The organism is Ruegeria lacuscaerulensis, assembly GCF_013033355.1.
Lineage (GTDB): Bacteria > Pseudomonadota > Alphaproteobacteria > Rhodobacterales > Rhodobacteraceae > Ruegeria > Ruegeria lacuscaerulensis_A.
On sequence record NZ_WQDY01000004.1, the window covers coordinates 115014 to 227191 of the forward strand.

The window sequence follows — 112178 nt, forward strand, 5'->3', positions numbered from 1 at the left end:
CGGCCCTCTGCCTCGGCGAATTCGTCGATGGATTTCTGGATCGCGGCAAAGCCTTCGTCGCCCTCATAGGCGGCACCATAGACACCGGCCAGTGTTTTCACCTCGGCGCGGTGGCGGCCGAACTCTTTCTCCATTGCCATGCTGATCTCTCCTACGGATGCGCGGGCGCGGGCGGCTTCGACCGCAGCAGCCAGCAGGTTTCCGCCCTCCTGGGCGGCTTTGGTCAGGGCGTCCAGCGCCAATTCACATGCAGCTTCGTCACGGGTGGCGCGGATACGTTCCAGACGCGCGACCTGCGCCTCGCGCACAGCGACGTTGTCGACGTCCAGAATGTCGATCGGGTCTTCCTGCTCCTTGCGGTATTTGTTGACCCCAACGATCACCTCTTCGCCCCGGTCGATCATGGCCTGACGGCGCGCGGCGCTTTCCTCAATCCGCAGCTTGGGCATCCCCGAGGCGACAGCCTTCGTCATACCACCCATCTCCTCGACCTCTTCCATCAGGGCCCAGGCCTTTTCAACCAGCTCGTTGGTCAGGCTTTCGACATAGTAAGACCCCGCCAGCGGATCGACCACATCGGTCACACCGGTTTCTTCCTGCAGCACCAACTGTGTGTTGCGCGCGATGCGGGCTGAGAAATCAGTGGGCAACGCGATTGCCTCGTCCAGTGCGTTGGTGTGCAAGCTCTGCGTGCCACCCAGAACCGCGCTCATAGCCTCATAGGCTGTGCGGATCACATTGTTGTATGGGTCTTGTTCCTGCAGCGAAACGCCAGAGGTCTGACAATGAGTACGCAACATCTTTGACCGCTCTGATTTCGCCCCGAAATCGGTCATCACGCGGTGCCACAGGGTGCGGGCGGCGCGCAGTTTGGCGATCTCCATGAAGAAGTTCATACCAATCGCAAAGAAGAACGACAGACGGCCCGCGAACTTGTCCACGTCCATCCCGGCCTGCGTCGCAGCGCGCACGTATTCGCGCCCGTCCGCCAGCGTATAGGCCAGCTCCTGCACCAGATTCGCGCCGGCCTCTTGCATATGGTAGCCCGAGATCGAGATCGAGTTGAACTTGGGCATCTCATTCGACGTGTAATCGATGATATCCGAAATGATCTTCATCGACGGCTCGGGCGGGTAAATATAGGTATTCCGCACCATGAACTCTTTCAGAATGTCATTCTGAATGGTGCCGGACAGCACAGATTTGTCGTGCCCCTGTTCCTCGCCCGCCACGATGAAATTCGCCAGAATCGGGATCACCGCGCCGTTCATGGTCATCGAGACCGAAACCTTGTCCAGCGGGATGCCGTCGAACAGGATTTTCATGTCCTCGACAGAGTCGATGGCCACACCGGCCTTGCCCACATCGCCCACCACGCGCGGGTGGTCGCTGTCATAACCGCGATGCGTGGCCAGATCGAAAGCTACCGACACGCCCTGTTGACCCGCGGCCAGATTGCGGCGGTAGAAGGCATTCGATTCCTCGGCGGTCGAAAAACCCGCATATTGACGGATCGTCCATGGGCGGCCTGCATACATCGTAGCCTTAACCCCGCGCGTGAACGGGCCGAACCCCGGCAGCGTACCTATGTGCGGCAGATCCGCCGTATCCTCGGCTGTATAGAGCGGCTTGACGTCGATGCCTTCCAGCGTCTCTTTGGTCAGATCTTCCAGCGGACGCCCGCGCAGCTCTTTTTCGGCCAGCGCCTGCCAGTCTTTGGTATCGTTCATGGCGATTTCCTTTTCCTATTTCGGGTTGCGCGCGAAGAGGAACCCGCACGCAGTTATGTTTCGAAGTGCCCGGCCAATCCGGGCTGCGCGCGACAAATTGAGCGCGCATTGCATTTCACTGGTCGCATTCATCTGAACAGGGGCTATATTCGATGGAACAGGAGGCCCCATGACACGAACGCTTGCCCTTGTTTTCTCGGCACTAATCCCGCTGGCCGCGATGGCTGCCGACGGGTCTGCGCCGGATGAGGATGAATTTGTCCGACCCGCAGGTGACAGCGAGTTGAGCGAGTTTTTATGGGTCAACAGACCCATTGTCGTCTTTGCCGACACGCCCGCAGACCCCCGCTTCCAACAACAAATCGACATGCTGATCGAAGGCGAAGCCGCGATGCGTGACCGCGATGTGATTGTCATCACCGACACGGACCCGGCAGCAAAATCCCCGATACGGTCGCAATTGCGCCCGCGTGGTTTCCAGATGGTGTTCGTCGACAAGGACGGCGTGGTCAAACTGCGCAAACCGTCCCCGTGGAGCGTGCGTGAGATCGGTCGATCCATCGACAAAACCCCCCTGCGCGAACGCGAGATTCGCGAACGGCGCGAGGGCGGTTGATAGCCTTCGCCACGCCCCAAGCCCCCGGCGCGGAACGCCGGGAGAGCTATGGGGTATGACAAAAGTGCCGTCATGATCACTCGAACTCGATGATCACATCGTCCACGGCAAGACTGTCGCCGGGGCCTGCGTTGATCTTGGCTACAACACCTTTCTTCTCGGCGCGCAGGATGTTTTCCATCTTCATCGCCTCGACAGTGCATAGCGCCTGACCTTCCTGCACCTCTTGACCCAGTTCAACGTCGATCTTCACGATCAGGCCGGGCATCGGGCAGAGCAGCATTTTCGAGGTATCGGGCGGCAGTTTCTCGGGCATCAGTTTGGCCAATTCCGCCTGGCGCGGACGGCGCACATGCACTTTCAGGTCTGCACCCCGGTTGCGGATACGGAACCCACCCGAGATTTTGCCGACCTTCATGACCAGCGCCTCTCCGTCGACATCCAAAACAGCAAGTTGATCGCCCGGCGTCCAATCCGAGGCAACCCGCAGACTTGTGCCATCCGAGAAGGCCACTGTCGCGCCCTCTTTATCCGCTTCGATCTTGACGTCGAACTCCTGACCCTGCAGCGCAACATTCCAATGCGCGCCGACCTTGCGCTCGTGGTTGTCCATACGGCCCGAGACGCGGGTGCGACGAATTTCAGCGACACGGTACATCGCCGCGCAAGACGCAGCGATACGGCGCAGGTCTTCTTTTGGCAGGGTGACGCCTTCAAAACCGTCGGGATACTCTTCGGCGATGAAAGCGGTGGTCATGTCGCCACTGATGAATTTGGGATGATCCATCACTGCCGACAGGAACGGCAAGTTGTGGCCGATGCCTTCGACCTCAAAGCTGTCCAGCGCCACACGCATCGCCTCGATCGCGGCTTCCCGGGTCGGCGCCCAAGTGCAGAGCTTGGCGATCATCGGGTCATAGTACATGCTGATCTCGCCGCCTTCAAAGACGCCGGTATCGTTACGCACTGCGGCCTCGCCTTCGGGCGCGTCACCCTGCCATTTGCCATTCACCAACATCGGACCAGCCGCCGTTTCCATCGGCGGGCGATAGCGGGTCAAACGGCCAATCGAGGGCAGGAAGTTGCGATACGGGTCTTCGGCATACAGACGGTTTTCAATCGCCCAGCCAGTCAGGGTGACGTCATCTTGGGTGATGGTCAGTTTCTCACCTGCGGCTACGCGGATCATCTGTTCCACCAGATCGACACCGGTGATCAGCTCGGTCACAGGGTGTTCCACCTGCAGGCGGGTGTTCATTTCCAGGAAGTAGAAGTTCTTGTCCCCATCCACGATGAACTCGACCGTCCCGGCGCTGGCATAGTTTACAGCCTTGGCCAGCGCGACGGCCTGTTCACCCATCGCCTTGCGTGTCTCGGGGTCGAGGAAAGGCGACGGGGCCTCTTCCACAACCTTCTGGTTCCGACGCTGGATCGAGCATTCACGCTCGCCCAGATAAATGCCATTGCCGTGGCTATCGCAGAGAACCTGAATTTCGATATGGCGCGGCTGGGTTACGAATTTCTCGATGAAGATCCGGTCATCGCCAAAGGAATTCGCGGCCTCGTTCTTGGACGACTGGAAACCCTCGCGCGCCTCGTCGTCATTCCACGCGATCCGCATGCCTTTGCCGCCGCCACCGGCGCTGGCCTTGATCATGACCGGGTAGCCGATCTCGTTCGAGATCTTCACTGCCTCTTCCGCGTCTTCGATCAGCCCCATGTAACCGGGCACGGTCGACACGCCTGCGTCCTGCGCAATTTTCTTCGAGGTGATCTTGTCGCCCATGCTTTCGATCGCGCCGACCGGGGGACCGACAAAAGCCACGCTTTCGGCATCAAGCGCTTCGGCGAACTTGGAGTTTTCCGACAGGAAGCCATAACCGGGATGTACCGCCTGCGCGCCGCTTTGACGGATCGCGTCCATGACCTTGTCAATCACGATATAGGACTGGTTCGCAGGAGGCGGGCCGATATGAACGGCCTCATCCGCCATCGATACGTGCAGCGCGTTGCGGTCCGCGTCCGAATAAATGGCAACGGTGCCGATACCCATCTTGCGCGCAGTCTTGATGACCCGGCAGGCGATTTCGCCCCGGTTGGCGATCAGTATCTTGTTGAACATGGAACGTCCTTTGTCTTGGTGTTCGAAAAACGTAACACGCCGCCGCAGGGACTTAACCCCACGACGGCGTGATCAGCGATGACGGTCGAGGCCGAGTAAGCCCCGATGACTTCGTTAGCTACAGTTGTTTTGCGTCTTGCAATACAGCACGTTGCCGGCCGCGCCGACCACGGCCCCGAAGAGCGGGTCCGATTGCAGCACCGCCGCGCCGACTGCGCCGGCGCCACCGCCCAGGATCGCCTGTTCGCCCGTGGTGTCGCCACAGGCTGCAAGCCCGGCGCAGGTCGCCAATGCAAGCGCAAGTTTCGAGAGTCGCATGATTTCTGCCTCATCTGTTGGTTTGAATCAGTCGAAGCCAGATGCGCGGTTCGTGTACTGCTATTCAATAACAGACAGGTATTAGGCCAAATATGCGCAGCTTTATGCCGTCGATCCCCCTCCGTGTGCGCAAAGAAAAACGCGGGCAGGGATTTGTGAAACTCACAAGCCTGCCCGCGGAAGGAAGGGGTACGGAATAGTAGGTGCATGTGCGGCGCAGGCAAAGCAGAGCCGCACGGCTTGGACACCATGCACGGTGTGGTTGCACCTGCAAACTGTGATTCACGAGTTGCAATTTTTCCGGCTGGAATCTGCCCATTCAAGGAAAAGCCGCGCAATTTTGCGCCGACGCTGTTTCGCGCATATTCACGGGGACTCACGTGAATGTTCGTCACGATCCCGTTACAAACGTTGACCCGAAAAACAAGCTTTGCACTTGCGGCATCACGTTTTGCGCACGCGATAGCGACGAAAAAAAACACTGCACTCATAAGGTTAACCGATCTGTTCACCTTGCTGTGATCCAGGTCCGCTTTTCCCACAAATTTTCTTGAGATTTTTGCGTTTGATTGTCCCAATCTCGTGATTTCCCTGAAAATCGTCGGCGTGGAACGTTGCGCGTGCACACTCGCACACAAGGAAACATCCAAATGATTACAAAGAGAAAAACGGCATCTCTGCTCGCTGCCACTGCGCTTAGTGTGACTGGCACGCTTGCTTATGCCCAGGATGCGAATACGCAGGCCGAACTGGAGAAACTTCGCCTCCGGATCGAAGCCTTGGAATCTCAGGGACCGAACGCGACACCCGGTGAATTTAGGATCGGGAATACGACATTGGACGTCTATGGCTATGTCAAAGCCGACTTCTTCTACGATTTCGACTTCGACCAAGGCGATACAGCGTTCGTCAACGTAATTGGTGAACCTTCCGCTGAGACCAGCGGCACCTTTGGCGCAACCGTCCGTCAGTCGCGGATCGGCTTGCTCACCAGTACGCCCAGCGCCATTGGCGATATCGGCGGTCAGTTGGAGCTTGACCTGTTTGCAGGCGGCGGCGCTGCTGAACTGCGTTTGCGTCACGCCAATATCCGTATCGGCGACCAGTGGTTGATTGGCCAGTTCTGGACCAACTTCCAGCCCTTGGACACCTATCCGACCTCGGTTGAATTCAACGGTCCCGTTGGTATCGCCTTCGCCCGTGTTCCGCAGGTCCGTTACACTAACGCATTCTCTGAAAATGCCGAATTTGCACTCTCCATCGAGGAAAACGTCGGTAGCTCCAACTCGGATGATCCGGTTTTCACCGCGTCGGCCGAATACAATGATGGCACTTACGTCGCCCGAATTGCCGGTCTTTACGGTCGAGCCCAGGACGACGCCGGCATCAATGAAGTCGACCAATGGGGTGTGACTCTGTCCGGATCGGCGCGGCTTTGGCAGGGCGGCCTGTTCCAGGTCAACTACGTGACCGGTCAGGCGCTTGGACCGTGGCTGATCGGCTTGGGTGATGCGGTGGTCAACGGCGAAGCCAACGATGTTGACGGCTTCACCGTCGAACTGCGTCAGGACATCGGTCCGAAATGGAACGTCGGTATCGCCTACGGTTACGAGGACTATGACTTGGCAACCTCGACTGGTGATCTGGCCTTTACCGAGCTTGAGACGATCCACGTAAACGCCTTCTATCAGGCGACCGAGACTCTGACACTGAGCGCCGAATACATCTACGGTGAGCGGAACGACGTGAACTCGGGCGATGACTTTGACGGCAGCCGCGTTCAAGTTGCGGCGCAGTTGAACTTCTGATCGCATATCACGACCCTGCCCCCATCGGGGCAGGGTTTTCCACGGAGCATTGCCCGCGTGAGGATATACGGCCTGATAGGTCACAATCAGCGCAGTCCGTCGAAAATATCCGGAAACGACAGCTTTGCGGCGTCAGGGTCGATCACCAGCAATGCGTCATAGCTGGCCGGATCAAAAGGATCCTCGGCTGGAATGACTTCACGCTCGAACAACCAGCTAAGACGACCGGCATCCAGATTACCCCTCTCAAAAGGCTGGTCGCCGAAATGTTGCCAGAGCGCCTCCATAAATCCCGCATCCGCCCGGCGGTCGGCCGGTTTGCGATCACGGAACCGTTCTCGTCTGGTTAGCGGCGTCACGCCCTTGGGATTGGCCCGGCGGATTGTGAATTGGAAATCTGTTCCGGCCAAACGACCGGGAAATCCGCGGTGCTTCAGCATGTTGCTCCTCCGCTGACGTAAATGTCCCCAAAAACATCGAAATCGCATCCTGTGATGGATGAGTTCATCTTGCGCACCTCCAAAGCCGCATTGCTGGTCAGAAACGCTCTGACGATCTGAAAACCGGGTCTCATGATCAGAGCCCCTCCCAGATACACTGCGCCTGCTCCAATCGGTAGGCTTCGAAATACTGCGTGGCGTCAGGTGCGGCTTGTCCAAATTCCGTTGGCCTATCAGACAGCGAGATCACCACGCGTGCCGGTTCCAAATCGTATTCAGCAACATAGGCGACGGCCAGCGTATGGCACAGGTGCTCCATATCGACCGAGGCGACGTCATAGCCGATACGGCCTACGTCGGAACCGATCTTCGGAGCGACAAAGCGGAAACGGACCCATAGTTCGCCGGGGTTGTTGTCCAACAGAACATCGCTCAGATACACGGGCTGACCCGAAGGGACAGCCAAATTGGTTTCCGCAACTACAGGGGATGACAGGGTCAGAAAACCTAGACAAAAGGCGCGACCCCGGACCCACCAAAGGTGAGCTCCTCTCTCCGGGATCGCGCGCGCATGGCTTTTGGCCCGCGCTTTTCTATATCTGGTAAGAGCACTCATTTATCAGCTTTGCCCTCAATGTCAAACTCAAGTCCCCGTCAGGTCTTCGTTACCTTGGACTGCAAAAGACAATCGGGGTCGAGTTGACTAGAAACCGACCCCGCCCAAGCACTTACAACGGGATGTTGTCGTGCTTTTTCCAGGGGTTTTTCAGCTTTTTGTTGCGCAGGCTTGCGAAAGCGCGCGAAACGCGACGCCGCGTCGATTGTGGCATGATCACCTCGTCGATGAAGCCACGTTCCGCAGCAACGAATGGATTGGCGAAACGGTCTTCGTAATCCTGTGTGTGCTGCGCGATTTTCTCGGCATCGCCCAGATCGGCGCGGTGGATGATTTCGGTCGCGCCCTTGGCGCCCATCACCGCGATCTCGGCTGTCGGCCACGCATAGTTGAAATCGCCGCGCAGGTGCTTCGACGCCATAACGTCATAAGCCCCGCCATAGGCTTTGCGGGTAATCACGGTGACTTTAGGGACGGTCGCCTCACCATAGGCAAATAGCAGCTTTGCACCGTGCTTGATGACACCGCCATATTCCTGCGACGTACCCGGCAAAAAGCCCGGAACATCCACAAGGGTCAGGATCGGAATTTCAAAGCAGTCACAGAACCGCACGAAACGGGCCGCCTTGCGCGAGCTGTCGATGTCCAAGCACCCGGCCAGAACCATCGGCTGGTTGGCGACAACACCGACAGTCTGCCCTTCGAGGCGAATGAAACCGGTGATGATGTTTTTGGCGTAGTCTTCCTGAATCTCGTAGAAGTCGCCTTCATCCGCCACCTTAGTGATCAGTTCTTTCATGTCGTAAGGCGTGTTCGGATTGTCCGGGATCAAGGTATCCAACGAGGTTTCAATCCGGTCGGGTTCATCAAAGAACGGACGGACAGGGGGTTTCTCTTGGTTGTTGAGCGGCAGGAAATCGACCAGACGGCGTACTTCGGCCAGCGCTTCAACGTCGTTTTCAAAGGCGCCATCCGCGACCGAGGATTTCTTGGTGTGGGTCGATGCGCCGCCCAGTTCTTCGGCCGTGACAACCTCATTGGTGACAGTTTTCACCACATCGGGACCGGTCACAAACATGTAAGAGGTGTCTTTGACCATAAAGATAAAGTCGGTCATCGCCGGGCTGTACACTGCGCCACCTGCACAGGGTCCCATGATCACGCTGATCTGCGGCACCACGCCCGAAGCCATGATGTTGCGCTGGAACACCTCGGCATAGCCCGCCAACGAGGCGACGCCTTCTTGAATCCGCGCGCCGCCCGAGTCGTTGATGCCGATCACTGGCGCGCCATTCTGGATCGCCATATCCATGATCTTGCAAATCTTCTGGGCATGCGTTTCCGAAAGAGACCCGCCAAATACGGTAAAGTCCTGGCTGAACACATAAACCATCCGACCGTTGATCGTGCCCCAGCCGGTGACTACGCCATCGCCCGCAGGTTTCTGGTTTTCCATACCAAAATCGGTGCAGCGATGACTGACGAACATGTCAAACTCTTCAAAGCTGTCTTCATCCAACAGCAGTTCGATACGTTCCCGCGCAGTCAGCTTTCCCCGCGCATGCTGAGCGTCAATCCGTTTTTGACCACCACCCAAACGGGCATTGTTACGGCGGTCTTCAAGCTCGGTCAGGATGTCTTTCATGACAGTGATCCCCTAATGTAATCTGGCGGGACACTATACGTTATGCTTGCCAGCCCAAAGCAACTTTCGGCAAATTTGCAAACCTTTGAACATTTTTTGATTGCGTAATGCAAATCAGCAAATTTCAACGCTGAGATCACAATGCTAATGCCAATCCCAAAATCGCGGACTATACAATTGAACTATGCAGTTCAGATCATCTTCCGCTCGACGCTCACCCCCATCTATTGCCACGCTTGTGCTATTGTCAGGGCTGTCGGCACTTAGTCTGAATCTCTATCTTCCCAGCCTTCCAAACATGGCTGTTTATTTCCAGACAGACTATAAGGTCATGCAGCTTTCGATCGCCCTGTACCTTATGGTCAGCGCGGTGCTGCAGATTCTTATCGGACCGATCGCAGACAAGGCCGGCCGCAGGCCAGTCTTGCTGTACGGCCTTGCCCTGTTCCTGGTGGTGACATTGGGCTGCATCTACGCGCCGAACGCCCCGGTCTTTCTGGCGTTTCGGATGTCTCAGGCGATAATAGTCGTCGGCATGGTGCTTAGCCGGGCTGCCGTGCGGGATCTTTACGATCAGGATCAGGCTGCATCGATGATTGGCTACGTGACTATGGGGATGGCGGTCGTCCCGATGATTGCCCCCGCGATCGGAGGGCTGCTGGAAGAATCCCTCGGATGGAAGGCTAATTTCTGGCTGCCTTTCGTTCTGGGCGCATTGACGCTGATCCTTTGCTTCAAAGACTTCGGAGAAACCTCAGCCAAAAGCGGGAAGACCCTGCTGCAACAGTTTCGGGAGTATCCTGAACTGCTAACGTCTCCTCGCTTTTGGGGGTATTCGCTATCCTCTGCGTTGTCGTCAGGTGCCTTCTTCGCCTACCTCGGCGGAGCCCCATTTATCGGGACCGAGATATTCGGAATGTCAGCCGCAGAAGTTGGCGTATATTTCGGCGCGCCTGCGATTGGGTATTTTGCCGGTAATTTCCTAAGCGGTCGGTATTCCGTCCGATTTGGTGTCAACCGAATGGTCCTGCGGGGCTGCATCCTGAATGCCGCTGGCGTTTTTCTGTCGGCGCTTTTGTTCCTGTTTGGGCTAGGCACACCCCTTAGTTTCTTTGGGCTTATGACATTCGTCGGCCTTGGAAATGGCATGACGATCCCGAACGCCACTTCGGGCGCTCTTTCAGTGCGCCCACATCTGGCAGCAACGGCCGCGGGGCTGAGTGGCGCGATAATGCTGGCGGGTGGGGCTGGCCTCAGCGCACTGGCTGGGTCGCTGCTGACCCGCGAAACAGGGGCGATGCCCTTGCTATGGCTGATGCTTATAACCGCCTTGCTGGCTGTCTTTGCAATCACATCCGTAATCCGGCGGGAACGTCGTCTGGGACTCTAGCAATGCTTGCGCCCCGCGATTAGCAAAGTTAATTTCCCCCAACGGAATAGTTGCAAAGGCGCGCCATGGCGACCCAGAAACTCTATGCAGGCGCGAAACTACGCGAGATGCGCACGCGCCTGACCCTGACCCAAAAGGAATTCGCCGCCAAGCTGGGGGTTTCGCTCCCTTATCTTAATCAGATGGAGAACAACAACCGTCCCATCTCGACCACGGTTGTTCTGGCATTGGCGCAGGAATTCGGCATGGACGTGACCGAGTTAAGCACCGGCGACAGCGAACGCCTTGTGTCAGATATGCGCGAAGCACTCGCCGATCCGGTTTTTGACGATGCAATGCCCCCGTTGGCCGATCTGCGACTGGCGGCATCAAATGCGCCTGCGTTGGCCCGCGCGTTTATCGCTTTGCACCGCACCTATCGGCAGACCCACGAACGGCTCGCATCGCTGGACGAAGCATTGGGGCGTGAAGATGCGCAAATTCAGGCCAGCCCCTGGGAAGAGGTCCGGGATTTCTTCCACTATTGCGACAACTACATTGACGCCGTGGATCGCGCGGCCGAGCGTTTCGCGTCAATCGCACAGGAAACCGGCGGCATTCGCGATGCCGCGATCAGCAGCCTGCGAGAAAGGGATATTCGGGTACACATTGCTGATATCAAAGAAACCCGACGGTATGACGCTGACAGCAAAACCCTGTCTCTGTCCTCGCGAAGCGCGCCTCAAACGCAGGTGTTCCAGCTTTTGCTGCAAGTCGCCCTGATAAACCAGGACAAGCTGCTGGAAGCGACGTTGGACTTTGCCAAATTCCAAACGGATGAAGCCCGCGCCATCGCCAAGATCGGCCTCGCCAACTACTTCGCAGGCGCATCCCTAATGCCCTACAGCGCATTCCTTGGGGCCGCGCAAGACTACCGCCATGATCTGGAACTGCTCAGCAACCGCTTTGGGGCTTCAATCGAACAGGTCGCTCACCGCCTTTCGACACTGCAACGTCCCGGTGCCAAGGGTATTCCGTTTTTCTTTGTCCGTGTCGATCAGGCCGGTACAATCACCAAACGCCACTCGGCCACACGCCTGCAATTCGCCCGCTTTGGCGGCGCCTGCCCCCTTTGGAACGTGCACCGCGCCTTTGAAACACCGGGCCATTTCCTGCGGCAACTAGCGGAAACCCCCGATGGCGTTCAATACATCTCGTTGGCGCGGGACGTTTCGAAATCCGGGGGATCCTTCGGCGCGCCTGTGCGTCGCTACGCCATCGCGCTTGGATGTGAAGTCCGGCACGCCGAAGCCCTTGTCTATGCAGATAATCTGGATATCAATAACGCCAGCGCCTACGAACCTATCGGAATATCCTGCCGTATCTGTGAAAGGCAAAACTGCCATCAGCGTTCGGTTCCACCACTCGAACGTCGCCTGACCATCGACGCCCATACCCGCAATATCTTGCCTTACGAAGTCACCTGAACTTCAATTAGCCTGAAATATCCCAGGGGAGGCGCTGCGTGCCGCGACGGGGGCAGAGCCCCCGCCCTTTTGGCTTATGCTTTGGACAAAATCGCCCAGATCTCATCTTTTAGAACCGCGCGCTTCTTGCGCAATTCACCTTCGGCCAAATCCTCCATGGGCTCGACATTGGTTTCGGCTCGGTGCACCACGCGGTTGATCTCATGGTACTCCTCTGCCAGCCGCGCAAAGTGAGCGTCTGATTGCTTGAGCTGGCTCATCACCTCAACTTTGTCCGGAAACTCTTCGGCCAGTTCATGCGGGGTGTGGGACATTTCTGTTCGCTCCTTAGATTAGTCGTTGCGATTCAGGTTTATAGATGTCTGCGCTACCCCGCTTTGACGCGGATCAAATCACCGCTGTGATGTCGCCCATTGAGGATGAATCCATGGCCGGTCATTGGCCTTGGGCAACGGGTTGCGCCCCAACACATGATCCGAGACCTTCTCCCCGACCATGATGGAAGGCGCATTGAGGTTGCCATTGGTAATCTGAGGGAAAACCGAACTATCGGCCACCCGCAGCCCATCCACACCGATCACGCGGCCTTCAGGATCGACAACCGCGTTTGGATCATCCGCACGCCCCATCCGACAAGTTCCGCATGGGTGATAAGCGCTCTCGGCATGTTCCGCGATGAAAGCGTTCAATTCATCATCTGTTTGAACGTCAGCACCGGGCTGGATCTCCTTGCCGGCATAAGGTTTGAACGCCTCCTGCCCGAAAATCTCACGGGTCAGGCGGATACAGGTGCGGAAGTCTTCCCAATCCGCCTCATGACTCATGTAGTTGAACTTGATCACAGGGGCATCCTCGGCCCTTTTGGATCGCAATGTCACAGCACCCCGCGACGGCGACCGCATCGGACCAACATGCGCCTGGAACCCATGCCCCTCGGCCGCCGCCTGCCCGTCATAGCGTACGGCAATCGGCAGGAAGTGGTACTGAATGTCAGGATATTCGACACCCGGCTGCGAGCGAATGAACGCCGCGCTTTCAAACTGGTTCGATGCGCCAAGCCCGGTTTTGGTAAACAGCCACTGCGCGCCGATCAAGCCCTTGCTGATCAGGTTCCAGTGTTTATACAGCGTGATCGGCTGAAGCGACGCCTGCTGGATATAAAGCTCCAGATGATCCTGCAGGTTTGCGCCCACACCGGGGCGATCCGCAACAACCTCAATCCCATGCTCGGCCAGATGCGCGGACGGGCCAATCCCTGACAACATCAACAGTTTGGGCGAGTTGATGGACGACGCCGCCAGCACCACCTCGCGCCGGGCACGGATGACTTCAGTCTTGCCACCGCGCACAAGTTCAACTCCGGTCGCACGGCCATTCTCGATTACGACCTTCGACGCCAGACCCCGCACAATATCGCAATTGTCACGCTTGAGCGCAGGCTTCAGATACGCGTTCGCCGCCGACCAGCGCCGCCCCTTCCAGACGGTTTGCTCCATTGGGCCAAAGCCTTCCTGCTTTTCGCCGTTATAGTCGCCCGTGACCTCGTACCCTGCCTGCTGGCCCGCATCGACGAACGCTTTGAACAGCGGATTCTCGCGCGGCCCACGCGACACATGCAGCGGACCATCGGTGCCGCGCCACGCCGTGTCGCCCCCGTGCCCACCGTCGTGCCAGGTCTCCATGCGTTTATAATAGGGCAGCACATCCGAATAGGACCACCCATCCGCCCCCATCTCGGCCCAGGTATCAAAGTCCCGCGCGTGGCCGCGCACATAGACCATGCCGTTGATCGAGGAAGACCCTCCGATCACCTTGCCGCGCGGACAGGCCAAACGACGGTTGTTCAGATGCGGCTCGGGCTCGGACTGATAGCCCCAGTCGTAGCGCGACATATTCATCGGATAGCTCAGCGCAGCCGGCATCTGGATGAACGGTCCAGCATCCGTTCCGCCATGCTCGATCACCAGAACCGAGGCCCCTGCCTCGCTTAGCCGGTATGCCATCGCGCAGCCTGCGGAACCTGCGCCGACGATGACGAAATCTGCTTCCATTTTTGGGTCTCCGTTTCCCACCGGTGCACCAAGATTTTCCATCGAAAAACCTTGGCCGAACCGAAGGGGGTATTACTAAATCAGTCTGTTATTCTCCGCGGGGAAAGCGTTGGCTTTCCTCGACGACATTCAAGTCCATGTGGTTGCGCATGTAACGCTCGGATGCCTTTTGCAGGGGCTGATAATCCCAAGGGTAGTACCCCCCCTGCCGCAGCGCCTCATACACCACCCATCTGCGGGCTTGACTGGCACGTACATCTTCGTCGAACCGGTTTAGATCCCAACGCGCCTCGGACTTGGCACGCAGGGTTTGCAAGGTGCCTGCATGTTCAGGTTTTTCGGCGAGATTTTCCAACTCATGCGGATCGGCCTCAAGGTCGAACAACTGGTCGGGGTCCAACGCGCAAAGGTTGTATTTCCACTTGCCATACCGCAGCGAAACCAGCGGCGCGTATGACGCCTCGGCCGCGTATTCCATCGCCACAGGCGCAGCACGCTCGGCGCCGTTAGCCAGCGGCACGAGGTCTTCGCCATCGGTCCATGGTGCGATTTCGGCCATGTCGACACCCGCCAGCGCGCCAAGCGTCGGCGTGACGTCGATGGTCGAGACCGGCGCCTCAATCCGACCCGCTGGTAAATCGGGCGAAGAGATCATCAGCGGCACCCGCGACGAGCCCTCGAAGAAGGTCATCTTGAACCACAGGCCCCGCTCACCCAGCATGTCGCCGTGGTCCGAGACAAACAGGATCGTTGCCTCTTGCCGCGTGGTTTCCAACACTTCGAGGATTTCGCCGATCTTATCGTCCAGATACGAGATATTTGCGAAATAGGCCCGGCGGGACTTGCGGATATCGTCCTCAGAGATGTCAAAGCTACGCCAGTCATTCGCGTCGAAAATCCGTTTGGAATGCGCGTCCTGATTGTCATAGCCAAGGTCCGAAACTTCGGGCAGCAGATGCTCGCAATCCTCGTACAGATCCCAATATTTCCGACGAGCCACATAAGGATCATGCGGATGGGTAAAGCTGACGGTCACGCACCATGGGCGATCGTCCTTGCCGCGCGCCAGATCATAGAGCTTGGCCTTGGCGTTATATGCGACCTCGTCGTCATATTCCATCTGGTTGGAAATCTCGGCCACGCCGGCACCCGTCACCGAACCCATGTTGTGATACCACCAGTCGATCCGCTCGCCCGGTTTGCGATAATCGGGCGTCCAGCCGAAATCGGCGGGGTAGATGTCAGTGGTCAGGCGGTCCTCGAACCCGTGCAATTGATCGGGACCGACGAAATGCATCTTGCCTGACAAGCAGGTATAGTACCCAGCCCGGCGCAAGTGGTGCGCATAGGTGGGGATGTCGCTGCGGAACTCGGCCGCGTTGTCATAGACGCCGGTGCGCGAAGGCAACTGCCCGGACATGAAACTGGCCCGGCCCGGCGCGCACAAAGGTGAGGCTGTGTAGGCATTGGCAAACCGCGTGGACCGCGCTGCCAGTTTCTTGAGGTTCGGTGCATGCAGCCAGTCTGCGGGACCATCCGGAAAGAGGGTCCCGTTCAACTGATCCACCATCAGAATCAGAATGTTAGTTTGTGTCATGTTTCAGCCTCAAGAAAAGTATCGAGCACACGCATCGCGTGGTTGACCGCACGTTCCGGCTTTTCAGGCGCGTTAAGGGCGGCGTGGATATAAAGGCCGTCGATCAGCGCGACCATATCCTCTGCCGCCTCAATCGGATCGGACAGCAAAGGGCGCAACGCATAAATCAAGTTCGACCGAATACGCGCCTGATAGATTTGCCACAGACGCAGCGCCTCATCATTGGTTTGCGCCAGCACATAAAAGGTCATCCAAGCTGCGATTACGTCAGGCGTGAAGCAGGACGGGGCAAAACAGGACCGGATAATCGCCTGAGCACGCTCATTGGGTGCGGCGCCTTTCAACTCCTGCCGGGCCTCGGCCCCGAAATCCGAAAGGATGCGGCGCATGGCGGCCAGAAAAATCTGGTCCTTGCCCCCGAAATAGTGATGCGCCAGCGCGCTGGACATACCGGCCCGTTTGGCGATCTGGCTAACAGTGACATCAAGGGATTTCTTCGCCCCCAATTCGGCAATCGTGGCTTTGACGATCGCATCCCGACGGATCGGCTCCATTCCGAGTTTTGGCATCGTTACCCCTCCACTGCGCAAGATGAAAAAACGCTAAGAGGTTTTTATTGACCCGTCAATCAATAACGCCTTGTTCCACCGGAAACAGCTACAGTTTCGGAGCGATACTGGGTGTCGTCAGGCTGCTGCGGTTCAGAACGGCTTCGCGCCAGGCAATAAAGCTGACGGCGGACAGAATCAGAGTGCCTCCGGCAACGACCCAGATGTCGACGCTCTCGTGAAACACCAGCGCACCCATGAGGGTCGCCCAGATCAGCTGCAGAAACGTGACCGGCTGCGTCACCGCTACAGGTGCTGCCTGCAGTGCCAGCGTCATGAAGTAATGGCCCAGCGTGGCAAAACTGGCGACCAGAAACAACACGCCGAGGTCATACAGACTAGGCGGCGTCCAGACGGCAACCGCAAAGGGGATCAGCGCGAGTGTCACCCAGATCGACATATGCGCCACTACGACTGAAGGCGGCAGGTCCTGCACTAGCCGTTTGGCCAGCAAATATGACGCCCCTAACGTCAGCGAGGTCATCAGCATTGCGATATGTCCCGGCGAAACCTCTCGAAAGCCGGGCCTGAGGATGATGGCAACCCCAATCAGGGCTACTCCAATAGCAGCGATGCGGCGAAACGCCAGTGGCTCACCCAGAAACAGCGCCGCACCAAGTGTCACGTAGACCGGGGTCATGTAGTTCATCGCTGTGACTTCGGCTAAGGGTATCTGGGTCATGGAATAGAACCACAACATCACCGACACCGCGTGAACGATCCCGCGTATGCCGAACAGGGTTAAGTGCCTGCGCGACAACGGTGTCGAGACGATCAGGCGCAGCGCGGGCAAGAGAAAAACCAACCCAAAAACGAACCGCAGAAAAGCGGCCTCTATCGGATCCATGCTAGACCCCAACGACTTGACCAACGCTGTCATGACCACAAAAGACAACCCGGCCGAGAACATCCAGAACATGCCGGCAACAGGCCGAGCGGGGGCGGTGAGAGTTGTCATGTTAACGGTTCAACACTGAATACCGCTTGGGGACAAGCCCTCAGATCACGACAAGTTTGGCCGCGATCGCCAACATCACCACACCGATAATCATATCCAAGACCTGCCACGACCTGGCACGGGCGAATATCGGAGACAAAAACCCTGCCCCGTAGCCGAGCGAGAAAAAGAAGACAAAGCTTGCGGTCATCGCACCAACAGCAAAAGCCAAACGGTCCTCGTATTGGGCTGAAATCGACCCGATTAGCACAACCGTATCCAGATAAACGTGCGGGTTCAGCCAGGTGAAAGCCAGCACCGTCAGCAGCACAGACCGCAAGCTAGATCGTTGACCGCCCTCTACCTCCATCACTGCGCCCCCGCGCCACGCGGAATTCAGGCTTCGCAACCCGTACCAGGTCAGAAAAATCGCGCCCCCATACCGCATCGCGGTTTCGAACCAAGGAACCATCTGCGCCAGCGATCCGAAGCCGGCCACACCCGCTGCGATCAGGATCGCATCCGACACCGCGCAGGTTAGACACAGCGGAAATACATGCTCGCGCCGCAAGCCCTGCCGCAAAACAAAAGCATTCTGCGCCCCGATAGCAAGGATCAGGCTAAAGCCGAGCGCAAAACCGGCAATCAGAGACGTGGGCATGAGAACTCCTTAAGCTGTTGGCCAGTTGACTACGACGCTCAAGGCTGCCTATCAAATTAAAGATGTTTATCCCGATTAAGTTTTACTAATGCTGCTCGACCCCAATCACCTGTCCGCTTTGTCTGCCATTCTGCGTCATGGCAGCTTTGAGGCCGCCGCGTCCGAGCTATCGGTCACACCTTCCGCTATTTCCCAGCGAATTAAAGCGTTAGAGGACCGGGTCGGTGCCGCATTGATACTTCGCGGCACACCCTGCACCGCCACTCCGGCTGGCCTGCGCATCGCCCAACACGCCGAGGACATCGGATTGCTGGAGGCCCAACTGGCACGTGAATTGACGCTGGACCAAAACACAAACCCTACGCGCGTTCGGATTGCAGTGCCTGCCGACGTGCTGGCAACTTGGTTTATCGACGCCATGGCGCAGGTGGACGACATGCTGTTTGATCTTGTGATCGACGATCAGGATTATTCCGCTGACTGGTTAAAGCGCGGAGAGGTCAGCGCAGCCGTCACTATCGGAGGTCAGCCTGTCGCGGGCTGTGATGCAATCGCGCTCGGGTCGTTGAGGTACTTGGCGACAGCAAGTCCGGCATTCATGCAAAGGTGGTTTCCGAAAGGGGTAAACATCGACAGTCTTGGCAAAGCGCCAAACCTGACATTTAACCGTAAAGACGGCCTGCAAAGAGCGTGGATCACTCAACAAACCGGGCGGCGTCTTTCGCCACCCTCTCACTATCTGGCTTCTTCGCATGGCTTTGTCGAAGCCGCGATTGCCGGGCTGGGATGGGGGATGAACCCCGAAAGCCTTGTAAAGCCAGCGTTGCGCGATGGCAGCCTGTCCCTGTTGCTTCCGGATGCGCCTTACGATGTTCCCCTGACATGGCAAGTCGGGCGCATTCTGGCCCCGGCGCTGCACCCGTTGACCCAAGCGGTGAAACGCAGCGCAAGCAAGGCGTTGCAGCCGGCATAGGTCAAGCCGAAGCCGAGCTTTCCGCCACCGGCAAAACCAGGCGATAGCAGGCAAAGGCCGCGAATACGGCCACCACAACGATAAAGGCAATGGCCCAGGCGACCTCGTGCATATGCGCCACCGCGGCCAGCGCGGCGGAAAGGATGACGGCGACCAGGCGACTGACGCTCTTAATCGCTGCCGCACCTTTGACCCGCTGATCCTTTGGGGCCACGTCCAGATAATACAGTTTTCGCGCGCTGCTGATACCGGTCACGGCCACTGTCACGATGAACAACGCGATGGCGTGCAGATGAACATCATGATCCAAGTGCAAGAAATGAAAGACCAAAAGCACCGTCCCCGTGATGGCGACCATCAGGTTCCCTGTCACCATGACCGCCCGATGGGACTTCATGTTCACCGCCTGCCACAATGGCGCGGAAACCAGATAGCCAGACGCCGAGGAAACGATCATGGCCGTCAGACCCTTGGCCGAGGCATGGTGCGCCTCAGCCGCGATCAGGGCGAAAAAGGGCACTGAAAGCGTGGCCGCGACCAGAGGCAAGCGCATGATCATGTAACGCCGGAACCACGCCTCGTTGAACATCGCGATGATGTCGGTGAAATAGGTGATGAACTTGCGTTTCGCCTCGGGCGCGGCATCGCGGGTGCTTTCATCACCGCTCGCGCCTTCGAACATCGCCAGAATGGCCAGGCCCGACAGGATAAAAAAGCCCACGGACACGAAGATGATTGCTGAATGGCGCGAGAAAGGCGGGTTTTCTTTGACGATCTCATGCACCAAAAGCGCCAGACCGATGGCGCCAAGCCCTCCGACCCCTAGTTGCAGGTAGCGCATGATCATGCGGGATTTGGATTGAACGTGATCGCCCAATAAATCCGTATACATCAGCATCTGCGTCTCATCGACCAACCCGATGATGAAGAAAACAAGGACAAACGCCGCCGCGATCAGTGGCACATAACCCGTCGTCGCTACCCCCAGTGCAATCAGAAGGCAGAGGCCAACCGCGACCTCGGTCAGCGCAATGCCACGTTTCTTGCGGTCGTGGGCCGAAATCGAACGCGCCAGGAACACATCCGCAATCACGCTGCCCACCATGCGAACCGAGACCAGCGCGCCCGCTATGAACATGGGCAATTCCAGCGAGACAGCAAGAAACGGCAGCACGATAGAGGGGCTGCCAAGCGTCCAAGCGATTTGCGACAGGATGCTTTGCCCGGTCAACACGGGTAGGTTTCGTTTCGCAGGGATCGGGGGACTGTCCGTCATGCTCTCATTGCTGTTTTGCGAACAGCTTACCGAGTTTAACGTGTTCCGCCAAGCACACTGAAAAGGCGCATAAAAAAACCCGACCAGAGGCCGGGTTTTCCTGATCGATTAACGACAGGATCACAGCTGAGCCATGACCTCATCCGTCGCTTCGAAATTGGTCGTTACGCGCTGCACGTCGTCATCATCTTCCAGCGCATCGACCAGCTTCATCAGCTTTTGCATATCTTCCAGGCCCAGCTCGGTCGTGGTCGTGGGTTTCCAGACCAGCTTGGTGGATTCGGATTCGCCCAAGGCCTCTTCCAGCGCGTTGGATACGTCGTTCAGATCGGTATCGGCGCACCAGATGATGTGACCGTCTTCCGAGCTTTCGACATCTTCGGCGCCCGCCTCGATCGCGGCCTCAAAGATCGAGTCTGCATCGCCCGCTTCCGCTTGATAGACAACCTCTCCCTTGCGGTCGAACATGAACCCGACCGAGCCGGTCTCGCCCAGATTGCCGCCATTCTTCGAGAAGGTAGACCGCACGGTCGAGGCTGTACGGTTGCGATTGTCGGTCATCGTCTCGACGATCACCGCCACGCCGTTCGGGCCATAGCCCTCGTACCGGATTTCTTCGTATTCGTCGCCTTCACCGGCCACCGATTTCTTGATAGCGCGGTCGATCACGTCCTTGGGGACCGAGTTCGACTTGGCCTCTTTCACCGCCAGACGCAGGCGCGGGTTCTTGTCGGGATCGGGATCGCCCATTTTGGCGGCCACGGTGATCTCTTTCGACAGTTTGGAAAACAGTTTGGACCGCGCGGCGTCCTGACGTCCCTTGCGGTGCTGGATGTTGGCCCATTTGGAGTGGCCTGCCATAGTGCGTCCTCGTTATCGTGATTGCGTGTTCGGCGCTCATATAGACGGTTGCGGGGGGCAGGATCAAGAGAGCGGCTTGCCCGATATCCCGTCACGGGTATGGTGGCGACATGACAAGTGATCAAATTATTCTTTTTGCCCTTTTCGCCACGGTTTTTGGAATGCTGCTATGGGGGCGGTTCCGATATGACCTGGTTGCCTTTTCGGCGTTGATGATTGGTGTTGTGCTGGGCGTTGTGCCCGTGGACAACGCATTCGCCGGGTTCGGCCATCCCGCAACCATCATCGTGGCGTTGGTTCTGGTTGTGTCTGCCGGGCTGGTGCGCTCGGGCGCGGTATTCCTGATTACGCGCTCGCTGGTCGATGCCTCGCGCGGGCTGGGCGCGCATATTGCGCTTATGGGCGGGATCGGAGCGGTCCTGTCGGCCTTCATGAACAACGTGGCGGCGCTTGCGCTTTTGATGCCGGTCGACATCCAGACGGCGCGCAAGGCCGGACGATCTGTGGGCCTGTCACTCATGCCGCTGAGTTTCGCTACCATTCTGGGTGGCATGGTCACGCTGATCGGCACACCGCCCAACATCATCATCGCCTCGATCCGAGCCGAAACTCTGGGTGAGCCATTCCATATGTTCGATTTCGCCCCCGTGGGCGGGATCGCAGCCATTGCCGGTCTGGCTTTTGTCGCGCTGATCGGATGGCGGTTCATCCCCGATCGCGGGCCGCAAACCGAAAGCTCTGAGGCGCTGGCCGAATACATCGCCGAGCTGACCATCCCGCCGGAATCCCCTCAAATCGGCAAGCGCGTCAGCGAGTTGTACGAGGTGGCCGAGAAATCCGACGTCGCCATCATCGGCCTGATCCGCGACGGCAAGCGTCGCTATGGACGCTCGGCCCATGCCACCCTGCACGCGGGCGATGCGCTGGTGCTGGAGGCCCGCCCCGAGGCGCTGGACGAATTCCGCGCGGCGCTGAACCTGGATTTCTCGGACACGCGACGGCAGGAATTGCTGACCGCCGAGGGCGACGGGCTGGAAGTGATCGAGGTCGTCGCCACCGAAAACGCCCGTATCGCCGGGCGCACCGCCCAAGGGTTGGGGCTGGCATGGCGACAAAGCACAGTGCTGATGGGCATCTCGCGCCAGGGTCGTCAGATCACCGAACAAGTCCGCAAGACCGAGGTTGAGGCGGGCGATATCCTGCTGCTGCTCTGCCCTCGTGACCGCAGTGCGGATGTGACCGAGTGGCTGGGCTGTTTGCCTCTGGCGCAGCGCGGCCTGAACGTCACCGCGAATGACAAGGCGTGGCTGGCCATTGGCCTGTTCGGTGCGGCTGTTCTGGCCGCCAGTATCGGGCTGATTTACCTGCCCGTTGCGCTGGGTCTGGTTGTGGTCGCCTATGTGCTGACCAAGATCATGCCCATCACCGATATCTACAACCATATCGAATGGCCCGTCGTGGTACTGCTGGGCTCGATGATCCCGTTGGGCAGCGCGCTCGAGACCTCGGGCGGAACAGAACTGATTGCGAATGCTCTGATCCAGCTGACCAACGGCCTGCCTGCATGGGCCATTCTGACGGTGCTGATGGTGGTCACGATGACCTTGTCGGATGTGCTGAACAACACCGCCACCGCCATCGTCGCCGCTCCTGTGGGCATCCAGATGGCGCGCACGCTGGAGGTCTCGCCCGATCCGTTCCTGATGACGGTGGCCGTGGCGGCCTCGGCCGCGTTCCTGACGCCCATCGGGCACAAGAACAACACGCTGGTGCTTGGCCCCGGCGGCTATCGCTTTGGCGATTACTGGCGCATGGGACTGCCGTTGGAGGTTCTGATCATCGCCGTTTCAGTCCCCTCGATCCTTGTGTTCTGGCCGCTGTGACGGATAAAGGCTGCTTATGAAACGATTTCTGATCCTGCAATTGCGCCCTGAGACGGACGCCTCGGATGCTGAGTATGCCTCGATCCTGGACAAAACCGGGCTAACGCCCGAGCGAACGCATCGCATCCGTCTGGATTGCGAAACTCTGCCTGAGGGGCTCGACGTAACCGATTACGCAGGCGTGATCGTCGGCGGAGGCCCCGGCTGCGTCAGCGATGATCCCGCAACGAAATCTGACGTAGATGCCCGCGTCGAGGCGTCGATCATGGGATTGATGCCGCAGATTACTGCGCAGGACCATCCCTTCATGGGGTGTTGCTATGGCTTAGGCATTCTGGCCGCCCACCTTGGCGGGGCGGTCAGTAAAGAAAAATACGGTGAACCCGTCGGGCCTTCGGCCTGCCACGTGACCGAGGACGGTATGCAGGACCAGCTAACAGTAGGGCTGCCCGTAACTTTCGACGCGTTTGTCGGCCACAAAGAGGCGGTTCAGGCACTGCCCGAAGGATGCGTGCACTTGCTGGCTTCTGACCCCTGCCCGTTTCAGATGATCCGTTTCGGCCAGAACGTCTATGCGACGCAGTTCCATCCCGAGGCCGAGGCAAAGGACTTTGAGGAACGCATCAATATCTACAAGCATCACGGCTATTTTCCACCAGAGGATGCCCAGCGCCTGATCGACATCTGCCACGCGGCCGACGTCACCCAGCCGGCACTGATCCTGCGCCGTTTTGCGGAACGCTATGGCTGACCCAACGGCGCGGTTGCGCAATTGCCGACCGCTCGCATAGGCTGACCGGAACGGCTTTGGGAGGAGTTGTTCTTGGATCTACTCATTTCTGTCGGCCTGCCCCTGTCGCTGGCCATTATCATGCTATCGCTGGGCGTAGGACTTGAGATTGCAGATTTTCGCCGCGTCCTGACACGCGGCTACCCCTTTGCTATCGGCGCGCTGTGTCAGGTCGTGCTGCTGCCAATAGCGGCCTTTGCCACAGTCAAACTGTTCGCGCTGCCGCCCGAAATTGCGGTGGGGTTTATGATTCTCAGCTTCTGCCCCGGCGGTGTGACTAGCAATATCCTTTCCAAACTGGCCAAGGGGGACGTGGCCCTGTCGGTCAGCCTGACGGCAGTGATCAGCCTGTTGTCGATGCTGACAGTGCCGTTTCTGGCTGCGTGGTCGATCGCGCATTTCATGGGGGCCGACGCCCCCGAGGTCTCGATCACCGGACTGGCAATCGCCATGTTCCTGATCACCACCCTGCCCGTCGCAATCGGTATTGGCATCCGCCATTTCGCGACTGGATTTGCAAACCGGATCGAGAGCGGCTTGTCCAAGTTGGCAACGGTCTTGTTCGTGCTCGTGGTTCTGGCTGCATTGGCCGCCAATTGGCAGACATTCACCGAAAATCTCGGGATCATGGGCGGCAGCCTGATCACCCTGAACATTGCACTACTGCTGATCGGTCTGGGGATTGCCAAAGCCGCGAACTTGTCATGGGATGAGGCTAAGACCGTCTCAATCGAAACCGGCATTCAGAACTCGACCCTTGGCATCACGCTGGCCGCGCTGATCACTGGCACCGAAAGCGGATTTAGCCCGCTGGCCCTTCCGTCGGCCGTTTACGGGATCACGATGTATGTCGTGGCCGTGCCCTTCCTCCTATGGTTCCGCCGAAAGGACGTCGCATGACCAATAACACAGCAGATGCCATCGTCGTTGGGGCCGGTCTGGCGGGGCTGGCTGCCGCTGCCGAGCTGGGCGACCGGGGTAAAAAGGTCATCATCGTCGATCAGGAACCGGCGCATTTTCTGGGCGGGCAAGCATTCTGGAGCCTTGGCGGGCTGTTCATGATCGACACCCCGGAACAGCGCCGCATGGGTATCCGCGACAGCCACGACCTGGCCTTGCGCGATTGGATGGGCAGCGCGCAGTTCCACCGGGATGAGGACGCGTGGCCGCGCAAATGGGCCGAGGCTTATGTGGAATTCGCCGCAGGCGAGATGCGTCCGTGGCTGCACGATATGGGCCTGCGCTGGTTCCCCGTGGTCGGCTGGGCCGAGCGCGGCGGGTCTTATGCGGATGGGCATGGCAACTCGGTCCCGCGGTTCCACATCACATGGGGCACCGGGCCGGGCGTATTGGAACATTTTATCCGCCGCGTGCGCGAACATGTGGATAACGGGCTGATCCAGATGAAGTTCCGCCATCAGGTCAGCCATATCATTATGCAGAACGGCTGCGCCAAGGGTGTCTCGGGCGAGGTTCTGGCCGATGACACCGCCCAGCACGGGGCCAAGACCAACCGCGACGAAGTGGGTGAGTTCGAGGTCTACGCGCCCTCGATCATCGTAAGTTCCGGCGGGATTGGCGGCAATTTCGAGATGGTACGTAAGAACTGGCCCCGTGAACGGCTGGGAGAGCCGCCCAAGGATATGATCGCAGGTGTCCCCTTTCACGTGGATGGCCGTATGATTGCCATCAGTGAGAAGGCGGGCGGTCACGTGATCAATGGAGATAGGATGTGGCACTACACCGAAGGCGTGCGGAACTGGGATCCGATCTGGCCATCGCATGGCATCCGCATCCTTCCCGGACCAAGCTCTATGTGGTTTGACGCGACCGGCAACCGGATGAAGCTGCCCTGTTTACCGGGGTTTGACACGCTGGGTACGCTAAAGGAAATCCTGAAAACCGGCTATGAATACAGCTGGTTCGTGCTGACCCAGAAGGTGATAAAGAAGGAATTCGCCCTGTCAGGGTCCGAACAGAACCCCGACATGACCGAAGGCGGTTGGCGCGAAGTGCTGTTGCAGCGGATACTGACCGGATCAAAAGCCACTGCCCCGGTCGAGGCGTTCAAACAGCATGGCGAGGATTTCATTGTCGCCAATACGCTCAGCGAGTTGGTGCGTGGCATGAACCAGATGGGGGAGGCCCCAATCGACGAGGACCATCTGCGCGCCCAGATCGAAGCACGGGATTCACAGGTTGATAACCCCTTCACCAAAGATGCCCAGATGGCTGCCATTCTGGCCGCGCGCAACTATCGTGGCGACCGGCTGATCCGCACCGCCAAGCCGCATAAGTTCCTTGATCCGAACAACGGTCCGCTGATCGCGGTCAAACTGCACGTTCTGACGCGCAAGACGTTGGGCGGGCTGCAGACCAACCTCGACAGCCAAATGATCGGTACGGATGGTCAGGTCGTCCCCGGCCTGTTCGCGGCCGGAGAAGTCGCGGGCTTTGGCGGCGGTGGATACCACGGATACAACGCGCTGGAGGGCACGTTTCTGGGCGGTTGCATCTTCTCGGGCCGCAATGCGGGACGCTCGCGCGCTGTGGCCTGATTACTGCGCGCGGACGAATTTCAGAACGGGCTCTCCTGCCGCGTCCAACAGCACAAGGCTGTCTCCGGCCATTGCATAGCGGGTCACAGTCTGGAGCGCGGCAAGGAATTGATCTTCGACCTCTTCAAGCTCGGGCGGGCATGCCATCAGGGTCGCAGCCATGTTGTCAGGGAAATTCAGGCTGTCACCACTGATTTCGGCCTGGCCCGAGAACCTGTTGCACCCGCCGGTACCGCCGAACGCGCCGCCCTGTGCAAAGGTAATCTGAGGCGGGCGTTTCGCGTCCACCACTTCTCCGTTAATGCCGATTGCTGTCCAGTTGGTGTCATCCAGACTTGCGGCTGGTTGCGAAGGAACCTTCACCAACAAAAGATCTGCCGTATCCCCGGCTCCTCGCGTCAGCACAGGGTTCACCGTATCTGTTGTGAACAGCAGTTTGTTGCCATGGTAGATTGAGCCTCGGACGGCATATGTCCGGCCATCTTGAATCAGCGCGTCATCATAGGTCAGCTGGTAGTCGGCAGGGACACTGGTCAACGCATAGCGCTGAGACGCAAGCGTCACTGCAGGCGCATCAGCCAGAGAAATATCCTGCAGTTCGACGTAAAGAGTCGCGTCCGGAAGCACTGCAATCCGCTCGCGATATGTGGCGGTCCCGGTAACGGTGCCCGCATGGCTTTGACTTCCCAGAATGGTCAGCGCAACTGCGCCAACGACGATGGCCTGGCCGAGCTTCGGAAAAGGCATGTTCCAATCCTTTCACATTCGTATTTGATAAAAAGATCGTGGCTTGATCAGCGTTTACAAGCCCCCGGCATTTTATTCGGCAATTACGTGCCGTCGCTACAGCGGCCAGATCAGCGGAATCAGTAGCGACGCCAGAAGCCCCACGGTCAGGTTCAACGGCACACCAACCTTCAGAAAATCGGTGAACCGATACCCGCCGGGGCCGTAGACCATCATGTTGGTCTGATACCCGATTGGCGTCGCAAACGAGGCTGAGGCCGCGACCATAACCGCCACCACGAGCGGGCGCGCATCAATGCCCACCGCCTGCGCCAGACCGATAGCAATCGGCGTCACGACCACGGCCACCGCGTTATTTGACACAAGCTCGGTCAACACCGAGGTCAGCAGGTACACGGCCCAAATGATCAGGAAGGGCGGTAGAGAGCTTAAGCCGGGCGCAACCGCTTCGACAATCAGGGACACCGCACCAGATTTATCCAGCGCTGCGCCAATCGCCAGCATCGAGAAAATCAGCGCCAGCAGACGGCCTTCGACAAAGGAAAACGCCTCATCCGCGTCGATGCAGCGCGTCAGCAACACCACCGCAACCGCGATGATCGACAACAGCAGGATCGGAGCAACGCCAAGCGCCGCCAGCACGACGATGCCAACAAGTGACCCGATCGCAATAGGCGCGTGACTGCGACGGAAAGCCCGAGCCGAAGGCTGCGAGACGTCTACCATATCCATATCTGCGGCCAGTTTCTGAACATCCTCAGGCGAGCCTTCCAACAGCAGCGTATCCCCCACGCGCACAACCAGATCATCCAACTGTCGTCCGATATTCTGGTTCCGACGGTGCACAGCCAGCACATACACACCATAGCGCCGGCGCAGACGCATCGCGCCCAGAGTTCTGCCCACCATTCGGCAACCGGGGGTGATCAAAACTTCGACCGTCTTGGTTTCGACCGCCGAAACCTGATCGACGCGCTTCAATTCCTTGTTGCTCTGAAGGCTCAGCAACTCGGTCATCTCGGTGCGCAAAACCACGCGGTCACCCAGCTTAAGCTCAACGCCCTTGAGGTTGCGACGCAGCGATTCATCGCCCCTAACCACGTCGATCAGACGCACGCCGGGACGTTTGAACAGCTGCACGCCTGTCACTTCGCGCCCCATCAGGTTGCTTTCTGGGGGAATAACTGCCTCGGTAAAGAACTTCATCTTCGAGCGGTCGCTTAGAAGTGAAGCCATGCTGTCGCGATCCGGTAGCAGGCGCGGCGCAATGAACCGCAGATAGACCATGCCGTAGATCACTAGTGCGATGCCCAATGGCGTGACCTCGAAGATGGTAAACGGGGCCATGCCCTGCGACCGGGCCACACCATCCACCAACAGGTTGGTCGACGTGCCGATCAGGGTCAGTGTACCGCCCAGAATCGCCGCATAGCTGAGCGGGATCAGCAGCTTTGAGGCCGGCACGTTCAGCGTCCGCGCAATCTGCACAAAGACCGGGATCATCACCACGACCACGGGCGTATTCGACACCACGGCCGAAGCCAAAACGACAAAAGCCATCAGAAGACCGATAGCAAAGCGCGGGTTCACCTGCGCCTGCTTTTGCGCGGTGGAGGTAAACGCATCCAGCGCGCCGGTACGCACAAGCGCCCCCATGATGATGAACATTGCCGCAATGGTCCACGGCGCGGGGTTGGATAGCACGGCCAGCGCGCTTTGGTAAGGCAAGATACCGGTCAGCAGCATGACGGCCACGCCGCCAATAGCCACCACTTCAGTTGGGTAGATCTCGCGCAGGAACATGATGAACATGCCCGCGACAACCATCAGCGCCAGTATCGCGCTGCCCGTCTCTGTCAGTTGGATGAATTGCATTCCTGGTGTGTCCGACCTCTGGCCCGGCGGTCAGTTTCACGCATTGCGCGAGACAGAGCAAGCCTTACTGCGGCCCCGCCTGCTGCAATCGCCCGCCAACACGCACCATATGCACAGATTTTGCCTGCCCGTCGCGATCATCGGTCTCGACAAACACGCCGCTTAAGGTGGCCTCGCCATTGGCGGGGGTGAACCGCGCCTTGGGCATCCCGGTGATAAAGCGGCGCATCGGCTCGACCTTATCCATACCTATGACCGAGTCGTAATCGCCGCACATCCCCGCATCGGTCAGATAGGCCGTCCCGCCGGGCAGAATCTGCGCGTCACCTGTAGGCACATGGGTGTGCGTGCCGACCACAAGGCTGGCGCGCTTGTCGCAATAATGGCCCATCGCCATCTTTTCCGACGTCGCCTCGCAATGCATATCGACAATGATCGCATTCGCCTGCCCGCCGCGCGGGTGGGACTTCAGGATCGGCTCAACACCCGAGAACGGATCGTCAAAGGGCCGCTTCATAAAGACTTGCCCCAGCACCTGCACCACCAGCACCTTGCGCCCCCCCGGCGCGTTGAACAAACGATGCCCCCGCCCCGGCGCCCCCTTGGCGAAGTTTACGGGGCGCACGACGCGTGGCTCTTTCTCGATGAATTGCAGCATGTCTTTCTGGTCGAACGCATGATCGCCCAGCGTCAGGCAATCGGCCCCCGCATCCAGCAGCAGCTTGGCGTGATCGCCGGTTAGCCCCATCCCGTTCGAAGCGTTCTCACCATTGACCACAACAAAATCCAGCCGCCATTCATCGCGCAGACGTGGCAAATGTTGCTGAATGGCCGTGCGTCCTGCACGGCCCATAACGTCACCCAGAAACAATATTCTCATACGAACCGTCCTAAGTGTGGCCTCGGCCAAGCACAAGTGGTTAAACTGCCGCCATAACGCAGGGAAACATATTGCATCAGGAGACATTCATGACCCGCTACATCCTCTCGGCCGCTTTACTGACCCCGTTGGCTGCCTGTGACCCCACCCCCGGGCCTGAGGTCGGACTGGCCAATCCTGCGGCTACGTTCTGCGTCGAAAAAGGCGGCACATATGATATCGTGGACGGCGCCGAGGGACAGACCGGAACCTGCACCCTGCCCGACGGGTCAAAACAAGACGCGTGGGAGTTCTTCCGCGCAGAAAACATGGGCTAGCTTAAAACGTCAGAACCCGGCTTTCGGTGATCACCATATCCAGCGGTTGATCTGTCGGTTCCAGCGGCAGCCCTTCCGTTTCTTGAGCATCAAAGGCGAACCCGATGGCCAGCGTCGGGCGTTGCGCCCGCAGCCCTTCCAGCGTGCGGTCATAAAACCCGCCCCCATAGCCCAGACGCCCGCCTTGTGCATCAAACGCCACCAGCGGCACGATCAGTATCTCGGGGTCGAAATAGTCGTCGACCTCGGGCACTTTGGCGCCGAACGGGCCGTCTTTCAGTGCGCCCTCGGGCGTCCAGCAGGAAAACTTCAGCGGCTGCGCGGCGGCTTGAATGACCGGCACCCCGACCGGGCCATAGGCCGAAGCCTCGGCCATAGCGGGCAGTGGATCAATCTCGGTGCGGATTGGCATATAGCCCGAGATCGGTACGCCCCGGTACCCAGCCAGCACTTCGGATAAACGTCCGGCCGCACCGGGAAGCCGCGCGTCAAACGCGGCCTTGCGGCGCGCAAAAGCCGCCTTACGCGCGGCGGCTTTGATTTCGGTCAGATCGGTCACAGTAGCACCACGCTGGCAAGCCCCAGAAAGATGAAGAACCCCATGACATCCGTGGTGGTGGTCACAAAAGTCCCCGACGCCAGCGCAGGGTCAACGCCCAGACGGTCCAGCACTACCGGTACTACCGTACCAGCAAAGCCTGCGATGATCATGTTCACGACCAAGGCCGACCCGATCACGACACCCAGCATCGGAGAATCGAACCACATCATCCCCACCGTGCCCAGCACGACGGCAAAACACAGCCCGTTCAGCATCCCCACCAGCAATTCCCGTCGGATCACCCGCATCACGTTGGCGTTGGTCAGGTCGCGCGTGGCCAGCGCTCGTACCGCGACTGTCAGCGACTGCGTACCTGCATTGCCCCCCATCGAGGCCACGATCGGCATCAGGATCGCCAGCGCCACCAGCTGATCAATCGCCGCCTCGAACTGCGAAATCACCAGCGAGGCACAGATCGCCGTGCAGAGATTCACCGCCAACCACGGCAGCCGCCGCTTGCTGGTATCCGCCACACTGTCCGAGATTGAGCTTTCGTCGCTAACCCCTGCCAGACGCAGGATATCTTCCTCGTGTTCTTCATCCAGCACGACCATGGCGTCGTCGATGGTGATCACGCCGACCAACCGCCCATCTTCATCCACCACCGGGGCCGAGATCAGGTGGTATTGGTTGAACGCATAAGCCACGTCTTCCTCGTCCTGATCTACGGGGATCGTGTGAAACTCTTCTTCGGCGATGTCATGCAGGGGAACATCGCGACGTGTCGCCATCAGCTTGCCCAAAGTCACCTGCGCCACAGGCTTAAGGCGCGGGTCGACCAGCACCACGTGATAGAACTGCTCGGGCAGATCATCGTTAGCGCGCATGAAGTCGATGGCCTGCCCTACCGACCAATGCTCGGGGGCCATGACCACCTCGCGCTGCATGAGACGACCGGCCGAGTTCTCGGGGTAGGACAGCGCCTGCTCGGCTGCGACACGTTCGGAATCCTCCAGTACGTCAAGGATGGCTTCCTGCTGCGGTTCTTCGAGGTCTTCCAGCAGGTCGACAACATCATCGCTTTCCATGTCGCGCACAGCGTCGGCCAGAACGTCCGGGCGCAGGACGCCGATCACCTCTTCGCGGATCGCCTCATCCAGTTCCGACAGGATGTCACCGTCGAATTCCTTGTCATATAGCCGGATCAGGCGGGCACGGTCGTAAGGGTTGATCTGTTCCAGCAGGTCGGCGATGTCGGCGGCGTGCAGCGGCTCCATCAGCTCGACCAGCTTGTCGCGGTCATCTACATCAACCGCGTAGAGAATGGCCGCCACGGTCCGCCGGTCCAGCGCATAGACGTCCTCGTCGCTGGTTGTCTCGGTTACGGGTTCATCAAAGCCTGTGGTCATGTCTGCCCCCGTGTTCTGGTCATTGGCCTCTAATTAGAAGAAGCAGCTACCGGAAAACAATGACAATGCGGCGATTTACCGACAAGTTTCGCCGCCCTATGGTGTTTCCACACCCCATACAGGCGGAGATGACAAAAAATGGCGCAAAAAACGCTGCTGAAAGGCCGTGTGCTGAGCTTTGAGGGCTCGCCCTTTGACGGCAACCCCACTGATGCGGTGAAAATCAGTGAGGCGGTTCTGATCGACGGCGACCGCATTGCTGGCGTAGGGGAGGCCACTCGCCTGCGCGCAGATCACCCTGAGGCGGCGGTCGTCGATCACGGACAGCACGTGATCATGGCGGGGTTCGTGGATGCGCATGTGCATTACCCGCAGACAGCGATGATCGCCAGCTGGGGCAAACGCCTGATCGACTGGCTGAACACCTATACCTTCCCCGAAGAGATGAAGTTCGGCGACCCGACCTATGCCGCCGAGATTGCCAACCGCTATTTGGACCTGACGGCGGCACACGGCACAACGACCATGTGCAGTTTCTGCACCATTCATCCCGAAAGTGTGGACGCGTTTTTCACCGCAGCCCAGGCCCGCAATCAGCGGGTGGTCGCGGGGAAAACCTGTATGGATCGCAACGCGCCCGACGGGCTGCGGGACACGGCGCAGACCGCCTATGACCAGTCGCAAGCGCTGTTGGAGAAATGGCACGGCATCGACCGGTTGTCCTATGCCATCACGCCGCGCTTTTCACCCACCTCGACCCCTGAACAGCTTGAGGCCATGGGCGCGCTTTGGGCCGAGCATCCTCATTGCCTGATGCAGACCCATCTGAGCGAGCAGACCGATGAGATCAAATGGGTCCGCGAGCTGTTCCCCGAGGCGCGGGATTATCTGGATACCTACGAGAAATTCGGCCTGCTGGGATCGCATGGCGTCTACGGCCATGTCATCCATTTGGAGGCGCGCGAACGGGATCGTCTGCGCGAGGTGGACGCGGCGCTGATCCATTGCCCGACCTCGAATACGTTCATTGGCTCGGGCCTGTTCGACATGACCGGGTTGATGCGCGACGGGCACCGGGTAGGGCTGGCCACGGATACGGGCGGCGGGTCGAGCTTTTCGATGCTGCACACGATGGCCTCGGCCTATGAAATCGGCCAGCTGCGCGGCGCGCCCCTGCACGCGGCGCAGCTGTTGTGGTTGGGCACCGTGGGATCGGCGCGGTCGCTGCGGCTAGACGACCGGATCGGAAACGTTGAGCCGGGTATGGAAGCGGATCTGGTTGTGCTCGATTTGGCCTCAACCCCTGCTATCGCCCAGCGCGAAGCTTGTGCGGACGATATTTGGGAGGCGATCTTTCCCACCATCATGATGGGTGACGACCGCGCCATAGCAGAGGTCTGGGTCGGGGGGCGGGCTGTTTCAGTTTGATGGGCCTGCGGCCCATGCCTCCGGCGGGGATATTTTGGCCAGATGAAGAGCGGATCCGCACCTAGCCCGCCAACGCGCGGGCGAGGCGGTTTTGGGTTTCGATGATTTTCGGCAGGTCCAGCGTTGTGATCTGCCCGTCGCGCACGATTTGGCGGCCTTCGACGAACAGGTGTTTGACCTTCATCGGACCGGACAACAACAGCGCGGCCTTGTCCCAGCTGCCTGCGCTTTCGATGCCGTGCGTGTCCCAGATGGCAATGTCGGCGCGTTTTCCGGGCTCTAGCCGGCCACAATCAGGGCGGTTCAGCACATCCGCACCGCCGCGCGTGGCGATTTCCAGTGCCTCGCGGGAAGACATCGCATCGGCTCCGTTTGCGACCCGTTGCAGCAGCATGGTTTGCCGGGCTTCAAGGATCAGGCTGCCATTGTCATTGCTGGCCGAGCCGTCCGCGCCCAGACCCACCGGAACGCCGCGATCCCGCATCGCCCGGACCGGGGCGATCCCAGACCCCAGACGGCAATTCGAACAGGGGCAATGGGCGACGCCGGTTTGCGTGCGGGCGAACAGGTCAATCTCGGCCCCGTCCAGCTTAACGCAATGGGCGTGCCAGACGTCCGAACCCGTCCAGCCCAGATCCTCGGCATATTGCCCCGGACGGCAGCCGAATTGCGCCTGAGAATAGGCGATATCCTCGTCATTCTCGGCCAGATGGGTGTGCAGCATCACACCCTTGTCCCGCGCCAGAACAGCTGTATCCCGCATCAAGTCGCGGCTGACCGAGAACGGCGAACAGGGGGCCAGCCCGACGCGGCACATTGCGCCTTCGGACGGATCATGGAAGGCGTCCACCACGCGGATCATGTCGTCTAGGATTGCCTGTTCCTTTTCAACCAAAGCGTCCGGTGGCAAGCCCCCGTCGCTTTCGCCAATGCTCATCGCGCCTCGGGTCGGGTGAAAACGCAGGCCAATCTGGGCCGCCGCGGCTATGGTATCGTCCAATCTTGCGCCGTTGGGGTAAAGATACAGGTGATCAGAACTCAGGGTGCAGCCCGACAAAGCAAGCTCGGCCAGCCCGATCTGTGCCGAGACAAACATCTCTTCCGGCCCAAATCGTGACCAGATCGGGTAGAGCGTCTGCAACCACCCAAACAGCAATGCATTCTGCCCATCGGGGACAGCACGCGTAAGGGTCTGATAGAGGTGGTGGTGCGTGTTAACCAGACCCGGCGTGACGACGCATCCGGCTGCATCGTGCACGTCCCCCAGCGTTGTCAGCCCTTGGCCAATCGCAGCAATCTGACCGCCCCGGACCAAGATATCCGCACCCGCCAGTTCACGGCGCGCGTCATCCATGGTCAGGATTGAATCTGCGTTTTTGATAAGGAATTCTGTCACTTCGCCCTCCTTGCACATGCCCGTTTCATGCATGGAGTGCGATGGCTGGCGGAAAACGGGCTCAAGAACCAGCGGGATGAACGCTACCTGACCATCGCCCCCGCATCAACCTGTTTCAAACGTCGTGCAGAATGGCCAGCGCCTTGGCATGCAGGTCAGCATTCGCCGCAGCAAGCACGCGTCCACCCTGATGTGCCGGGCCACCTTGCCAGTCAGTTACGATACCGCCTGCAGCCTCGATCACTGCGATGGGTGCCTGAATATCATAGGCATTCAAGCCGCATTCAATCACCAGATCAACCTGCCCCGCTGCCAACAACGCGTAGGCATAACAATCCATGCCGTAACGTGTCAGGCGTACGTGCTGCGCTACGGATTCAAATCCTGCGCGTTCTTCCGAAGTTCCCACCTCGGGGAACGTGGTAAACAAAACGGCTTGATCCAGCGTTTCTGTCGCGCGCGTCTTCAAAGGTTGCGTACCAGTCGGACCTGAGACCTCGGCAGTATCCGCCGACCCTATGAAACGCTCGCCAATATAAGGCTGATCAATCACCCCCATGACGGGTCCGTCCTGAGTGCTGAGGGCAATCAGAACCCCCCAAGTCGGAGTACCACTGATGAAGCCTCGGGTACCGTCGATCGGATCCAACACCCAGGTTCGACCGCTGAGACCCTCGACCTGCCCATATTCTTCGCCAAAAATGCCATCGTCTGGACGGTGACGCGCCAGAACCGCCCGCATGGCTTGTTCCGCCGCCCGATCCGCGACAGTGACCGGGTCAAACCCGTCAGTCAGCTTGTTCGAGGTTTCCAGATCCGGTTTCCGGAAAAAAGGAAGAATGACCTCGCGCGCGGCGTCGGCCATTTCCTGTGCTACTTCTATGTCACTGAGCGAGATCTGTTGCATGCGACACCCGTGAGGATCACCGGCATCAGAGTCAACCCGCTAATTCAAGCAACGTCGCTGAGAACCCGAGCCAGTTCGAAAAGACGGCGGCGCTGGTTTTCAGGAATCGCATAATACGAGCGGACCAGATCCAGTGCTTCCTTGTCCCCCATCAGATCCGCAGGAACCGATTTCTTGCCAGCGGTTTCTTTTTCGGCCTCTTCCAGACCTTCAAAGAAAAAGCTGACCGGAACATCTAGCGCCTCGGCAATGTCCCACAGGCGGGATGCGCTGATTCGGTTAGCCCCTGTTTCATACTTCTGGATTTGCTGAAACTTGATACCAACCTGCTGCGCCAGCTGCTGTTGAGTCATCCCAATCAGCCAACGGCGATGCCGTACGCGCTTGCCCACATGGACATCGACGTGATGGGTCATCGGTATTCTCCTCTACTACACACAACTCCCAGGGACGCACGGCGTACACCACCACCGCATCACTAGCGAGTCGCGCTTAACCACTCCCTAATTTGGAACATGCCCCCAAATCAGCACCATAGCGCAATATTGCGCCTTTTGGTGATTTTTTCAAGCGGGTTGAATCGAGATTACCCAACAATGGTTTACGGTTGTGCAATCGCAATAGACATAAACGCATACACGCATTGCAATATTATGTATTTCCTGCGCTGCCTTAGGTTGTCTCGCCCGGTAATGAATTGACAACGGCAGGACAAACCGAATCTATGCCGCAAACACGGAGCGAGTTGATGCAGGCTTTTAGAATCGAAACCACCGGGGCCGAACCCCGGCTGTGCAATCTGGACATACCCGAGCCCGGTCCAGGACAGATTCGCGTTGCCATCAAAGCCTGTGGCCTGAATTTTGCCGACCTGTTGATGCAAAAGGGTACGTATCAGGACACGCCTCCGGCCCCATTCACCCAGGGCATGGAAATCGCTGGGCTTGTCGACAGCTGCGGGCCCGACGTCACGCACCTTAATCCGGGCGATCGCATCGCCATCTATTCAGGCCAAGGTGGGCTAGCCGAGTATGGTGTATTCGAGGCTGCGCGGGCGATCCCGATGCCAGACAGCATGAGCTTTGAAGACGCCGCCGCGATCCAGATTACCTACGGAACAGGGCATATGGCTTTGGATCACAGAGCGCAGTTGCAACCGGGCGAAACACTTTTAGTCACCGGCGCCGCCGGAGGCGTTGGCTTAACTGCGGTTGAAATCGGCAAACTTATGGGGGCTACCGTCATCGCGCAGGCACGTGGCTCTGAAAAGCTGGAGGTGGCCCGCAAGGCGGGAGCGGATCACTTGATTGATAGCTCTGAGGACCTTCGCATGCGGGTCAAGGAATTGGGCGGCGCTGATGTCGTCTATGATGCAATCGGCGGCGATGTGTTCAAAGCCGCATTTCGCGCCACAAACCCCGAAGGAAGATTAGTGCCAATCGGCTTTGCCGGCGGCGAAGTCCCGCAAATCCCAGCGAATCATCTGCTGGTCAAAAACCTGACCGTTATAGGTTTTTACATCGGTGGGTATCTGAACTTCCGCCCGGAAATCGTGCAGCAGAGCTTTCAAACCCTGTTCCAGTGGCACACCGAAGGGCGCATAAAACCTCATATCAGTCATACGTTTCCGCTGACCGAAGCAGCCAGGGGTTTGCAGATGCTACGGGATCGGACCGCGACCGGAAAGGTCGTGATCACTATCTGAACCCCCTACCCCGCAACCGCCTTCAAGGGCGTGCCGACCAACATGCGGAAATTTTGACGGACCAAAGCAGCCAGGGCCTCGACCACATCACCTCGGCCCACTTCTCCACCGTATAGGTTGATCATCTGCACAGGCAGATCGGGCAAAGCACCGCCGGAGTCGATAAGCTCGAGATGTGCGGCCTCGGTCCCTTCCAGCATCGCGCTTACAGCCAAGTCGGCACTGACCGTTGCCTCGATTGTACGATCATCTTCGGCGTCGACGGTCAGTTCCCAGGGAATGTCCTGTGCGTCAAGGGCGCTGATCACCTTGGGTCGGAAAAGGCACCGGCGCCCCTCGGCCAAGGGCAATGGACGCTTACGCCAAGCAGACCCATTCGGCGCACCGACCCAGCGCAAAGGCAATTCTGCGATCGACTCAGCACCATCGGCCGCCCCGCCCTCGGTTGTCAGGATCAAATCACATTCGCCTTTCTTGAACATATCCTTGAGCTGCAATGAGAAAGACGACACCAGTTGGATGCGCACCCGAGGGAAATCTGCATTGAACTGCTTCAAAACACGCGGAATGGCCGGGTATACGATGTCATGCGGTACACCAAGCACGACTTCTCCCTCATAGGCTTGGTCCGTCAGCTTCGAGATCACCTCATCATTCAACGCGACCATTCGCCGTGCGTACGCCAACAGCTGTTCGCCCGAGGGTGTCAGCGCAATGGTCCGACCGCTGCGGTCCAGCAGATCCAGACCCAAAAGCTCTTCCAAACGCTTCAGCTGCATTGAGACGGCAGATTGCGTCAGATGCAGGAACCCGGCGGCGCGGGTTACTCCGCCTTGGTCGGCTACAGCCACGAAGGATCGCAGCGTCGTAATATCGAGATTTCGCATCTTCACGATTCCTTATGGATCAGATCAAAAACATTCATTTTTAAAATGTGTCACACCACGCCATATAAATCAAGGAAGTTGATGAGACAGGCGATATTCATCGCAAATAGAGGAAAGGACATAAATTATGACCCAAGTTGCACTCCACCACCCCTGTCCACCGCGCCGCCGGTTTGGCTTGAAAACGTTGCTGGACGCCGTGTCTTTGTATCGCCAGCGCGGCACCCTGGCTCGGCTGGATGCCCGCGCGTTGGAAGACATCGGAATCACCCGCGAACAGGCCGAGGCAGAGGCCTCGCGCAAAATCTGGGATGCGCCGGAATTCTGGCAAAGATGATTTTTAAATTGATCTTTTTTCCTGGAATGGCGATCCGCATCAGCAGGTCGCCATTTTTGTTGTCAGTTTTAACCGGAATCCTGCGCTAAACCCTTGAAAGCTTGCCCGCAGTTGCCGATATTTGCGGGGAACGCCGCCCTCTTGCGGGCGCGCAAAGAACTAACGAAGGGAGACCCTTTTATGGCACAATTTGACACGATCCGGACGGCGGCCGGCGCGCGCGCTGCCCAGATTGACGAGGGCCTGCGCGCCCACATGAATAAAGTCTACGGCACCATGTCCGTCGGCATGCTGATAACATTTGCGGCGGCTTGGGCAATTGCCGGCCTGGCAACAACAACCGACCCATCGGCGGCAGCGGCGCAACTGAGCGCTGACAAATACCTGACATCGCTAGGTGCCGCCCTGTTTTCATCGCCGCTGAGATGGGTGATCATGTTCGCGCCGCTGGCCTTTGTTTTTGGCTTTAGCGCCGGGATCAACCGTATGTCGGCAGCAGCTGCGCAGACGGTATTCTACCTGTTCGCAGCCGTTATGGGCGTTTCGATCAGCTGGATCTTCTTGGTCTTTACCGGCGAGTCGATCATTCAGGTCTTCCTTATCACTGCCATCGCCTTTGCGGGGCTGTCGCTGTATGGCTACACGACCAAGAAAGATCTGTCGGCGATGGGCACGTTCCTGATCATGGGCGTGATTGGTCTGATCGTAGCATCGATCGTGAACATCTTCATTGCATCCTCGGCCATGGCCTTTGCAATCTCGGTCATCGGTGTGCTGATCTTCGCTGGACTGACCGCATACGACACGCAGAACATCAAAACCACTTACCTGCAAATGGCCCATTCGGGTGATCAGGAATGGTTGGGTAAAGCAGCGATCATGGGCGCACTGAGCCTGTATCTCGACTTTATCAACATGTTTATGTTCCTGCTGCAGTTGTTCGGCAACCGCGAGTAACGCGGTCTTCAGACCACGCAATTCAGGGCGAGCCAATGGCTCGCCCTTTTTTTTCGCGGGCTATTTAGTACACCAAAAAAGGCCCCCACTATCCGGTGAGGGCCTTTTGTCTTAGACGGCTTAAAGAAAAGATCAGCTGCAGTTCAGAGGAACAGCAAACCCCGAGCTGCGCTGCGACGACCCTTTGCGGAACACATTACCTGCAGGCAAACAACCAGTGAACTGTTCGGCGTTACGACCGAAGGCTGCTCCGATTTCGTTGTCGATACGGGTCGAGTTATTCGCGGTGCGCAACACACCATAAAGCGTTCCGTTTACGCTGACTGTGCTAAGGAACAGGTTTGTGTCTGAACCGGTCAGCACGACTGAATTGGTGTCACTGCGGCCGCCATTGTCAATCGCGATCCGCGCGATTTTCTGCGGGTCGGTTTCGCTTGTCGTCACGGGCACCGCCGGCAAGACGGCGAGTTCTGCGGGTACGTTCGTTGCCTCAGGCAGGAAGGCGACCGCACCCGGAACATCCGCAATTGTCCGGGGCTCACCATCAATGCCGGTAAAGCCGACACCTGAGCGGTTGTAAGGGTCTTCACAGGCCGCAAGGGCCAGAACGGTAGCTGTGGATAACAAGATTTTTTTCATGACGGCCAACATTTTGGAACGATTAGCTGAAGCGTATGAGAAAGGCGTTCCAAAAAGCAACCCGCAGCCGTAGCGAATAGCTTTACGCCTGATGCGCCGTTGCAACGGCACAGATGCAGCACAAGGTCGTCCGAGATCCACCATCCAACCAGTTTCAAACGAAAAAAGGCCCCGTAAACACGAGGCCTTCTAAGCTGTCCAAGAGGGACGGCAGATTACTTAATCTTGCCTTCCTTGTACTCGACATGTTTCCGAGCGACCGGATCGTATTTACGAATGGTCATTTTCTCGGTCATGGTACGCGCGTTTTTCTTGGTCACGTAGAAGTGGCCCGTGCCCGCGGTCGAGTTCAGACGGATCTTGATTGTCGTCGGCTTCGCCATGGTTATCTCCTGCGTCCGAAAAGGCAGGGGCCTTTCGGTTGAATTCCTATGAGCGTGCGCTTTTACCCGGTCGCACAGCCGAGTCAACCTGAATCGGTGTCTTTTCCGCACAATTCCATCTGACGCGCGACGGCCGAACCGTGTCGATTTGGTGGGATCACGGTTCCGTGATACAGTTCTGCGGTCGGAGCAAGCCAAAAGGCTGCATTCCGGCGGGATGCACGAGGCATCGGATCACAGGCAAAACCTTGGGGTAGCGCGGTTTTATCATGCCGTACACTTGGGGGGCTATTATGACGGAATGGGAACTTCAGGCCGAGGAATTGGCCAATTGCAACTGCAACTTCGGTTGCCCGTGCCAATTCAGCGTTTTGCCGACGCATGGCAACTGCGAAGCGGTTGTTGTTTATGATATCCAAAGCGGCCACTACGGAGACACCGATCTTGCGGGAATCCGCGCGGCAGGCGTCTACTATTGGCCGGGCCCGATTCACGAAGGCAACGGCCAAATGCAATTGGTGATCGACGTCTCGGCCTCGGCCGATCAGCGGGCGGCGATGCAAGCTATCATGACTGGTCAGGACACGGATGAAATGGCGACATTCTGGTTCGTCTACAGCGCCATGGCACCAACCAAACACGAAACACTCTATGTACCGATCGAGTTGAGCTGGTCCCGCGAAGACCGCACAGGCCACGCAAAGGTTCATGGTGTCTTCGATCTTGAGGTCAATCCGATTCCACATATCGTATCGGGTCTGCCCCATCGGGCATCCATACAATTACCGAATGGGTTTGAATATCGTCAGGCCGAGGCCGCCTCGGGGAAAGCACAGACAACGGGTGGCGAGATCAGCCTGAGCTTTGACGCCACCCACGCGCATTTGGCGCATCTTAACATATCAGGCCACGGCGTTCTTGGCGCGTGAACAGGTGCGAACATGACCTCTGAGAACGAGCCGGCCTCGGCCGGAGCCATTGATCGTGTTTTACGCCATGACCGACTAATCGTTTTGCTGAGTGTCCTCGCAGTCGTCCTTGGCGCTGCGTGGTACACAACAGTTGGCATTGGTATGAACATGTCCGCAGTTGACATGACTCGCATGGCCGGACCGATCGGAGAGCCAATGACAATGGCAGGTCAAACGGCGTGGTCCCTGCCCTACGCCATCCTTATTTTTCTAATGTGGTGGGTGATGATGGTCGCCATGATGACACCCAGCGCTGCTCCTACCGTTTTGCTTTATACCGCGATCAAACGCATGGGGCCTGAAAAGGCCCGGTCCGCTGTCCTGAGCATGGTTTTTCTGAGCGGTTATCTGGTAACTTGGGCGGCCTTCAGCGCATTGGCAACAGGAGCGCAATGGGGGTTGGAACAAGCCGGGTTATCTGACGGGCCGATGATGACGATCCGATCCCGAACCTTTGCCGGGATTATTCTGTTGGCGGCCGGGCTCTATCAACTGTCCAGCCTTAAAACTGCATGCCTGCGTCATTGCCGCAACCCTGCGCATTTTTTGGCCGACCACAGCAGACCGGGTGCAGTTGGCGCCTTTCGTACCGGCGCACTGCATGGGGCATATTGCCTTGGGTGCTGCTGGGCGCTGATGCTGCTGCTGTTTGTTGGCGGCGTTATGAACCTTTATTGGATTGTCGGGATCGCCGTGTATGTCGCGCTGGAAAAACTTATCCCGCATGCAAGATGGCTGGTTCCCCTGACCGGCATTGCCTTGATCGTATTCGGTGCTTGGTTGATCGCAGGGCTTTCGATTCCGGTGACGTGATCAAAATACTCGGCTTTAGGGGCCGGCCAACTTAAGGGTCCCCTTCATTTTTTCAGGAGGTAGACATGCCAATTTTCATTACATATGCCACTTATTCGCAGAACGGTGTCCGTGGGATGCTTAAGAAGCCGGCGGATCGGACGGGACCGGTGAAAGCTCTTTTAAAGAAAGTCGGAGGCAAGTTATTGGCTTTTTATGTGACAACTGGCGAAAACGACGTGGTTGTTATCAGCGAGGCACCGGACGGAACTGATGCGGTCGCCGTCGGCATGGCCGTCGCAGCCTCGGGCGCAGTTTCCAAGATCGAGACTGTTCGCGCATGGAAGGCCAAGGATTTTGTCGCGATTCAGAAAAAAGCTGCCAAACTTGCCGGAGCCTATTCACCCCCGGGCAAGTGAGCGGGGAATATGCGCGGAGGGCCTGTAAGCCGGATCTTGTTCCGGAGTTACCCCCTTCGATGACCATTCCTCTAGGCCGTGCATTGCTGCGCGGCTCAAGCTGCCAACCCGGTCCCTCTGGGCCAAGACAGGCTTAGCGGCGGTATCGGCGGGCGCCGACCGGCCCGCGCGGGGACCCTATTTGGCATTGCTCCCGGTGGGGCTTGCCGTGCCACCGCTGTTGCCAGCGGCGCGGTGGGCTCTTACCCCACCGTTTCACCCTTACCACACGCGTGTGGCGGTCTGATTTCTGTGGCGCTTTCCGTCGGGTTACCCCGCCCGGGCATTACCCGGCACCGTTGTCTTGTGGAGTCCGGACTTTCCTCTCGGGCCTTGCGACCCCAGCGGCCATCCGGCCCTCCGCGCGTGGGTTGGTTAGGCTTTGGGCCAGGCGGCGTCAAGGGTGGATTGGTTGGTAGAAGGGGCCAGCCCCTTCTTGGCCTACGGCCAATTCAACCCCGAGGTATTTTTGGCCAGATGAAGGACGGATCAGGTCCTAGGGGATAAGCGCGGCAAAATCGGCAGGGTGCAAGGGGCCTGTTGCACTTGGACGGTGACGCAGGCGCACAGTTGCCAGCAGCGTATCGTCGTCGGTTTGGGCAGTATAGCCTGCGGCGCGGGCAGCAGCGCGGAACGCGTCTTGTGTGAGGTTTTGTGGGCAATCGCCTGCGCCCGATTGGGCGGCAAGGGCTTGGTGTTCCAGCCGAGACCAAGGAAAGCGCGGGCCGGGGTCGATCTTGCGACCCGGAGCCATGTCGGAATGACCGAGCACGCCGGATGGCGGGATTTTCCAGCGCGACAAAATTGCGAGCAGAAGGGTTTCGAGTGTCGCCAGTTGCGGCTCGGAAAAGGGGTGGTCGCCGCGATTGTCCAGCTCGATCCCGATCGAGCGCGAGTTGATGTCAGTTTGGCCGCGCCACTCACCTGCCCCGGCGTGCCAAGCACGGTCTTCTTCGCGCACCATCTGCCAGAGCGTGCCGCCACAACCGATCAGGTAGTGGGCGGACACCTCGTATTGCGGGTCGCAGAGGCGATCCAACGCCGCCTGGGCGCTGTTCATTGCGGTATAGTGCAGAACGACCAGCGACGGCCCCAGCCCGTCTCTGCGTGAGCCGAAATTGGGGGAAGGGTGCCAGATCGGAGTCAGGTCAGTTGTTGACGGCACTGCGAAACGCGCTGGGGTTCCAGCCGCAGGCATACCCGTCTCCGTCCGGGTCCAACCCCTTACGGTCGCGCTGCGGGCCACCATTGGACAGGAACTCGATCTGTGCTTGATCCGCGGACGGGAATTTTGCGCAATTCCTTTGCGCCTTGGCCTGTAGGTTGAACCCTGCCCGACTATAGAGCTGCGTACCAACCGGATTTGAAGTGCTTAACGCGTATTGCACAATGTTGGGCTGTCCATCGGTGCCCCGCTGAGGGATCGCTGTTGGGGCAACCACCTCGTAGGTTTGACGATTCTGTTCGATCCGTGCCGCATCTGACTCGATGGTACGGCGGTCAGATACAGCCCCAAAATCCTGCTCATCCGAGATGGCGTTGTTGCTCGGAAGCTCTGTCGCAACCGGAGCGGTCAAAGGTGCACCAGAGGCAGAAGTACTAGCCAATGCCGCCGCAGTAGCAGAGGCCAGGTCTGCGTTGTCTCCCGATGGGGGTTGTGCTGTACCCGGCGCGCCAAGCGCCTGCTCTGACACGTCTACTGGGCCGACCAGAGGGTTGCCCGTGTAGCCTTGGCCAGCCAATTGGGCCTCACGCTGCGCCTGATAAGACGGTGTATTGAAGTCGGTCCCCTGGATCGGGGCCACCGTGTTGCAGGCGGCCACAAACCCGATTGCGGGGATCAGAAACGTAAATCGCATCCGGCTGCTCCGTGTTGTCTTGCCTGCGCCCAGACCTACCACCATTTGCCCGGCTTGGCCACAAACCCGGCGGCGTTTTCCAGCGCGTAGGCCGTGTTGAGCAGATCACCCTCTTCCCAAGGACGTCCGATCAACTGCAGACCCAACGGCAGACCCTGTGCGTCCAGACCTGCCGGGACAGAGACACCGGGCAGGCCCGCAAGGTTCACTGTGACGGTGAAGACGTCGTTCAGATACATCTGCACCGGATCGGCTTCGGTCATCTCACCCAGCCCAAACGAGGCCGACGGGGTGGCGGGCGTCAGGATCGCGTCGACACCTGCGGCAAAGACGTCTTCGAAGTCTTTCTTGATCAGGGTACGTACGCGGCGGGCGCGGTTGTAGTAGGCATCGTAGAAGCCCGCCGACAGCACATAGGTGCCGACCATCACGCGGCGCTGAACTTCGTGACCGAAGCCTTCAGCGCGAGTTTTCTCGTACATTTCGGTGATGCCATCGCCCTGCGCCAGCGTGGCGCGGCGGCCATAGCGGACGCCGTCATAGCGCGCCAGATTCGAGGACGCCTCGGCCGGGGCAATCACGTAATAGGCAGGCAGCGCGTACTTGGTGTGCGGCAGCGAGATATCGACGATCTCGGCCCCAGCAGCTTTGAGCATCTCAGCGCCATCTGCCCAGAGCTTTTCGATCTCGGCCGGCATACCGTCCATACGGTATTCCTTAGGGATGCCGATTTTCTTGCCCTTGATGTCGCCGGTCAGCATCGCCTCAAAGTTCGGCACAGCCAATTCGGCGCTGGTGGAATCCTTGGGGTCATGGCCACACATGGTTTCCAGCATGATCGCCGCATCGCGCACGTTCTTGGTCATAGGACCGGCCTGATCCAGCGAGGACGCAAAGGCCACAATGCCCCAGCGAGAGCAACGGCCGTAGGTCGGCTTGATGCCGGTGATGCCGGTAAACGCGGCGGGCTGACGGATCGAACCGCCAGTGTCGGTGCCGGTTGCGGCCAGACACAGGTCAGCCGCCACAGCAGACGCCGAGCCTCCCGACGAGCCGCCAGGTGTCAGTTGCGCGTCGTCATTGCCGCGCCGCCACGGGCTGACCGCGTTTCCGTAAACCGAGGTTTCGTTGGACGAGCCCATGGCGAATTCGTCCATGTTCAACTTGCCCAGCATAACAGCCCCGGCGTCGGCCAATTGCTGAGACACGGTGGATTCGTATTCGGGCTTGAAGCCTTCCAGAATCTTCGAGGCGGCCTGCGAAGGCACGCCTTTGGTGCAGAACAGATCCTTGATGCCGATCGGCAGACCGCACATGGCAGGCGCATCGCCTTCCTTGATCCGGGCATCCGCCGTCTTGGCGCGTTCCAGCGCGATCTCGGGCGTCTTGTGGACAAAAGCGTTCAGCGCGTCAGCGTCATCAATCGCTTTCAAGCAGGCTTCGGTAAGCTCGACCGAGGTTACGTCACCCTTGCGCAGCGCGTCGCGGGCCTCGGCCAGGCCCAGTTTGTTCAGATCGCTCATGTCTTACTCCACCACTTTGGGGACTGCGAAAAAGCCCTCGCGCGCGTCGGGGGCGTTGGCCAGAACCTTGTCCTGCTGGTTTCCGTCGGTGACCACATCCTCGCGCCGTTTCAGGCGCATCGGCTCGACCGAGACCATGGGCTCGACACCTTCAACATCTACTTCGTTCAGTTGCTCGATGAACCCAAGGATGGTGTTGAATTCGGATGCCAGCGCGGGTAGCGCGTCATCCTCGACCTTGATCCGGGCCAGTTTGGCCACCTTGGCGGCTGTGCTTTGGTCAATCGACATCGGAAAACCTCATATGCGTTAGGTGGCGTTTACCTGTCTGCCGCCCCGGTCGCAAGAGCGGCAGGGGGCGGATTTACCCGCCTTTCGCCCAGGCGACCCAAGCCGACTGCAAATGAAGCATACTCGCCATGCAAAAAAATAAACCGATTAGTTCACTTTGTCTCTTGAAAAACTAAACTGAACTGTTCATTTCATACTCACGGAAACGCACAATCGGAGTAAGACGATGAAAACGTTCATGACCGCCCTTGTATTGACCTCGACCCTTCTGGCAGCGCAGGCACAGGCATTCGGGCCGACCATGGGCAGCCTGACCCGCGACCTGACCTTCCCCGAAACGGTCTCGGAACCTGTCTCTCAAGATAAAACGAAGGTCGGTAAGTGATGTGACCCCCTTCGTCCGGGTCGGGTCCTCCTCTCCCCGACCCGGATTTTATACAATCGCCTGCTGCGCTTAATCTGATGACACGCTAGGATGGACACAAAGTCAGCCATTCGACGGAGCACAAGATGAACCCGCGCAAACAAGCAGTTCTGGACGCGATTGACGCGGCCAACGCACAAGACCCCAATCTGGAAGATGGCCAACCTGCCGCCCTGCTATACGGTCAGCGCATGACCGCCGAGTTGGACCGGCTGTTCCCAAACGCCTCGGACCCACTGCAAATCGCGGCGCGCGGTCAGCATGTGGAACGTTGGAAGCTTGCGCGCAGCGAATACCCCGAAGGGCGTGCGGGCTATCTGGCATGGCGCAAAGCGCAAGCGGTTCATCACGCCGAAGTCGTCGCCGGGTTGATGGAGCTTAGTGAATATGGCGCCGGCGACATCGAAGCGGCTGAGCGAATGCTGCGCAAACAGGGCATCAAGCGCGACGACGAAGTTCAGGCGCTGGAAGATGTGATCTGTTTCGTGTTTCTAAAGTGGTATTTTGCACCCTTCGCCGCAAAGCACTCTGCCGAGAAAATCCAAGGCATCGTCGAAAAGACCGCCCGCAAAATGTCTGACGAGGGTCGCACGCGGGTATTGAAGGAATTTGACCTACCCAAAGAGCTTGCCGCCGCTTTCGAAAACTAACGCAGACGTATCATGTGCCTGCGATAGACCTCGATCATCCAGCCCAGCATGGTCGCATTCAGGATGTGCCACATGAAATGTGTACCCAACGGCAGATGGCCGCAGATCGGTTCATCCAGCGCCCGGAATGTAATTGAGGCGATCAGGATTATCGCGCCGATGGCCAGCCCTTTGGCTGTATCTGGAACGCGCGTGCGCAACAAGAAGGCGTAGATCAGGATTAGCGACGGGACCGGCGCATAGGCCGCCGACCCGCCGAGACCCGGCACGAGTTGGAACACAGGTATGGTCGCGGCTGCATATGGGATAAACAACGCCGTAACGATGGCGGCAAAAAGCGGCCGAATCTGCCAGACATCACGGTTGATCGCGAAAATGTAGACCAGAATATACAGCAGGATAGGCGCGACATCCGCCAGCGCCGCCCAGACCTGTGCATGTGTGTGGAACAGATAGCTGCCCACGCCGATCGCAGCCAGAATCGCCACCAGGGCTACGGCCAGCGGCATCCCCTGCCCCCGAACGCGCATCCACATAATCAACGCGGCAACCAGAAAGGCCGCGTTCGTGACCGCATTTATCGGCTCGGCCCAATAAGCGGGCGACAACCGTTCGCAATACCCGTCAATTTCCTGAAACCAGTCCATGAATTTTTACATAGCCGATGCTAGGTTGAAGCCAACAGACTGATTGGGAGGTTTTTTTCATGAATATCATCTGGCTGGGTCACGGCAGCTTTCGCATCGAGACCGAAGGGCAAGTGTTGCTGATCGACCCGTGGCTGACCGGAAACCCGGTTTTGCCCGAAGACCAGCACGACGCAGCCCTTGAGGGGGCAAACCACATCCTGTTGACGCACACACATTTCGACCATGTCGCGGATGTTGTGTCACTGGCCAAGCACCTTAAGGTTCCAGTCGTCGGCCAATACGATTTGATGGGGTATTGGAGCGAATCCGAAGGGATCGAAACCGTGGGCTTCAACAAAGGTGGCACGGTAAACCTGAACGGCGTGATGGTGTCGATGGTTCCCGCGTCGCACAGCTCAACCTTCTCTACGCCCGATGGTTTGCGCACCGGTGGCAGCGAAGTCGGGTTCATGATCGCGGGTGATGGGCACATGCTATATGTGTCTGGGGATACGGACATAATGGCCGACATGGACTGGATGGGCGACTACTATAAACCCGATATCGGCATCCTGTCGGCAGGCGGGCATTTCACCATGGATATGAAGGGGGCTGCATACGCTGCCAAGCGGTATTTCAAATTCAAAACCGTGGTTCCATGCCACTACAAAACATTCCCGATCCTGGAACAATCCGCGCAAACGCTGATCGACAGGCTGCCGGGCCTAGATGTGATCGAGCCCGTGGTGATGCAACCGATCAAACTATAGCGCACGAATGAGCCAAGGCATCGTTCCATCCCCCGAATTGATCGCCGTTGTCAGACGGTGGAACGACGCCGTACGCCTCAAGGACCGCGCGACCTTGGTCAACATGCTCTCGTCTTCTGAGCATCTGCGGTATCAGGGATCAGCGGAAAACGAGGAGTGGTCGGGGCAGGTTTTTCGCCGAGGGTTTGCCGATCACACGAAAGAAATCCCCGACTTTGAGTGGGATGAACACTCGCTGGAAGCGTTTGAATGCGGCAACGCGGGCTGGGCGCATTGCACCGCGACATTGACCTTTGCCTCGAATGGAAAGTCTGCATTTCACCGGTTTACATTTGTTTTGCATCTTGAGGACGGCGTCTGGAAAGTCGTGCAGGCGCATGTGTCCAATCCCACCTCGAACATGGAAAAAATCGGGATCGAGCACACTGCGCTGAACGCCCTGATCGACGCAGCGCGTCACGAATTTCAACATGACCAGACCGAAGGCACCGCTTCGGTCATGTTTACTGACATCGCGAATTCGTCGGTGATCACCCGGCGATTGGGTGATCGCAGATGGGCAGAGGTTATTGCGGACCATTTTGCCCTGACCTCGCAGATGATCGAGGCGAATCGCGGCCGGATGATCAAATCGCTTGGAGACGGAACCATGTCGATTTTCGCCTCTCCTCAAAACGCGTTAAGGGCGGCGATCGAAATCCAGAGCCGAAACGCGGCAGCAGCTTCCGACGCCCCATTTGGGCTGCGGATCGGCATTCACACCGGAGATGTCATACAGCGGAACGAGGATTTTTTCGGATCGGTCGTCAACAAGGCAGCCCGTGTCACCGATATCAGCGGGCCAAACGAAATTCACGTCACCGACGTAACGCGCCTTTTGGTCGGGGCAGAGGATAACTTGGTATTCAGACCACCTGCGTCAGTCTCGTTGAAAGGATTCGGCGGGCAGCAAGTTGTCTATCAACTGGATTGGTCTGCGAATTGAAGCAAAGACCAAGTTACTTTTGCTCTCTTTTTTCAGCAAAAAACCGGCGCAACAGATCTTCACACTCGGCCGCAGCAATACCATCGTAAACCTCGGGCGCGTGATGCGCCTGAGGGTGCGAGAACACCCGCGCCCCATGGGCCACCCCGCCCGATTTCGGATCGGCTGCGCCATAATAAACGCGCCGGATACGCGCCGCAGCCAGAGCAGCGGCGCACATCGCGCAAGGCTCCAGCGTCACATAGAGGTCATGATCGGGCAGCCTCTCGGACCCTACCTCAGCACAAGCCGCGCGTAGGGCCAGAATCTCGGCATGTGCAGTCGGGTCATTCAGTTCTCGTGTTCGGTTGCCCGCCACGGCCACCACGCGGTCGCCCCGCACGATGACAGCGCCCACCGGAACCTCTCCGCGGTCAGCTGCTGCGCGGGCCTGTTCCAGCGCGATGTTCATAAAGGACTTGAAAGTCATGCCTCTGACTGCATCAGAAACCTGTCTTTCGCAAGGCGGCGGGATGCGCTATGGGCTGCGGATGACCAAAACCCCTCCTCCCGGCGACCGGATCGCCAAAGTGCTTGCCCGCGCGGGCGTCGCCTCGCGCCGTGAAGCCGAACGCATGATCGAAGCTGGTCGTGTGACCGTGAATGGCAAGCCCATCACCAGCCCCGCCCTGAACGTCACCGGCAAAGACAGGATCACAGTTGACGGCAAGCCGGTGTCCGAACCGGAACCGTCGCGCTTGTGGTTGTATCACAAGCCCCCCGGTCTGGTGACTACGACGCGGGACGAAAAGGGCCGCGCGACGATCTTCGACAACCTGCCCGAGGACATGCCCCGAGTCATGAGCGTCGGGCGGCTGGACCTAAATTCCGAAGGGTTGCTGCTGTTGACCAATGACGGCGGCATCAAGCGCAAACTGGAGCTGCCCTCGACCGGATGGCTGCGCAAGTACCGCGTGCGGGTGAATGGCCGCCCCAAGGACGAGGATTTTGCCCCCTTGCGCAAAGGGCTGGTTATTGAAGGCGAGCGGTTTTTACCCATGGACGTCTCGCTGGACCGTCAACAGGGCGCGAACGCATGGCTGACCATCGGCTTGCGCGAAGGCAAGAACCGCGAAATTCGCCGCGCGATGGAGGATATCGGTTACGCCGTGAACCGCCTGTTGCGTGTGTCTTACGGGCCGTTTCAACTGGGCAGCCTGAAGCCCGGCGAGGTCGAAGAAATTCGTCGCCGCGTGATGCGCGACCAATTGGGTTTGGACGCGGCCCCGGAAGCGCAAGCCAAACCCAAGGCTCGACCGCAAAGAAAACGGGCACCGATCGGCAAGAAACCTCGCAAGTGACGCGGGTTAGGCAACCTTCCCCCTAGCGTACACGCCCCTCATGCCCTAAATTTTACGTGAGGATCGTCTTTGGGGGGCATCATGTCCGGAACCGGAGTGCAGAAACTGGCCTACGCGGCCCTGGTGGTGCTGTTGTTTGGCGTTTGCACCGGCCTTCTGGGGGGCTTGTAGACGCATGGCCAAACGCTATGGCGGAAAATATAGCCCACACGGTGAAGCCGACCCGACCGAACAGCCGTCGCGTGGTCAGTTCGATGGCGTCCGGGTAGAACCTGCTGGTGCCCGCGCCAACATTCTGTTCATCCCTCCCATACCATTGGTGTTTCTGTCGCTGAACGATGGCGCACTTGGCATGACCATTGGCCTGATTGCAGCGGCGCTGCTGACCGGCGCGGCGTTTCTTCTGCGCGAGGGTCTGCGCGCCGAAGCGGCTTATAACACCCGTCGAACGGCGCGACGGCCCGCTATTCCGCGCAAGATCTTTGCCAGTGTTCTCACGGGGCTTGGTACGGCGTTGGCGTCTTACAGAGTGGAATTTCTGGACGCAGCAGCGGCGTCAGACGCCGGCATCATCGCGCCTGTTCTGTTTGGCCTAGCAGCCGCGGCGCTGCATTCCGTGTCTTTCGGACTGGATCCGATGAAAGACAAGGGAATGGAGGGCATCGATACCTTTCAACAGGACCGCGTGGCCCGCGTGATCGAAGATGCCGAGACCCATCTGGCCGAGATGACGGATGCAATCAAACGCGCAGGCGACCGACAGATCGAGGCTCGCGTTGAACGATTTCAGGACACTGCGCGCGAATTATTTCGTACGGTCGAAGAGGACCCGCGCGATCTCGCGGGGGCGCGCAAATACCTGACCGTCTATCTGCAAGGTGCACGTGATGCGACCGTCAAATTCTCGGATGTCTATGCCCGCACGCGGGACGCACAAGCCCTTGCCGGTTACTCGGAATTGCTAGACGATTTGGAGCAGAATTTCGCGGCTCGAACCCGCAAGATGCTATTGGATGACCGCAGTGATCTGACGGTTGAAATTGACGTGTTGCGCGAACGGTTGCAGCGCGAAGGCGTCCGGTTGGACTGACCGGCCACTATTGCAAGAGAGGATTTCCCCATGTCCGACGAAATCAAGAATAAGGCGGTCGAAGCCGAGACGATGGTGCAGGAAGTTACTGCAGTTGCCCTTCCCGACCCCACCGCCGAGGTCATCTCGCTGGAGGATGCCGACGAGCCTGTCAGTGCCGAAATTCGCAAGCGGATGGACGAGATCGATATGGGCAACACCAACTCGATCGTCGCGTTCGGGTCTTCAGCGCAAGCCGAACTGCAGGAAATAAGCCAAGCCATGTTGGCCGACGTACGCAACAAGGATGTTGGACCAGCCGGAGACAGCCTGCGCAACATCGTGACCACCATTCGCGGTTTTTCGGTCAGCGAGCTGGACGTACGGCGCGAACGAAGCTGGTGGGAAAAACTAATGGGCCGCGCGGCGCCATTTGCCAAGTTCACCGCGCAATACGAACAAGTACAGGGCCAGATAGACCGCATTACTGACGATTTGTTGGCGCATGAGCATACGCTGCTGAAAGACATCAAATCGCTGGATATGCTCTATGAAAAGACGCTGGGTTTTTACGACGAGCTGGCGCTGTATATCGCGGCGGGTGAGGAAAAGCTGACCGAACTGGACAGCCACGATATTCCCGAAAAAGAGGCCGCCGTTCAGGCCGCCCCCGAAGATGATCAGGTCATGAAAGCGCAGGAATTGCGCGACCTGCGCGCCGCGCGGGATGATTTGGAACGCCGCGTGCATGACCTGAAACTGACCCGACAGGTGACGATGCAGTCGCTGCCCTCAATCCGCTTGGTACAGGAAAACGACAAGTCGCTGGTGACCAAGATCAATTCGACATTGGTGAACACCGTACCGCTGTGGGAAACCCAACTGGCGCAGGCGGTTACTATCCAGCGCAGTGCCGAGGCTGCCTCGGCCGTGCGTGAGGCCAACGACCTGACAAATGAGTTGCTGACCTCGAACGCGGCCAATCTGCGGCAGTCGAACAAGATGATCCGCGAAGAGATGGAGCGCGGCGTGTTCGACATCGAAGCTGTAAAACAGGCCAATGCTGATCTGATCGGAACGATCAATGAAAGCCTTGCTATTGCCGATGAGGGCAAAGCCAAACGCGCCGCCGCCGAAGAAGAGCTGCAGAAGATGGAGGCCGAGCTGCGCGACACGCTGGCCGCCGCCAAGGCCCGCAAGGACGGCATCGGCGACAATTCCGGCACCGCTGTTCCGGACTGATACGGTGGCAGGACTAAGAAAACTCAGATATGCGTTGGGGTGCGTTGCGCTTTGGGCCTTGGCCAGTTGCGACGAAACCCTGACCGCGTCTGCAGTGCCTGAACCCCGCCCTGCGCCGGCAACGCCCGCGCCCAACGCATATGTCGCGCCCTCGGCAGCCAGTCAGGATCTTGCGCGGTTTTACCAGCGGGTCGAGCGCGATCTGGTCACGCGCGGCCTGCTGCGCACAGATGGCGGGGGCCCAGATACGCCCTACGACGCCAGCGACCTTGAGCGCAATTTCGACGTGATTGCATTTTACAACGAATATCCCGACCACGCCGTCACCGCGACGACGTACAGCACCGAGGGGCAACTCAGCCGCTGGACCACCCCGGTTCGTGTCCAAATTGAGTTTGCGCCCACCGTGGAACCACAGTTGCGCGAACAGGATACCGCTCAGGTCAACGCCTACACCGACAGGTTAGCGAGACTTACCAGCCACCCGATCTCTGTCGTCACCAGAAAACCGAATTTTCATGTCTTTTTTGCAGGCAAAGACGACAGCGCATACGTGGTGTCACGCCTCAAGGAGCTCGCGCCGGGGATCAGCCAACCGGTTCTTGAACTGGTCGCAAACCCTCGGGCCAATATTGATTGCTTTGTAATTGCGTCGCCCACCAACCGGGCGCCGAACCAGTTCGTACGGGCCGTGGTACTCATCCGAACGGAATTGCCGGACCTGCTGCGCCGCAGTTGCATCCATGAAGAAATGGCCCAGGGTCTTGGCCTGTCCAACGACAGCCCGGCCGCACGGCCTTCGATCTTTAACGACGATGACGAGTTTGCTCTGCTGACCAGCCATGACGAGAAACTGCTTTCAATGCTTTACGATCCGCGCCTGCAACCGGGCGTGACGGCACAGGATGCCCGCCCCGTGGTGCGGTTACTGGCACGTGAATTGATGGGCCAGCCGCTATAGGCCCAAGGATAAGGAGGCCCCAATGGGTATTTTCGATTTTCTGACCGGAGAATTCATCGACGTCATTCACTGGGTCGACGACACCCGTGACACAATGGTCTGGCGGTTCGAGCGTGAAGGCCATGCCATCAAATACGGTGCCAAGCTGACCGTGCGCGAAGGTCAGGCCGCCGTTTTTGTGCATGAAGGGCAACTGGCGGATGTGTTCACGCCGGGCCTTTATATGCTTGAAACCAACAACATGCCGATCCTGACGACCCTGCAGCATTGGGATCACGGTTTTCAGTCTCCATTCAAATCCGAGGTCTATTTCGTCAACACGACCCGGTTCAACGATCTGAAATGGGGCACCAAGAACCCGATTATGCTGCGCGATCCAGAATTTGGGCCAACCCGCATTCGGGCCTTTGGCACCTATACGGTGCGGGTGAAGGATGCTGCGAAGTTTCTGGTCGAGATCGTCGGCACCGATGGCGAATTCACCATGGATGAGATCAGCTTTCAGATCCGCAACATCATCGTGCAGGAATTCAGCCGCGTGATTGCGGGATCGGGCATTCCGGTTCTGGACATGGCGGCCAACACCGCCGATCTAGGCAAACTGATCGCGGCTGAGGTCTCGCCCGTGCTGGATGGGTACGGGTTGGAGATGCCTGAGTTTTACATCGAAAACATCTCATTGCCGCCGGCGGTCGAGGCGGCGCTGGATAAGCGCACATCCATGGGTCTGGCCGGTGATTTGGGCAAGTTCACCCAGTATTCTGCAGCCGAGGCGATGACCGCAGCCGCCAACAACCCCGGTCAGGGCGGTGGCATGGGCGCCGGTCTTGGTATGGGCATGGGAATGGCGATGGCGCAGCAGATGGCGAACATGGCAGCGGGTCAACCGAGCGGCCCGTGGGGCAGCTCCGCCCCCGCTGCTCCGCAAACAGTTGCACATGCGGCACCGCCGCCCCCGCCTCCGGTTGAGCATGTTTGGCATATCGCCGTCGACGGGCAGACCAGCGGGCCGTTTTCCAAGGCCAAGATGGGCCGAATGGCCACTGACGGAGAGCTAACCCGTGACACCCATGTCTGGACCGCCGGTCAGGACGGCTGGAAAAAGGCGGGCGAGGTGCAGGAACTGGCACAGCTGTTCACCATCCTGCCGCCACCGCCGCCGGGGGCGTAATCGGTGGCCGACGTCAAGGCGGAGTCTCCGTATTCTCAGCGCGATCTGGGATGTGCGGTGAAACTGTCTGCGCTGTTGGGCTGGGTGGGCGTTATCGGCGTACCGTTGTTTGCCAGCCTGAGCCGTGAAGCTCTGGACGTGGACTCTGTGTTCCTTGTGTTTTGGTACGCGTTGTTTGGCCTGCCAATATCGTTTTTTATTTGCTGGCTATTGGTCAAACCCTTTCTGCGCTTCATGATGCGCTGCCGGATCAATTATATACGTGCGGCCATTTGGGGCGCAGGGATTGCGGTAAACCTCATCGCCATTCGACTGACCTTCAGGTTCTTCAGAAGCTGGCTAATGTCGCAGGATCCTAAAAGCACATCCAGCTATGGCGACGGGACTGACACCATCTCGATCAACGGTGTCTACACCGACTATGGTTGGTGGGTATTTGCAAAGAACTCTCTGAATTTCGTCGCAATCTGCATCCTCTCGGCCTTGGTTGTTCGTTTGATAATTGGCCCCGGGAGCAGCGCCACGAACACAGAGGCCAAGCTATGACAGAAGAACACCGTTTCCCCTGTGACCAATGCGGCGCAGATTACCGTTTCAACCCGGGCGATGGCACTTTGACCTGCGACCATTGCGGCCATTCGGAACCCATCGGCGCAGGTCCGTGGGGCGGGGCCAGCCTGAAAGAGCTGGATTTCGACACCGCCATCGCCGACCGGCTGCCCGATACCGAGATCGAGGAAACGCGCGTTCTTTCTTGTCCCAATTGTGCGGCCCAGGTCGAATTCGACCCAGCCACCCATGCCGCAGAATGCCCATTCTGCGCCACGCCCGTGGTGACGGATACCGGAGTCAACCGGCACATCAAGCCGCGCGGCGTGCTGCCTTTTGCGCTGGATGAGCGGGCTGCGCATAAGGCGATGGGCGATTGGTTGGGCCGGCTGTGGTTTGCGCCTAACAGGCTCAAGGACTATGCCCGCAAGGGCCGGAAAATGCAGGGTATCTATGTGCCCTACTGGACCTTTGATGCCAACACCCAGTCCAGCTACCGAGGTGAGCGCGGCACGGTCTATTACGAAACCCGCACTGTCATGCGCGATGGCAAGCGGGTGCAACAGCAGGTTCCCAAAGTGCGATGGTCGCCCAAATCCGGGCGGGTGGCGCGTTTCTTTGACGATGTGCTGGTGCTGGCCTCTCGGTCCTTGCCCAAAACCTATACCGACGCGTTGGAGCCTTGGGATCTGCCTGCGCTGGAACCCTATCAGCCCGAATATCTGGCCGGGTTCCGGGCCGAGGCGTACTCGGTCGAGCTGAAGGAAGGTTATACCGAGGCGCGCGGCCATATGGCCCGCGTGATCGAGCGGGACGTGCGCTTTGATATTGGCGGCGACCGTCAGCGCATACACGCGATTGATACCGATGTGCGGAATGTCACCTTCAAACACATCCTGTTGCCCGTCTGGATGGCGGCCTACAAGTATCGCGGCCAGACCTATCGGTTCGTGGTGAATGGCCGCACGGGACGGGTACAGGGCGAACGCCCCTGGTCTGCTATCAAGATCACCATCGCCGTTGCGCTTGGTTTGCTGTTTGCCGCGGGGGTTGGCTATCTGATCGCGACCGGTCAGCAATAGACAGACACACTACCCGCCGGATAACTGCTTGAACATCCTTTGGTCAGACGCCATCCTGCGCGTCGTCAACGCCGAGGGGAGAGGCCAGTGTGACGCTATCCGAATTGAACAAATTGCTGGACGAGCGCCATTCCTGTCGCGCTTTTCGCCCTGATCCGATTCCGAAAGACCAGATCGAGCAAATACTGACAAGCGCGGCACGTGTGCCAAGTTGGTGCAACGCACAGCCATGGGATGTTATCGTTACCAGCGGTGCCCAAACCGATACCTTCCGAAAAGCGCTACAAGAAGAGGCGACCACTGGCGCGCCTGCGCCTGATCTGCCCTTTCCGACGTCATATTCTGGCGTTTACAAGGACCGTCGCCGCGAATGTGGCTGGGCTTTATACGAAGCGGTGGGTGTTGAACGCGGAGACCGATCCGCCTCCGCAAAACAGATGATGCAGAACTTTACCCTTTTCGGTGCGCCTCATTGCGCGATTGTGTCCAGCCCAGCCGAGCTGGGCCCATATGGTGCAATGGATTGTGGCGGTTTTATCACCGCTTTTACGCTGGCGGCGCAGGCTGTGGGCGTGGCAACCATCCCGCAGGCAGCCGTGGCCAGCTACGGCCCTTTCCTGCACCGGTTTTTCAACATCCCTGACGACCGGCTGATCCTTTGCGCAATTTCCTTCGGCTATGCGGATTCAGAGCATCTGGCAAATGGATTTCGTACAACACGCGCTGCACCAAGTGAATTTATCACCTGGGCCGATTAACCAAAGGAGCAGCACTTGCGGGCCGTTTTACAAAGAGTTTCCAAAGCCAAGGTCAGCGTAGATGGTTTTGTCGTTGGGCGGACCGGTCCCGGCCTGATGATTCTGGTTTGTGCCATGCAGGGCGATGACTTGGTTAAAGCAGAGCAGTTGGCGACCAAAATCGCAAAACTGCGAATTTTCAAGGACGACGCCGGCAAGATGAATCGGTCGGTTCAGGATATTGGGGGCTCGGCGCTTGTGATCAGCCAGTTCACGCTGGCGGCAGATACGACACGGGGAAACCGGCCCGGTTTCTCAGAAGCTGCCCCGCCTGAGATTGGCAAGCACCTGTACGAAGAATTCGCGCGCTTTCTGGACGCGCAAGGCATATCTGTCGAAACCGGGCAATTCGGTGCGGATATGGCCGTGGAACTGGTAAATGACGGGCCGGTCACAATCTGGGTGGAGAACTGATGAATCAAACGCAAAAGGCAATACGCATCTGGCAAGCAGGCGTGGATGCCGTTGGCGGCCACGCCGCAACGCAGACAGCCCTTGGTGATATCCCAGCGCCCGACCAAATTCTGGCAGTGGGAAAACCTGCAGCGGCAATGGCCCTCGCCGCGCTTGAGCATTTCGGCCCGGTGCCAACCCTTGTCGTCACCAAGGACGATCACGGACGGGGCCTGCCTGATCATGTAACGGTGATCGAGGCGTCTCATCCTGTTCCTGACGCGCGCAGTCTGGACGGTGGGCGTGCGCTGCGACAAACCGTGGAAGGAATGGGAGCTTCGTCGCACCTGCTACTACTCGTGTCAGGCGGCGCATCATCGCTGGCGGAAGATCTGGTACCGGGCCAGACGCTGGATGATCTTGAGCGATTGAACAAACGACTTTTGTCCCAAGGGCTTGATATCACTGCGATGAATGTCGAACGTCGCAAGATATCCCGGATCAAGGGGGCCGGATTGCTGTCCCATTTCAAGGGACGCAAAGCAACGGTTCTGGCGATCTCGGATGTGCCTGGGGATGATCTGAGTGTCATCGGCTCGGGGATTGGAGCGCTCCCCGACACCCGTGATTTCGAAGCATCGGCACAGATTGTGGCCTCAAACGCCCACGCCCGCGCGGCCGCTGTCCGACAGGCCGAAATCGAAGGCGCAGCGGTATTTGCCGATGAAGAAGCTTTGCACGACGATTTTCTTGCCGTGGCAGCGACCCTCGGCCCACGCCTGCGCGACATGCCAAAGGGAGTTATGATCTTTGGAGGCGAACCGACGGTTGTTCTGCCGGACGATCCGGGACGCGGCGGGCGCAATCAGGCGCTGGCGCTGGCATTGGCCAAGGAAATCGCTGGTGTCGAAGGGCTGACGGTGGTCGTAGGCGGCACTGACGGCACCGACGGTCCGACGCAGGCGGCAGGCGGTATTGTCGATGGAACCACTTGGGCAGACGGCGCAGAGCAAGCGCTTCAGACTGCCGACAGCGGCAGTTACCTTGAGCATGCAGATGCTTTGTTGGTGACCGGCCCCACCGGAACAAACGTGATGGATCTGCTTGTCGCAATTCGCTCTTGAATTGACGATTTTTATCCCACCCGAAACGCACAAGACCACGAGACTGATCCGATGACTCATCCCTCCAATGCGCTGCGCGAGATCGAAGACCTGCCAGATATCGGTATTCACATGCCAGATGGGTGCCGCCTGTCTGCCCGCGTTTGGCGACCGGTGGATGCGCAGGACGATCCTGTCCCTGCCATTCTGGAGTTCCTGCCTTACCGCAAACGCGACGGCACCGCGACGCGCGATGCCCTGACACATCCTTGGTTCGCTAAGCGCGGTTACGCCTGCATCCGGGTCGATATGCGCGGAAATGGCGACAGCGAAGGGCTGATGGAGGACGAGTACACCCAACAAGAGTTGGACGACGCCGTCTCGACGATCCGGTGGCTGGCCGACCAACCCTGGTGCACGGGTCAAGTTGGGATGATGGGGATCAGCTGGGGCGGTTTCAATTCGTTACAGGTCGCTGCCATGCAGCCCGAGGCCCTAAAGGCGATCATCACCCTCTGCTCGACAGCGGATCGTTATGCCGACGACATCCACTACAAGGGTGGTTGCCTGCTGAACGAAAACCTCGGCTGGGGGGCAACAATGTGGTCGTATTCGTCACGCGCTCCTGATCCGGCACTGCGCCCGAACTGGCGCGAACTATGGCTGGATCGACTGGAAAATGAACCATTCCTGCCGTCGGTCTGGCTACGGCATCAGACTCGGGATGCCTATTGGCAGCACGGCTCGGTCTGCGAGGATTTCGGTGCTATCCGGGCCGCAACCCTTGCCGTCGGAGGATGGGGTGACGCCTATAAAAACACTGTTCCTCTGCTGGTCGAACAACTTGACGCCCCAGCCAAAGGGATCGTGGGACCATGGGTGCACAAGTACCCGCATTTCGCGATCCCCGAGCCCCGGATTGGGTTCCTGCAAGAGGCGCTGCGCTGGTGGGACCACTGGTTGAAAGGCCGAAATACCGGAGTGGACCAGGACCCCGACTATCGCGCTTATCTGATAGATGGGGTGCGACCGCAACGTTGGTACACCGAACGTCCCGGCCGCTGGATCGCTGAAGAAAAGGGCGCGACCACGCACTTGCCTGTTCAGACGTTGGCGCTGACCGAGGACGGGTTGGGCGCGTCAGGCGCGTTGGACGCTCGCATCCGGTCGCCGCACACCTGCGGGATGGAAGGCGGCGAGTATTGCGCCATCTGGCTCGGCCCGGACATGCCCGGTGATCAGCGGGGGGATGACGCGCTGTCTGCTTGTTTCGACGGCGCAGTACTGTCCGATGATTTGGACATCGTTGGCGCACCTCGGCTACGGCTTCGCGTCAGCGCTGACAAACCACAAGCACAGATTGCCGTGCGTCTGAACCACGTGCACCCCGACGGTGCGTCGACGCGTATCACCTATGGGGTCCTTAATCTGTCACACCGAGACAGCCACGCGACCCCGTCGGCCCTGACACCCAACGCACCCTTCGAGATAGAATTAGACCTCGACCATATCGCGTACCGCGTTCCCAAAGGGCATCATTTGCGTGTCGCAATCTCAAGCGCTTACTGGCCGCTGATCTGGCCCTCGCCCGAGGCGACCGAGCTTCATATGACCAAGGGTGAGATCGATATCCCTCTTCGCCCGTCATCCGGGGACGAATGGGTGTTCGAACCCGCCGATTCTGAAACCCCTCGCGATGTCGACACTCTGCGTGCAGACAGCAACAAACGCCGTGTAGAAACAGACATGAACACGGGCGAAACGCACTTGATCATCGAAGATGATTTTGGGTTGATCACAGATAAACACCACGGTCTGACACACGGGGGCACGGCCACCGAAAAATGGTCTATTCACCCCGAAGATCCGCTTTCAGCGCGCGGTCAATGTGTTTGGACACAGGAAATGCGCCGGGATGACATTCACCTGCGCACCGTGACCACTTGTGAAATGTGGTCGGATATCAATGCCTTTTACCTGAAAGCCAAACTGACCGCCTATGAGGGCGAGACAGAGGTATTTTCAAAGGAAACGGAGGATTCGATCCCGCGCGAGCAGATGTGACTCAGTGCGATGCAAATGTATGACAATAAAACTTGCCCGGTGGGCAAAAATCAGCCAACTTTGACTCATGCGTCAATAAAAAGCCCGCGCAAGGGCTGGAATCCAATCAACTGGGAGATCTTTGGATGAACGAACAACTCACTCACATGACCAAACAGGTCACAGCCGGGAAACTGACCCGCCGCGAATTTATGGGAAAAGCGGCAGCATTGGGTGTTTCGGCAGCGATGGCCAGCACCATGTTTGCAGATGCAGCTCGCGCAGCGGGACCAAAAAAGGGCGGCGATCTTAAGCTGGGCCTTCAGGGCGGCGAATCCACCAACTCGCTTGACCCGGCAACCTATGCCAGCTCGGTTCCGTTCGCGAACGGCAAGCAGTTCGGTGACACGCTGGTCGAGGTCGCGCCCGATGGCTCGATCGAGCCACGCGTCGCCGAAAGCGTTGAAGGCAGCGCGGACGCTAAGGTTTGGACTTTCAAATTGCGCCAAGGCGTGGAATTCCACAATGGCAAGACCATGACCAGCGAAGACGTGCTGAAAACCATGGAGCGCCATTCGAACGAAGACTCCAAGTCCGGTGCTCTGGGCATCATGAAGGGCATCGAGTCCATGAAGGCCGATGGCGAGTATTTCCAGGTCACACTGACCGAAGCGAATGCCGACCTTCCCTATTTGCTGGCCGACTACCACCTGATCATCCAGCCAGACGGCGGCATGGACAACCCCGGCGCCGGTATCGGCACCGGCCCCTACCAACTGGAGGTCGACGAGCCCGGCGTACGCCATGTGTTCAAGAAATTTGCCAACCACTGGAACAGTGATTTTGGCAACTTCGACAGCGTCGAAGTGGTTGTAATCAACGACGCAACCGCCCGTACAGCCGCATTGCAGTCGGGCCAGGTTCACGCGATCAACCGGGTCGAGCCCAAAGTGGCAGACCTGCTGGGCCGCGCACCCAACCTGACAGTGCATTCAACAGCTGGTCGTGGGCACTATGTGTTCATCATGCATTGCGACACCGCACCGTTCGACAACAACGAACTGCGTCTGGCACTGAAATATGCAATCAACCGTCAGGAACTGGTCGACAAGGTTCTTCGTGGTTATGGCTCGATCGGGAACGACATGCCGATCAACGCGGCATATCCTCTGTTCGATGGCTCGATCCCACAGCGTGAATTCAGCATCGAAAAAGCCGCCGAGCACTATAAGAAGTCCGGCCATGACGGATCGCCCATCATCTTGCGCGTCGCAGATGGTGCATTCCCGGGTGCCGTGGATGCCGCCGCTCTGTTCCAGCAGACCGCCGCTCAGGCCGGTATCCCGCTGGAAATCAAGCGTGAGCCCAACGATGGCTACTGGTCCGAAGTATGGAACGTTCAGCCCTTCTGCGCCTCGTATTGGGGTGGCCGTCCGGTTCAGGATCAGATGTACGCGACCGCGTATCTGTCGACCGCTGACTGGAACGACACGCGGTTCAAGGTTGCCAGCTTTGACGAAATGTTGTTCCAAGCCCGTGCCGAGCTGGACAATGACAAGCGCAAGAACATCTACAGCCAGATGGGCCAGATGGTCCGCGACGAAGGCGGCCTGATCTGCCCGATGTTCAACGACTTTGTCGAAGGCGTCAGCAACCAGCTGGAAGGTTGGGAGACCGACCCGACCCAAGAGCTGATGAACGGTCAGATGTCTCGTAAGATGTGGTTCGCCTGATACGGATCACGGACGAATGCATCCTATTCTGAAACTGGTTTCCCAGCGCCTGGCGCTGGGACTCCTATTGCTGCTCGGCGCTTCGGCCCTGATTTTTGGCCTGACCGAAGCCCTTCCCGGAGACGCCGCGCAAGCCGTCCTGGGGCAGTCCGCAACCCCTGAAGCTCTGGCTAACCTACGCGAAGAAATGGGTCTGAACCGCCCTGCCCTGACCCGCTATTTCGAATGGCTGGGTGGCATTGTGCAAGGTGATCTGGGCCAGTCCCTGACAAACAAGCTGGACATCGCCGAATCTGTTGGCGGCCGTCTGAACAACACTCTGTTCTTGGCGTTCTGGGCCGCGCTGGTTTCGGTTCCACTGGCCATTTTTCTGGGCCTGCTGGCAGTGCGCTACCGCAACCGGTGGCCGGACAAGCTGATTTCGGCTGTCACGCTGACCACAATCTCGATCCCGGAATTCCTGATCGGCTATGTGCTGGTCTATTTCGTTGCCGTAAAACTGGGTATGTTCTCGCCGCTGGCAATGATCAATGACAGCATGTCACTTGGGCAAAAGCTGAACTCGATCGCACTGCCCGTCATGGTGCTGACCATGGTTGTCTTGGCGCACATGATGCGTATGACGCGCGCCGCTATTCTGAACGTGATGCAGTCGGCCTATGTCGAAACGGCTGAACTGAAGGGTCTGACCAACTTTAAAATCATCTACCGCCACGCGCTGCCCAATGCAGTCGCACCTATCGTCAATGTGGTGATGTTGAACCTGGCTTATCTGGTCGTCGGCGTTGTCGTGGTTGAGGTGGTGTTCGTCTATCCCGGCATGGGGCAGTACCTTGTAGACCACGTGACTAAGCGAGATGTTCCCGTGGTTCTGGCCTGCGGCGTGATCTTTGCCGCGATCTATATCGGACTAAACATGGTTGCAGATATCGTTGCCATTCTGGCCAACCCAAGGCTGAGGCATCCGAAATGAAGAACATCCCAATCTCTGCAATGATCGGGCTGGCCTTTACAGCCCTCTACTTTCTGATTGCTCTGCTGGCTCCTGTGCTGGCCCCATACGGTATGGCCGAGGTCGTGGGCGATGTCTGGGAACCGTCAAGTTCGCAGTTCTGGCTTGGGACCGACAATATCGGGCGCGACCTTCTCAGCCGCATGATCTATGGCGGACGCACAACGATCTTTATCGCGACGGCTGCGACGATCCTCAGCTTTGTGACCGGTTCGATCCTTGGATTTTTGGCCGCTGTTCTGGGGGGATGGGCCGATCAGGTCATGTCCCGAACAGTTGACCTGATCATGTCGATCCCGACGCTCATCAGCGCGCTGGTGGTGCTGGCGATGGTGCCAGTGACCATTCCGGTTCTGATCATCGTCATGGGTCTGTTGGATTCCACCCGCGTCTATCGCCTGGCTCGCGCAGTCGCGGTAGATATCGCCGTAATGGACTATGTCGAGGCCGCCAAGCTGCGCGGTGAGGGGCAATCGTGGATCATCTTCCGCGAAATCCTACCTAACGCTCTGTCGCCGCTGGTGGCGGAACTGGGCTTGCGTTTCATCTTTGCGGTTCTCTTCGTCTCGACACTGTCGTTCCTGGGGCTGGGCGTTCAGCCGCCACTGGCCGATTGGGGCGGGATCGTGAAAGAAAACAAGGACGGCATCGTCTACGGCATCGGCGCGGCGCTTTATCCCGCTGTGGCTATCGCGACGCTGGCAATCTCGGTCAACCTCGTGGCTGACTGGGTCCTGAACCGAACCACATCGCTGAAAGGAGGCCGGGGATGAGTGATACCCTTCTCAAGGTCCGCGACCTCAAGATCGGCGCGACCGTCTATCCGCCGGGCGAAAAGCCCCATGACATCGAAATCGTGCACGGGGTCAGCTTTGACCTTGAACGCGGCAAGGTGCTGGGGCTGATCGGTGAATCCGGGGCTGGCAAGTCCACCATCGGCCTGGCCTCGATGGCCTATGGTCGGGGCGGAGTTCAGATCACCGGAGGCGAGGTCTGGGTCAACGGGCGTGATATCCTGACGACGTCCTATGGCGATATTCGCAAGCTGCGCGGGGGTGAGGTGACGTATGTGTCTCAGTCCGCTGCGGCGTCCTTTAACCCCGCCAAAAAGATCATGGATCAGGTGGTCGAGGCTGCGGTTGAACAGAAAAAATTCAGCCGCAAAGAGGCCGAGGCCCGCGCGCGCGAGCTGTTCGCCAAGCTGGGTCTGCCCGACCCCGACAATATCGGCGAGCGCTATCCGCACCAGGTCTCGGGCGGTCAACTACAGCGCTGCATGACAGCGCTGGCGCTATGCCCCGAGCCTGATCTGGTGGTGTTCGACGAACCCACTACGGCACTGGACGTGACCACGCAGATCGACGTTCTGATGGCCATCAAAGAGGCTATTGCAGATACCGGCGTTGCCGCGCTGTATATCACGCACGATCTGGCGGTCGTTGCGCAGGTCAGTGATGACATCATGGTTCTGCGCATGGGCAATACGGTCGAATACGGCACCACCGACCAGATCATCAACAACCCACAGGAAGAGTACACCAAGGCCCTGGTCTCGGTGCGTTCGATCGAACACGAGGAAAAGCAGCCCACACCTGAACCGGTGCTCAGCGTCGACGGCATCACCGCGCGTTACAAGGGGCTGAATTTCGATGTGCTGCACAACGTCAATGTCGAGCTTCATCCAGGGCAGACGCTGGCGGTTGTGGGTGAATCGGGTTCGGGCAAGTCCACGCTGGCGCGGGTGATCACCGGCCTGCTGCCGCCGCGCGATGGTGAGATCACGTTTGCCGGGCGCAAGCTATCGCCCGACCTCAAGGGCCGCACCCGCGAGGACCTGCGTGAATTGCAGATGATCTACCAGATGGCCGATGTTGCGATGAACCCTCGTCAAACCGTGGGCACCATCATCGGACGCCCGCTGGAGTTCTACTTCAACATGCGCGGCGCTGAAAAACGCAAGCGGATTGTGGAACTGCTGGACGAGATCGAGCTGGGCGAAAAGTTCATTGACCGCTACCCGGCAGAGCTGTCCGGCGGACAGAAACAGCGTGTCTGTATTGCGCGCTCTTTGGCCGCCAAGCCCAAGATGATCATCTGCGATGAGGTCACCTCGGCGCTGGACCCGCTGGTGGCAGACGGCATCCTGAAGCTGCTTCTGGACCTGCAGAAGATTGAGGATGTGGCCTATTTGTTCATCACTCACGATCTGGCGACGGTCCGCGCGATCAGCGACAGTATTGCGGTGATGTATCAGGGCCGTGTGGTCCGCTACGGCCCGAAATCGCAGGTTCTGAGCCCGCCGTTCGACGACTATACCGACCTTCTGCTAAGCTCGGTGCCCGAGATGCATTTGGGTTGGCTGGAAGAGGTTGTCGCGCACCGCAAGATGGAGAGCGCCGGGAACTGATCCCACGCAAAACAATCATAAAATCCCGACGCTTGTCACAAACAGGTGTCGGGATTTTGCTATTTGGGGCGGGAACAAGCTGCCCCTGCCCTGCGAATATCGTAGGGTCGCCGAAAGACCCCACGAAAAGGCCGAACCATGGACCGCAAACTTCTTCTCATCATCCTTGACGGTGTCCCTTGGCGTAATTTCCGCCGCCTGTTCGGCAACCTCGAGGGTTGGGTCGACAGCGGCGAGGCGCGCGTGTGGAAACACCGCGCGGTTTTGCCATCAATCTCAGCCAGTTGCTACGCCTCGATCCACACAGGTGTCTCACCGCAGGAACATGGCTGCACCGGCAATGGCAATGTCTTCCGCCTCAGCCACAAGGACGTGTTCAGCCAAGTCCGCGAGGCCGGGGGCATCACAGGGGCAGTCACCCACAGCTTTTGGTCACAGTTCTTCAACCGCCATCCCTTCGACTACGTGCGCGACGTGGAATATGACGAACCCAACAGCAAGACGATCAACCACGGCCGGTTCCACACCATGACGGGCTACGGCAAAGCCAATCAGATGACGCCCTGCGATGTGGATCTGTTTGCGCAGCTCACTAACATGTGCCTTCGGTTCGGGCTGGATTACGGTATCCTGCACACTTGCACTCTGGACAGCATGGGGCACCGTTTTTTCCACGAAAGCGAAGAGATGGACCACGCTTGTTTTGTCATGGACGAAATGCTGGCCCCATTTATTCCCCGCTGGCGCCAGTTGGGGTACGAGGTTATCGTCACCGCCGACCACGGTCAGGACGACCGCGGCCACCACGGAGGGCGCAGTCCACTGCAACAGGAAACGGCGCTGTATTACTTCGGCGACGCGGAAGGCCCCGAGGCGGATACGGTCATAGACCAGCTTCAGTTGGCACCTACGATCCTGACGAGGATGGGCGCACCGGTGGCCGAGACCATGAAGGCGCAACCCTTTCTGAAGTGATCAGTCATAGGGCCAGATTTGCTGGCCCAGCGCTTCAATCGCGATCGAAATCCGCTCAAAACTATCTGCAGCACGTTTGACCGAGCTTCGTGCCCGCAGATAGCCATGCACCAGTCCCGCTTCGTTGATGCAATGTGCCTTCCCTCCGGCCTTTTTGATCCGTGCGCAATAGTCTGGCCCGTCATCCCGCAGCGGATCGCAATCCGCCGTCACAATCACTGTGGGCGGCAGCCCGGCGAAATCCGTATCCTGCAAAGGCGCGTAGGTCGGGTCACTTTGCGGAGGCGTGCCACCGCAACGCACCTTTTCGTAAAAGACTATGTCTTCCAACGTCAAAAGCGGCGCATGGGCATGTTCGATATAAGACCCTTTAGAGCGGTCCCCGCCCAATCCCGGATAGATCAGAACTTGCCCCAGAATCCCATCCAGCCGACCCCGCGCGTGATGAGATACAGCGGCGACCAGATTGCCTCCGGCGCTGTCTCCGGCCAGAACAAGCGGGTCACCGAATTCACTCGCGGCCCATTGCACTGCGGTCCACGCATCCTGAAACTGCGCCGGATGCACATGTTCGGGGCAGAGCCGATAATCTACGGCAACAATTCGGTACCCGGTCTGCGCGCAAATTTCAGCGCAGACGTCATCGTGGCTGTCCAGTCCTCCGACAACAAACCCACCGCCGTGCAGATAGACGACCGTCCGTGTCGGATCACCGGCAGTGTAAATGCGAACAGGCACACCCTCGGCGTGCCTGTCTTCTGTTTCAACGCCCACCGGGCGCGGTTGGCGAAAGTCGCGGCACATGGCGTCATACACGTTGCGCTGATCCGCGATGGAAAGATCAACCGCATCATCTGGATAGCTTTCAGCGGTACGTCTTATGAACGCCCAGGTTTCTTCGTCGATCAGGCGTTCATAATCCATGTGTCCTCCGCAATCAGGCAGCCCATTCCCATGGCCGGGTAAATGAGCCCAGCACTTTACTGACATCGTCGTCCGAGGAACCGTTCGCGTCAAGCTGTGCGACCAAACCGCGTTTTTTATCATCAAGCACCGAGACAACACGGGCCTCGACACCGGCTTTTTCCAGCGCACCGTTGTAGATACGGGTGATCGCCTGTTTGCGCAGTTCGGGTTTGAACACTTTTCCGACGGCGGTCTTGGGAAGCTCGTCCAAAATGGTCATGTGCTTGGGTTGTGCGGCGCGTTCGTGAACGTGGACGTCGCAGTATTCCATCAGTTCCTGTTCGGTGACCTTCGCTCCATCGACCAGTTCGACAAAGGCGCAAGGCACCTCTCCCGCATAGGCATCGGGCTGGCCAATGGCACCAGCGAATGCGACTGCCTCATGGCCCAGCAGGGCCTCTTCGATCTCAGCCGGGTCGATATTGTGACCTCCGCGAATGATCAGGTCTTTGGCGCGGCCCGTAATCCACAGGTATCCGTCCTCGTCAAAGCGGCCCAGATCGCCTGTGCGCAGGTATTCGTCGAAATGATAAAGATCTACGTTCTTGTCTGCTTCGGTATAGGTATTGCCAGCGTAGACACCCGGGTTCGAAATACAGATCTCGCCGATCTCGTTGGCAGCAGACTCGACCGGGCCGTCCGGGCTGTCGTTGAGGATTTTTACGTCCGTATAGGGGAACGGAATCCCGATCGAACCGATCTTTTTCTCACCATCCGTCGGGTTACATGACACCAGACAGGTTGCCTCGGTCAGGCCATAACCTTCGATGATCGTGACGCCCGTGGCCTCTTCAAAGCGGCGGAACAGCTCGACCGGCAGCGGGGCCGAGCCCGAGAACGCAGTTTTCACGCTTGAGATATCGGCATCTACCGGGCGCTGCATCTTGGCAGCAATCGCCGTTGGGACAGTGATGATAAATGTCACCTTCCAACGCTCGATCAGCTTCCAGAAATTATCGAACACGCCATCGCCGCGATAGCCTTGCGGCGTCGGGAATACCACATGCGCACCCGACGACACAGCCGCCATCATGATCACATGTACGGCAAAGACGTGGAACATCGGAAGCGGGCACATAACAACGTCTTCGTCCGAGAACAGCAGCGTGTCGCCAAGCCAGCCGTTATAGATCATGCCCGAGTACTTGTGCTGTGCCACTTTGGGCATACCCGTTGTACCACCGGTGTGGAAATAGCAGGCGACGCGGTCTTCCTTACTGTCTTCGAAAGTCAGAGTGGTCGGCTGTTTGGCAAGCTCTTTACTGAAGCTTTTGTAGTCCGCATGCGCCAGATGTTCCTTGTCGCCCATCTTGGGACGCAAAAGAGGCACGATCCATGACTTGGGCGGGGTCAAATAGCGGTTCAGATCAATTTCGAGGATTGTGTTGACCTTGGGCGCATGCCGCACGGCCTCTTCGACCTTTTGGGCCACATCCGTCTTGGGGAAGGATTTCAGCGTGACAACAACCTTGGCACCGGTTTCACGCAGGATGGCTGCAATCTGTTCGGGTTCAAGCAAAGGGTTGATCGGGTTGACGATACCTGCAACCGCGCCACCCATCATGGTGATCAGCGTCTCATTACAGTTGGGTAGGATATAGGCGACTACGTCCTTTTCCCCGACACCCAACGACCGGAAGAGATTGGCGGCCTGATTGACCTTGCCCAGCAGGTCCGACCATGTCAGCGTCTCGGCCTTGTCTGTGGGACCAGAAAACAACTGAAAGCTGATCGCATTGTTGTTCGGAAACTTGGTCGCGGTTCGCGACAATAACTGGTGGAATGTGACCGGAACGTCCCGATCCTCCCACGGCATTTCCTGTTCAAGTTTCTTCTTATCGTCGATGCCAACAAACGACATGCGTCTCCTCCCGTTTTATTTCGCACTCTGCGCGCGGCTTTTTCCATCACAGGATGGAAGTAAAACCACGCGGGTTCAAGCAACGGGTTAGAGAGGGAGGGGGTAAAAAACTAAATTACGCTACGGCGAAAATCCGTTTCCCCGACGTCATACTACTCGGCAGCTACACCATCGGTGAACTGCAACCGCGCCAGACGTGCATACAGACCATCCTGCGCCACAAGATCATCATGAGTACCTTGCGCCACAATCTGACCTGCATCCATCACTACGATCCGGTCCGCCTTTTTCACGGTAGCCAGCCGGTGTGCGACGATCAACGTGGTGCGTCCCGCACGCATCTGATCCACAGCACCCTGCACCGCCCGCTCGCTTTCCGCATCCAGCGCCGAGGTCGCCTCGTCCAGCAGCAGAACTGGTGCATCGCGCAGGATGGCGCGCGCGATGGCGATGCGCTGTTTCTGGCCACCCGACAGCATGACGCCCCGTTCGCCTACGAAACTGTCATAGCCTTCCGGCAATGCCGAAATGAAATCATGCGCGGCGGCGGCGCGGGCGGCGGCCTCGACTTCGGCATCCGTTGCGTCCAATCGGCCAAAGCGGATGTTCTCACGGGCCGAAGCGGCAAAGATCGTGGGGTCTTGGGGGACCAGCGCCATGTGACGTCGAAATTCAGATCGGTCCAAATCACGCAGGTCGACGCCATCCAGGCTTACCCCACCGGCATCCGGGTCGTAAAAACGTTGAATCATCTGAATGACAGTTGTTTTACCTGCCCCCGAAGGCCCGACAAAGGCGACCGTTTCGCCCGGGCTGACTGTCAGAGACATCTGATCCAGCGCGACCACATCCGGCCGCGCAGGATAGCGGAACGTCACACCGTCGAACCGTATCTCGCCCCGCACGGGCGCGGGAAGGGCCTTGGCTTGCGTGGGGTCGTTCACGGTGTCCTGCGCGTTCAGCAATTCGACCAGACGCTCGGTTGCGCCGGCTGCACGTTGAAGTTCGCTCCAAATCTCTGACAAGGCCGCGACCGAGCCGGCCATGATGATCGAATAGATCACGAATTGGATCAAAACACCTTCGGTCATCACACCGTTGCGAACGTCATTCGCGCCCATCCACAAAACGCCCACGATGCCAGAGAAGACCAGAAAAATCACGATCACAGTCAAAACGGCACGGGTTTGGATACGGCGCAAAGAAACCTCATACGAAGTTTCCGTCATCTCTCCGAACTGGGCGCGGCTTGCTTGTTCGTGGGTAAAGGCCTGGACGGTCTGAACCGCACCCAGCGCTTCGCCTGCGTTTCCGGACGAGGCTGCGATCCAGTCCTGGTTTTCGCGGCTGATCACGCGCAACCGGCGCCCCAACACCAAAATCGGCACCACAACCAGCGGAATCAGCAACAAAACCATCGCGGTCAGCTTGGCCGAAGTCAGCAGCATCAGCACCAAACCGCCAATGAACATCAGCATGTTGCGCAACGCGATTGATACCGAAGAGCCCAGCACAGACTGGATCAACGTCGTGTCAGTGGTGATCCGGCTAAGGACTTCTCCGGTCATGATGCGTTCATAGAATTCGGGGCTCATCCCGATGACGCGGTCGAACACGGCCTTACGAATGTCGGCCACGACGCGCTCACCCAACCGTGTCACCAGTGCATAGCGAATACCTGTTCCGATGGCCAAGACACCGGCGATGCCCAGCGCAGCCAGAAAGTACCAATCCAGCAACTCGCCATCTTCGATGCGGAAGTTGTCCACCACCCGGCGCACGGCCAACGGCAGAGTCAATGTCATGCTGGCCGTTAGAATCAATGCCATTGTCGCGCCGATCATCAACAGCTTATAAGGCTTCATGAACGGCCACAACGAGCCCAGAACGCCGATTTTTCTGGAACGCGCGCGCTCTTCGCTGGCGCCGGGCGCGGATTTTGCCGATGGACTGGCTGAGGCGTTTCTTGCCATGACTGGCCCTTACGTGGTGTTCGCGTTTATTTCAGCGCTTCTTGGCGATGACAGCGCGTGGGGTCAAGCTGCCATGGCAAAATCGAACACCAAACGGGCCTTTTGACGCAGAATTTTGGGGCTGACTTGGAGCGGGCGGCGGGAATCGAACCCGCTTCATCAGCTTGGAAGGCTGAGGTAATAGCCAGTATACGACGCCCGCTCAGCGGAGGTCGGTTTAAGCGATGCGTCAGATGGCGTCAAGCGTCCTTCGGTCGCTGTTTTCAAATTCAGCGCCGAAAAATTGCGCAACCGACAAGTCCTGCCCAAGCAGTTCATTCAGTAGGAAATAACCACGTGCATTTTTCAAGGTTTGCACTGATGCGGATCATTTGATCGCGCTTCATCGACGGCCCATGCGTTTGCCCGATCAACTGGGCGGGATAGGTCGTGGCAGCTGTCAGAGCATCTGGCAAGGGAACACCCACCTGCGTCACCAGCACGCGGATGGCTGTCGTCAAATCCAGGTCGGCCCCAGCCAAAGTGCCATCCTCCAGAGTCAGTCGCCCATCGGTTCGCGCGATCCGACGACCTTCCAATCTGAACTCGGACAAATCAGTGCCTGCAACGGCCATTGCATCGCTAACCAGATAGATCTGGCCCGGGCCGGATTTAGCAGCCCAAGCGGCTCGCATCGTTTCAGGATGAACGTGAATTCCGTCTGCGATGAGCCCCGCAGAAAGACCGCCGTTAGCAAGAGCAGAGCCAACCAAACCGGGCTCGCGGTTGCCCAATTGGCTCATGGCATTGAACAAGTGGGTGACACAGCGTGCCCCGGCTGCTGCGTAACGTTGACAGGTCGCGAAATCTGCATCCGTGTGCCCGAGCGAGACAAGAATGCCCGCATCACTTAGCGCCCCAACCTGCTGTTCCGAGACCGTTTCAGGTGCCACAGTCACCTTGAGGCAAGGCAAATGCTGCGCCGCCTCAAGCAACATGGAAAGGTCGGCATCAGACATGGGGCAAATCAGATCACCGTCATGCGCCCCCTTGCGGGCAACCGACAGATGGGGGCCTTCCAAATGCAATCCCGCGACACCCGGAACGCCCTCTTTCACTGCCTGAATGGCCGCTGCGATCGCCGCCCGAGTCTTTTCGCTGGTATCCGTTATCAAAGTCGGCAGCAAAGCCGCGACTCCCAACCGGCGATGGGCCTGCGCGATCCGGCGGATCGTTTCGACCGAAGGGTCATCGTTCAGCATGACACCGTCGCCGCCATTCACCTGCAAGTCCACGTAACCCGGACTGACGATATCTCCGTTCAGATCAATGTGATCCCCAACAGCCGCCACCTCTGCGTCAGCTACGATTTCCACAGTCTGACCGCCGCTGAATACAAGCGCATGATCACTCAGCAACCGCTTGCCGTCAAAGATTGCACCGTTTCGAAAGATCACTCTGTCTGTTGTCATACCGTCTCGGTCACTTTTTTGAGGTGACGCGGCGCGTCCGGGTCAATGCCGCGCATACTGGCGACGGATTCGACCATAGAATAAAACGCGGTGATCGTCGTGATCGGATCGGTGATCCAATGATCCGTACGCTCTACTGGCAACTGCTGCGCCCGCGTGACGCGATCTGTGGTGGCGAAGACTATGGCCCCCTTATCGGCCAGCGCGTCAGCGGCCTGCGCCGTGGTGTCCTCCGCCGCATCCCCAGCCGCAAAGACAATGGTTGGGAACCCGTCCTCGACGATTGAGACCGGTCCATGCAGCACCTCGGCAGCTGAATAGCTTTCTGCATGGATCTGACAGGTTTCCTTGATCTTCAACGCCGCTTCGCCCGATATGGCAAAAGATGGCCCCCTGCCCAAAGTAAACAGCGAACGCCCCGTAATCGTGGCCGCCGCTGAAGACCAGTCGCACTGTGCTGCGCGTTCCAACTGGGCGGGAAGCGCCCGTATCGCCCCCAACAGTTCAGCATCGCCCTTGACTTCGGCCAGCAACCACAACCCTGCCACCAGCGAAGTCACAAATGTCTTGGTGGCGGCCACGCTCAACTCAGGGCCGGCGTGCAGCGGCAGCATCGCATCCGCAACGTCTGCCAATCGCGATTCCGAGTTGTTGGTGATCGCCAGCGCAACAGCCCCTGATGACCGCAGCGAGCGTGTCAGTCCGACAATATCGGGACTTTGGCCAGATTGAGACACCGACAGGCATACAGCGCCCCGCGCCATCAAGTCGGCCCCATAGATCGAACTAACCGACGGCCCAACCGAGGCCACAGGCAGCCCAAGCAATAGCTCGCTGGCATATTTCAGGTAACTACACGCGTGGTCGGATGACCCGCGCGCCACCGTGATCAGGAACCGCGGGTCGGTTTCCCGGACCAGCGCGGCCGCGTTTTGAATACTGGCCGCGCCACTGCCTAGCAGCCGGTCAACCGCGGCAGGGATTTCCAAAATCTCCTGACGCATCTTGGATGTATTGTCGGACATCGGCCTTTGATCCTTCCGGTTATAAACGCAGCTCGGCGACGAAGTCATAAGCGTCACCGCGATAGAGAGAGCGGGTCAATTCCGCGACCCGCCCGTTTTTGAGAAATGAGAGACGCTCGATGTTCAACCCTGCCGCCCCTTCCGGCACATCCAGCAACTCAGCCTCGCGCGCAGCAAGATTAAGTGCAGAGATTTTCTGGACCGCCCGAACGGGACGACGCCCCAACCCGTCCAGAACCTCATAGAGCGAGGTGGTCACCTCAATCGGGTTCGGCAGAATGTCCAACGGCAGTGCTGCCTTCTCAAGCGCCAGAGGGCGGCCGTCTGCCTCGCGCAGACGATAGATGCGGGCAATCTGCGCGCCTTCCGGCAAGTTCAGCGCAGCTATCTCTTGAGACGTCGCCGCAAATACGCCCCGCTCCAACCACTTTGACGTGGTCTGCATTCCACGGCTCGACATGTCTTCGGTGAAAGACGTCAAATGTGTCAGCGATTGTTCGACCCGGGGCACGCGCTCGCGGATGAACGAGCCTGAACCCTGACGTTGTTCAATCACACCTTCCTGCACCAGCTCTTGAATAGCCTTTCGCACCGTGACGCGGGACAGATCAGTGATGTCCACCAATTCCCGCTCGGACGGAAGAGATGAATTCGGTGCAAGCACGCCCGTATCTATCCCTTCCTGAAGGCGGCGGCGCAGCTGAACATATCGCGGGCCGTTCTCAGGGCTCAGCCACGCTTCTGCGCGCAAGAAATCAGCAATGCTCATGAGCGCCCTCCTTTGCCAAGGCCAAGGCCCCGATCAGCGGTTCGCCCTGTGCTGGTCTTAGCGCAGCTTGCATGTCTGCGGGCAGATAACCGGCATAATGCGGGCCAATTCCGCCTGTTAAACAGAGGGTTAACTCCGCCTTCCACCCGAGGCGTTTCGCCATTCCACCGATGTAATCGGCACCTGCCTGCATGACCTGACGCGCGACGTGATCACCATCGGCGGCAGCGGCTGTGACCTGAGGTGCCAATGCGCCGAACGCCCCCGGCGCGGCCTGCCCTGCAAATTCGACAATTCCAGCAACACCGCCGAACTGCTTAGAAAACTCTTGCGTCAAGCTCGACTTCGCTTGGATCTGATCCACCGCATTCAGCACTTCGGACAGCGCACGTCGACCGACCCATTGCGCGGATGCTTCGTCGCCCAAGATAGGCCCCCACCCTCCGGCAAGGCGGATGTCACCGTTGATCTGAACAGCCAGAAATGACCCGGTCCCGCAATGCGCGATCAGGCCATCTGAGGAACCCAATGCGCCCCTTACCGCTGCAGGTCGATCATCCTCGATCCGCGCGTTGGGCATATCCAACGCCACTCGCAGTCGATCGGCGACGCTGTCACCCGTTACTCCGGCCAACCCGATAAAGGCGGGCCAGCGCACCAATTCTGCTACAGAGGTATCCAGCCCCGCTGCCAATTCAGACAAACCGGCAGCGATCTGACGAACCCCGCCCTCGAAATCCGTTGATACATTGGCGGCTCCGGTCTCGACCGAATGTACGACGCCACGGACCTCAGCAGCGACCCTGCATCGGGTTCCACCACCGTCAACGGCCAGAAACGCGGTGTTTTGAGACTCAGTCATGACAATACCATTATAATACCTTTACTTCACAGGAAAGACCAAAATTCGGGCACAAACCGCAAATTACTGGAGTTTAGCGCAAAAATCCCCAAACATCGCTTGCAATAATAAAGTTATAGACAAGTGGTATTACATAGGTATTGTAAAAGGACTGTAAGGGGGATTCTCTTGACGCTGCCGTCGACTGAACAACTGCACATTGATGCCGCCCAACTTGACCGGAGCGATCTGGCCAACTCGGCCCGCGCCTTGGCCGCTGGTCAAATCGCTGCTGCGAAGGCTGTTGAGCGTGCGGCACCCGCGATCGCGCGGGGAGCTGCGGCAATGGCGGCAACACTCCGCACCGGGGGCGTGCTGCATTACGTCGCCGCCGGGTCATCTGGCTTGATGGCCGCAGCAGATGCGCAGGAACTGGGCGGTACATTCTCGATCCTTCCAAGTCACTTACGCATTCACATGGCAGGCGGCTTACCGACCGGTGTTGAAATGCCCGGCGATACAGAGGACTCGGACGTAGGACTTGCCGAAGCTCTGTCCGACTTAAAGCCTACCGATACCGTCATCGCGGTGTCGGCTAGCGGATCCACGCCCTATACTCTGACAGCGGGTGACATCGCGCGCGCCAAAAAGGCAACCTTGATCGGCATCGCCAATAATGCGGACAGCCCTCTTCTTCAAACCGCTGACATACCAATTCTGCTCGCCACGCCACCCGAGCTGATCTCGGGCTCGACCCGCATGGGGGCTGGGACGGCGCAGAAGATCGCGCTCAATATGCTGTCTTCGCTCATGGCTCTTGATCTGGGGCATGTGCATGGCGGCATGATGGTGAATTTGCGCGCTGACAATCACAAGCTACGTGCGCGCGCGGCCGGGATCGTGGCACGGATTGCCAAGGTCGACACCGATGCAGCCCAGGCTGCGCTGGCGCAGACGAACGGCGACGTAAAACCCGCCATCCTGATCGCTGCCCTTGGCGTGTCAAAGGGCGACGCGGTGGCGCGGCTCGAAGAAGCCGACGGCATCCTGAGCACCGCACTAAACATGAATAACAACTGCTAACCAACTGGGAGAATGAAATGAAACGCACAAGTCTGAAGCTGGCTCTGCTGGGCTCAACCCTTATGGGTACGGCTGCCATGGCCGAAGATGTCACGCTGACCATCGAAAGCTGGCGCAACGATGACCTGACCCTATGGCAGGATCAGATCATTCCTGCATTTGAGGCCGCAAACCCCGGCATCAAGGTACAATTCACGCCCTCGGCCCCCGCTGAATACAACGCTGTTTTGAATTCAAAACTGGACGCGGGCTCGGCTGGCGACCTGATCACCTGCCGTCCTTTTGACGCCTCTTTGGCGCTATACGAAGCCGGGCACCTGACTGATCTGTCGGGCGTCGAGGCGATGGGCAATTTCTCTGATGTCGCCAAATCGGCGTGGCAGACCGATGATGGCGCGGTCAGTTTCTGTGTTCCGATGGCGTCGGTGATTCACGGGTTCATCTACAACAAAGACGCGTTCAACGAGCTGGGCATCGACGTGCCGACCACCGAGGATGAGTTCTTTGCCGCCCTCGACAAGATCAAGGAAGACGGCACCTATATCCCGATGGCGATGGGCACCAACGACCAGTGGGAAGCTGCCACCATGGGCTATAACAACATCGGCCCGAACTATTGGAAAGGTGAGGAAGGCCGTCAGGCGCTGATCAAAGGCGAGCAGAAGCTGACCGATGAGGCATGGACCGCCCCCTACGCCACACTGGCCCGTTGGGGCGAATATCTGGGCGACGGGTATGAGGCGCAGACCTATCCCGACAGCCAGAACATCTTCACGCTGGGCCGTGCGGCTGTTTACCCTGCCGGGTCGTGGGAAATCTCGGGCTTCAACGCGCAGGCTGATTTCGAAATGGGCGCATTCAAGCCGCCGGTCCGCAATGCGGGCGACACCTGCTATATCTCGGATCACACCGATATCGGCATCGGCATGAACGCCGCCACCGAGAATCCCGAGGCGGCCGAAACTTTCCTGGCCTGGGTCGCAAGCCCAGAGTTCGCGGAAATCTTCGGCAACGCGCTGCCCGGCTTCTTCCCGCTGTCCAGCACGCCGGTTGAGCTGCAGGATCCGCTGGCCAAGGAAATCGTCGGCTGGCGTGATGAGTGTGAATCGACCATCCGCTCGACCTATCAAATCCTGTCGCGCGGCACACCGAACCTTGAGAATGAGACCTGGGGCGCATCCGTTGCGGCTATCAAGGGTGCCAAATCGCCCGAAGAACTGGGCGCCGAACTGCAGGAAGGTCTTGCCTCCTGGTACGCTCCGCATCAGTAAGCTGATCCTTACCCGGGCGGAAACGCCCGCCCGGGTACACCCGACACCCCTGTGAAAGCTGACCCATGAATCGCCCCCGCTTCCGCTGGCATATCGTCGTGTTTCTGGCCCCAGCCGTGCTGGTTTATACGGCGGTGATGATCTTTCCGCTGTTCAACACACTTCGGCTAGCGCTCTATTCCGAGGTGGATCAGAGCCGCGTGTTCGTGGGCTTGCAGAACTTTCAAACGCTGTTTTTCGATCCCATCTGGTCCGAGCAGTTTTGGAACGCTTTGGGCAACAACTTCTGGTTCTTCCTGATCCATATGCTTGTTCAAAACCCCATCGGGATCGCGCTGGCCGCGCTGCTCAGCCACCCGCGCCTGAGGTTCTCGGCGCTCTATCGGTCGGCGATTTTCATCCCGACAATCCTGAGCTTTGTGATCGTTGGCTTTGCATGGAAACTGATCCTGTCGCCCATCTGGGGCATCGCGCCCTCGATGCTGGATGCGGTGGGCCTGAAATCTCTGTTCGCGCCGTGGCTGGGGAAAGAGGAATACGCGCTGACCACGCTGGCGCTGATCTCGGTCTGGCAGTTCGTGGGCATCCCGATGATGCTGATCTATGCCGCCCTGCTGACCATCCCCGAGGAAATTCTTGAGGCCGGAGAGATTGATGGCATCACCGGGGCCTCGGCCTTCTGGAAGATCAAGCTGCCGCTGATCCTGCCCTCGATCGGCATCATCTCGATCCTGACCTTCGTGGGAAACTTCAACGCGTTCGACCTGATCTACGCCGCCCAAGGCGCGCTGGCGGGGCCGGATTTCTCGACCGACATCCTGGGCACCTTCATGTACCGCACCTTCTTTGGCTTCCAGCTGCAACTGGGTGACCCGCATATGGGATCGGCCATCGCAGGCGCCATGTTCGCGATCATCCTCGTGGGTGTCTGCATCTACCTTTTTGGCATCCAGACCCGGATGCGCCGGTATCAACTGTGAGGGTCCAGCGATGAACAAAGCACGCCATAACCCGCTGAATACCGCCGCGATGCACGGGGCGCTGATCCTTTACACGCTGATCGCCCTGTTCCCGGTTTTTGTGATCCTGATCAACAGCTTCAAATCCCGCCGCGCGATCTTTCGTGAACCGCTGGCGCTGCCGAATGCCGACAGTTTCTCGATGATCGGGTATGAGACGGTAATGAAACAGGGGGATTTCTTCCTCTACTTCCAGAACTCGATGATCGTCACCGTGGCATCGCTGTTCTTTATCCTGCTGTTCGGGGCCATGGCGGCCTATGCGCTGTCGGAATACCAGTTCAAGGGCAACCTGCTGATGGGGTTGTATCTGGCATTGGGGATCATGATCCCGATCCGCATCGGCACCGTGGCGATCCTTGAGATGATGGTGGCGACCGGGCTGGTGAACACGCTGTGGGCGCTGATCCTGGTTTACACCGCGCAGGGGCTGCCACTGGCGGTATTCATCCTGTCTGAATTCATGCGGCAGGTCAGTGATGACCTGAAAAACGCGGGCCGTATCGACGGGCTGTCGGAATACACGATCTTCTTCCGGCTGGTTCTGCCTCTGGTCCGGCCTGCGATGGCGACCGTGGCGGTGTTCAACATGATACCGATCTGGAACGATCTGTGGTTCCCGCTGATCCTCGCCCCGGCCGAGGAAACCAAGACGCTCACGCTGGGCAGTCAGGTCTTTATCGGGCAGTTCGTCACCGACTGGAACGCGGTTCTGTCGGCGCTGTCGATGGCAATCCTGCCGGTGCTGGTTCTGTATGTCATCTTCTCACGCCAGCTGATCCGCGGCATCACATCCGGAGCTGTCAAATGACCAAAGTTCTGATTGCAGGTCTTGGCAATATGGGCCTCAGCCACGCGCTGGCCCATCACAACCACCCCGACGCGCAGATCGTAGGGCTGGTGAACCGGTCTGGCCGCGTGGATCACCCCGAGCTGGGCCAATACCCTGCCTATTCGGATTTCCACACCGCGCTGGCCGAGACCAATCCCGATCTGGTGGTCGTCGCCACCTATTCCGACAGCCACGCTGACTACGCCTGCGCCGCGATGGAGGCTGGCGCACATGTGTTTGTCGAAAAACCGCTGGCGACCAATGTTGCCGATGCGCGGCGCGTGGTCGAAACGGCTACCCGACTGAACCGCAAACTGGTCGTCGGATATATCCTGCGCCACCACCCCTCGTGGATGCGCCTGATCGCTGAGGCGCGGGACCTGGGCGGACCGTATGTGTTCCGCCTGAACCTGAATCAGCAATCCTCAGGCGCTGAATGGGAGACGCATAAGGCACTGATGCAGACGACCTCGCCCATCGTGGATTGTGGTGTGCACTATGTGGATGTGATGTGCCAGATCACCGATGCGCAGCCTGTCCGCGTGCATGGCATGGGCCTGCGCCTGTCGGATGAGATCGCCGACGACATGTATAATTACGGCCAGTTTCAGGTGATCTTCGAGGACGGCTCGCTCGGCTGGTATGAGGCCGGATGGGGCCCGATGATGTCCGAAACCGCGTTTTTCGTGAAAGATATCGTCTCGCCCAATGGCTCGGTCTCGATTACCGACGGCAACAAGGACGCGTCGGCGGATATCGACGGCCATACCAAGGTGGGCGGGCTGCTGATCCACACGCCGGGCGGCGATCGTACCGTCGAGATGCACGATGAGCCCGGCCATCAGGAACTGTGTGACGCCGAGCAGGCGTATATGCTGCGCGCCATTACTGACGATATCGACCTGACGCGCCATATGAATGACGCCGTCCAATCCCTTGCCATTTGTCTGGCCGCCGATGAAAGCATCCGCACCGGCCAGCCCGTTTCGCTTAAGGAGTCCGCAACATGACTGCTCTGACCTTGACCAATGTGAACAAATCCTTTGGCGAGGTGCATGTCCTCAAAGACATCTCGCTCGAGGTTGAAGAAGGCGAGTTCGTTGTCTTCGTCGGCCCTTCGGGCTGTGGCAAATCCACCCTGCTGCGCGTGATCGCGGGGTTGGAAGATGCGTCCTCGGGTGAGATCAATATCGACGGCCAGCAGGTCAATCTGGTGCCGCCGTCGAAACGCGGGATCGCGATGGTTTTTCAAAGTTATGCGCTCTATCCCCATCTGAACGTGCGCGGGAACATGACACTGGCGCTGAAACAAGAGAAGCAGCCCAAAGCGGTGATCGAAGAGCGCGTCGCCAGCGCTAGCCGGATGCTGAACCTTGAGGAATATCTGGACCGCTATCCATCTGAGCTGTCCGGCGGTCAGCGCCAACGCGTCGCCATCGGGCGGGCCATCGTGCGCGAGCCGAAACTGTTCCTGTTTGACGAACCGCTTTCGAACCTCGACGCGGCGCTGCGGATGAACACGCGGATTGAGATCGCAAACCTGCACCGGGCACTGGATGCCTCGATGATCTATGTCACCCACGACCAGACCGAGGCGATGACACTGGCCGACAAGATCGTAGTTCTGCGCGATGGCCGGGTGGAACAGATTGGCTCACCGATGGAGCTGTATAACAACCCCGCCAACCAGTTTGTTGCGGGATTCCTTGGATCTCCTTCGATGAACTTCCTGCCCGAAAGCCTGCTGGATCAGGGGTCAGACACCCTTGGTATTCGGCCAGAGGATCTGTTCCTGTCTGACGACGGCCCCCTGTCAGCACAGGTCAGCCATGTCGAAAAGCTGGGCGGTGATACCAACGTCATTGCGACTGTTCAGAACCATTCGGTGACGGCGCGCTTGTTCGGGCAACACGCAATATCCGAAGGCCAAGACCTGCGCCTTGGGTTCGCGCCCGAAAAAGCGTATCGGTTCAATGCCGATGGGCAGCGGCTGCGTTAACCCCATCACGGCGATGTGATCAATCAATTTTGATGATTGTAAAACCCTGTCTGCGTCGCGCAGGCAGGGCTTCGGCGCGATTTAGCGCATCAAAAATGAATCTATTTTCAGGTCGAAATACAGCGGCTTTAATGGCGCTGTTAAGAACCTGTCACAAAGACCTCTTAAATCCCGTTCATCAACTTTCATTTTAGCCAGGAGCCATCCATGAAAGACGTCGACAACACCACACTATCCGCAGACGACTGGGACGAGCTGCACTTCCCCCGCCCCGAGGAAAACGACTTTGACCGCGTGGTCGAAAGCGCCATTTCCCGCCGTGGTTTTCTGGCCGGTGTGGTGGCCTTTGGATCAGGCGCTGCCGCAATGGGCACAGGTCTGCTCAGCTCGACCTCGGCGCAGGCCGCTGACGCGTCGCGCTTTGCCTTTACCCCGATCGCAGCCCAGACCGACGGCACCGTTCACGTCCCCGAAGGGTACGAATGGAAAGTCATGATGCGCTGGGGCGATCCGCTGTTCTCGGATGCCGATGGCTATGACATCACCGATGGCGGTCCGGTCGAAAAATCCGACCGTATCTTTGGTGAGAACACTGACGGGATGGAAACCTTCTCGTTCCAGGGTCATGAACTGATCGCGATCAACCACGAATACCCCAACCGCAAGATCAACCTGCCGGCCGCTGCGGAAGGTGTTCCGGCAAACGCAGACGATGTTCTGAAGCTGCAGAACATCCAAGGCGTGACAGTCATGGAAATCACCGAAGGCCCTGACGGCTGGTCGGTTGTCAAGGACAGCCCCTTCAACCGCCGTATTCATCACAACACTCCGATGAAAATCGTTGGCCCCGCAGCCGGTCATGACCTGCTGAAAACTGAGGCTGACCCGACCGGCACCACCTCGCTGGGCACCATGAACAACTGTGGTGCGGGCAAGACGCCCTGGGGCACCTATCTGACCTGCGAAGAGAACTTCAACGGCTACTTCGGCTCATCGGATGAAAATGCCGCCTATGACCAGAAGGTCGCGGACGGTATGGCGCGCTACGGTATCAAGGCCGAAAGCTGGAACGGTTACGAGTTCTTTGATCCCCGTTTCGACACATCGAAAAACCCCAACGAGCCGCACCGTGCGGGCTGGATCGTTGAAATCGACCCGACCAAACCTGACAGCACGCCTGTCAAGCACACCGGTCTGGGTCGCTTCAAGCACGAAAACGCCGAAGTCACACTGGCTGCCGACGGTCGCGTGGTTGTCTACATGGGCGACGATGAACGTGGCGAATACCTGTACAAATTCGTCTCGAACGGCACCTATCAGCCCGGTGGTGAAACCGAGAGCCTGCTAAACGACGGTACGCTTTATGTCGCCAAGTTCAACGACGACATGAAGGGTGAATGGCTGGCTCTGACCCCGGAAACAACCGGAATGGACGATGCCGAGATTCGCATCTTTTCCCGCATGGCGGCCTCCAAAGCGGGCGGCACCACCATGGATCGCCCCGAATGGGTCGCCTCCAGCCCGGTTGCGGTCGAAGCCTATTGCTGCCTGACCAACAACAAGAACCGCGGCGTCAAACCAAACGCCGGTGGTGATGATACCTCGGTCAACGCGGCCAACCCGCGTGAAGCCAACAAATACGGTCAGATCGTGCGCTGGCGCCCGGCCAATGACGACCACGCCGCCGACGCTTTCGATTGGGACCTGTACGTCATGGCGGGCAACCCGACTGTACACTCGGATGACCGCGCCGGATCGCCTAATGTGAACGAGGGCAACCTGTTCAACTCGCCCGACGGTATGGTGATCGATTCGACCGGTCTGATCTGGATCCAGACAGACGGGAATGACGACAACGAGGAAGATTTCGCAGGCAACGGCAACAACCAGATGCTGGTTGGTGATCCCGTGACCGGTGAAATTGCACGCTTCATGACCGGCCCGAACGGCTGTGAGGTAACCGGTCTGGCGTGGTCCACAGATCTGCGCACCATGTTTGTTGGCATCCAGCACCCCGGCAGCAACTGGCCTGATGGTGGTACGCCACGCTCGTCTGTCATCGCAATCAAGCGCGCTGATAACGGTCTTGTCGGTTAACTAACGCACCAACGCCCCCGGAGTTCTTTTCGGGGGCGTTGATCTTCAGATGTCTTCGCCCTTCGGGGCAAGTGGTCCCCCGGCGTCCAGCAAATGGCGTTCGGACAACCACGGGTTAAGCTTCAACGCCTGTTGCAAAGTCTCACGCGCTTCATCAACCCGCTTTAAGCCCAACAAGGTCAGCGCCTTACCGCTAATGGCAGCCACATGGTTGGGCGACAGCTCGATCGCTCGGTCCAGATCAGGCAGCGCCGCCTGATAGTCTTGTCGCAGAAAATGCGCAAAGGCGCGCTGGTTATAACCTTCGGCGTAAGAGGGACAATATTCGACCAGTTTGTCGAAATCCTCGATCGCGCCCAACAAATCCCATTGGCTACGGCGGGTCATGCCACGATCCAGCACGGCCTGTGCGCTGTCGTCCGGTGCGTCGGCCCAAAATTCCCACAGCTGGTTTGAAAGGATTTGCGCGGCGCGCTCATTCTCGGCTTGCTGGATTTGCGTGATGATCCCGGCAACTCCGTCCGAGTGGTCCGGCGCAGCGGGGCACCCCTCGGACTGGGCCGCAATTGTGCTCGAGACCAGAAATGCAAAAGCTGTAACGATCTGTTTCATGTCTCAATGGTGACGCGCCATACACGTTCGTCAACCCACTGCATCGATCCCGCCCGAGACGCCGGTTTCCTTCACGGCCTCCATCGCCACAAAGGTCGAGGTGCTGGCCACATGCGGCAAGGAAGAGATTTTCTCGGCCAGAACCGCGCGGTATTCCGACATCGACCCGGTGCGGATTTTCAGCAGATAGTCGAAATTCGACGCGATCATATGGGCTTGCTCGATCTCGCCCACCTTCCGTACAGCGGCATTGAACTCGGCCAGTGCCTTTTCTCGGGTGTCGGTCAGGCGCACTTCTACAAAGGCCACATGGTCCAGTCCAAGGCGGATCGGGTCCAGCAGGGCGCGGTACCCGGTGATGATCCCGTCTGCCTCAAGTTTCTTCACACGTGCTTGAGTGGGCGATTTTGACAAACCGATCCGCCGCGCGAGGTCCGCGACCGAGATGCGCCCATCCTCGGACAGAATCGCCAGAATGGCGCGGTCGAACCGATCCAAGTCGGGAAAGTCCATTTGCATCACATCCGCCCCTCAAATTAGTCCAATCGACTGCATACTGCGAAATTTAGGGCAATCAGCCCGCCAAAGCGATCCTATATTTAACCAAAGCACCGGAGGATTCATGTCACACAGCCTGCGCACCCATATTGACGCCCAAACCTATGCCGACCCGTCGGCCGTTCTGGACAGCCTGATCGCGCAGGCCGATCTGAGCGACACGGATCGTGCCGCCATCTGTACGGCCGCAGCCGAACTGGTGCGCGACATCCGTGCCAGCACCTCGCCGGGGATGATGGAGGTCTTTCTGGCCGAATACGGCCTCTCCACCGATGAAGGCGTCGCGCTGATGTGTCTGGCCGAGGCGCTGCTGCGGGTGCCTGATGCCGACACGATTGACGCGTTGATCGAGGATAAGATCGCGCCCTCGGACTGGGGCAAGCATCTGGGGCAATCCTCGTCCCCGCTGGTCAATGCGTCCACATGGGCACTGATGCTGACGGGCAAGGTTCTGGACGAGGGCAAAGTCTCGCCGGTCAGCGCCTTGCGCGGGGCAATCAAACGGCTGGGAGAGCCGGTGATCCGCACCGCAGTGGGCCGCGCGATGAAGGAAATGGGCCGTCAGTTCGTTCTGGGCGAGACGATCCAATCCGCCATGGACCGCGCCAGCGCGATGGAGACCAAGGGCTATACCTATTCCTATGACATGCTGGGCGAGGCGGCCCGGACCGAGGCTGACGCCGCCCGCTATCACCTATCTTATTCGCGCGCGATTGCGGCCATTGCCGATGCCTGCACGCATGATGACATTCGCGCCAATCCGGGGATCTCGGTCAAGCTGTCCGCCCTGCACCCGCGCTATGAGCTGGCGCAGGAACAGCGCGTGATGGATGAGCTTGTTCCCCGCCTACGCGCCTTGTGCCTGCTGGCCAAAGCCGCCGGGATGGGCCTGAACGTGGACGCCGAGGAGGCCGACCGCCTGTCTTTGTCTCTGCAAGTGATCGAAGAGGTGATGTCCGAACCCGCCCTTGCCGGATGGGACGGGTTCGGGATCGTGGTGCAGGCCTATGGCCCCCGCGCCGGGGTGGTTCTGGACACGCTCTATGACATGGCGCAACGCCACGACCGCAAGCTGATGGTGCGGCTGGTGAAAGGCGCCTATTGGGATACAGAGGTCAAGCGCGCGCAGGTCGAAGGCGTCGATGGCTTTCCCGTCTTCACTCGCAAGGCGGCGACCGATATTTCCTACATCACCAATGCGCGCAAATTGCTGGGCATGACCGATCGGATCTATCCGCAGTTCGCAACCCATAACGCCCATACGGTCAGCGCGATCCTGCACATGGCTGATGGGCAGCCCTTCGAATTCCAGCGCTTGCACGGCATGGGCGAGACGCTGCACGAGCTGGTCAAGGACCAGAACGCCACCCGCTGCCGCATCTATGCGCCGGTGGGTGCACATCGTGACCTGCTGGCCTATCTGGTGCGGCGCCTGTTGGAAAATGGTGCGAATTCCTCCTTCGTGAACCAGATCGTGGATGAGGACGTGCCGCCCGAAGTGGTCGCCGCCGATCCCTTTGTCACGATCATCGACGCCGCCCGCCCCCTGCCCACCGGCCCCGACCTGTTCCGGCCCGAGCGCCCCAATTCGCGCGGGTTCGACCTGCACCACACGCCAACGCTGGATCGGATCGACGCCGCGCGCGATGCCTTTCGTGCACATCACTGGTACGCGCAGCCCCTGCTGTCGGACGATGCGCGCCCCGAAGGCGATCAGCCCGTCACCAACCCCGCCCAGCCACAAGACCGCCCCGGAGCGGTCGCCCCGGCCAGTACCGCAGATGTGGAACTGGCGCTGGCCTCTTCCGCACCGTGGCAAGCCCCATCCGCCCAGCGCGCGCAGGTGCTGAACGCAGCCGCTGATCTTTACGAGGCGCATTTCGGCGAACTGTTCGCCCTGCTGGCGCGCGAGGCCGGGAAGTCTCTGCCCGACGCAGTGGCAGAACTGCGCGAGGCCGTGGATTTCCTGCGCTACTACGCCGCCAATATCCCCAATGCCAACCCCGCGGGCATTTTCACCTGTATCAGCCCGTGGAACTTCCCACTGGCGATTTTCACCGGGCAAATTTCGGCGGCTCTGGCCACCGGCAATGCCGTTCTGGCCAAACCGGCACCACAGACACCTCTGATCGCACATCGGGCCGTGCAACTGCTGCACGAGGCGGGTGTGCCGCGCGATGCGCTGCAATTGCTGCCGGGTGGCCCGCACGTGGGGGCGGCGCTGACATCCGATGCGCGGGTGTCGGGGGTGGCTTTCACCGGCTCGACCGGCACGGCGTTGAAAATCCGCGCGGCGATGGCGGATCATCTGCAACCCGGCACGCCTCTGATCGCGGAAACCGGCGGACTGAATGCGATGATCGTCGACAGCACTGCCCTGCCCGAACAGGCCGTGCAATCCATCATCGAAAGCGCGTTTCAATCGGCGGGTCAGCGATGCTCGGCCCTGCGGTGCCTCTATGTGCAAGAGGATATCGCCGACGATCTGCTGACCATGCTGACCGGCGCAATGGAGGCCCTGGTGGTGGGCGATCCGTGGCTGATCGCAACCGATTGCGGCCCGGTGATTGACCGCGACGCGCGGCAAGGCATCGCCGACCACATCGCACAGGCTCGCAGTGAAGGTCGGGTATTGAAGGAACTGAGAACCCCGCCCGAGGGCACTTTCATCGCCCCCACCCTGATTGAAATCCCCGGCATTGCGGCACTTGGGCGCGAAATATTCGGCCCCGTGCTGCATGTGGCGCGGTTCAAGGCCTCAGATCTGGATCAGGTCATCGCCGACATCAACGCCACGGGCTATGGCCTGACATTCGGCCTGCACACCCGCATCGACGACCGCGTGCAGCATATCACCGAGGCCGTTCACGCGGGCAATATCTACGTCAATCGCAATCAGATCGGCGCCATTGTCGGCTCGCAACCCTTCGGCGGCGAGGGGCTGTCGGGGACGGGGCCCAAGGCGGGCGGGCCAAACTATATGGCGAGGTTCTGCGCGCCGGACCGGCAAAAGGTGGATGCCACATGGGACAACACCGCCAGTGACCTGCCCGACCCCACAGGCCAGCCGGCCCCGCTGCGCACTCGGTCGCTGCCCGGCCCCACCGGCGAATCCAACCGGCTCAGCGAATTCCCCCGTGCGCCGCTACTGTGCATGGGGCCGAGCGCAGACGCCGTTCAGGCGCAGGCCCAAGCGGTCGAGGCCCTTGGCGGCACCGCGATCCGCGCGTTTGGCATGATCGACCTGCACCGACTGGAGAACATCGCGAACATCTCAGGCGTATTGTGGTGGGGCGATGAGGCCACCGCGCGGCAGATCGAACAGCATCTGGCCCGTCGCCATGGCCCGATCCTGCCTCTGATTCCCGGCCTGCCCGACCGCGCGCGTGTGCTGAGTGAACGTCACGTTTGTGTCGACACAACCGCCGCAGGAGGCAACGCCGCCCTGCTTGGGGGTGCGGCGTAACCGGACCTTGACGCTGGGCCGCGAAAAGCCCAGCGTCGCGCCATGTTTCCAATCCGTGACCATAACCCCTCGGGGCGCACGCCTTACGTCGTCTATCTGCTGATGGCAGCGAATATCGTGATCTTCCTCAGCTATGTCGGGATCATGGATAACGCACGGTTACTCAATAAACTTTACTTCGATTATGCGGTAATCCCGGCCCGTATCACGGACGGATTTGCGCTGGAAACGCTTGTGACCTCGATGTTTTTGCATGGCGGTTGGATGCATCTGGCGGGCAACATGCTGTTTCTGTGGATTTTCGGAGACAATCTTGAAGACGAAATGGGGCATCTACCCTTTCTGCTGTTTTATGTGCTGGCCGGTATCGGAGCGGGGTTGATCCACGTCGTGACGGCTCCTGACTCAGTGATCCCCACGATTGGCGCGTCTGGTGCCATTGCTGGCGTCATGGGCGGGTATCTTCTGATGTTCCCCAAAGCCCGCGTCGACATCCTGTTGATCCTAGTCGTCTATTTCCGCGTATTTACTATCCCGGCCTTTGTCATGTTGGGGGTGTGGTTGGGAATGCAGTTCCTCGGCAGCCTGGCAAGCGATCCTGACAAGGGCGGTGTCGCCTATTGGGCACATACCGGCGGGTTCCTAGTCGGTCTGATCCTGTGCGTTCCCTTGTGGCTAAGGCGCGGCGCGATGTCTTATTGGAACCGCACCCACGGCCACCCGCCCCACCCCGAGCACGAATACAAGCTGTCACAATCCCGCATTCCCCGCATCCCGCGCCGGTAAGTGACCACCGCTTTGCCGCGTTACCTCTTGCGCGGCGGCCTGGACCAGCGCCCCCAGTTCCGGCGCGCGTTCAGCGTTGAACCGGACCGTTGGACCAGACACCGAGATACCTGCACAAGGCTCGCCCCGGTCGTTGAATATGGCTGCTCCGATGCAGGACATTCCCTGATATCGCTCCTCCCGGTCTAATGACCATCCCCGCGCGCGGGTTTGATCCAAGTCTGCCTGCAACCGGGTGTCGTCTATTAAAGTATGAGGCGTGAAGCGTTCCGGTTTGGCCCCGGTCATCAATCTGGTCAGCGCGGCCTCTCCCATCGCGGCCAGAATCGCCTTTCCCGTCCCCGAGGCATACATCGGCGTCCGCGCCCCCGGTGGGAAAAACGCCCGGATCGGGTTTGCTGTTTCAACCTGACCGACAAACACCACCTGCGCCCCGTCCGGGACCGCCAGATTGGCCGTTTCTCCGCTGTCCTGCATCAATCTGCGCAGGACTAGCCGCCCAATCTCGATCACACTATTACGTCGCAGGAACGAGGCCCCGGTCCGATAAGCCTCGATCCCGATCATCCACTCCTGTCGTTCTTCGTCGAAGGCCACGAACCCGTGTTTCTGCAAAGTCATCAGAATGCGGTGGGTGGTGGCCGTAGGTACACCAGTCTCACGTGCCAGATCGCTTAATGCTGCGCGCTCCTGCCGGGCAGTTTCGGTCAAAACACCTAGCGCGCGATCCAGCGACTGCATCGTCCCGGCCGTGCTTTCCTTGAACAAGGACTTCGGTCTACCGCGCTGTCTTTTTGAGGATTCCATCCCATTTTCTCCGGTTTGCGACGTCAAATTTTTTTGGCCCGTTTTTCTTCCCCAAGAAATGAAAAAAAGAAACTCAAATCAAATCAGCGCCTTAGTATTAAACTTGCAAAAATGAAAATATTTTTCAAGAAAATTGCATGGAACCGAGCATTCCCGGACACTGACTCCAAATGCGGAGGAACACGTCATGTCCAACCAAAACCCTGTTTTCATTCCCGGCCCAACTAACATCCCGGACAGGCTGCGTCTTGCAATGCAGGTCCAGACTCAGGACCACCGCGCGCCTGATTTCATCGAAACCTTTGCCCCCGTTCTTGAAGACACAAAGAAAGTTTTTGGCACCACCTCTGGTCAGGTCGTCACCTACCCCGCCAGCGGAACTGGCGGGTGGGAAGCTGCGGTGACCAACACGCTCAACCCCGGTGACAAGGTGCTGGTGGCGCGGTACGGCGTATTCAGTCACCGTTGGATCGACCTATGCCAACGGCATGGACTGGACGTTCAGGTGATCGACTGCCCTTGGGGCAGCGGTGCCCCTGCCGAGCAGTTTGAAACCGCCCTGTCCAAGGACAATGCACACCAAATCCGTGCAGTTCTGGTGACCCATAACGAAACCGCAACCGGCGTTCGGTCGGACATCAGTGCAGTTCGGCGCGCAATAGACACCGCCAATCATCCCGCGATGCTATTCGTAGATTGTGTCAGTTCCCTAGCGTCCATGCCGTTCGAGTTCGACGAATGGGGTGTCGATATCGCCGTGTCCGGGTCGCAAAAAGGGTTCATGCTGGCAACCGGAATGGCGATCCTTTGTGTCAGCCCCAAGGCTCTGGCGGCTTCGGCAACGGCGACGCTACCGCGCACGTTCTTCGATTTTCGCGACATGATGCAAGCCAATGCGTCTGGTGGCTTTCCTTATACCCCACCGCTGCAACTGATCTACGGGATGCGGGAAAGCCTGAAAATGTTGTTCGAGGAAGGGCTTGAGAATGTCTATGCCCGCCACACCCGTCTTGCTGAAGGCGTTCGGCGCGCCGTTGATGCCTGGGGCCTGCAACTGGTTGCCGAGGCGCCTGAGCTTTATTCCGACACTGTCAGCGCGATCTATGTACCGGATGGTATCAACAGCAATGCGCTGACAGATCATGCGTTCAACGCATACGGGATGTCATTCGGCATCGGCCTGGGCCAGCTTGATGGTAAGGCGTTTCGCATTGGTCATTTGGGTAGCCTGACGGATGCGATGGTCCTGTCCGGCCTGTCGACGATTGAGATGGCGATGGCCGATCTGCACTATCCGATCAACTTGGGCAGCGGAGTCGCCGCCGCACAGGATTTCTATCGCAAAGGGTCACCGGACCACGCCAAGGCAGCCGCATAAGGAGGGTTGAGATGTTGGACCATTCACAAGCCGCCAACTTGACGATCGCGGACATGCGCGCGGCGCAACGGCGGATCGCACCTCATATCAGACGCACACCACTGATGACGTCGGACTACCTGAATGACCTGACCGGCGCGCAGTTGTTCTTTAAATGCGAGAACTTTCAGGAGGCAGGTGCTTTCAAAGTGCGCGGTGCTTGCAACGCGGTCTTCAGCCTCAGCGATGAAGAGGCCGTCAAGGGGGTGTGCACCCATTCCAGCGGCAACCACGCGTTGTCGCTCTCATACGCTGCTGGTCGCCGGGGTATCCCGTGCAACGTCGTTATGCCCCGCACCGCGCCTCAGGCCAAGAAAGACGCGGTACGCAGGTATGGCGGTACCATCACGGAATGCGATCCTTCAACCTCATCGCGCGAGGCTACCTTTGCCGAGGTTCAGGCCCGGACAAGAGGTGAGTTCATCCACCCCTACAACGATCCGCGTGTGATCGCAGGGCAAGCCACTTGCTCGGCTGAATTGCTGGATCAAACCGGCGGCGTTGACGCCGTTATCGCCCCGATTGGCGGCGGCGGCATGGTTTCGGGCACCTGCCTGACCGTCTCGAACCTTGCATCCGGCACAGAGATTTACGCGGCCGAACCCGAGCAGGCGGATGATGCGTTTCGGTCCTTCAAGGCTGGGTACATAATTGCCGACGACGCACCCAATACCGTCGCTGACGGCTTGCTGGTGCCCTTGAAAGAGAACACATGGCACTTTGTCTCGAACCATGTGACGGACATTTTCACAGCCTCTGACGACGAGATCATCGCCGCTATGAAATTGACGTGGAAGCACCTTCGGGTGGTGATGGAACCATCTTCGGCAGTGCCATTGGCGGTCATCTTGAAGAACCAAGACGTGTTCCGCGGCAAACGTGTAGGCGTGATCATAACAGGCGGGAACGTCGATCTAGACAAGTTGCCATGGCTGCAAGGATGAGGAGAGAGAATATGAACAAATCCGCGAAATTTGACGATCTCGAGATCGGCTTCGACATCCCTGCCGCCATTGGGATGGACGAACGCGATATCCAGACGCCAAGCCTGATCCTGGACCTTGATGCGCTTGAACGAAATATCAAGAAGATGGGTGACTACGCCGAAGCGCACGGGATGCGGCATAGGGTGCATGGCAAAATGCACAAGTCCGTGGACGTAGCCAAGCTACAAGAAGAACTGGGTGGCGCGGTCGGCGTGTGCTGTCAGAAAGTGTCCGAGGCCGAAGTCTTTGCCCGTGGTGGTATCAAAGACATCCTCGTATCCAATCAGGTGCGCGACCCAGCCAAGATCGATCGCTTGGCGCGTCTGCCCAAACTGGGTGCGCGCACAATCGTCTGCGTAGATGACGTGGACAACGTCGCCGAGCTGTCGTCGGCAGCCACGCGGCACGGCGCCGAGTTGGAGGTTTTTGTCGAAATCGACTGCGGCGCAGGACGTTGCGGCGTGACCTCGACCGCAGCAGTCGTTGAAATCGCCCAAGCGGTTCACGCCGCCGCAAATCTTAAGTTCACAGGAATACAGGCCTATCAGGGTGCGATGCAGCACATGGACAGTTATGAAGCCCGCAAGGAAAAACTGGACGTCGCCATCGCGATGGTCAAAGACGCGGTCGACGGTTTGAAAGCGGAAGGGATAGACTGCGAACTGGTCTCGGGCGGGGGAACTGGGTCGTACTATTTTGAAAGCGAGTCAGGCGTTTACAATGAATTGCAATGCGGGTCTTACGCGTTCATGGATGCTGATTACGGACGCATTCTGGACAAGGACGGCAACCGGATTGACCAAGGTGAATGGGAGAACGCGCTGTTCATTCTGACCAGTGTCATGAGCCATTCCAAACCTGATATTGCGGTCTGCGATGCGGGTCTAAAAGCCCAGTCTGTCGATAGCGGCCTGCCCTTCGTATATGGGCGTGACGACGTGGAATACCTCAAATGTTCGGACGAACATGGCGTGATTGGCGACCCGGACGGGGTTTTGAAAGTCAATGACAAGCTACGGCTGGTGCCTGGTCACTGCGACCCCACTTGCAATGTCCATGACTGGTATGTCGGCGTACGCGGCGGCAAAGTCGAAGCGTTGTGGCCAGTGTCGGCGCGCGGAAAGGCGTATTAAGCGATGAGGGATGCCATGATCACTCAAGACGGACCGCTGATCGTGACCGAGGATTTATGTGCCCAACTCGTGGGCCGTCAACAAGCATTTGATGCTGTCGAGGCCGTCTTCGGCGCCATGGCCAGCGGCGGGGCGCGAAACTTTCCCGTGATCCGCGAGGCTTTGGGCCACGCAGATGCGATTTATGGGTTCAAGTCAGGGTTCGACCGCGAAGGGCAAGTGCTGGGCGTGAAGTCCGGTGGGTATTGGCCAGGGAATACAGATCGCGGCCTGACCAACCATCAATCCACAGTGTTCCTGTTCGACCCGGACACGGGTCGGCTGTCGGCACTGGTTGGCGGCAACTATCTGACGGCGGTGCGCACTGCGGCGTCATCTGCTGTGTCCATCGCTTATCTGGCCCGTAAGGACGCCAAGGTTCTGGGCATGGTCGGGGCTGGCCATCAATCCACCTTTCAACTGCGCGCAGCCGCCGAGCAACGCGCGTTCGAAAAGGTCGTGGCGTGGAATCCACATCCGGACATGCTGCCTCGATTGGCCTCCGTCGCTGACGAGATTGGGTTGGAATTCGAAAGCGTCAGCCCACAGGAGTTGGGCGCACAGGCGGACGTGATCATCACCATCACCTCGGCTTTCGAGCCCTTGCTGATGAAGGAGTGGATCGAACCCGGCACCCATCTGGCCTGTATGGGCACCGACACCAAAGGAAAGCAAGAAGTCGACCCGGCACTGGTCTCTGCGGCCTCGGTCTTTACGGATGAGGTGGCGCAATCCGTCTCGATTGGTGAAGCGCAGCACGCCGTTGGCAACGGGGCTCTTACAGAGAAGGCTATTACGCCCATCGGCGCTGTGATCAATGGCGTTCATCCTGGCCGGGTTTCGGCGGATCAGATCACCTTGTTCGATGGAACAGGCGTCGGCCTGCAGGACCTGGCGGTCGCATCCGTCGCCGCACGGCTGGCTGAAGACTGCGGGTTAGCCCAACGCATTGCGTTATAAACAAAAAAGCGCGCCTTGTACGGGGCGCGCTTGTTCGGCACTGGCTTAAGAAAATCAGCCACGGATCACCTTCGAGAACTGGTCAAAGATCGGCTCATTCGAACAGATAACCTCACCATCCTCCAAGACACTGCCTTCCGGATTGATGGCTTGCACAAATCCGCCAGCCTCTTTCACGATGATGATCCCGGCTGCCACGTCCCACGCGTTCAGTCGACGCTCCCAATAGCCTTCGTAACGCCCTGCAGCGACATAAGCCAAATCCAGCGCTGCCGATCCCCAACGGCGCACGCCAGCGCAGGTGGGCATGATACGAGCCAGATCCTGCAAGGTAGCAGGCAGGTCGGAACGGCCACCAAAAGGCAAACCGGTCGCAAAGATCGATTCGATCATACGGTGACGGCCCGAAACGCGGATGCGGGTGTCGTTCATCCACGCGCCTTCGCCCTTTTCGGCAAAGAACATCTCGTCCTTGGCAGGGTCATAGATCACGCCCGAAACGATCTTGCCCTTGTGTTCCAGAGCGATCGAAATCGCCCAATGCGGCAGCCCGTGCAGAAAGTTCGTGGTGCCGTCCAGCGGGTCGACAATCCAGCGGCGCGTTGGGTCTTCACCCGCCTGCCCGCCGCCTTCTTCACCCAGCCAGCCATAGGTCGGGCGCGCACCCAGCAGTTCCTCTTTCAGGATCGCCTCGGCGGCGATGTCGGCCTTGGAGACAAAGTCACCCGCACCTTTCATCGAGACCTGCAGGTTCTCGACTTCGCGGAAATCCTTGACCAGAGACCGCCCCGCCTTGCGCGCGGCTTTGATCATGATGTTGAGGTTTGCACTGCCTACCATTGTCCCAAGGCTCCTGTTCGGTCAAACCGCGCGTATACTGATGCAATGCGCCCTTGCCAAGAGGCTTGATGCGCATAGCAGCCCCGCGTTTTGCGCCTATTGCGATTGCAGCTTGCGCGCCTCGGTCCCGGCCAGTTCGATCAGTTCCTGCACATAGGGTTTTTCAAGGTCCTCGGACCGCACCGCGGCATACAGACTGCGGGTGATCCCGTCCTTGGTCAGTGGCCGGGTCACATAGTCCGAGTTATACTTGACCTCGCGCACCACCCAGTCGGGCAGGACCGAAATCCCCCGGTTCGAAGCGACCAGCAACAGGATAACTGCTGTCAGCTCCACCTGCCGGATGGCCGCCGGTTCCACTCGCGCCGGGATCAGCAACTGGCTGAACACGTCCAAACGCGTGCGTTCGACCGGATAGGTGATCAGAGTCTGACCGCGGAAATCCTCGGCCTCAATGAAATCCTTTTGTGCCAATGGGTGGGCCGAGGCCGCAACGAACACCGCGTCATAGTCGAAAAGCTTGATGAACTCGACCCCCGGTAAGTCTTCTGGGTCAGATGACACCACCAGATCAACCTCTTCCTTCTGCAGCGCGGGCAAGGCGTCAAACGCCAGACCGGGGCGGATATCGACATCCACATCGCCCCAGGATTTCCGGAACGCCTCCAGCACCGGAAACAGCCATTCGAAACAGGCATGGCACTCGATCGCGATATGCATCCGGCCCGTGCGCCCGTCACGCAGGGAAGAAAATTCGTGCTGCGTCGCTTCGACCTGCGGTAGTATCTGTTCGGCCAGCCGCAACAGGCGCAACCCCGCCGCCGACAGCTTCATCGGTTTGGAGCGACGCAGGAACAGCTCAACCCCGGCCTGATCCTCAAGCCCTTTGATCTGATGACTCAACGCCGATTGGGTGATGTTCAGCTGATCCGCCGCGCGGGCCAGGCCGCCGCATTCATGGATCGCCTTGATCGTGCGCAGGTGCCGGAATTCGATATGCATTCAATGGAACTCATGTTGTTCTTGAGGAATATGAGTTTGTCTCACAATGCAGGTCATGGCACAAGGCCTGCAACCAGTATTTACGAGGCCGAGATGACACAACCTGAGATTTCATTCGAATTCTTCCCGCCCCAAACGCTCGAGGCCTCGTTCCGCCTGTGGGACACCGTGCAGACGCTGGCTCCGCTGGACCCGCGCTTTGTGTCAGTCACCTATGGTGCTGGTGGCACCACGCGGGAATTGACCCGCGATGCGGTGGCGACTTTGCACAAGTCTTCGGGTCTTCCCGTGGCCGCGCATTTGACGTGCGTCGATGCGACCCGCGCTGAGACCCTGCAAATAGCAGATTCCTTCGCCAAGGCAGGTGTGAAAGACATCGTGGCACTGCGTGGCGACCCCCCCAAAGGACAGGACCGGTTCGTCCCTCATCCAGACGGGTTCGCCAATTCGGTCGAACTGATCGAAGCGCTTTCAGACACCGGCGCGTTCAACATCCGCGTGGGCGCCTATCCAGACATCCACCCCGAAGCGCAATGCGCTCGCACTGATATCGACTGGTTGAAAGCCAAGCTGGACGCTGGCGCAGACGAAGCGCTGACGCAGTTCTTCTTTGAGGCCGAGACTTTTTTCCGCTTCCGCGACGCCTGCGAAAAGGCCGGGATCGATAAGCCCATCGTGCCGGGCATCCTGCCAATCGAGAACTGGAAAGGCGCGCGCAACTTTGCCAAACGTTGTGGCACACGCATTCCCGGCTGGATCGAGCAGGCATTTGACAAGGCCCTCCGGGATGACCGCGAGGATTTGCTGGCTACTGCATTGTGCACCGAGCTGTGCTCGGACCTGATAGAAGGCGGTGTGGACAAACTGCATTTTTATACACTGAACCGGCCAGAACTGACGCGCGATGTCTGCTTTGCCCTTGGGATCACACCAAAGCCCTCGTTGCAGAACGTGGCCTAGCGAAAGGCCGGACGATACCCGGCCAATCAGACGCAATAGTGGGAACAATCAAAATAGTTAACTGGAAATTGTTCCCACATACCCCCTAAAAACTCACCAAATTTGACAAAATTGCGACCGTCACAACACTAGGGCATGTTGTTGTTTAGTGAGTGATTTGGGTATGGAAGCAGTTGAAAAGATCAAGGCGCGGACAGATGCTTTGTTTGCGCTTGGGCTGGACCACAATGCCAGTTCCAACGACATCCGCAACGCTTGGCGCAAGATTGCCTTCAGCGCACATCCTGACCGCGCTGACAATGATTGCTCGGATTTTGTCCGCGCCAAAGACGCTTATGATCTTTTGCGGCAAGAGGGGCTGACCACCAAGAACCCGATGCATGGCAAGCCCAAAAGGCCCAAGCTGCGCAAACGCGTGATCCGGTTGAAAGACACCGAAGTCAGCGCGTGTCGTGATCTTCTTGCTCGGGCGTTGGCCCATTCTGGCAACATTGCGCCAACTGACGATGGCGACCAAATCGTTGCTGACTCGGACCACATCCCCAGCGCTATCGAGTGTTTTGGTCGAAACCTGATATACTTCGTGAAATCTCCGGTTTGCAAAGGTGCGAACCGCGTTGCTTTGCCGACATCTGTTCTGGTCGGGTTTCGCAAAACGGAAACCGAAGTTTTGAATTTCCAATCCAAGAACGCAGGTGCCGGCGAAGTCGTTGTCCCTGACGCGATCATGGCCCGAAAGTTTCCTGGCGCCAAAAGTGTTCGCATACGGTTCGATGCGGATCAGGCCCTGCAGGATGCCTTTGAACTGGCAAGCTGAGGCCTGAAATGCAAAAACCCGGCTGATGCCAGCCGGGTTTTCGTTTGTCAGATTCCATTTAGTTGGAAATCGGAGCGTCCGAGGTAAATTTCGGGATAACTGCGGTCGAAGCTTTCGCAGGCTCGATACCCGGCCAGTTACCTTCCGCCAGATTGATGTTACCCGGGATATCTTCCTCGAAGAATCCAACAACCACGTCCGTGATGTTCAGGTACAGCTTGTCATCAACGATGCGCCACAGGTTCGGGTTGGCCGGAACCTTGCCGCCACGTGACACGCCGTAGGCGCAATGGCCATCATACTGCGGCGCGTAGTACGCGGGGTTCTCCAAAAACTTGTCGCGGTTTTCTTCGGTCGAGAATGCCCAGGTTGCGCCATTGTATTCAGCGGTGATGTCGGAACGCCCACGAACGCCCGCCGGCTGCGCCTTACCAACCGGTGACTGATCCAGGCTGCGATAGGCCACAACATCATAGCCTGAAACAGCATAACCGGTTCCATCAACATACTGATCACCAGCGAATGCTGGAACAGCGAATGCCAGCGTTGCTGCAAGGGTCAGGGCAAAACGTTTCATATAGGTCAATCCTCTTGTCCTTAGGTTTCAAGGTCACCCGCGTTCCGGGTCTGACCAGACAATAAGCGATTTCAGGGCTCAGAGCAGTCCTGCTCGCGGCGCTGTGACGTCCGATGAAGAAACGTGAGAGTATTGGCGCCGAATGTTACAAAATGAACCACAGATGCGGGGTTGGACTCGGCGCTTTGCAATATTAGCTGTTGCTGCGGACAGACAATGCACACCAGATTTGCTGAGGAAGGCAAGAAATGAGCGAGCAATCGACCTATACCCCGCCAAAGGTTTGGACTTGGGACAGTCAGAATGGCGGGCAATTCGCCAATATCAACCGCCCCATTTCCGGCGCGACGCACGACAAAGACCTGCCTGTAGGACGCCATCCGTTCCAGTTGTATTCGCTGGCAACGCCAAACGGTGTCAAAGTCACGGTGATGCTGGAAGAACTGTTGGCCCTTGGCCATGAAGAGGCCGAGTATAACGCCTGGCTGATCAATATCGGCGAGGGCGATCAATTCAGTTCGGGCTTTGTCGGGGCAAACCCGAACTCAAAGATACCCGCGCTTTGGGACCGGTCGGGGGATGAACCTGTGCGCGTGTTCGAAAGCGCCTCGATCCTGTTCCATTTGGCCGAGAAATTCGACGCCTTTCTGCCGAAATCCGGTCCCGAACGGACTGAGGTGATGAACTGGGTGTTCTGGCAGATGGGCAGCGCACCTTATCTGGGCGGCGGGTTCGGCCATTTCTATGCGTATGCGCCCGAGAAATGGGAATACCCGATCAACCGGTTTGCCATGGAAACCAAGCGCCAGTTAGACGTTCTGGACAAGCAACTGGCGGAAAATGCCTATATTGCAGGCGACGATTACAGCATCGCCGACATGGCCATCTGGCCCTGGTACGGTCAGTTGGTTCTGGGACGTCTGTATGACGCCGCCGAATTCCTGGACGTCGAATCCTATAAGAACGTTATGCGTTGGGCCAAAGCAGTCGACGAACGCCCCGCAGTACTGCGCGGTCGCATGGTCAACCGTCCCTTCGGTGAAAAGCACATGCAGCTTCACGAACGCCACGAGGCCAGCGACTTTGAAACCCGCACTCAGGACAAGCTGGAACCTGCAGCAGAGTAACGCATGGGCCTCGCAGCTTAATCTGCGGGGCCTTATTATTGCAGAATTGGTGGTTTATCCGGGTCGCTGCCCGGTGCTATCTGCGCATATTCGGACGTCTCGGGCTGGGGCAAATCGAACCTCAGCCCAACGCGGGCCAACGCTGCGGCAGCCGGGTCGTGCGCTGCAAAAAAGCCGACATCCATGGCCCCAGCTTCGATACCCGAAAAGGTCAACGCCTCGGACGCAGCTTTGGCCAGTGCAGCCTCAGCCCCGCTCACCGCTCCGACAAAGCCCAGCAGATGACCTGTGCCACCCTCAGACGTCTTTGTGCCGACCAGATATGCCGCCTGCGCCAGACCAACGGCCGTTGCCAGTTTGGCGTCTAGGGCCGTTAACAGATCGTCGGGCAACCCAACAGGGGGTAGGAACTCGGACAGGTGTTGCTGCACTTCCTCTGGCGCGTGCTGCAAAGTCGTAGCCAACCATCCAAGGGCCTCGGACGGGATCAGCATGGACGATGGCGCGACCTCAAGGTTCAGACCCAGACCAATCCCCTGACCGGCCAGCATGTTGGACAAAATCCGCCCCGACAAAGCAACATAAGGCACCGGGCGTTCCGCAAATCGGGCAAGCCGATCTTCCCGATCGAAAGCCAGAACAAACCGGCCGTCAGCCACATCGAACAATTCGGGCGAGATGTTTTCGTCTTTCGCCTCTTCGGTCAGCAAAAGAAACAACTCGCTATCCGCTAGCCGTTCAAAAAAGCGCAGTCGGGCAGCATCGTCCAGTGGGGCAACCTCCATCGCGGAATGGGCGGCATCCAGAGCTGTTGTGTCAGTCATTCAGAACCTCTTGCACCCGCGCACGCAAGACCGGCAGAAGGTCGGCCTCGAACCAGGGGTTTTTCTTCATCCATGCCGTATTCCGCCAAGACGGATGAGGCAAGGCAAAGACGCGCGGCGCATGGTCCCGCCAGTTGCGCACCGTTTCCGTCACCGAGCTTTTGGTGCCCAGGTGATATTTATGCGCATGGCCCCCGACCAGAACCGTTAACGGCATTTCTCCCAGCGCTTGCATCACCCGGTCATGCCAAGTTTGCCCGCAGATCGGCGGTGGAGGTAGATCGGCTTTGCGCACATCATATCCGGGAAAGCAGAATGCCATTGGCACAATCGACACCTTTGAGCGGTCATAAAATGTCGGTTCATCAAGCCCCAACCAATCCCGCAGGCGATCCCCGGAGGGGTCGGTAAAAGGCCGACCGGATTCGTGAACGCGTGCGCCGGGTGCCTGCCCTGCAATCAGAACCGAAGTTCCTTTGCGGAACCAGACCACCGGCCGAGGTTCGTGCGCAGTGTGCGTGTCGGCAAACCTATCGGCGCAGATCCTGCAGGCTGCGATGTCTTTCTCGAGTGTATTCATCAGATCGCAAGGTTTCCTGCATCAAAATGAGTGACGGTTAGATCAAAGGATAGACAACGCGCCTTTGGACGCCAACAGATGGAAAAGTCACAATAGCAACAGCATGCAAGCGAACGCATTGATCCCCCCCCTCATTTTTCGACATAATGCAGCACGCGTGAACGCGGCATCACCGGCTTGGTCGGTGCAATAAAAAGACATATGTAGCAGGCCCAGTATGCTTGAGTTTGAGAACGTCAGTAAGTCTTTCTGGACCGGGACGCGCCGCAAGGTGATCCTGGACCGGGTGTCGTTCAGGGTTGAGCTTGGAAAATCTCTGGGCGTGCTTGCCCCGAACGGCACTGGCAAAACAACACTGATCAACATGATGGCCGGGTTAGAGAAACCGGATGAAGGCGTGATCCGCAAGTCCTGCCGGATTTCGTTTCCGATGGGGTTCACTGGTGGCGTTGCGAACAAGCTTTCGGCACTGGAAAACGCGCGATACATCGCGAAAATCTATGGCATGGATCCCGATTACGTCGAAGCCTATTGTAAATGGCTGTGCAATCTGGGCGAGTATTTTGATCAGCCAATGGCCACGTATTCATCGGGCATGAAGGCCCGCTTCACCTTTGCCTTGATGCTGGCACTTGATTTCGACATGTATCTGATTGACGAAGGCATGCCCGCCACCACGGATGTCGAATTCAACAGGAAAGCCGGTGACATTCTGAGGGAAAGGTTGCGCACGACCACGTTGGTCATCGTATCCCACAGCCCTGCAGTGCTGGAAAAATTCGCCCGTCAGGCTGCCGTTCTCGTGGACGGTCAGCTTTACATGTTTGACACCTTGGAAGAGGCTAAGCAGCTATATGACTACCAAACCCAAGGCTAGCATCTACAACCTGCGCCGCAAGCGCAAAGGCTCTGGCGACCCTGAAGCGCGCGCTGAGGCGATCTCGCGTATTCGCAAGGCAACGCAGGCTCCGGCCGCCGCAAACGAGTCGCAGACTGCTACAGAAATCGACGAGATCAAACGCGAAGGACTGACCGGGCGGCAGCTTAGGGTGGCACGACGTCTTGCTCAGAAAAACGGGCTTGCCGCAACCTCGGATTATGATGCCGTACGTCTTTTGCGGAAAAAAGGTATCGACCCGTTTGAACGGGCTAACCTTTTAGATCTGGCCGCTGAAAAGAAACGCACTGAGGGTGAGACCAAGGACAAAATCACCATCCAACTGCCCCAAACGTTTTCTGAAGCCGCTCAAACCCTGCCTGGCCCCGAAATGAACCCGGCAGAGCGTCGCGAGATTGAGATCAAGGAGATCCAAAGGGACATTGCTCGCAGACGCAGGCGCAAGCTGATGGCATTGTTCGCGCGCCTCGCTGCATTTGTTCTGCTTCCGACGCTAATCGTGGGCACCTATTTCTATCGCTACGCGACCCCAATGTATGCCAGCGATTCTGCTTTCTCGATTCTTCAGGCCGATGGCGGAGGCGCATCGTTCCGTGGGTTTTTGGCCGGTACGCAATATGCCACAGCGCAGGACTCGGTGGCGACGCAGGAGTTCCTGGAATCCAAAGATGCCCTTCTTCGGTTGGATCGGGACATGGGCTTCGCCGAAATCTTCAAACAGGAGTGGATTGATCCAATTCAGCGCCTGTCGCCTGATGCCAGTCTGGAAGAAACCTACAAGCTGTTCAAACGGATGATAACGATCGGATATGACCCAAGCGACGGGATCATACGGATGGAGGTTGCCGCCCCATCGGCCGAGCTTGCCGTCGGTCTGTCCGAGCGCTTGTTGTCCTATGCTGAAGAAACGATCAACGGACTGACCGAGTTGAAACGCGAAGACCAGATGCGCGAGGCCCGCGCCGGATTCGAGTTGGCCCAGGCCGAGCGCCGAAAAGCGCAGGAAGACTTGATCGAGTTGCAGTTGCAAGGTGCTTTGCTGGACCCTGAAAACGTGATCGCTGGTCTGCGCGGGCGCATCAACGCGCTGGAAACCGAGATTCAAGACAAAGAACTGCAATTGGCTGCTTTGCTGGACAACCTGCGGCCCAACCAAGCCAAGGTCGATGGCGCGCGTGCAGATATCCGTCGTCTTGAACAAGTCCTGGATGAGCTTAATGCACAGATGCTGGATGTCTCGGCAGGCGAAAATTCGCTTGCCCAGCTTAGCGTGCGCCTTCAAATGGCTCAGGCCGATTTGATTGCCCGGGATATGATGCTGCAAAACGCCATGCAGCAAATGGAAACCACCCGGACCGAGGCAAACCGTAAGGTTAGATATCTGACAGTCTCGGTTAATCCTGTGCCCAGTCAGGACCCCACTTACCCGCGCAAATTCGAAAATACGATTTTGGCATTCCTGTTGTTTGCTGGTATCTACCTGTTGATCTCGCTTACCGCGTCGGTCCTTCGTGAACAGGTATCCTCGTAAGACACATGAAACATGTAAAAATCTCCGATCTCACGGTCGGCAATGATCTGCCTCTGACAATCATTGCCGGCCCCTGCCAGCTTGAAAGCGCCGATCATGCCCAAATGATCGCCGGTAAAATGAAAGAGGCGTGCGATGCCGCGGGCGCGCAATACGTGTTCAAGGGCTCGTTCGACAAGGCCAACCGCACCTCGATAAATGCCGCCCCTGCTTTGGGGTTGGAAAAGGGGTTGTCCGTTCTGCAATCGGTCAAGGACAGCATCGGGGTGCCAGTTACTACCGATGTACATGAGAAAGAACAATGCGCCCTAGTGGCCGAGGTGTGCGATATCCTTCAGATCCCTGCGTTTCTGTGTCGCCAGACTGCCTTGCTTAAGGCGGCAGGCGCAACAGGCGCGGTGGTGAACGTCAAGAAAGGACAGTTCCTGGCCCCTTGGGACATGCAAAATGTTGCTGCCAAGATCGAAAGCACCGACAACCACAACATCATGTTGACCGAGCGTGGCGTCAGCTTTGGCTACAACCGTCTGGTGGTCGATATGCAATCGCTACCGGAAATGGCGCGAACCGGGTATCCGGTGATCATGGACGCCACGCACACTGTGGCTCAACCCGGCGGTTTGGGCGGCGCATCAGGTGGCCAGCGCGAATTTGCGCCTGTTATGGCGCGTTCGGCCGTTGCCGTTGGCGTTGCTGGCGTCTTTATGGAAACGCATCAGGATCCGGACAATGCGCCATGTGATGGCCCGAATATGATTTACCTGGATCAGATGCCTCAACTGATTGATACATTGATGCGATTTGATACGCTTGCCAAAGCCAATCCGATTCAGATTTAACAACCGAGATTCTTGATGACCAAACCACTCCCCGAGGTGACCCCGAATACCTGGACATTTCTGCGCGACGCAATGATCAAGCCAACGGGTTTTCGTGAATACGACGCGCGTTGGAAATACCCCGAAGAGATCAACTTGCCGGGCATGACAGCGCTGGGTCTGGGTCTTGGAACACAGATGCGTCGCCGCGGAATCGCGCCGGTGATCGCGGTTGGCAACGACTATCGAGACTACTCTCTTGCGATTAAGAACGCACTGATCCTGGGGCTGATGCAGGCGGGGATACAGGTCAAGGATATTGGCCCGGCACTTAGCCCGATGGCTTACTTCGCGCAGTTCCATCTGGATGTGCCTGCGGTTGCGATGGTCACGGCCAGCCACAACCCGAACGGCTGGACAGGGGTTAAAATGGGGTTTGAGCGTCCGTTGACCCATGGTCCCGATGAAATGTCCGAGCTGCGCGACATCGTTCTGAACGGCGAAGGTCAGCCGCACGAAGGCGGTTCGTATGAATTTGTCGACGGGGTGAAAGAGGCGTATATCGACGATCTGGTCGGCGATTTCAAAGTGTCCCGCCCGCTTAAAGTCGTCTGCGCGACGGGCAATGGAACTGCGTCGGCCTTCGCACCCGAGGTCTTTGAACGGATGGGGGTCGAGGTTGTACCCAGTCATAACCGGCTAGATTATACCTTTCCCAACTACAACCCCAACCCCGAAGCCATGGAGATGTTGCACGACATGGCCGACAGCGTGAAATCCAGCGGTGCCGACATGGCGCTCGGGTTTGACGGTGATGGCGATCGTTGCGGCGTTGTAGATGACGAGGGCGAGGAGATATTTGCCGACAAGGTCGGAGTGATCATGGCTCGCGATCTGGCCAAGCTGTACCCGAATTCCACCTTTGTGGCCGATGTGAAATCCACCGGCCTGTTTGCCAGTGACCCCGAGTTGCAGGCCCACGGCGTAAAAGCGGATTACTGGAAGACGGGCCACAGCCATATGAAGCGGCGGGTTAAGGAAATCAATGCGCTAGCTGGTTTCGAAAAGTCGGGCCACTACTTCTTGGCTGAACCCATCGGGCGTGGTTATGATTGCGGGATGCGCGTGGCGGTTGAGATCTGCAAGCTTATGGATCGAAACCCCGACAAAAGCATGTCTGATCTACGCAAGGCCCTCCCCAAGACTTGGTCGACCCCGACCATGTCACCCTACGCGGCGGATACCGAAAAATACGACATCCTAAAGCGTCTGGTCGACAAGCTGGTCGCCAAATCCGAAGCTGGCGAGACTTTCGCAGGGCGCAACATAAAAGAGGTGGTCACTGTCAACGGAGCCCGTGTCATTCTGGACAATGGCAGCTGGGGATTGGTTCGCGCATCGTCCAACACGCCCAATCTGGTTGTCGTATGCGAAAGCAGCGAAAGCGAAGAAGAGATGCGTGCGATTTTCGCTGATATCGACGCCGTTATTCGAACGGAACCTGGCGTCGGCGACTACGACCAAACCATCTGAACCGGCATGGGGTGCACTTTACGCCCCCTGCCCTCTCAATCAGCGCCCAAGAGTTTCAATAACCCTTTTGCAGCCTCTTCCTGCAGCTTGTTTTTTACCGCATCTTCGATGCTTTCCGTGTCGGTCACCGTAACTCCAAGCTCATCGCCAACCTTTTCCAGAACTTTTTGCTTGGCATCATCCTCCAACTCTTTGACTTTGCCCTCTGCTGCCGCTTCAAGCACTTTACTTAAGTCAGGTTGGATCGATGGATTGCTCCAGGGGCCGACAATGCGAACGGGTACCGAAAGCCCCTGACCTGCGTTAGCCCGCAATGCTGTAGGGGTGAAAAGATAATCGATGTCACGCGCGCCAATGCCCACACGCCCCTCACCATCCGCACGGAAATTCTTGAGTGACATCAACAAGTCGTCGTTCCTAAGCACGCCTTGATCCAAGGTGAAACTTGCTGAAAGGCTGTTGAAGACGGTTGTCCCACCCGTTTCCGAGCTGCGCCCCATCAGACGGTCCAGATCAAATCCGCTGATGACCCCGGCGCCAACATCCATCCGCCCATCGCCGCTGAGCGAGCGCATGATCTGATCTTCGGTTTGGCCGACACCGAGGAACTTGAACGAACCTGTCCCAGTCCCTGACAGACGATCGACACCCGCAAGCGCAGTCAAAGCCTGTTCGATGTCGATGCCCTCGGCCTTGAGGTCACCGCCGACCGACAATCCGCTTCGGTTATTGGCTACGACCTGCCCGGTCAACTGACCCGAAAACAAGCTGGCCGGATTCATCTGTAGAACTGCGCGAGACCGATCAAGGTTCAGCGTCAGATCACTGGGGCCCAAGGTCAGTCCCGGAACCGCGATCGAGCTGGCCTTCAGCCGAATTTTTCCGTTCGCCAGTGCCAAAGCCGATGCGTCGATAGGATCGGTGGACCACCCTGTGTCTTTAACCGGACCTGTGCTTGTTTCGCCTGACCGGCCTGCCGGGGCCGTGTTGTATTTCGACAGGTCCAAGTCACCAGCGTCCAGCCGCGCCGTGATTTGTGGAGGATCCGAGATCAGAATATCCGCCTCGCCGGTCACTCGGTTTTCGTCCAGTTGAGCAACCATATCGCGAACAGAAATGCGACCATCCTGCGTGTAAGTCATATACCCCGATATGTCTGCCGCCGTCCCCAACCCCAGTGGTACGCCAACGCCAGCTTGACCGAAGGCTGCCAACATCCGCTCGGTGTTTTGCGTTCTGACGTGGAAATTGCCGTCCATCTCACCAGCGAGGTTAACGCGGCCGTCAAATCGAACTTCTCCACCAGGTGCGGTCAACGTCACGGTCAAAGGCGTCGCGACACCCGAAGCATAGGTGGGAAGGTCAGGAATCGTCAGATCGACGTCCACAGCACCACCCGGCACCTTCATTTGGGCTTCGAGGGTCATAGGCGCACTCGGGTCCGGCCAACTTGCGGCCAGATCGACATTGTCGAAATCATACCGAGTGGAACCATTCTCGACATAGACAAGCCGCGCGTTCGTTAACTGCAGACGGTCCAATGTCACCGCGCCTTGCTGCCCTTGCGCTGGGGTCGCTGCTGCGCTGGTGGTGCCCTCAGTCGGGGTTGCCGAAGTGAACTCCCAGTTCCCGCGCCCATCCGACAATTCCAGCCGCAGTGTCGGGTTTTCGGCAATGATCCGTTTGATCCGCAAATCGCCCCCCATCAGCGCCGCCGCGTCAACGCCCACGGCCAGGCTTTGGGCGCTCAGCATCGGATCGGAGCCTGCCCAAGGCGCGTTGCCAAAGGCAACGGGGCCGGTTTCCATTCCCAAGACAGGCCAGAACGATAAACGGACATCGCCCGACAGGTTCAGATCGCGCCCGGTTTCCGCTTTGACCTGCTCAGCCAGTATGGATGCCAACTTGTCACTTGGCATCAGTAGCAAAGCGCCGATTACCAGCCCAAGCACCGCTATAAAAAGGAAAACAATGCGCAACAGCCATTTCATTTTTCTGCTCTCCGCCCTTCGGCTTGTTTGGAAATGATCATTCTTGGCCTTCAGTGCATTTGCAAGGGGAAGCGTTCCCCACTATATGCCGCGCCATGAGTACAAACCCGCCGAACCTCCGCCCCGACCTGGCGCCTGCCGCCCGGATCACCGAAGCGCCCCGCGCGAACCAGCCGACCATTGGTATGGTGTCGCTGGGTTGCCCTAAGGCTTTGGTGGACAGTGAACGCATCCTGACCCGTCTGCGGGCGGAAGGGTACGGTATTTCTCCGGACTATTCAGGGGCGGATGCCGTGATCGTGAACACCTGCGGGTTCCTTGACAGCGCCAAAGCAGAATCACTGGACGCAATCGGAGAAGCTCTGGTCGAAAACGGCAAGGTTATCGTCACGGGCTGTCTGGGGGCCGAGCCGGATTACATCCGCGAGCATCATCCGCGCATCATGGCCGTCACCGGGCCACATCAGTATGAACAGGTGCTGGACGCCGTGCATCAGGCGGTTCCACCAGATCCCGATCCGTTCGTAGACCTGCTGCCCGCCGCCAGCGTGCAATTGACCCCGCGCCATTACAGCTATCTGAAAATATCCGAGGGCTGTAACCACAAGTGCAAGTTCTGCATTATCCCCGACATGCGCGGTAAGCTGGCCAGCCGCCCGGCCCACGCGGTGCTGCGCGAGGCCGAAAAGCTGGTCGACAATGGCGTGCGCGAGCTGCTGGTGATCTCTCAGGACACGTCGGCCTATGGGTTGGACCGCAAATTTGACGTGAACCCGTGGAAAGATCGCGAGGTCCGCAGCCACATCACCGATCTGGCGCGCGAGCTGGGGCAATTCGATGCCTGGGTACGCCTGCACTACGTCTATCCCTATCCGCATGTGCGCGAGTTGATCCCGCTGATGGCAGATGCGGGCTGCAACGTGCTGCCCTATCTGGATATTCCGTTCCAGCACGCCCATCCAGACGTTCTGAAACGTATGGCACGCCCGGCGGCGGCTGCCAAAACGCTGGACGAGATCGCCGCATGGCGCGCCACCTGTCCCGACATCACCCTGCGTTCGACCTTTATCGTCGGCTATCCCGGTGAGACCGAGGCCGAGTTCCAGACTTTGCTGGATTGGATGGACGAGGCGCAGCTGGATCGCGTTGGCTGCTTTCAGTACGAAAACGTGGACGGGGCGCGCTCGAACGATCTGCCTGATCATGTCCCGGCCGAGGTCAAACAGAACCGCTGGGAACGCTTCATGGAAAAGGCGCAAGCGATATCCGAGGCAAAGCTTGCCGCAAAGGTTGGACAAACGCTGGACGTGATCGTGGATGAGGTCGATGACGAGGCCGCCACCTGCCGCACCAAGGCCGACGCGCCCGAGATCGATGGCAATTTGTTCATTGACGAAGAGTTCGCAGATCTCAAACCCGGCGATATTGTCTCGGTCGAAGTGGATGAAGCGGGGGAATACGATCTCTGGGGCAAACTGGCCTGATCGGTCACTGATTATAGTCGAAGCGTGAGCCGAGTTTATTGGAGATCAACCACTCGGCGCCCCACATAGACATGAGACCTCAACACGCAAGAAGGAGGGTTATCATGACTAAACTGCGTCCCTTCGCGGCGAAATTAGCAGTGGCGGTGCTTGCCGCTCAACTGATTGCGGCCCCTGCCGCCGCTGACCACCGACATGGCAGTTCGGCCAAAGTTACGCTTTCCGGGGTGAAATCCTTCGGCATTTCGCATCGCGGAAAAGCGCGGGTACATCGGCATTTTATCGCGCCGAAAGTGCATAAACCTGCTGCAAAAGCAAAATTACATCACGCGAAACCGGTAAAAAAGCACCATCGCTCGTCGTTCAAGCGGCACAAAAAGAAATACTATAAATACTATACGCCGCGACGCCATGGGTTTCGACATCATAAATTCCATCGCGGGTTTGCAAGATATCGAATCAAATAGCCTACGTCAGATCAGTGTGATCAGGCCAATAACCCATACAACCCCGGCGGCAACGGCTGTCAGCGCAACCGCCGCGCTGGCGGCGTCCTTGGCTTGACCAGCCAATATGCTGTGATCGGTGGATGTGTGATCTACAGCCCGTTCGATCGCCGTGTTGAACAGTTCGGCGACCATAACCAATATGCCCAGCACGATGATTAGCGCGCGCAGACTGCCTGTAAGAGGCAAAGCTACCGCAAGCCCAGCGGAAATGAGATTAGCCCAGCCCCAAACACGAAACGAATACTCGTCGCGCCACGTGGCGGCCAGTCCTTGCCAACTCCAGACTGTGCGGTGTTTTAATCGGATCAGAAAGTTTTTCATGCGCCCTCTGCATAACAGTAGAGCGGACAAAACCTCAATCCGGGGGCTGCAGGCAAGAAAAAACCGCCCAAAGGGCGGCACGTTTCTGGAAACGGGCGACCCTGCGAAGGTCGCCCGCGATATGGTTATTGTGCGACCGGGTCACAAACTGTCTGACCTGCTTCGGTCGTTGCCAGCTGAGTACCCGCAGGGCAGCTTGGGTTTCCAACCTTGTCGTATTCAGGAGTGATATAAACCGGTGCCGGTTCTTCCTGTTGCGAACACGCGCCCAAGATCAATGCAAACGCGCCAACTGTAGCGAATTTCAATTTCATGTCCGTCATTCCTTTATTAATTTCCTGATATTCCCCAGAAATTCGGGGCCAGTCTCAAAATACGACTTCGCTGGCAAATTTGCAACAAATCCGATCACAAAAATGTGAGGCCAGCAAT

Annotated in this window: 109 protein-coding genes, 1 tRNA gene and 1 other RNA gene (1 of these 111 only partly in view); 60 read left to right on the forward strand and 51 right to left on the reverse strand. The window is 58.5% G+C overall.

All coding sequences use genetic code 11. The features are described from left to right. Positions 1 to 1730, reverse strand: partial view of a methylmalonyl-CoA mutase gene (scpA, locus tag GOW48_RS09270; protein ID WP_170753156.1) — the 5' portion only. 397 nt of this gene lie to the left of the window's left edge; the window shows 1730 of its 2127 coding nt (coding positions 1-1730); the start codon lies at positions 1728 to 1730; its stop codon lies off the left edge, out of view. Between the two features lie 169 nt (positions 1731 to 1899). Between scpA and GOW48_RS09275 the strand changes: the two genes are divergently transcribed. Then, the gene (locus GOW48_RS09275; protein WP_170352489.1) at positions 1900 to 2346 is read left to right on the forward strand and encodes a DUF4174 domain-containing protein; all 447 of its coding nucleotides are present in this window, start codon (positions 1900 to 1902) and stop codon (positions 2344 to 2346) included. Positions 2347 to 2422: 76 nt separating this feature from the next. Here the strand turns inward: GOW48_RS09275 and GOW48_RS09280 are convergent, their stop codons facing one another. Next, positions 2423 to 4468, reverse strand: a complete 2046-nt coding sequence (locus tag GOW48_RS09280) for an acetyl-CoA carboxylase biotin carboxylase subunit (RefSeq protein ID WP_170753158.1) — start codon at positions 4466 to 4468, stop codon at positions 2423 to 2425. Between the two features lie 114 nt (positions 4469 to 4582). Beyond that, positions 4583 to 4786 carry a hypothetical protein gene (locus GOW48_RS09285; protein WP_170753160.1) on the reverse strand — a complete coding sequence of 68 codons (204 nt, stop codon included), beginning with the start codon at positions 4784 to 4786 and terminating at the stop codon, positions 4583 to 4585. Positions 4787 to 5436: 650 nt separating this feature from the next. Here GOW48_RS09285 and GOW48_RS09290 point away from each other — a divergent pair. After that, entirely contained in the window at positions 5437 to 6594 is a 1158-nt protein-coding gene (locus GOW48_RS09290; protein ID WP_170352486.1) for a DcaP family trimeric outer membrane transporter, read from the forward strand. 86 nt (positions 6595 to 6680) lie between these two features. Here the strand turns inward: GOW48_RS09290 and GOW48_RS09295 are convergent, their stop codons facing one another. From GOW48_RS09295 to GOW48_RS09305, 3 genes are all read right to left on the reverse strand, one after another. Next, positions 6681 to 7034, reverse strand: a complete 354-nt coding sequence (locus tag GOW48_RS09295; protein WP_170753162.1) for a hypothetical protein — start codon at positions 7032 to 7034, stop codon at positions 6681 to 6683. Positions 7035 to 7170: 136 nt separating this feature from the next. Further along, positions 7171 to 7500 (reverse strand): DUF6497 family protein, encoded by a 330-nt coding sequence (locus tag GOW48_RS09300; RefSeq protein WP_170753164.1) that lies wholly within the window; start codon positions 7498 to 7500, stop codon positions 7171 to 7173. Between the two features lie 262 nt (positions 7501 to 7762). Then, the gene (locus tag GOW48_RS09305; RefSeq protein ID WP_170753166.1) at positions 7763 to 9295 is read right to left on the reverse strand and encodes an acyl-CoA carboxylase subunit beta; all 1533 of its coding nucleotides are present in this window, start codon (positions 9293 to 9295) and stop codon (positions 7763 to 7765) included. A gap of 184 nt (positions 9296 to 9479) precedes the next feature. Between GOW48_RS09305 and GOW48_RS09310 the strand changes: the two genes are divergently transcribed. Next, a complete protein-coding gene (locus GOW48_RS09310) occupies positions 9480 to 10685 on the forward strand; it encodes a multidrug effflux MFS transporter (RefSeq protein ID WP_170753168.1) in 1206 nt (401 codons plus the stop codon). A 65-nt stretch (positions 10686 to 10750) separates the two neighbouring features. Continuing rightward, complete coding sequence (locus GOW48_RS09315; protein ID WP_170753170.1) at positions 10751 to 12151, forward strand: helix-turn-helix domain-containing protein; 1401 nt, start codon at positions 10751 to 10753, stop codon at positions 12149 to 12151. Positions 12152 to 12225: 74 nt separating this feature from the next. On the opposite strand, the gene GOW48_RS09320 is transcribed toward GOW48_RS09315, so the two are convergent. From GOW48_RS09320 to GOW48_RS09345, 6 genes are all read right to left on the reverse strand, one after another. Further along, positions 12226 to 12465, reverse strand: coding sequence for a YdcH family protein (locus tag GOW48_RS09320; protein ID WP_170753172.1), 240 nt, complete (start codon positions 12463 to 12465; stop codon positions 12226 to 12228). A 78-nt stretch (positions 12466 to 12543) separates the two neighbouring features. Continuing rightward, positions 12544 to 14202 carry a choline dehydrogenase gene (gene betA / locus GOW48_RS09325; RefSeq protein WP_170753174.1) on the reverse strand — a complete coding sequence of 553 codons (1659 nt, stop codon included), beginning with the start codon at positions 14200 to 14202 and terminating at the stop codon, positions 12544 to 12546. Between the two features lie 88 nt (positions 14203 to 14290). Next, positions 14291 to 15799 (reverse strand): choline-sulfatase, encoded by a 1509-nt coding sequence (betC, locus tag GOW48_RS09330; protein WP_170753176.1) that lies wholly within the window; start codon positions 15797 to 15799, stop codon positions 14291 to 14293. Continuing rightward, positions 15796 to 16368: a choline-binding transcriptional repressor BetI gene (betI, locus tag GOW48_RS09335; protein ID WP_170352477.1), complete on the reverse strand. Its 573-nt coding sequence runs from the start codon at positions 16366 to 16368 to the stop codon at positions 15796 to 15798. The genes betC and betI overlap by 4 nt, the downstream gene beginning before the upstream one ends. An 88-nt stretch (positions 16369 to 16456) precedes the next feature. After that, on the reverse strand, positions 16457 to 17365 hold the full coding sequence (locus GOW48_RS09340) for a DMT family transporter (protein WP_170753178.1): 909 nt from the start codon (positions 17363 to 17365) through the stop codon (positions 16457 to 16459). A 40-nt stretch (positions 17366 to 17405) separates the two neighbouring features. Beyond that, positions 17406 to 18005 carry a LysE/ArgO family amino acid transporter gene (locus GOW48_RS09345; protein WP_170753180.1) on the reverse strand — a complete coding sequence of 200 codons (600 nt, stop codon included), beginning with the start codon at positions 18003 to 18005 and terminating at the stop codon, positions 17406 to 17408. A gap of 88 nt (positions 18006 to 18093) precedes the next feature. On the opposite strand from GOW48_RS09345, the gene GOW48_RS09350 reads away from it, so the two are divergent. Continuing rightward, a complete protein-coding gene (locus GOW48_RS09350; RefSeq protein ID WP_170753182.1) occupies positions 18094 to 18978 on the forward strand; it encodes a LysR family transcriptional regulator ArgP in 885 nt (294 codons plus the stop codon). Between the two features lies 1 nt (position 18979). Here the strand turns inward: GOW48_RS09350 and GOW48_RS09355 are convergent, their stop codons facing one another. Then, positions 18980 to 20254: an MFS transporter gene (locus tag GOW48_RS09355; RefSeq protein WP_170753184.1), complete on the reverse strand. Its 1275-nt coding sequence runs from the start codon at positions 20252 to 20254 to the stop codon at positions 18980 to 18982. Between the two features lie 120 nt (positions 20255 to 20374). After that, positions 20375 to 21115: a YebC/PmpR family DNA-binding transcriptional regulator gene (locus GOW48_RS09360; protein ID WP_170753186.1), complete on the reverse strand. Its 741-nt coding sequence runs from the start codon at positions 21113 to 21115 to the stop codon at positions 20375 to 20377. A 110-nt stretch (positions 21116 to 21225) separates the two neighbouring features. On the opposite strand from GOW48_RS09360, the gene GOW48_RS09365 reads away from it, so the two are divergent. The 4 genes from GOW48_RS09365 to GOW48_RS09380 all read left to right on the forward strand — a co-directional run bounded on the left by GOW48_RS09365 (position 21226) and on the right by GOW48_RS09380 (position 26346). After that, complete coding sequence (locus GOW48_RS09365; protein ID WP_170753188.1) at positions 21226 to 22998, forward strand: SLC13 family permease; 1773 nt, start codon at positions 21226 to 21228, stop codon at positions 22996 to 22998. 16 nt (positions 22999 to 23014) lie between these two features. Beyond that, positions 23015 to 23749, forward strand: a complete 735-nt coding sequence (locus GOW48_RS09370) for a glutamine amidotransferase (protein ID WP_170753190.1) — start codon at positions 23015 to 23017, stop codon at positions 23747 to 23749. A gap of 72 nt (positions 23750 to 23821) precedes the next feature. Then, a complete protein-coding gene (locus tag GOW48_RS09375) occupies positions 23822 to 24688 on the forward strand; it encodes a bile acid:sodium symporter family protein (RefSeq protein ID WP_170753192.1) in 867 nt (288 codons plus the stop codon). Continuing rightward, a complete protein-coding gene (locus GOW48_RS09380; protein WP_170753194.1) occupies positions 24685 to 26346 on the forward strand; it encodes an FAD-binding dehydrogenase in 1662 nt (553 codons plus the stop codon). The genes GOW48_RS09375 and GOW48_RS09380 overlap by 4 nt, the downstream gene beginning before the upstream one ends. Here GOW48_RS09380 and GOW48_RS09385 read toward each other — a convergent pair whose 3' ends face one another. The 3 genes from GOW48_RS09385 to GOW48_RS09395 form a co-directional block, all read right to left on the reverse strand. Further along, positions 26347 to 27093 carry a YbaY family lipoprotein gene (locus tag GOW48_RS09385; protein WP_170753196.1) on the reverse strand — a complete coding sequence of 249 codons (747 nt, stop codon included), beginning with the start codon at positions 27091 to 27093 and terminating at the stop codon, positions 26347 to 26349. Positions 27094 to 27189: 96 nt separating this feature from the next. Next, a complete protein-coding gene (locus GOW48_RS09390; protein ID WP_170753198.1) occupies positions 27190 to 28968 on the reverse strand; it encodes an SLC13 family permease in 1779 nt (592 codons plus the stop codon). A gap of 64 nt (positions 28969 to 29032) precedes the next feature. Further along, positions 29033 to 29848, reverse strand: coding sequence for a TIGR00282 family metallophosphoesterase (locus GOW48_RS09395; protein ID WP_170352465.1), 816 nt, complete (start codon positions 29846 to 29848; stop codon positions 29033 to 29035). Positions 29849 to 29937: 89 nt separating this feature from the next. Between GOW48_RS09395 and GOW48_RS09400 the strand changes: the two genes are divergently transcribed. Then, positions 29938 to 30165 carry a putative hemolysin gene (locus GOW48_RS09400; RefSeq protein ID WP_170352464.1) on the forward strand — a complete coding sequence of 76 codons (228 nt, stop codon included), beginning with the start codon at positions 29938 to 29940 and terminating at the stop codon, positions 30163 to 30165. Between the two features lies 1 nt (position 30166). Here GOW48_RS09400 and GOW48_RS09405 read toward each other — a convergent pair whose 3' ends face one another. Further along, positions 30167 to 30724 (reverse strand): 5-formyltetrahydrofolate cyclo-ligase, encoded by a 558-nt coding sequence (locus GOW48_RS09405; protein ID WP_170753200.1) that lies wholly within the window; start codon positions 30722 to 30724, stop codon positions 30167 to 30169. Beyond that, positions 30721 to 32115 (reverse strand): magnesium transporter, encoded by a 1395-nt coding sequence (gene mgtE, locus GOW48_RS09410; protein WP_170753201.1) that lies wholly within the window; start codon positions 32113 to 32115, stop codon positions 30721 to 30723. The genes GOW48_RS09405 and mgtE overlap by 4 nt, the downstream gene beginning before the upstream one ends. Positions 32116 to 32253: 138 nt before the next feature. Between mgtE and guaD the strand changes: the two genes are divergently transcribed. Beyond that, entirely contained in the window at positions 32254 to 33543 is a 1290-nt protein-coding gene (guaD, locus tag GOW48_RS09415; protein WP_170352461.1) for a guanine deaminase, read from the forward strand. A gap of 61 nt (positions 33544 to 33604) precedes the next feature. Here guaD and GOW48_RS09420 read toward each other — a convergent pair whose 3' ends face one another. The 3 genes from GOW48_RS09420 to GOW48_RS09430 all read right to left on the reverse strand — a co-directional run bounded on the left by GOW48_RS09420 (position 33605) and on the right by GOW48_RS09430 (position 36262). Continuing rightward, the gene (locus GOW48_RS09420; protein ID WP_170753203.1) at positions 33605 to 34939 is read right to left on the reverse strand and encodes an 8-oxoguanine deaminase; all 1335 of its coding nucleotides are present in this window, start codon (positions 34937 to 34939) and stop codon (positions 33605 to 33607) included. Between the two features lie 115 nt (positions 34940 to 35054). Further along, on the reverse strand, positions 35055 to 35846 hold the full coding sequence (gene hisN / locus GOW48_RS09425) for a histidinol-phosphatase (protein WP_170753205.1): 792 nt from the start codon (positions 35844 to 35846) through the stop codon (positions 35055 to 35057). Between the two features lie 44 nt (positions 35847 to 35890). Further along, a complete protein-coding gene (locus tag GOW48_RS09430; protein ID WP_170352458.1) occupies positions 35891 to 36262 on the reverse strand; it encodes a helix-turn-helix domain-containing protein in 372 nt (123 codons plus the stop codon). Between the two features lie 332 nt (positions 36263 to 36594). Here GOW48_RS09430 and GOW48_RS09435 point away from each other — a divergent pair, with 332 nt between their 5' ends. Continuing rightward, positions 36595 to 37551: an NADPH:quinone oxidoreductase family protein gene (locus GOW48_RS09435; RefSeq protein ID WP_170753207.1), complete on the forward strand. Its 957-nt coding sequence runs from the start codon at positions 36595 to 36597 to the stop codon at positions 37549 to 37551. A 5-nt stretch (positions 37552 to 37556) separates the two neighbouring features. Here the strand turns inward: GOW48_RS09435 and GOW48_RS09440 are convergent, their stop codons facing one another. Further along, the gene (locus GOW48_RS09440; protein WP_170753209.1) at positions 37557 to 38438 is read right to left on the reverse strand and encodes a LysR family transcriptional regulator; all 882 of its coding nucleotides are present in this window, start codon (positions 38436 to 38438) and stop codon (positions 37557 to 37559) included. Positions 38439 to 38565: 127 nt separating this feature from the next. Here GOW48_RS09440 and GOW48_RS09445 point away from each other — a divergent pair, with 127 nt between their 5' ends. Together GOW48_RS09445 and GOW48_RS09450 are read left to right on the forward strand one after the other, a co-directional pair. Continuing rightward, positions 38566 to 38775, forward strand: a complete 210-nt coding sequence (locus GOW48_RS09445; protein WP_170753211.1) for a DUF1127 domain-containing protein — start codon at positions 38566 to 38568, stop codon at positions 38773 to 38775. A gap of 180 nt (positions 38776 to 38955) precedes the next feature. Then, a complete protein-coding gene (locus GOW48_RS09450; RefSeq protein WP_170352454.1) occupies positions 38956 to 39732 on the forward strand; it encodes a Bax inhibitor-1/YccA family protein in 777 nt (258 codons plus the stop codon). Between the two features lie 132 nt (positions 39733 to 39864). On the opposite strand, the gene GOW48_RS09455 is transcribed toward GOW48_RS09450, so the two are convergent. Both GOW48_RS09455 and rpmG read right to left on the reverse strand, forming a co-directional pair. After that, positions 39865 to 40371, reverse strand: coding sequence for a hypothetical protein (locus GOW48_RS09455; protein WP_170753213.1), 507 nt, complete (start codon positions 40369 to 40371; stop codon positions 39865 to 39867). A gap of 215 nt (positions 40372 to 40586) precedes the next feature. Beyond that, positions 40587 to 40754, reverse strand: a complete 168-nt coding sequence (gene rpmG, locus GOW48_RS09460) for a 50S ribosomal protein L33 (protein ID WP_010441901.1) — start codon at positions 40752 to 40754, stop codon at positions 40587 to 40589. A 293-nt stretch (positions 40755 to 41047) separates the two neighbouring features. Between rpmG and GOW48_RS09465 the strand changes: the two genes are divergently transcribed. From GOW48_RS09465 to GOW48_RS09475, 3 genes are all read left to right on the forward strand, one after another. Beyond that, positions 41048 to 41683, forward strand: coding sequence for a DUF1326 domain-containing protein (locus tag GOW48_RS09465; protein ID WP_170753217.1), 636 nt, complete (start codon positions 41048 to 41050; stop codon positions 41681 to 41683). A gap of 12 nt (positions 41684 to 41695) precedes the next feature. Continuing rightward, complete coding sequence (locus tag GOW48_RS09470; protein WP_170753219.1) at positions 41696 to 42538, forward strand: DUF2182 domain-containing protein; 843 nt, start codon at positions 41696 to 41698, stop codon at positions 42536 to 42538. Between the two features lie 65 nt (positions 42539 to 42603). Beyond that, positions 42604 to 42936 carry a GYD domain-containing protein gene (locus GOW48_RS09475; RefSeq protein WP_170753221.1) on the forward strand — a complete coding sequence of 111 codons (333 nt, stop codon included), beginning with the start codon at positions 42604 to 42606 and terminating at the stop codon, positions 42934 to 42936. A gap of 9 nt (positions 42937 to 42945) precedes the next feature. On the opposite strand, the gene rnpB is transcribed toward GOW48_RS09475, so the two are convergent. The 5 genes from rnpB to gatC all read right to left on the reverse strand — a co-directional run bounded on the left by rnpB (position 42946) and on the right by gatC (position 46648). Beyond that, an RNA gene (gene rnpB, locus GOW48_RS09480) (RNase P RNA component class A) lies at positions 42946 to 43339 on the reverse strand. A gap of 132 nt (positions 43340 to 43471) precedes the next feature. Further along, the gene (locus GOW48_RS09485; protein ID WP_170753223.1) at positions 43472 to 44173 is read right to left on the reverse strand and encodes an N-acetylmuramoyl-L-alanine amidase; all 702 of its coding nucleotides are present in this window, start codon (positions 44171 to 44173) and stop codon (positions 43472 to 43474) included. Continuing rightward, positions 44124 to 44834, reverse strand: coding sequence for a hypothetical protein (locus tag GOW48_RS09490; protein WP_170753225.1), 711 nt, complete (start codon positions 44832 to 44834; stop codon positions 44124 to 44126). Before GOW48_RS09490 ends, GOW48_RS09485 begins: the two co-directional genes overlap by 50 nt. A 35-nt stretch (positions 44835 to 44869) precedes the next feature. Further along, positions 44870 to 46357, reverse strand: a complete 1488-nt coding sequence (gene gatA, locus GOW48_RS09495; protein ID WP_170352447.1) for an Asp-tRNA(Asn)/Glu-tRNA(Gln) amidotransferase subunit GatA — start codon at positions 46355 to 46357, stop codon at positions 44870 to 44872. A gap of 3 nt (positions 46358 to 46360) precedes the next feature. Further along, positions 46361 to 46648, reverse strand: coding sequence for an Asp-tRNA(Asn)/Glu-tRNA(Gln) amidotransferase subunit GatC (gene gatC, locus GOW48_RS09500; RefSeq protein ID WP_170325838.1), 288 nt, complete (start codon positions 46646 to 46648; stop codon positions 46361 to 46363). Positions 46649 to 46874: 226 nt separating this feature from the next. On the opposite strand from gatC, the gene GOW48_RS09505 reads away from it, so the two are divergent. Together GOW48_RS09505 and GOW48_RS09510 are read left to right on the forward strand one after the other, a co-directional pair. Further along, entirely contained in the window at positions 46875 to 47033 is a 159-nt protein-coding gene (locus GOW48_RS09505) for a hypothetical protein (protein ID WP_170352446.1), read from the forward strand. Positions 47034 to 47158: 125 nt separating this feature from the next. Then, the gene (locus tag GOW48_RS09510) at positions 47159 to 47722 is read left to right on the forward strand and encodes a DUF4202 domain-containing protein (RefSeq protein WP_170753227.1); all 564 of its coding nucleotides are present in this window, start codon (positions 47159 to 47161) and stop codon (positions 47720 to 47722) included. On the opposite strand, the gene GOW48_RS09515 is transcribed toward GOW48_RS09510, so the two are convergent. Beyond that, positions 47719 to 48369, reverse strand: a complete 651-nt coding sequence (locus GOW48_RS09515; RefSeq protein ID WP_170753229.1) for a ceramidase domain-containing protein — start codon at positions 48367 to 48369, stop codon at positions 47719 to 47721. The genes GOW48_RS09510 and GOW48_RS09515 overlap by 4 nt on opposite strands. A gap of 59 nt (positions 48370 to 48428) precedes the next feature. On the opposite strand from GOW48_RS09515, the gene GOW48_RS09520 reads away from it, so the two are divergent. Both GOW48_RS09520 and GOW48_RS09525 read left to right on the forward strand, forming a co-directional pair. Next, positions 48429 to 49121: a metal-dependent hydrolase gene (locus tag GOW48_RS09520; protein WP_170753231.1), complete on the forward strand. Its 693-nt coding sequence runs from the start codon at positions 48429 to 48431 to the stop codon at positions 49119 to 49121. A gap of 7 nt (positions 49122 to 49128) precedes the next feature. Beyond that, positions 49129 to 50106, forward strand: a complete 978-nt coding sequence (locus GOW48_RS09525) for an adenylate/guanylate cyclase domain-containing protein (protein WP_170753233.1) — start codon at positions 49129 to 49131, stop codon at positions 50104 to 50106. 13 nt (positions 50107 to 50119) lie between these two features. Here GOW48_RS09525 and GOW48_RS09530 read toward each other — a convergent pair whose 3' ends face one another. Next, on the reverse strand, positions 50120 to 50575 hold the full coding sequence (locus tag GOW48_RS09530; RefSeq protein ID WP_170753235.1) for a nucleoside deaminase: 456 nt from the start codon (positions 50573 to 50575) through the stop codon (positions 50120 to 50122). On the opposite strand from GOW48_RS09530, the gene GOW48_RS09535 reads away from it, so the two are divergent. The 16 genes from GOW48_RS09535 to GOW48_RS09610 all read left to right on the forward strand — a co-directional run bounded on the left by GOW48_RS09535 (position 50574) and on the right by GOW48_RS09610 (position 67983). Beyond that, positions 50574 to 51446, forward strand: a complete 873-nt coding sequence (locus GOW48_RS09535) for a pseudouridine synthase (protein ID WP_170753237.1) — start codon at positions 50574 to 50576, stop codon at positions 51444 to 51446. The two genes, GOW48_RS09530 and GOW48_RS09535, sit on opposite strands and share 2 nt — an antisense overlap. 175 nt (positions 51447 to 51621) lie before the next feature. Beyond that, positions 51622 to 52536 (forward strand): 5-bromo-4-chloroindolyl phosphate hydrolysis family protein, encoded by a 915-nt coding sequence (locus GOW48_RS09540; protein WP_170753238.1) that lies wholly within the window; start codon positions 51622 to 51624, stop codon positions 52534 to 52536. A 30-nt stretch (positions 52537 to 52566) separates the two neighbouring features. After that, positions 52567 to 53757 carry a toxic anion resistance protein gene (locus GOW48_RS09545; protein WP_170753240.1) on the forward strand — a complete coding sequence of 397 codons (1191 nt, stop codon included), beginning with the start codon at positions 52567 to 52569 and terminating at the stop codon, positions 53755 to 53757. 4 nt (positions 53758 to 53761) lie between these two features. Continuing rightward, the gene (locus tag GOW48_RS09550; protein ID WP_170753242.1) at positions 53762 to 54718 is read left to right on the forward strand and encodes a DUF2927 domain-containing protein; all 957 of its coding nucleotides are present in this window, start codon (positions 53762 to 53764) and stop codon (positions 54716 to 54718) included. Positions 54719 to 54740: 22 nt separating this feature from the next. Then, a complete protein-coding gene (locus GOW48_RS09555) occupies positions 54741 to 55889 on the forward strand; it encodes an SPFH domain-containing protein (RefSeq protein WP_170352436.1) in 1149 nt (382 codons plus the stop codon). A gap of 3 nt (positions 55890 to 55892) precedes the next feature. Beyond that, entirely contained in the window at positions 55893 to 56435 is a 543-nt protein-coding gene (locus GOW48_RS09560; RefSeq protein ID WP_170753244.1) for a hypothetical protein, read from the forward strand. Continuing rightward, positions 56432 to 57520 (forward strand): TFIIB-type zinc finger domain-containing protein, encoded by a 1089-nt coding sequence (locus tag GOW48_RS09565; protein ID WP_170753246.1) that lies wholly within the window; start codon positions 56432 to 56434, stop codon positions 57518 to 57520. Before GOW48_RS09560 ends, GOW48_RS09565 begins: the two co-directional genes overlap by 4 nt. An 89-nt stretch (positions 57521 to 57609) precedes the next feature. Then, positions 57610 to 58278: a nitroreductase gene (locus GOW48_RS09570; protein ID WP_170753247.1), complete on the forward strand. Its 669-nt coding sequence runs from the start codon at positions 57610 to 57612 to the stop codon at positions 58276 to 58278. Positions 58279 to 58293: 15 nt separating this feature from the next. Beyond that, positions 58294 to 58731, forward strand: coding sequence for a D-aminoacyl-tRNA deacylase (gene dtd, locus GOW48_RS09575; protein ID WP_170753250.1), 438 nt, complete (start codon positions 58294 to 58296; stop codon positions 58729 to 58731). Further along, on the forward strand, positions 58731 to 59834 hold the full coding sequence (locus GOW48_RS09580; protein WP_170753252.1) for a DUF4147 domain-containing protein: 1104 nt from the start codon (positions 58731 to 58733) through the stop codon (positions 59832 to 59834). Before dtd ends, GOW48_RS09580 begins: the two co-directional genes overlap by 1 nt. A 51-nt stretch (positions 59835 to 59885) precedes the next feature. Next, positions 59886 to 61877, forward strand: coding sequence for a CocE/NonD family hydrolase (locus tag GOW48_RS09585; protein WP_170753254.1), 1992 nt, complete (start codon positions 59886 to 59888; stop codon positions 61875 to 61877). A 125-nt stretch (positions 61878 to 62002) separates the two neighbouring features. Further along, a complete protein-coding gene (locus GOW48_RS09590) occupies positions 62003 to 63589 on the forward strand; it encodes an ABC transporter substrate-binding protein (protein ID WP_170753256.1) in 1587 nt (528 codons plus the stop codon). A 16-nt stretch (positions 63590 to 63605) separates the two neighbouring features. Next, entirely contained in the window at positions 63606 to 64562 is a 957-nt protein-coding gene (locus GOW48_RS09595; RefSeq protein ID WP_170352428.1) for an ABC transporter permease, read from the forward strand. Beyond that, positions 64559 to 65374 carry an ABC transporter permease gene (locus tag GOW48_RS09600; RefSeq protein ID WP_170352427.1) on the forward strand — a complete coding sequence of 272 codons (816 nt, stop codon included), beginning with the start codon at positions 64559 to 64561 and terminating at the stop codon, positions 65372 to 65374. The genes GOW48_RS09595 and GOW48_RS09600 overlap by 4 nt, the downstream gene beginning before the upstream one ends. Beyond that, positions 65371 to 67008: an ABC transporter ATP-binding protein gene (locus GOW48_RS09605; protein WP_170753258.1), complete on the forward strand. Its 1638-nt coding sequence runs from the start codon at positions 65371 to 65373 to the stop codon at positions 67006 to 67008. The genes GOW48_RS09600 and GOW48_RS09605 overlap by 4 nt, the downstream gene beginning before the upstream one ends. Positions 67009 to 67146: 138 nt before the next feature. Continuing rightward, positions 67147 to 67983, forward strand: coding sequence for an alkaline phosphatase family protein (locus tag GOW48_RS09610; RefSeq protein WP_170753260.1), 837 nt, complete (start codon positions 67147 to 67149; stop codon positions 67981 to 67983). Here the strand turns inward: GOW48_RS09610 and GOW48_RS09615 are convergent, their stop codons facing one another. From GOW48_RS09615 to GOW48_RS09625, 3 genes are all read right to left on the reverse strand, one after another. Next, positions 67984 to 68907, reverse strand: a complete 924-nt coding sequence (locus GOW48_RS09615; protein ID WP_170753261.1) for an alpha/beta hydrolase — start codon at positions 68905 to 68907, stop codon at positions 67984 to 67986. A gap of 13 nt (positions 68908 to 68920) precedes the next feature. Further along, positions 68921 to 70810, reverse strand: coding sequence for an acyl-CoA synthetase (locus GOW48_RS09620; protein ID WP_170753263.1), 1890 nt, complete (start codon positions 70808 to 70810; stop codon positions 68921 to 68923). A 152-nt stretch (positions 70811 to 70962) separates the two neighbouring features. Continuing rightward, complete coding sequence (locus GOW48_RS09625) at positions 70963 to 72675, reverse strand: ABC transporter transmembrane domain-containing protein (protein WP_234899416.1); 1713 nt, start codon at positions 72673 to 72675, stop codon at positions 70963 to 70965. Here GOW48_RS09625 and GOW48_RS22410 point away from each other — a divergent pair. Further along, a complete protein-coding gene (locus tag GOW48_RS22410) occupies positions 72674 to 72889 on the forward strand; it encodes a hypothetical protein (protein WP_234899417.1) in 216 nt (71 codons plus the stop codon). The genes GOW48_RS09625 and GOW48_RS22410 overlap by 2 nt on opposite strands. Before the next feature lie 21 nt (positions 72890 to 72910). Here the strand turns inward: GOW48_RS22410 and GOW48_RS09630 are convergent. From GOW48_RS09630 to GOW48_RS09650, 5 genes are all read right to left on the reverse strand, one after another. After that, positions 72911 to 72985 (reverse strand) — tRNA-Gly (locus GOW48_RS09630). Positions 72986 to 73097: 112 nt separating this feature from the next. Continuing rightward, positions 73098 to 74234, reverse strand: coding sequence for an N-acetylglucosamine-6-phosphate deacetylase (nagA, locus tag GOW48_RS09635; protein WP_170753267.1), 1137 nt, complete (start codon positions 74232 to 74234; stop codon positions 73098 to 73100). Continuing rightward, complete coding sequence (locus tag GOW48_RS09640) at positions 74231 to 75259, reverse strand: SIS domain-containing protein (RefSeq protein ID WP_170753268.1); 1029 nt, start codon at positions 75257 to 75259, stop codon at positions 74231 to 74233. Before GOW48_RS09640 ends, nagA begins: the two co-directional genes overlap by 4 nt. Positions 75260 to 75278: 19 nt before the next feature. Next, positions 75279 to 76028, reverse strand: coding sequence for a GntR family transcriptional regulator (locus GOW48_RS09645; protein WP_170352419.1), 750 nt, complete (start codon positions 76026 to 76028; stop codon positions 75279 to 75281). Then, positions 76015 to 76890, reverse strand: a complete 876-nt coding sequence (locus tag GOW48_RS09650) for a glucosamine kinase nucleotide-binding domain-containing protein (protein WP_170753270.1) — start codon at positions 76888 to 76890, stop codon at positions 76015 to 76017. The genes GOW48_RS09645 and GOW48_RS09650 overlap by 14 nt, the downstream gene beginning before the upstream one ends. Positions 76891 to 77058: 168 nt before the next feature. Here GOW48_RS09650 and GOW48_RS09655 point away from each other — a divergent pair, with 168 nt between their 5' ends. The 7 genes from GOW48_RS09655 to GOW48_RS09685 all read left to right on the forward strand — a co-directional run bounded on the left by GOW48_RS09655 (position 77059) and on the right by GOW48_RS09685 (position 85170). After that, positions 77059 to 77952 (forward strand): N-acetylmuramic acid 6-phosphate etherase, encoded by an 894-nt coding sequence (locus GOW48_RS09655; protein ID WP_170753272.1) that lies wholly within the window; start codon positions 77059 to 77061, stop codon positions 77950 to 77952. A gap of 17 nt (positions 77953 to 77969) precedes the next feature. After that, positions 77970 to 79223 (forward strand): ABC transporter substrate-binding protein, encoded by a 1254-nt coding sequence (locus tag GOW48_RS09660; RefSeq protein ID WP_170352416.1) that lies wholly within the window; start codon positions 77970 to 77972, stop codon positions 79221 to 79223. Positions 79224 to 79288: 65 nt separating this feature from the next. After that, a complete protein-coding gene (locus tag GOW48_RS09665; protein ID WP_170352415.1) occupies positions 79289 to 80203 on the forward strand; it encodes a carbohydrate ABC transporter permease in 915 nt (304 codons plus the stop codon). Between the two features lie 10 nt (positions 80204 to 80213). Next, complete coding sequence (locus GOW48_RS09670) at positions 80214 to 81053, forward strand: carbohydrate ABC transporter permease (RefSeq protein ID WP_170753275.1); 840 nt, start codon at positions 80214 to 80216, stop codon at positions 81051 to 81053. Next, positions 81050 to 82084, forward strand: a complete 1035-nt coding sequence (locus tag GOW48_RS09675) for a Gfo/Idh/MocA family protein (RefSeq protein WP_170753277.1) — start codon at positions 81050 to 81052, stop codon at positions 82082 to 82084. Before GOW48_RS09670 ends, GOW48_RS09675 begins: the two co-directional genes overlap by 4 nt. Further along, a complete protein-coding gene (locus GOW48_RS09680) occupies positions 82081 to 83073 on the forward strand; it encodes an ABC transporter ATP-binding protein (RefSeq protein ID WP_170753279.1) in 993 nt (330 codons plus the stop codon). The genes GOW48_RS09675 and GOW48_RS09680 overlap by 4 nt, the downstream gene beginning before the upstream one ends. Positions 83074 to 83280: 207 nt before the next feature. Further along, complete coding sequence (locus GOW48_RS09685; RefSeq protein ID WP_170753281.1) at positions 83281 to 85170, forward strand: PhoX family protein; 1890 nt, start codon at positions 83281 to 83283, stop codon at positions 85168 to 85170. Positions 85171 to 85215: 45 nt separating this feature from the next. Here the strand turns inward: GOW48_RS09685 and GOW48_RS09690 are convergent, their stop codons facing one another. Together GOW48_RS09690 and GOW48_RS09695 are read right to left on the reverse strand one after the other, a co-directional pair. Continuing rightward, on the reverse strand, positions 85216 to 85782 hold the full coding sequence (locus GOW48_RS09690; RefSeq protein WP_170753283.1) for a tetratricopeptide repeat protein: 567 nt from the start codon (positions 85780 to 85782) through the stop codon (positions 85216 to 85218). 30 nt (positions 85783 to 85812) lie between these two features. Further along, the gene (locus GOW48_RS09695; protein ID WP_170753285.1) at positions 85813 to 86301 is read right to left on the reverse strand and encodes an Lrp/AsnC family transcriptional regulator; all 489 of its coding nucleotides are present in this window, start codon (positions 86299 to 86301) and stop codon (positions 85813 to 85815) included. Positions 86302 to 86404: 103 nt separating this feature from the next. Between GOW48_RS09695 and putA the strand changes: the two genes are divergently transcribed. Together putA and GOW48_RS09705 are read left to right on the forward strand one after the other, a co-directional pair. Continuing rightward, positions 86405 to 89806 carry a bifunctional proline dehydrogenase/L-glutamate gamma-semialdehyde dehydrogenase PutA gene (gene putA, locus GOW48_RS09700; RefSeq protein ID WP_170753287.1) on the forward strand — a complete coding sequence of 1134 codons (3402 nt, stop codon included), beginning with the start codon at positions 86405 to 86407 and terminating at the stop codon, positions 89804 to 89806. A 42-nt stretch (positions 89807 to 89848) separates the two neighbouring features. Beyond that, positions 89849 to 90592 (forward strand): rhomboid family intramembrane serine protease, encoded by a 744-nt coding sequence (locus GOW48_RS09705; protein ID WP_170753290.1) that lies wholly within the window; start codon positions 89849 to 89851, stop codon positions 90590 to 90592. On the opposite strand, the gene GOW48_RS09710 is transcribed toward GOW48_RS09705, so the two are convergent. After that, positions 90557 to 91399, reverse strand: coding sequence for an IclR family transcriptional regulator (locus GOW48_RS09710; RefSeq protein WP_170753292.1), 843 nt, complete (start codon positions 91397 to 91399; stop codon positions 90557 to 90559). The genes GOW48_RS09705 and GOW48_RS09710 overlap by 36 nt on opposite strands. Before the next feature lie 187 nt (positions 91400 to 91586). On the opposite strand from GOW48_RS09710, the gene bhcA reads away from it, so the two are divergent. Genes bhcA through bhcD form a run of 4 tightly spaced genes read left to right on the forward strand, consistent with a single transcriptional unit; the run spans position 91587 to position 95934 of the window. Continuing rightward, complete coding sequence (gene bhcA, locus GOW48_RS09715) at positions 91587 to 92777, forward strand: L-aspartate--glyoxylate aminotransferase BhcA (RefSeq protein ID WP_170753293.1); 1191 nt, start codon at positions 91587 to 91589, stop codon at positions 92775 to 92777. Positions 92778 to 92788: 11 nt separating this feature from the next. Further along, a complete protein-coding gene (bhcB, locus tag GOW48_RS09720; RefSeq protein WP_170352404.1) occupies positions 92789 to 93760 on the forward strand; it encodes a beta-hydroxyaspartate dehydratase BhcB in 972 nt (323 codons plus the stop codon). 11 nt (positions 93761 to 93771) lie between these two features. Further along, positions 93772 to 94935: a 3-hydroxy-D-aspartate aldolase BhcC gene (gene bhcC, locus GOW48_RS09725; protein ID WP_170352403.1), complete on the forward strand. Its 1164-nt coding sequence runs from the start codon at positions 93772 to 93774 to the stop codon at positions 94933 to 94935. Between the two features lie 15 nt (positions 94936 to 94950). Further along, positions 94951 to 95934 carry an iminosuccinate reductase BhcD gene (gene bhcD / locus GOW48_RS09730; protein ID WP_214648659.1) on the forward strand — a complete coding sequence of 328 codons (984 nt, stop codon included), beginning with the start codon at positions 94951 to 94953 and terminating at the stop codon, positions 95932 to 95934. Positions 95935 to 95988: 54 nt separating this feature from the next. On the opposite strand, the gene GOW48_RS09735 is transcribed toward bhcD, so the two are convergent. Next, entirely contained in the window at positions 95989 to 96774 is a 786-nt protein-coding gene (locus tag GOW48_RS09735) for an inositol monophosphatase family protein (protein WP_170753297.1), read from the reverse strand. 96 nt (positions 96775 to 96870) lie between these two features. Continuing rightward, complete coding sequence (locus tag GOW48_RS09740; protein ID WP_170352400.1) at positions 96871 to 97776, reverse strand: LysR family transcriptional regulator; 906 nt, start codon at positions 97774 to 97776, stop codon at positions 96871 to 96873. Positions 97777 to 97869: 93 nt separating this feature from the next. Between GOW48_RS09740 and metF the strand changes: the two genes are divergently transcribed. Continuing rightward, positions 97870 to 98736, forward strand: coding sequence for a methylenetetrahydrofolate reductase [NAD(P)H] (gene metF / locus GOW48_RS09745; RefSeq protein ID WP_170753528.1), 867 nt, complete (start codon positions 97870 to 97872; stop codon positions 98734 to 98736). A gap of 163 nt (positions 98737 to 98899) precedes the next feature. Continuing rightward, entirely contained in the window at positions 98900 to 99553 is a 654-nt protein-coding gene (locus GOW48_RS09750; RefSeq protein ID WP_170753299.1) for a J domain-containing protein, read from the forward strand. Positions 99554 to 99611: 58 nt separating this feature from the next. Here GOW48_RS09750 and GOW48_RS09755 read toward each other — a convergent pair whose 3' ends face one another. Beyond that, entirely contained in the window at positions 99612 to 100130 is a 519-nt protein-coding gene (locus GOW48_RS09755; RefSeq protein WP_170352397.1) for a YHS domain-containing (seleno)protein, read from the reverse strand. Between the two features lie 248 nt (positions 100131 to 100378). Between GOW48_RS09755 and yghU the strand changes: the two genes are divergently transcribed. Beyond that, positions 100379 to 101257: a glutathione-dependent disulfide-bond oxidoreductase gene (yghU, locus tag GOW48_RS09760; RefSeq protein WP_170753300.1), complete on the forward strand. Its 879-nt coding sequence runs from the start codon at positions 100379 to 100381 to the stop codon at positions 101255 to 101257. A gap of 35 nt (positions 101258 to 101292) precedes the next feature. On the opposite strand, the gene GOW48_RS09765 is transcribed toward yghU, so the two are convergent. Together GOW48_RS09765 and GOW48_RS09770 are read right to left on the reverse strand one after the other, a co-directional pair. Then, on the reverse strand, positions 101293 to 102081 hold the full coding sequence (locus tag GOW48_RS09765; RefSeq protein ID WP_170753302.1) for an SseB family protein: 789 nt from the start codon (positions 102079 to 102081) through the stop codon (positions 101293 to 101295). Continuing rightward, the gene (locus GOW48_RS09770) at positions 102074 to 102661 is read right to left on the reverse strand and encodes a uracil-DNA glycosylase family protein (protein WP_170753304.1); all 588 of its coding nucleotides are present in this window, start codon (positions 102659 to 102661) and stop codon (positions 102074 to 102076) included. Before GOW48_RS09770 ends, GOW48_RS09765 begins: the two co-directional genes overlap by 8 nt. Before the next feature lie 217 nt (positions 102662 to 102878). Here GOW48_RS09770 and GOW48_RS09775 point away from each other — a divergent pair, with 217 nt between their 5' ends. From GOW48_RS09775 to GOW48_RS09790, 4 genes are read left to right on the forward strand one after another with little or no spacing between them, the layout of a single operon-like run. Continuing rightward, positions 102879 to 103538: an ABC transporter ATP-binding protein gene (locus GOW48_RS09775; RefSeq protein WP_170352393.1), complete on the forward strand. Its 660-nt coding sequence runs from the start codon at positions 102879 to 102881 to the stop codon at positions 103536 to 103538. After that, the gene (locus tag GOW48_RS09780; protein WP_170753306.1) at positions 103516 to 105090 is read left to right on the forward strand and encodes a capsule biosynthesis protein; all 1575 of its coding nucleotides are present in this window, start codon (positions 103516 to 103518) and stop codon (positions 105088 to 105090) included. Before GOW48_RS09775 ends, GOW48_RS09780 begins: the two co-directional genes overlap by 23 nt. Positions 105091 to 105095: 5 nt before the next feature. Further along, positions 105096 to 105929, forward strand: coding sequence for a 3-deoxy-8-phosphooctulonate synthase (gene kdsA, locus GOW48_RS09785; RefSeq protein WP_170753308.1), 834 nt, complete (start codon positions 105096 to 105098; stop codon positions 105927 to 105929). A 15-nt stretch (positions 105930 to 105944) separates the two neighbouring features. Beyond that, on the forward strand, positions 105945 to 107441 hold the full coding sequence (locus GOW48_RS09790) for a phosphomannomutase/phosphoglucomutase (RefSeq protein WP_170753310.1): 1497 nt from the start codon (positions 105945 to 105947) through the stop codon (positions 107439 to 107441). A 35-nt stretch (positions 107442 to 107476) separates the two neighbouring features. Here the strand turns inward: GOW48_RS09790 and GOW48_RS09795 are convergent, their stop codons facing one another. Further along, entirely contained in the window at positions 107477 to 109432 is a 1956-nt protein-coding gene (locus GOW48_RS09795) for an AsmA family protein (RefSeq protein WP_170753312.1), read from the reverse strand. 95 nt (positions 109433 to 109527) lie between these two features. Here GOW48_RS09795 and rimO point away from each other — a divergent pair, with 95 nt between their 5' ends. Continuing rightward, positions 109528 to 110916: a 30S ribosomal protein S12 methylthiotransferase RimO gene (rimO, locus tag GOW48_RS09800; protein WP_170753314.1), complete on the forward strand. Its 1389-nt coding sequence runs from the start codon at positions 109528 to 109530 to the stop codon at positions 110914 to 110916. Positions 110917 to 111020: 104 nt separating this feature from the next. Continuing rightward, complete coding sequence (locus GOW48_RS09805) at positions 111021 to 111383, forward strand: hypothetical protein (protein WP_170753316.1); 363 nt, start codon at positions 111021 to 111023, stop codon at positions 111381 to 111383. A gap of 6 nt (positions 111384 to 111389) precedes the next feature. On the opposite strand, the gene GOW48_RS09810 is transcribed toward GOW48_RS09805, so the two are convergent. Continuing rightward, complete coding sequence (locus tag GOW48_RS09810) at positions 111390 to 111746, reverse strand: diacylglycerol kinase (RefSeq protein ID WP_170352386.1); 357 nt, start codon at positions 111744 to 111746, stop codon at positions 111390 to 111392. A gap of 125 nt (positions 111747 to 111871) precedes the next feature. Beyond that, positions 111872 to 112060: a hypothetical protein gene (locus GOW48_RS09815; RefSeq protein ID WP_170352385.1), complete on the reverse strand. Its 189-nt coding sequence runs from the start codon at positions 112058 to 112060 to the stop codon at positions 111872 to 111874. Positions 112061 to 112178 lie beyond the last annotated feature (118 nt).

What these genes read in the sequence shown, in the direction of transcription:
- yghU (WP_170753300.1), top strand. Translation starts at nt 100,379, where the DNA reads ATGAGCGAGCAATCGACCTATACCCCGCCAAAGGTTTGGACTTGGGAC.
- GOW48_RS09540 (WP_170753238.1), top strand. Translation starts at nt 51,622, where the DNA reads ATGGCCAAACGCTATGGCGGAAAATATAGCCCACACGGTGAAGCCGAC.
- GOW48_RS09755 (WP_170352397.1), bottom strand. Translation starts at nt 100,130, where the DNA reads ATGAAACGTTTTGCCCTGACCCTTGCAGCAACGCTGGCATTCGCTGTT.
- GOW48_RS09530 (WP_170753235.1), bottom strand. Translation starts at nt 50,575, where the DNA reads ATGACTTTCAAGTCCTTTATGAACATCGCGCTGGAACAGGCCCGCGCA.
- betI (WP_170352477.1), bottom strand. Translation starts at nt 16,368, where the DNA reads ATGCCAAAACTCGGAATGGAGCCGATCCGTCGGGATGCGATCGTCAAA.
- bhcB (WP_170352404.1), top strand. Translation starts at nt 92,789, where the DNA reads ATGTTGGACCATTCACAAGCCGCCAACTTGACGATCGCGGACATGCGC.
- GOW48_RS09295 (WP_170753162.1), bottom strand. Translation starts at nt 7,034, where the DNA reads ATGCTGAAGCACCGCGGATTTCCCGGTCGTTTGGCCGGAACAGATTTC.
- GOW48_RS22410 (WP_234899417.1), top strand. Translation starts at nt 72,674, where the DNA reads ATGAACGGCCACAACGAGCCCAGAACGCCGATTTTTCTGGAACGCGCG.
- GOW48_RS09400 (WP_170352464.1), top strand. Translation starts at nt 29,938, where the DNA reads ATGACCCGCTACATCCTCTCGGCCGCTTTACTGACCCCGTTGGCTGCC.
- GOW48_RS09620 (WP_170753263.1), bottom strand. Translation starts at nt 70,810, where the DNA reads ATGTCGTTTGTTGGCATCGACGATAAGAAGAAACTTGAACAGGAAATG.
- GOW48_RS09490 (WP_170753225.1), bottom strand. Translation starts at nt 44,834, where the DNA reads ATGCGATTTACGTTTCTGATCCCCGCAATCGGGTTTGTGGCCGCCTGC.
- GOW48_RS09815 (WP_170352385.1), bottom strand. Translation starts at nt 112,060, where the DNA reads ATGAAATTGAAATTCGCTACAGTTGGCGCGTTTGCATTGATCTTGGGC.
- mgtE (WP_170753201.1), bottom strand. Translation starts at nt 32,115, where the DNA reads ATGACCACAGGCTTTGATGAACCCGTAACCGAGACAACCAGCGACGAG.
- GOW48_RS09285 (WP_170753160.1), bottom strand. Translation starts at nt 4,786, where the DNA reads ATGCGACTCTCGAAACTTGCGCTTGCATTGGCGACCTGCGCCGGGCTT.
- GOW48_RS09280 (WP_170753158.1), bottom strand. Translation starts at nt 4,468, where the DNA reads ATGTTCAACAAGATACTGATCGCCAACCGGGGCGAAATCGCCTGCCGG.
- GOW48_RS09515 (WP_170753229.1), bottom strand. Translation starts at nt 48,369, where the DNA reads ATGGACTGGTTTCAGGAAATTGACGGGTATTGCGAACGGTTGTCGCCC.
- GOW48_RS09435 (WP_170753207.1), top strand. Translation starts at nt 36,595, where the DNA reads ATGCAGGCTTTTAGAATCGAAACCACCGGGGCCGAACCCCGGCTGTGC.
- rpmG (WP_010441901.1), bottom strand. Translation starts at nt 40,754, where the DNA reads ATGGCGAAGCCGACGACAATCAAGATCCGTCTGAACTCGACCGCGGGC.
- GOW48_RS09670 (WP_170753275.1), top strand. Translation starts at nt 80,214, where the DNA reads ATGAACAAAGCACGCCATAACCCGCTGAATACCGCCGCGATGCACGGG.
- GOW48_RS09430 (WP_170352458.1), bottom strand. Translation starts at nt 36,262, where the DNA reads ATGACCCATCACGTCGATGTCCATGTGGGCAAGCGCGTACGGCATCGC.
- GOW48_RS09710 (WP_170753292.1), bottom strand. Translation starts at nt 91,399, where the DNA reads ATGGAATCCTCAAAAAGACAGCGCGGTAGACCGAAGTCCTTGTTCAAG.
- GOW48_RS09350 (WP_170753182.1), top strand. Translation starts at nt 18,094, where the DNA reads ATGCTGCTCGACCCCAATCACCTGTCCGCTTTGTCTGCCATTCTGCGT.
- GOW48_RS09465 (WP_170753217.1), top strand. Translation starts at nt 41,048, where the DNA reads ATGACGGAATGGGAACTTCAGGCCGAGGAATTGGCCAATTGCAACTGC.
- GOW48_RS09305 (WP_170753166.1), bottom strand. Translation starts at nt 9,295, where the DNA reads ATGAAAGACATCCTGACCGAGCTTGAAGACCGCCGTAACAATGCCCGT.
- nagA (WP_170753267.1), bottom strand. Translation starts at nt 74,234, where the DNA reads ATGACAACAGACAGAGTGATCTTTCGAAACGGTGCAATCTTTGACGGC.
- GOW48_RS09675 (WP_170753277.1), top strand. Translation starts at nt 81,050, where the DNA reads ATGACCAAAGTTCTGATTGCAGGTCTTGGCAATATGGGCCTCAGCCAC.
- bhcC (WP_170352403.1), top strand. Translation starts at nt 93,772, where the DNA reads ATGAACAAATCCGCGAAATTTGACGATCTCGAGATCGGCTTCGACATC.
- GOW48_RS09690 (WP_170753283.1), bottom strand. Translation starts at nt 85,782, where the DNA reads ATGAAACAGATCGTTACAGCTTTTGCATTTCTGGTCTCGAGCACAATT.
- GOW48_RS09705 (WP_170753290.1), top strand. Translation starts at nt 89,849, where the DNA reads ATGTTTCCAATCCGTGACCATAACCCCTCGGGGCGCACGCCTTACGTC.
- betA (WP_170753174.1), bottom strand. Translation starts at nt 14,202, where the DNA reads ATGGAAGCAGATTTCGTCATCGTCGGCGCAGGTTCCGCAGGCTGCGCG.
- betC (WP_170753176.1), bottom strand. Translation starts at nt 15,799, where the DNA reads ATGACACAAACTAACATTCTGATTCTGATGGTGGATCAGTTGAACGGG.
- GOW48_RS09565 (WP_170753246.1), top strand. Translation starts at nt 56,432, where the DNA reads ATGACAGAAGAACACCGTTTCCCCTGTGACCAATGCGGCGCAGATTAC.
- GOW48_RS09790 (WP_170753310.1), top strand. Translation starts at nt 105,945, where the DNA reads ATGACCAAACCACTCCCCGAGGTGACCCCGAATACCTGGACATTTCTG.
- putA (WP_170753287.1), top strand. Translation starts at nt 86,405, where the DNA reads ATGTCACACAGCCTGCGCACCCATATTGACGCCCAAACCTATGCCGAC.
- gatC (WP_170325838.1), bottom strand. Translation starts at nt 46,648, where the DNA reads ATGTCGATTGACCAAAGCACAGCCGCCAAGGTGGCCAAACTGGCCCGG.
- GOW48_RS09615 (WP_170753261.1), bottom strand. Translation starts at nt 68,907, where the DNA reads ATGGATTATGAACGCCTGATCGACGAAGAAACCTGGGCGTTCATAAGA.
- GOW48_RS09385 (WP_170753196.1), bottom strand. Translation starts at nt 27,093, where the DNA reads ATGCCTTTTCCGAAGCTCGGCCAGGCCATCGTCGTTGGCGCAGTTGCG.
- GOW48_RS09650 (WP_170753270.1), bottom strand. Translation starts at nt 76,890, where the DNA reads ATGACTGAGTCTCAAAACACCGCGTTTCTGGCCGTTGACGGTGGTGGA.
- GOW48_RS09625 (WP_234899416.1), bottom strand. Translation starts at nt 72,675, where the DNA reads ATGAAGCCTTATAAGCTGTTGATGATCGGCGCGACAATGGCATTGATT.
- GOW48_RS09520 (WP_170753231.1), top strand. Translation starts at nt 48,429, where the DNA reads ATGAATATCATCTGGCTGGGTCACGGCAGCTTTCGCATCGAGACCGAA.
- GOW48_RS09440 (WP_170753209.1), bottom strand. Translation starts at nt 38,438, where the DNA reads ATGCGAAATCTCGATATTACGACGCTGCGATCCTTCGTGGCTGTAGCC.
- bhcD (WP_214648659.1), top strand. Translation starts at nt 94,951, where the DNA reads ATGATCACTCAAGACGGACCGCTGATCGTGACCGAGGATTTATGTGCC.
- GOW48_RS09685 (WP_170753281.1), top strand. Translation starts at nt 83,281, where the DNA reads ATGAAAGACGTCGACAACACCACACTATCCGCAGACGACTGGGACGAG.
- GOW48_RS09775 (WP_170352393.1), top strand. Translation starts at nt 102,879, where the DNA reads ATGCTTGAGTTTGAGAACGTCAGTAAGTCTTTCTGGACCGGGACGCGC.
- GOW48_RS09585 (WP_170753254.1), top strand. Translation starts at nt 59,886, where the DNA reads ATGACTCATCCCTCCAATGCGCTGCGCGAGATCGAAGACCTGCCAGAT.
- GOW48_RS09595 (WP_170352428.1), top strand. Translation starts at nt 63,606, where the DNA reads ATGCATCCTATTCTGAAACTGGTTTCCCAGCGCCTGGCGCTGGGACTC.
- GOW48_RS09600 (WP_170352427.1), top strand. Translation starts at nt 64,559, where the DNA reads ATGAAGAACATCCCAATCTCTGCAATGATCGGGCTGGCCTTTACAGCC.
- GOW48_RS09695 (WP_170753285.1), bottom strand. Translation starts at nt 86,301, where the DNA reads ATGCAAATGGACTTTCCCGACTTGGATCGGTTCGACCGCGCCATTCTG.
- GOW48_RS09310 (WP_170753168.1), top strand. Translation starts at nt 9,480, where the DNA reads ATGCAGTTCAGATCATCTTCCGCTCGACGCTCACCCCCATCTATTGCC.
- GOW48_RS09445 (WP_170753211.1), top strand. Translation starts at nt 38,566, where the DNA reads ATGACCCAAGTTGCACTCCACCACCCCTGTCCACCGCGCCGCCGGTTT.
- GOW48_RS09390 (WP_170753198.1), bottom strand. Translation starts at nt 28,968, where the DNA reads ATGCAATTCATCCAACTGACAGAGACGGGCAGCGCGATACTGGCGCTG.
- GOW48_RS09340 (WP_170753178.1), bottom strand. Translation starts at nt 17,365, where the DNA reads ATGACAACTCTCACCGCCCCCGCTCGGCCTGTTGCCGGCATGTTCTGG.
- GOW48_RS09665 (WP_170352415.1), top strand. Translation starts at nt 79,289, where the DNA reads ATGAATCGCCCCCGCTTCCGCTGGCATATCGTCGTGTTTCTGGCCCCA.
- GOW48_RS09505 (WP_170352446.1), top strand. Translation starts at nt 46,875, where the DNA reads ATGAAAACGTTCATGACCGCCCTTGTATTGACCTCGACCCTTCTGGCA.
- GOW48_RS09740 (WP_170352400.1), bottom strand. Translation starts at nt 97,776, where the DNA reads ATGCATATCGAATTCCGGCACCTGCGCACGATCAAGGCGATCCATGAA.
- GOW48_RS09510 (WP_170753227.1), top strand. Translation starts at nt 47,159, where the DNA reads ATGAACCCGCGCAAACAAGCAGTTCTGGACGCGATTGACGCGGCCAAC.
- metF (WP_170753528.1), top strand. Translation starts at nt 97,870, where the DNA reads ATGACACAACCTGAGATTTCATTCGAATTCTTCCCGCCCCAAACGCTC.
- GOW48_RS09525 (WP_170753233.1), top strand. Translation starts at nt 49,129, where the DNA reads ATGAGCCAAGGCATCGTTCCATCCCCCGAATTGATCGCCGTTGTCAGA.
- hisN (WP_170753205.1), bottom strand. Translation starts at nt 35,846, where the DNA reads ATGCAACAGATCTCGCTCAGTGACATAGAAGTAGCACAGGAAATGGCC.
- GOW48_RS09805 (WP_170753316.1), top strand. Translation starts at nt 111,021, where the DNA reads ATGACTAAACTGCGTCCCTTCGCGGCGAAATTAGCAGTGGCGGTGCTT.
- GOW48_RS09645 (WP_170352419.1), bottom strand. Translation starts at nt 76,028, where the DNA reads ATGAGCATTGCTGATTTCTTGCGCGCAGAAGCGTGGCTGAGCCCTGAG.
- GOW48_RS09455 (WP_170753213.1), bottom strand. Translation starts at nt 40,371, where the DNA reads ATGAAAAAAATCTTGTTATCCACAGCTACCGTTCTGGCCCTTGCGGCC.
- GOW48_RS09395 (WP_170352465.1), bottom strand. Translation starts at nt 29,848, where the DNA reads ATGAGAATATTGTTTCTGGGTGACGTTATGGGCCGTGCAGGACGCACG.
- GOW48_RS09365 (WP_170753188.1), top strand. Translation starts at nt 21,226, where the DNA reads ATGACAAGTGATCAAATTATTCTTTTTGCCCTTTTCGCCACGGTTTTT.
- GOW48_RS09275 (WP_170352489.1), top strand. Translation starts at nt 1,900, where the DNA reads ATGACACGAACGCTTGCCCTTGTTTTCTCGGCACTAATCCCGCTGGCC.
- GOW48_RS09475 (WP_170753221.1), top strand. Translation starts at nt 42,604, where the DNA reads ATGCCAATTTTCATTACATATGCCACTTATTCGCAGAACGGTGTCCGT.
- GOW48_RS09765 (WP_170753302.1), bottom strand. Translation starts at nt 102,081, where the DNA reads ATGACTGACACAACAGCTCTGGATGCCGCCCATTCCGCGATGGAGGTT.
- GOW48_RS09660 (WP_170352416.1), top strand. Translation starts at nt 77,970, where the DNA reads ATGAAACGCACAAGTCTGAAGCTGGCTCTGCTGGGCTCAACCCTTATG.
- GOW48_RS09580 (WP_170753252.1), top strand. Translation starts at nt 58,731, where the DNA reads ATGAATCAAACGCAAAAGGCAATACGCATCTGGCAAGCAGGCGTGGAT.
- GOW48_RS09315 (WP_170753170.1), top strand. Translation starts at nt 10,751, where the DNA reads ATGGCGACCCAGAAACTCTATGCAGGCGCGAAACTACGCGAGATGCGC.
- GOW48_RS09810 (WP_170352386.1), bottom strand. Translation starts at nt 111,746, where the DNA reads ATGAAAAACTTTCTGATCCGATTAAAACACCGCACAGTCTGGAGTTGG.
- bhcA (WP_170753293.1), top strand. Translation starts at nt 91,587, where the DNA reads ATGTCCAACCAAAACCCTGTTTTCATTCCCGGCCCAACTAACATCCCG.
- GOW48_RS09555 (WP_170352436.1), top strand. Translation starts at nt 54,741, where the DNA reads ATGGGTATTTTCGATTTTCTGACCGGAGAATTCATCGACGTCATTCAC.
- GOW48_RS09345 (WP_170753180.1), bottom strand. Translation starts at nt 18,005, where the DNA reads ATGCCCACGTCTCTGATTGCCGGTTTTGCGCTCGGCTTTAGCCTGATC.
- GOW48_RS09640 (WP_170753268.1), bottom strand. Translation starts at nt 75,259, where the DNA reads ATGTCCGACAATACATCCAAGATGCGTCAGGAGATTTTGGAAATCCCT.
- GOW48_RS09470 (WP_170753219.1), top strand. Translation starts at nt 41,696, where the DNA reads ATGACCTCTGAGAACGAGCCGGCCTCGGCCGGAGCCATTGATCGTGTT.
- GOW48_RS09450 (WP_170352454.1), top strand. Translation starts at nt 38,956, where the DNA reads ATGGCACAATTTGACACGATCCGGACGGCGGCCGGCGCGCGCGCTGCC.
- GOW48_RS09780 (WP_170753306.1), top strand. Translation starts at nt 103,516, where the DNA reads ATGACTACCAAACCCAAGGCTAGCATCTACAACCTGCGCCGCAAGCGC.
- GOW48_RS09370 (WP_170753190.1), top strand. Translation starts at nt 23,015, where the DNA reads ATGAAACGATTTCTGATCCTGCAATTGCGCCCTGAGACGGACGCCTCG.
- GOW48_RS09750 (WP_170753299.1), top strand. Translation starts at nt 98,900, where the DNA reads ATGGAAGCAGTTGAAAAGATCAAGGCGCGGACAGATGCTTTGTTTGCG.
- GOW48_RS09610 (WP_170753260.1), top strand. Translation starts at nt 67,147, where the DNA reads ATGGACCGCAAACTTCTTCTCATCATCCTTGACGGTGTCCCTTGGCGT.
- GOW48_RS09795 (WP_170753312.1), bottom strand. Translation starts at nt 109,432, where the DNA reads ATGAAATGGCTGTTGCGCATTGTTTTCCTTTTTATAGCGGTGCTTGGG.
- GOW48_RS09590 (WP_170753256.1), top strand. Translation starts at nt 62,003, where the DNA reads ATGAACGAACAACTCACTCACATGACCAAACAGGTCACAGCCGGGAAA.
- GOW48_RS09535 (WP_170753237.1), top strand. Translation starts at nt 50,574, where the DNA reads ATGCCTCTGACTGCATCAGAAACCTGTCTTTCGCAAGGCGGCGGGATG.
- guaD (WP_170352461.1), top strand. Translation starts at nt 32,254, where the DNA reads ATGGCGCAAAAAACGCTGCTGAAAGGCCGTGTGCTGAGCTTTGAGGGC.
- kdsA (WP_170753308.1), top strand. Translation starts at nt 105,096, where the DNA reads ATGAAACATGTAAAAATCTCCGATCTCACGGTCGGCAATGATCTGCCT.
- GOW48_RS09770 (WP_170753304.1), bottom strand. Translation starts at nt 102,661, where the DNA reads ATGAATACACTCGAGAAAGACATCGCAGCCTGCAGGATCTGCGCCGAT.
- GOW48_RS09320 (WP_170753172.1), bottom strand. Translation starts at nt 12,465, where the DNA reads ATGTCCCACACCCCGCATGAACTGGCCGAAGAGTTTCCGGACAAAGTT.
- GOW48_RS09545 (WP_170753240.1), top strand. Translation starts at nt 52,567, where the DNA reads ATGTCCGACGAAATCAAGAATAAGGCGGTCGAAGCCGAGACGATGGTG.
- GOW48_RS09605 (WP_170753258.1), top strand. Translation starts at nt 65,371, where the DNA reads ATGAGTGATACCCTTCTCAAGGTCCGCGACCTCAAGATCGGCGCGACC.
- GOW48_RS09680 (WP_170753279.1), top strand. Translation starts at nt 82,081, where the DNA reads ATGACTGCTCTGACCTTGACCAATGTGAACAAATCCTTTGGCGAGGTG.
- GOW48_RS09355 (WP_170753184.1), bottom strand. Translation starts at nt 20,254, where the DNA reads ATGACGGACAGTCCCCCGATCCCTGCGAAACGAAACCTACCCGTGTTG.
- GOW48_RS09360 (WP_170753186.1), bottom strand. Translation starts at nt 21,115, where the DNA reads ATGGCAGGCCACTCCAAATGGGCCAACATCCAGCACCGCAAGGGACGT.
- GOW48_RS09485 (WP_170753223.1), bottom strand. Translation starts at nt 44,173, where the DNA reads ATGCCTGCGGCTGGAACCCCAGCGCGTTTCGCAGTGCCGTCAACAACT.
- GOW48_RS09380 (WP_170753194.1), top strand. Translation starts at nt 24,685, where the DNA reads ATGACCAATAACACAGCAGATGCCATCGTCGTTGGGGCCGGTCTGGCG.
- GOW48_RS09290 (WP_170352486.1), top strand. Translation starts at nt 5,437, where the DNA reads ATGATTACAAAGAGAAAAACGGCATCTCTGCTCGCTGCCACTGCGCTT.
- rimO (WP_170753314.1), top strand. Translation starts at nt 109,528, where the DNA reads ATGAGTACAAACCCGCCGAACCTCCGCCCCGACCTGGCGCCTGCCGCC.
- GOW48_RS09735 (WP_170753297.1), bottom strand. Translation starts at nt 96,774, where the DNA reads ATGGTAGGCAGTGCAAACCTCAACATCATGATCAAAGCCGCGCGCAAG.
- gatA (WP_170352447.1), bottom strand. Translation starts at nt 46,357, where the DNA reads ATGAGCGATCTGAACAAACTGGGCCTGGCCGAGGCCCGCGACGCGCTG.